This is a genomic window from Plantibacter elymi (nom. nud.) (assembly GCF_900177795.1).
GTDB lineage: Bacteria > Actinomycetota > Actinomycetes > Actinomycetales > Microbacteriaceae > Plantibacter > Plantibacter elymi.
Window position 1 is genome coordinate 278,847 of record NZ_FXWJ01000005.1, and the last position, 115,343, is coordinate 394,189.

The 115,343-nt window shown below is 70.5% G+C and carries 95 protein-coding genes, 1 tRNA gene and 1 other RNA gene (2 of these 97 cut by a window edge); 61 read left to right on the forward strand and 36 right to left on the reverse strand.

Going from position 1 to position 115,343, the window contains the following annotated elements; genetic code table 11:
• On the reverse strand, positions 1 to 266 hold the 5' portion of the coding sequence (locus CCK91_RS16585) for a DUF3105 domain-containing protein (protein ID WP_086474941.1). The gene continues 439 nt to the left of window position 1, outside the view; the window shows 266 of its 705 coding nt (coding positions 1-266); the start codon lies at positions 264 to 266; the stop codon falls past the left edge of the window.
• 166 nt (positions 267 to 432) lie between these two features.
• On the opposite strand from CCK91_RS16585, the gene CCK91_RS16590 reads away from it, so the two are divergent.
• On the forward strand, positions 433 to 1,686 hold the full coding sequence (locus tag CCK91_RS16590) for an Nramp family divalent metal transporter (protein ID WP_086474942.1): 1,254 nt from the start codon (positions 433 to 435) through the stop codon (positions 1,684 to 1,686).
• A 51-nt stretch (positions 1,687 to 1,737) separates the two neighbouring features.
• On the opposite strand, the gene CCK91_RS16595 is transcribed toward CCK91_RS16590, so the two are convergent.
• On the reverse strand, positions 1,738 to 2,415 hold the full coding sequence (locus tag CCK91_RS16595; protein WP_086474943.1) for a metal-dependent transcriptional regulator: 678 nt from the start codon (positions 2,413 to 2,415) through the stop codon (positions 1,738 to 1,740).
• Between the two features lie 171 nt (positions 2,416 to 2,586).
• Here CCK91_RS16595 and CCK91_RS16600 point away from each other — a divergent pair, with 171 nt between their 5' ends.
• The 6 genes from CCK91_RS16600 to CCK91_RS16625 all read left to right on the forward strand — a co-directional run bounded on the left by CCK91_RS16600 (position 2,587) and on the right by CCK91_RS16625 (position 9,202).
• Positions 2,587 to 2,895, forward strand: coding sequence for a hypothetical protein (locus tag CCK91_RS16600; RefSeq protein ID WP_133060028.1), 309 nt, complete (start codon positions 2,587 to 2,589; stop codon positions 2,893 to 2,895).
• Positions 2,896 to 3,089: 194 nt separating this feature from the next.
• Positions 3,090 to 4,454 carry a cystathionine beta-synthase gene (locus tag CCK91_RS16605; RefSeq protein WP_064295706.1) on the forward strand — a complete coding sequence of 455 codons (1,365 nt, stop codon included), beginning with the start codon at positions 3,090 to 3,092 and terminating at the stop codon, positions 4,452 to 4,454.
• Positions 4,455 to 4,583: 129 nt separating this feature from the next.
• Positions 4,584 to 5,762, forward strand: a complete 1,179-nt coding sequence (locus CCK91_RS16610) for a cystathionine gamma-synthase (protein WP_086474945.1) — start codon at positions 4,584 to 4,586, stop codon at positions 5,760 to 5,762.
• A gap of 182 nt (positions 5,763 to 5,944) precedes the next feature.
• Positions 5,945 to 7,450: an MFS transporter gene (locus CCK91_RS16615; protein ID WP_086474946.1), complete on the forward strand. Its 1,506-nt coding sequence runs from the start codon at positions 5,945 to 5,947 to the stop codon at positions 7,448 to 7,450.
• A 181-nt stretch (positions 7,451 to 7,631) separates the two neighbouring features.
• The gene (locus CCK91_RS16620) at positions 7,632 to 8,198 is read left to right on the forward strand and encodes a DUF1648 domain-containing protein (protein ID WP_086474947.1); all 567 of its coding nucleotides are present in this window, start codon (positions 7,632 to 7,634) and stop codon (positions 8,196 to 8,198) included.
• 116 nt (positions 8,199 to 8,314) lie between these two features.
• A complete protein-coding gene (locus CCK91_RS16625; RefSeq protein WP_086474948.1) occupies positions 8,315 to 9,202 on the forward strand; it encodes a DarT ssDNA thymidine ADP-ribosyltransferase family protein in 888 nt (295 codons plus the stop codon).
• Positions 9,203 to 9,498: 296 nt separating this feature from the next.
• On the opposite strand, the gene CCK91_RS16630 is transcribed toward CCK91_RS16625, so the two are convergent.
• Genes CCK91_RS16630 through CCK91_RS16645 form a run of 4 tightly spaced genes read right to left on the reverse strand, consistent with a single transcriptional unit; the run spans position 9,499 to position 13,938 of the window.
• Positions 9,499 to 10,548, reverse strand: coding sequence for a LacI family DNA-binding transcriptional regulator (locus CCK91_RS16630; protein ID WP_086474949.1), 1,050 nt, complete (start codon positions 10,546 to 10,548; stop codon positions 9,499 to 9,501).
• Positions 10,549 to 10,607: 59 nt separating this feature from the next.
• Positions 10,608 to 11,588, reverse strand: a complete 981-nt coding sequence (locus CCK91_RS16635; RefSeq protein ID WP_086474950.1) for a sugar phosphate isomerase/epimerase family protein — start codon at positions 11,586 to 11,588, stop codon at positions 10,608 to 10,610.
• The gene (locus CCK91_RS16640; RefSeq protein ID WP_086474951.1) at positions 11,585 to 12,772 is read right to left on the reverse strand and encodes a dihydrodipicolinate synthase family protein; all 1,188 of its coding nucleotides are present in this window, start codon (positions 12,770 to 12,772) and stop codon (positions 11,585 to 11,587) included. The genes CCK91_RS16635 and CCK91_RS16640 overlap by 4 nt, the downstream gene beginning before the upstream one ends.
• The gene (locus CCK91_RS16645; protein ID WP_086475123.1) at positions 12,769 to 13,938 is read right to left on the reverse strand and encodes a Gfo/Idh/MocA family protein; all 1,170 of its coding nucleotides are present in this window, start codon (positions 13,936 to 13,938) and stop codon (positions 12,769 to 12,771) included. The genes CCK91_RS16640 and CCK91_RS16645 overlap by 4 nt, the downstream gene beginning before the upstream one ends.
• A gap of 358 nt (positions 13,939 to 14,296) precedes the next feature.
• On the opposite strand from CCK91_RS16645, the gene CCK91_RS16650 reads away from it, so the two are divergent.
• The 6 genes from CCK91_RS16650 to CCK91_RS16675 all read left to right on the forward strand — a co-directional run bounded on the left by CCK91_RS16650 (position 14,297) and on the right by CCK91_RS16675 (position 21,427).
• On the forward strand, positions 14,297 to 15,253 hold the full coding sequence (locus CCK91_RS16650) for a carbohydrate ABC transporter permease (protein WP_079706748.1): 957 nt from the start codon (positions 14,297 to 14,299) through the stop codon (positions 15,251 to 15,253).
• Positions 15,246 to 16,172 carry a carbohydrate ABC transporter permease gene (locus tag CCK91_RS16655; RefSeq protein ID WP_079003233.1) on the forward strand — a complete coding sequence of 309 codons (927 nt, stop codon included), beginning with the start codon at positions 15,246 to 15,248 and terminating at the stop codon, positions 16,170 to 16,172. The genes CCK91_RS16650 and CCK91_RS16655 overlap by 8 nt, the downstream gene beginning before the upstream one ends.
• A 117-nt stretch (positions 16,173 to 16,289) precedes the next feature.
• The gene (locus CCK91_RS16660) at positions 16,290 to 17,603 is read left to right on the forward strand and encodes an ABC transporter substrate-binding protein (RefSeq protein ID WP_086474953.1); all 1,314 of its coding nucleotides are present in this window, start codon (positions 16,290 to 16,292) and stop codon (positions 17,601 to 17,603) included.
• 94 nt (positions 17,604 to 17,697) lie between these two features.
• Entirely contained in the window at positions 17,698 to 18,708 is a 1,011-nt protein-coding gene (locus CCK91_RS16665; RefSeq protein WP_086474954.1) for a PmoA family protein, read from the forward strand.
• Positions 18,705 to 20,066 carry a Gfo/Idh/MocA family protein gene (locus CCK91_RS16670; RefSeq protein ID WP_086474955.1) on the forward strand — a complete coding sequence of 454 codons (1,362 nt, stop codon included), beginning with the start codon at positions 18,705 to 18,707 and terminating at the stop codon, positions 20,064 to 20,066. Before CCK91_RS16665 ends, CCK91_RS16670 begins: the two co-directional genes overlap by 4 nt.
• Positions 20,063 to 21,427: a hypothetical protein gene (locus tag CCK91_RS16675; RefSeq protein WP_086474956.1), complete on the forward strand. Its 1,365-nt coding sequence runs from the start codon at positions 20,063 to 20,065 to the stop codon at positions 21,425 to 21,427. The genes CCK91_RS16670 and CCK91_RS16675 overlap by 4 nt, the downstream gene beginning before the upstream one ends.
• 482 nt (positions 21,428 to 21,909) lie before the next feature.
• Here CCK91_RS16675 and CCK91_RS16680 read toward each other — a convergent pair whose 3' ends face one another.
• From CCK91_RS16680 to CCK91_RS16695, 4 genes are all read right to left on the reverse strand, one after another.
• Entirely contained in the window at positions 21,910 to 23,535 is a 1,626-nt protein-coding gene (locus CCK91_RS16680; RefSeq protein ID WP_086474957.1) for an aldehyde dehydrogenase (NADP(+)), read from the reverse strand.
• Between the two features lie 68 nt (positions 23,536 to 23,603).
• Positions 23,604 to 24,698, reverse strand: a complete 1,095-nt coding sequence (locus CCK91_RS16685) for a mandelate racemase/muconate lactonizing enzyme family protein (RefSeq protein WP_086474958.1) — start codon at positions 24,696 to 24,698, stop codon at positions 23,604 to 23,606.
• Positions 24,699 to 24,700: 2 nt separating this feature from the next.
• Positions 24,701 to 25,642 carry a 5-dehydro-4-deoxyglucarate dehydratase gene (locus CCK91_RS16690; protein WP_086474959.1) on the reverse strand — a complete coding sequence of 314 codons (942 nt, stop codon included), beginning with the start codon at positions 25,640 to 25,642 and terminating at the stop codon, positions 24,701 to 24,703.
• A gap of 14 nt (positions 25,643 to 25,656) precedes the next feature.
• Entirely contained in the window at positions 25,657 to 26,625 is a 969-nt protein-coding gene (locus CCK91_RS16695; protein WP_086474960.1) for an NAD-dependent epimerase/dehydratase family protein, read from the reverse strand.
• Between the two features lie 126 nt (positions 26,626 to 26,751).
• Between CCK91_RS16695 and CCK91_RS19735 the strand changes: the two genes are divergently transcribed.
• From CCK91_RS19735 to CCK91_RS16715, 4 genes are read left to right on the forward strand one after another with little or no spacing between them, the layout of a single operon-like run.
• Positions 26,752 to 28,776: a DUF6807 family protein gene (locus tag CCK91_RS19735; protein ID WP_165767078.1), complete on the forward strand. Its 2,025-nt coding sequence runs from the start codon at positions 26,752 to 26,754 to the stop codon at positions 28,774 to 28,776.
• Positions 28,773 to 29,942, forward strand: coding sequence for a Gfo/Idh/MocA family protein (locus CCK91_RS16705; protein WP_086474961.1), 1,170 nt, complete (start codon positions 28,773 to 28,775; stop codon positions 29,940 to 29,942). Before CCK91_RS19735 ends, CCK91_RS16705 begins: the two co-directional genes overlap by 4 nt.
• Complete coding sequence (locus CCK91_RS16710) at positions 29,939 to 30,991, forward strand: M24 family metallopeptidase (RefSeq protein WP_086474962.1); 1,053 nt, start codon at positions 29,939 to 29,941, stop codon at positions 30,989 to 30,991. Before CCK91_RS16705 ends, CCK91_RS16710 begins: the two co-directional genes overlap by 4 nt.
• A gap of 4 nt (positions 30,992 to 30,995) precedes the next feature.
• Positions 30,996 to 32,108: a glycerate kinase gene (locus CCK91_RS16715; RefSeq protein ID WP_086474963.1), complete on the forward strand. Its 1,113-nt coding sequence runs from the start codon at positions 30,996 to 30,998 to the stop codon at positions 32,106 to 32,108.
• Between the two features lie 25 nt (positions 32,109 to 32,133).
• On the opposite strand, the gene CCK91_RS16720 is transcribed toward CCK91_RS16715, so the two are convergent.
• The 3 genes from CCK91_RS16720 to xylA form a co-directional block, all read right to left on the reverse strand.
• Positions 32,134 to 33,177, reverse strand: a complete 1,044-nt coding sequence (locus tag CCK91_RS16720; RefSeq protein ID WP_086474964.1) for an NADPH:quinone reductase — start codon at positions 33,175 to 33,177, stop codon at positions 32,134 to 32,136.
• 501 nt (positions 33,178 to 33,678) lie between these two features.
• On the reverse strand, positions 33,679 to 35,106 hold the full coding sequence (gene xylB, locus CCK91_RS16725; protein WP_086474965.1) for a xylulokinase: 1,428 nt from the start codon (positions 35,104 to 35,106) through the stop codon (positions 33,679 to 33,681).
• A gap of 130 nt (positions 35,107 to 35,236) precedes the next feature.
• On the reverse strand, positions 35,237 to 36,427 hold the full coding sequence (gene xylA, locus CCK91_RS16730; RefSeq protein WP_086474966.1) for a xylose isomerase: 1,191 nt from the start codon (positions 36,425 to 36,427) through the stop codon (positions 35,237 to 35,239).
• Positions 36,428 to 36,614: 187 nt separating this feature from the next.
• Between xylA and CCK91_RS16735 the strand changes: the two genes are divergently transcribed.
• From CCK91_RS16735 to CCK91_RS16770, 8 genes are all read left to right on the forward strand, one after another.
• Positions 36,615 to 37,661 carry a LacI family DNA-binding transcriptional regulator gene (locus CCK91_RS16735; RefSeq protein ID WP_086474967.1) on the forward strand — a complete coding sequence of 349 codons (1,047 nt, stop codon included), beginning with the start codon at positions 36,615 to 36,617 and terminating at the stop codon, positions 37,659 to 37,661.
• Between the two features lie 225 nt (positions 37,662 to 37,886).
• On the forward strand, positions 37,887 to 39,077 hold the full coding sequence (locus CCK91_RS16740; protein WP_086474968.1) for a Gfo/Idh/MocA family protein: 1,191 nt from the start codon (positions 37,887 to 37,889) through the stop codon (positions 39,075 to 39,077).
• A gap of 50 nt (positions 39,078 to 39,127) precedes the next feature.
• On the forward strand, positions 39,128 to 40,438 hold the full coding sequence (locus CCK91_RS16745) for an extracellular solute-binding protein (protein WP_086474969.1): 1,311 nt from the start codon (positions 39,128 to 39,130) through the stop codon (positions 40,436 to 40,438).
• Between the two features lie 7 nt (positions 40,439 to 40,445).
• The gene (locus CCK91_RS16750; RefSeq protein WP_071258845.1) at positions 40,446 to 41,372 is read left to right on the forward strand and encodes a carbohydrate ABC transporter permease; all 927 of its coding nucleotides are present in this window, start codon (positions 40,446 to 40,448) and stop codon (positions 41,370 to 41,372) included.
• The gene (locus CCK91_RS16755) at positions 41,372 to 42,325 is read left to right on the forward strand and encodes a carbohydrate ABC transporter permease (protein WP_086474970.1); all 954 of its coding nucleotides are present in this window, start codon (positions 41,372 to 41,374) and stop codon (positions 42,323 to 42,325) included. Before CCK91_RS16750 ends, CCK91_RS16755 begins: the two co-directional genes overlap by 1 nt.
• Before the next feature lie 49 nt (positions 42,326 to 42,374).
• Positions 42,375 to 43,070 (forward strand): ThuA domain-containing protein, encoded by a 696-nt coding sequence (locus CCK91_RS16760; RefSeq protein WP_086474971.1) that lies wholly within the window; start codon positions 42,375 to 42,377, stop codon positions 43,068 to 43,070.
• Between the two features lie 5 nt (positions 43,071 to 43,075).
• On the forward strand, positions 43,076 to 44,209 hold the full coding sequence (locus CCK91_RS16765) for a Gfo/Idh/MocA family protein (protein ID WP_086475124.1): 1,134 nt from the start codon (positions 43,076 to 43,078) through the stop codon (positions 44,207 to 44,209).
• 80 nt (positions 44,210 to 44,289) lie between these two features.
• A complete protein-coding gene (locus tag CCK91_RS16770; RefSeq protein WP_086474972.1) occupies positions 44,290 to 44,931 on the forward strand; it encodes a hypothetical protein in 642 nt (213 codons plus the stop codon).
• Positions 44,932 to 44,937: 6 nt separating this feature from the next.
• On the opposite strand, the gene CCK91_RS16775 is transcribed toward CCK91_RS16770, so the two are convergent.
• Entirely contained in the window at positions 44,938 to 45,441 is a 504-nt protein-coding gene (locus CCK91_RS16775; protein ID WP_086474973.1) for a metallophosphoesterase family protein, read from the reverse strand.
• 222 nt (positions 45,442 to 45,663) lie between these two features.
• Here CCK91_RS16775 and CCK91_RS16780 point away from each other — a divergent pair, with 222 nt between their 5' ends.
• The gene (locus tag CCK91_RS16780; protein WP_064295001.1) at positions 45,664 to 46,275 is read left to right on the forward strand and encodes a hypothetical protein; all 612 of its coding nucleotides are present in this window, start codon (positions 45,664 to 45,666) and stop codon (positions 46,273 to 46,275) included.
• A gap of 134 nt (positions 46,276 to 46,409) precedes the next feature.
• On the opposite strand, the gene CCK91_RS16785 is transcribed toward CCK91_RS16780, so the two are convergent.
• Positions 46,410 to 46,847 carry a GNAT family N-acetyltransferase gene (locus tag CCK91_RS16785; protein ID WP_086474974.1) on the reverse strand — a complete coding sequence of 146 codons (438 nt, stop codon included), beginning with the start codon at positions 46,845 to 46,847 and terminating at the stop codon, positions 46,410 to 46,412.
• A 159-nt stretch (positions 46,848 to 47,006) separates the two neighbouring features.
• Between CCK91_RS16785 and CCK91_RS16790 the strand changes: the two genes are divergently transcribed.
• Positions 47,007 to 48,203, forward strand: a complete 1,197-nt coding sequence (locus CCK91_RS16790) for an ROK family protein (protein WP_242664588.1) — start codon at positions 47,007 to 47,009, stop codon at positions 48,201 to 48,203.
• A 231-nt stretch (positions 48,204 to 48,434) separates the two neighbouring features.
• Here CCK91_RS16790 and CCK91_RS16795 read toward each other — a convergent pair whose 3' ends face one another.
• Positions 48,435 to 49,454, reverse strand: coding sequence for a LacI family DNA-binding transcriptional regulator (locus CCK91_RS16795; protein ID WP_064294998.1), 1,020 nt, complete (start codon positions 49,452 to 49,454; stop codon positions 48,435 to 48,437).
• A gap of 134 nt (positions 49,455 to 49,588) precedes the next feature.
• On the opposite strand from CCK91_RS16795, the gene CCK91_RS16800 reads away from it, so the two are divergent.
• The 10 genes from CCK91_RS16800 (at position 49,589) to CCK91_RS16840 (ending at position 62,381) form a co-directional block, all read left to right on the forward strand.
• A complete protein-coding gene (locus CCK91_RS16800; RefSeq protein WP_086474975.1) occupies positions 49,589 to 50,608 on the forward strand; it encodes a serine hydrolase domain-containing protein in 1,020 nt (339 codons plus the stop codon).
• A 265-nt stretch (positions 50,609 to 50,873) separates the two neighbouring features.
• Positions 50,874 to 51,014 carry a hypothetical protein gene (locus CCK91_RS19740; RefSeq protein WP_165767080.1) on the forward strand — a complete coding sequence of 47 codons (141 nt, stop codon included), beginning with the start codon at positions 50,874 to 50,876 and terminating at the stop codon, positions 51,012 to 51,014.
• 107 nt (positions 51,015 to 51,121) lie between these two features.
• Positions 51,122 to 52,234 carry a multiple monosaccharide ABC transporter substrate-binding protein gene (gene chvE / locus CCK91_RS16805; RefSeq protein ID WP_086474976.1) on the forward strand — a complete coding sequence of 371 codons (1,113 nt, stop codon included), beginning with the start codon at positions 51,122 to 51,124 and terminating at the stop codon, positions 52,232 to 52,234.
• Positions 52,235 to 52,371: 137 nt separating this feature from the next.
• Positions 52,372 to 53,880, forward strand: coding sequence for a multiple monosaccharide ABC transporter ATP-binding protein (mmsA, locus tag CCK91_RS16810; protein ID WP_086475126.1), 1,509 nt, complete (start codon positions 52,372 to 52,374; stop codon positions 53,878 to 53,880).
• A gap of 32 nt (positions 53,881 to 53,912) precedes the next feature.
• Positions 53,913 to 55,166, forward strand: coding sequence for a multiple monosaccharide ABC transporter permease (gene mmsB / locus CCK91_RS16815; RefSeq protein WP_085512640.1), 1,254 nt, complete (start codon positions 53,913 to 53,915; stop codon positions 55,164 to 55,166).
• Positions 55,167 to 55,207: 41 nt separating this feature from the next.
• A complete protein-coding gene (locus CCK91_RS16820) occupies positions 55,208 to 56,944 on the forward strand; it encodes a sugar ABC transporter ATP-binding protein (RefSeq protein ID WP_086474977.1) in 1,737 nt (578 codons plus the stop codon).
• A 233-nt stretch (positions 56,945 to 57,177) separates the two neighbouring features.
• Positions 57,178 to 58,875 carry a ribulokinase gene (araB, locus tag CCK91_RS16825; protein WP_369821914.1) on the forward strand — a complete coding sequence of 566 codons (1,698 nt, stop codon included), beginning with the start codon at positions 57,178 to 57,180 and terminating at the stop codon, positions 58,873 to 58,875.
• A complete protein-coding gene (locus CCK91_RS16830) occupies positions 58,872 to 59,579 on the forward strand; it encodes an L-ribulose-5-phosphate 4-epimerase (protein ID WP_071258853.1) in 708 nt (235 codons plus the stop codon). Before araB ends, CCK91_RS16830 begins: the two co-directional genes overlap by 4 nt.
• 133 nt (positions 59,580 to 59,712) lie before the next feature.
• Complete coding sequence (gene araA / locus CCK91_RS16835) at positions 59,713 to 61,230, forward strand: L-arabinose isomerase (RefSeq protein ID WP_056014267.1); 1,518 nt, start codon at positions 59,713 to 59,715, stop codon at positions 61,228 to 61,230.
• A gap of 176 nt (positions 61,231 to 61,406) precedes the next feature.
• Entirely contained in the window at positions 61,407 to 62,381 is a 975-nt protein-coding gene (locus CCK91_RS16840) for a type IV toxin-antitoxin system AbiEi family antitoxin domain-containing protein (RefSeq protein WP_086474979.1), read from the forward strand.
• 75 nt (positions 62,382 to 62,456) lie between these two features.
• Here the strand turns inward: CCK91_RS16840 and CCK91_RS16845 are convergent, their stop codons facing one another.
• The 5 genes from CCK91_RS16845 to CCK91_RS16865 form a co-directional block, all read right to left on the reverse strand.
• Positions 62,457 to 63,557, reverse strand: coding sequence for a hypothetical protein (locus CCK91_RS16845; RefSeq protein ID WP_086474980.1), 1,101 nt, complete (start codon positions 63,555 to 63,557; stop codon positions 62,457 to 62,459).
• A gap of 62 nt (positions 63,558 to 63,619) precedes the next feature.
• Positions 63,620 to 64,936: an alpha-L-fucosidase gene (locus CCK91_RS16850; RefSeq protein WP_242664589.1), complete on the reverse strand. Its 1,317-nt coding sequence runs from the start codon at positions 64,934 to 64,936 to the stop codon at positions 63,620 to 63,622.
• A complete protein-coding gene (locus tag CCK91_RS16855) occupies positions 64,933 to 65,811 on the reverse strand; it encodes a carbohydrate ABC transporter permease (protein WP_086474982.1) in 879 nt (292 codons plus the stop codon). The genes CCK91_RS16850 and CCK91_RS16855 overlap by 4 nt, the downstream gene beginning before the upstream one ends.
• Positions 65,808 to 66,719: a carbohydrate ABC transporter permease gene (locus CCK91_RS16860; RefSeq protein WP_086474983.1), complete on the reverse strand. Its 912-nt coding sequence runs from the start codon at positions 66,717 to 66,719 to the stop codon at positions 65,808 to 65,810. The genes CCK91_RS16855 and CCK91_RS16860 overlap by 4 nt, the downstream gene beginning before the upstream one ends.
• Positions 66,716 to 68,068 carry an extracellular solute-binding protein gene (locus tag CCK91_RS16865; RefSeq protein WP_086474984.1) on the reverse strand — a complete coding sequence of 451 codons (1,353 nt, stop codon included), beginning with the start codon at positions 68,066 to 68,068 and terminating at the stop codon, positions 66,716 to 66,718. The genes CCK91_RS16860 and CCK91_RS16865 overlap by 4 nt, the downstream gene beginning before the upstream one ends.
• Before the next feature lie 225 nt (positions 68,069 to 68,293).
• On the opposite strand from CCK91_RS16865, the gene CCK91_RS16870 reads away from it, so the two are divergent.
• Positions 68,294 to 69,274 carry a cyclase family protein gene (locus CCK91_RS16870; protein WP_086474985.1) on the forward strand — a complete coding sequence of 327 codons (981 nt, stop codon included), beginning with the start codon at positions 68,294 to 68,296 and terminating at the stop codon, positions 69,272 to 69,274.
• A gap of 55 nt (positions 69,275 to 69,329) precedes the next feature.
• On the opposite strand, the gene CCK91_RS16875 is transcribed toward CCK91_RS16870, so the two are convergent.
• Positions 69,330 to 72,212: a hypothetical protein gene (locus tag CCK91_RS16875; RefSeq protein WP_086474986.1), complete on the reverse strand. Its 2,883-nt coding sequence runs from the start codon at positions 72,210 to 72,212 to the stop codon at positions 69,330 to 69,332.
• Positions 72,209 to 74,098 carry an HSP90 family protein gene (locus CCK91_RS16880; protein ID WP_086474987.1) on the reverse strand — a complete coding sequence of 630 codons (1,890 nt, stop codon included), beginning with the start codon at positions 74,096 to 74,098 and terminating at the stop codon, positions 72,209 to 72,211. The genes CCK91_RS16875 and CCK91_RS16880 overlap by 4 nt, the downstream gene beginning before the upstream one ends.
• Positions 74,099 to 74,426: 328 nt before the next feature.
• On the opposite strand from CCK91_RS16880, the gene CCK91_RS16885 reads away from it, so the two are divergent.
• Positions 74,427 to 75,668 carry a multidrug effflux MFS transporter gene (locus CCK91_RS16885; RefSeq protein ID WP_205858686.1) on the forward strand — a complete coding sequence of 414 codons (1,242 nt, stop codon included), beginning with the start codon at positions 74,427 to 74,429 and terminating at the stop codon, positions 75,666 to 75,668.
• A 216-nt stretch (positions 75,669 to 75,884) separates the two neighbouring features.
• Here CCK91_RS16885 and CCK91_RS16890 read toward each other — a convergent pair whose 3' ends face one another.
• Positions 75,885 to 76,313, reverse strand: coding sequence for a YchJ family protein (locus CCK91_RS16890; protein ID WP_086474988.1), 429 nt, complete (start codon positions 76,311 to 76,313; stop codon positions 75,885 to 75,887).
• A 164-nt stretch (positions 76,314 to 76,477) separates the two neighbouring features.
• On the opposite strand from CCK91_RS16890, the gene CCK91_RS16895 reads away from it, so the two are divergent.
• The 10 genes from CCK91_RS16895 (at position 76,478) to CCK91_RS16940 (ending at position 89,514) form a co-directional block, all read left to right on the forward strand.
• Entirely contained in the window at positions 76,478 to 77,263 is a 786-nt protein-coding gene (locus CCK91_RS16895) for a phosphatase PAP2 family protein (protein WP_242664590.1), read from the forward strand.
• A gap of 262 nt (positions 77,264 to 77,525) precedes the next feature.
• Entirely contained in the window at positions 77,526 to 78,578 is a 1,053-nt protein-coding gene (locus tag CCK91_RS16900; RefSeq protein WP_086474989.1) for a LacI family DNA-binding transcriptional regulator, read from the forward strand.
• Between the two features lie 43 nt (positions 78,579 to 78,621).
• Positions 78,622 to 79,674 (forward strand): LacI family DNA-binding transcriptional regulator, encoded by a 1,053-nt coding sequence (locus tag CCK91_RS16905; protein WP_086474990.1) that lies wholly within the window; start codon positions 78,622 to 78,624, stop codon positions 79,672 to 79,674.
• 91 nt (positions 79,675 to 79,765) lie between these two features.
• Complete coding sequence (gene arfA / locus CCK91_RS16910) at positions 79,766 to 81,274, forward strand: arabinosylfuranosidase ArfA (RefSeq protein WP_086474991.1); 1,509 nt, start codon at positions 79,766 to 79,768, stop codon at positions 81,272 to 81,274.
• 188 nt (positions 81,275 to 81,462) lie between these two features.
• Positions 81,463 to 82,056 (forward strand): TetR/AcrR family transcriptional regulator, encoded by a 594-nt coding sequence (locus tag CCK91_RS16915; RefSeq protein ID WP_086474992.1) that lies wholly within the window; start codon positions 81,463 to 81,465, stop codon positions 82,054 to 82,056.
• A gap of 302 nt (positions 82,057 to 82,358) precedes the next feature.
• Positions 82,359 to 83,720, forward strand: a complete 1,362-nt coding sequence (locus CCK91_RS16920; RefSeq protein WP_086474993.1) for an MFS transporter — start codon at positions 82,359 to 82,361, stop codon at positions 83,718 to 83,720.
• A gap of 88 nt (positions 83,721 to 83,808) precedes the next feature.
• Positions 83,809 to 84,651: a sugar phosphate isomerase/epimerase family protein gene (locus tag CCK91_RS16925; RefSeq protein WP_086475129.1), complete on the forward strand. Its 843-nt coding sequence runs from the start codon at positions 83,809 to 83,811 to the stop codon at positions 84,649 to 84,651.
• The gene (locus CCK91_RS16930; RefSeq protein WP_086474994.1) at positions 84,651 to 85,814 is read left to right on the forward strand and encodes a Gfo/Idh/MocA family protein; all 1,164 of its coding nucleotides are present in this window, start codon (positions 84,651 to 84,653) and stop codon (positions 85,812 to 85,814) included. Before CCK91_RS16925 ends, CCK91_RS16930 begins: the two co-directional genes overlap by 1 nt.
• A gap of 105 nt (positions 85,815 to 85,919) precedes the next feature.
• Complete coding sequence (locus tag CCK91_RS16935; RefSeq protein ID WP_086474995.1) at positions 85,920 to 87,434, forward strand: cryptochrome/photolyase family protein; 1,515 nt, start codon at positions 85,920 to 85,922, stop codon at positions 87,432 to 87,434.
• A gap of 67 nt (positions 87,435 to 87,501) precedes the next feature.
• A complete protein-coding gene (locus CCK91_RS16940) occupies positions 87,502 to 89,514 on the forward strand; it encodes a helicase HerA-like domain-containing protein (RefSeq protein WP_086474996.1) in 2,013 nt (670 codons plus the stop codon).
• 265 nt (positions 89,515 to 89,779) lie between these two features.
• Here CCK91_RS16940 and CCK91_RS16945 read toward each other — a convergent pair whose 3' ends face one another.
• Positions 89,780 to 90,655 carry an aminoglycoside phosphotransferase family protein gene (locus tag CCK91_RS16945; RefSeq protein ID WP_207568252.1) on the reverse strand — a complete coding sequence of 292 codons (876 nt, stop codon included), beginning with the start codon at positions 90,653 to 90,655 and terminating at the stop codon, positions 89,780 to 89,782.
• A gap of 343 nt (positions 90,656 to 90,998) precedes the next feature.
• Here CCK91_RS16945 and CCK91_RS16950 point away from each other — a divergent pair, with 343 nt between their 5' ends.
• Positions 90,999 to 91,601: a GNAT family N-acetyltransferase gene (locus CCK91_RS16950; RefSeq protein ID WP_086474997.1), complete on the forward strand. Its 603-nt coding sequence runs from the start codon at positions 90,999 to 91,001 to the stop codon at positions 91,599 to 91,601.
• A gap of 72 nt (positions 91,602 to 91,673) precedes the next feature.
• On the opposite strand, the gene CCK91_RS16955 is transcribed toward CCK91_RS16950, so the two are convergent.
• Complete coding sequence (locus CCK91_RS16955; protein WP_133060029.1) at positions 91,674 to 92,183, reverse strand: hypothetical protein; 510 nt, start codon at positions 92,181 to 92,183, stop codon at positions 91,674 to 91,676.
• Between the two features lie 203 nt (positions 92,184 to 92,386).
• On the opposite strand from CCK91_RS16955, the gene CCK91_RS16960 reads away from it, so the two are divergent.
• The 5 genes from CCK91_RS16960 (at position 92,387) to CCK91_RS16980 (ending at position 97,624) form a co-directional block, all read left to right on the forward strand.
• Entirely contained in the window at positions 92,387 to 93,055 is a 669-nt protein-coding gene (locus CCK91_RS16960) for a GntR family transcriptional regulator (RefSeq protein ID WP_086474999.1), read from the forward strand.
• 79 nt (positions 93,056 to 93,134) lie between these two features.
• Positions 93,135 to 94,145, forward strand: a complete 1,011-nt coding sequence (locus CCK91_RS16965) for a 1-aminocyclopropane-1-carboxylate deaminase (RefSeq protein WP_079706802.1) — start codon at positions 93,135 to 93,137, stop codon at positions 94,143 to 94,145.
• Positions 94,146 to 94,434: 289 nt separating this feature from the next.
• Positions 94,435 to 95,457, forward strand: coding sequence for an acyl-CoA dehydrogenase family protein (locus tag CCK91_RS16970; protein WP_086475000.1), 1,023 nt, complete (start codon positions 94,435 to 94,437; stop codon positions 95,455 to 95,457).
• Complete coding sequence (locus tag CCK91_RS16975) at positions 95,457 to 96,896, forward strand: bifunctional PIG-L family deacetylase/class I SAM-dependent methyltransferase (RefSeq protein ID WP_086475001.1); 1,440 nt, start codon at positions 95,457 to 95,459, stop codon at positions 96,894 to 96,896. The genes CCK91_RS16970 and CCK91_RS16975 overlap by 1 nt, the downstream gene beginning before the upstream one ends.
• Positions 96,896 to 97,624 carry a glycosyltransferase gene (locus CCK91_RS16980; protein WP_086475002.1) on the forward strand — a complete coding sequence of 243 codons (729 nt, stop codon included), beginning with the start codon at positions 96,896 to 96,898 and terminating at the stop codon, positions 97,622 to 97,624. Before CCK91_RS16975 ends, CCK91_RS16980 begins: the two co-directional genes overlap by 1 nt.
• Here the strand turns inward: CCK91_RS16980 and CCK91_RS16985 are convergent.
• On the reverse strand, positions 97,609 to 98,373 hold the full coding sequence (locus CCK91_RS16985) for a DeoR/GlpR family DNA-binding transcription regulator (RefSeq protein ID WP_086475003.1): 765 nt from the start codon (positions 98,371 to 98,373) through the stop codon (positions 97,609 to 97,611). The genes CCK91_RS16980 and CCK91_RS16985 overlap by 16 nt on opposite strands.
• Positions 98,374 to 98,429: 56 nt before the next feature.
• On the opposite strand from CCK91_RS16985, the gene CCK91_RS16990 reads away from it, so the two are divergent.
• Positions 98,430 to 98,789 carry a DUF4406 domain-containing protein gene (locus tag CCK91_RS16990; protein ID WP_086475004.1) on the forward strand — a complete coding sequence of 120 codons (360 nt, stop codon included), beginning with the start codon at positions 98,430 to 98,432 and terminating at the stop codon, positions 98,787 to 98,789.
• Positions 98,790 to 98,838: 49 nt separating this feature from the next.
• On the forward strand, positions 98,839 to 99,339 hold the full coding sequence (locus tag CCK91_RS16995; RefSeq protein WP_165767081.1) for a GNAT family N-acetyltransferase: 501 nt from the start codon (positions 98,839 to 98,841) through the stop codon (positions 99,337 to 99,339).
• A gap of 209 nt (positions 99,340 to 99,548) precedes the next feature.
• Here CCK91_RS16995 and CCK91_RS17000 read toward each other — a convergent pair whose 3' ends face one another.
• The 8 genes from CCK91_RS17000 to CCK91_RS17035 form a co-directional block, all read right to left on the reverse strand.
• Positions 99,549 to 101,063, reverse strand: coding sequence for an MATE family efflux transporter (locus tag CCK91_RS17000; protein WP_086475006.1), 1,515 nt, complete (start codon positions 101,061 to 101,063; stop codon positions 99,549 to 99,551).
• Between the two features lie 235 nt (positions 101,064 to 101,298).
• Positions 101,299 to 101,742: a MarR family winged helix-turn-helix transcriptional regulator gene (locus CCK91_RS17005; protein ID WP_086475007.1), complete on the reverse strand. Its 444-nt coding sequence runs from the start codon at positions 101,740 to 101,742 to the stop codon at positions 101,299 to 101,301.
• A gap of 262 nt (positions 101,743 to 102,004) precedes the next feature.
• A tRNA-Ser gene (locus tag CCK91_RS17010) sits at positions 102,005 to 102,092 on the reverse strand.
• Positions 102,093 to 102,234: 142 nt separating this feature from the next.
• A complete protein-coding gene (locus tag CCK91_RS17015) occupies positions 102,235 to 104,778 on the reverse strand; it encodes a transglutaminase family protein (protein WP_133060030.1) in 2,544 nt (847 codons plus the stop codon).
• Positions 104,765 to 106,156 carry a DUF58 domain-containing protein gene (locus tag CCK91_RS17020; protein WP_086475009.1) on the reverse strand — a complete coding sequence of 464 codons (1,392 nt, stop codon included), beginning with the start codon at positions 106,154 to 106,156 and terminating at the stop codon, positions 104,765 to 104,767. Before CCK91_RS17020 ends, CCK91_RS17015 begins: the two co-directional genes overlap by 14 nt.
• Before the next feature lie 62 nt (positions 106,157 to 106,218).
• Positions 106,219 to 107,262 (reverse strand): AAA family ATPase, encoded by a 1,044-nt coding sequence (locus tag CCK91_RS17025; protein WP_086475010.1) that lies wholly within the window; start codon positions 107,260 to 107,262, stop codon positions 106,219 to 106,221.
• Positions 107,259 to 107,885 (reverse strand): hypothetical protein, encoded by a 627-nt coding sequence (locus tag CCK91_RS17030; protein ID WP_086475011.1) that lies wholly within the window; start codon positions 107,883 to 107,885, stop codon positions 107,259 to 107,261. Before CCK91_RS17030 ends, CCK91_RS17025 begins: the two co-directional genes overlap by 4 nt.
• 760 nt (positions 107,886 to 108,645) lie before the next feature.
• Positions 108,646 to 109,296, reverse strand: coding sequence for an SDR family oxidoreductase (locus CCK91_RS17035; RefSeq protein ID WP_086475012.1), 651 nt, complete (start codon positions 109,294 to 109,296; stop codon positions 108,646 to 108,648).
• 154 nt (positions 109,297 to 109,450) lie between these two features.
• On the opposite strand from CCK91_RS17035, the gene ffs reads away from it, so the two are divergent.
• Positions 109,451 to 109,547: signal recognition particle sRNA small type (gene ffs / locus CCK91_RS17040), an RNA gene on the forward strand.
• 211 nt (positions 109,548 to 109,758) lie between these two features.
• Here the strand turns inward: ffs and CCK91_RS17045 are convergent.
• Positions 109,759 to 111,165: an LPXTG cell wall anchor domain-containing protein gene (locus tag CCK91_RS17045; RefSeq protein ID WP_086475013.1), complete on the reverse strand. Its 1,407-nt coding sequence runs from the start codon at positions 111,163 to 111,165 to the stop codon at positions 109,759 to 109,761.
• A 220-nt stretch (positions 111,166 to 111,385) separates the two neighbouring features.
• Between CCK91_RS17045 and pta the strand changes: the two genes are divergently transcribed.
• From pta to CCK91_RS17060, 3 genes are all read left to right on the forward strand, one after another.
• On the forward strand, positions 111,386 to 113,554 hold the full coding sequence (pta, locus tag CCK91_RS17050; protein WP_064296374.1) for a phosphate acetyltransferase: 2,169 nt from the start codon (positions 111,386 to 111,388) through the stop codon (positions 113,552 to 113,554).
• 12 nt (positions 113,555 to 113,566) lie between these two features.
• Positions 113,567 to 114,790: an acetate/propionate family kinase gene (locus CCK91_RS17055; protein ID WP_086475014.1), complete on the forward strand. Its 1,224-nt coding sequence runs from the start codon at positions 113,567 to 113,569 to the stop codon at positions 114,788 to 114,790.
• Positions 114,791 to 115,176: 386 nt separating this feature from the next.
• Positions 115,177 to 115,343 carry the beginning of a hypothetical protein gene (locus CCK91_RS17060; RefSeq protein WP_133060031.1) on the forward strand. 916 nt of this gene lie beyond the right edge of the window, so 167 of the gene's 1,083 nt are visible here — the first part of the coding sequence; its start codon is at positions 115,177 to 115,179; the stop codon falls past the right edge of the window.

Sequence of the window (115,343 nt, forward strand, 5' to 3'; positions counted from 1 at the left end):
TGGCCGGTGCCGGTGCCGCCGCCGGGGTAGCTGGCGTTCTTCGGCAGGGTGAGGACGACGCTCGTGATGAGGACGGCGATGACGGCCACGCCGCCCACGACACCGGCCCAGATCCCGATGCGGCGGTTGCGGTTCTTCCGCTTCTGCGCCTGCTTGAACGCCGCGACCTTGGCCTGACGCTGGGCTTCGCGCTCCTGCTTCACGCTCTGCTGCTTGACGGCGGGCGGGACGGGGGTGTTCTTGGGGCGATCTGCTGCAGGGGTCACGGGGGCCTCTCGAAAAAGTTGTATGCGTAACTATCGAACCAGATGTGCTTCCAGGGGCCGTTCCGGCGCCTGACGATGCGCAGTCGATTCTCAGGCTCATCCAAGCAGACGGCGGGTGAATCCAAGAGTTAGCCTCGTCTAACAAATGTAGCGCGGTATTGCTAACATGGCCGACGTGACCACTGACCTCACCGCTCCGACGACCCGCGCGCCCCGCGGACCACGACTCCTGTTCCTCCTCGGGCCCGCCTTCGTGGCGGCGATCGCCTACGTCGATCCCGGGAACGTCGCGGCGAACCTCACGGCGGGAGCCCAGTACGGCTACCTGCTCGTCTGGGTGCTCGTCGCCGCGAACGCGATGGCCGTGCTCGTCCAGTACCTCTCCGCCAAGCTCGGCCTCGTCACCGGGCAGAGCCTGCCCGAGCTGCTCGGCTCGCGACTGCGCACCGGGCCGCGTCGGCTCTACTGGGTGCAGGCGGAACTCGTCGCCGCCGCGACCGACCTCGCCGAAGTGATCGGCGGCGCCGTGGCGCTGTACCTGCTGTTCGGGATCCCGCTCGTGCTCGGCGGCGTCATCGTCGGGGTCTTCTCGATCGTGCTGCTCGCCGTGCAGAACCGGTACGGCCAACGGCACTTCGAGTTCGCGATCCTGACGCTCCTCGCCGTCATCGCCGTCGGCTTCCTCGCCGGCCTGTTCGTCAGTCCCGTCGACTGGGGTGCCGCGGCCGGTGGCCTCGTGCCGCGGTTCGAGGGCACGGCGACGGTCCTGCTCGCCGCGAGCATGCTGGGCGCGACGGTCATGCCGCACGCGATCTACCTCCACTCCTCGCTCAGTCGGGACCGGCACGGCGTCCAGACCAGCGACGGTGCCATCCGTCGGCTCATCGTGGCGACCCGCTGGGACGTCGCCGCGGCACTCGTCCTCGCCGGAGCGGTGAACATCGCGATGCTGCTGCTCGCGGCCGCATCGCTCGGCGGCGTCGAGGGGACGGACTCGATCGAGGGCGCGCACGCGGCGATCACCGCTGCGCTCGGGCCCGTCATCGGCGTGATCTTCGCCATCGGGCTGCTCGCCTCCGGGCTCGCCTCGACCTCGGTGGGCGCCTACGCGGGAGCGGCGATCATGGGCGGGCTCCTCAAGGTGCGCATCCCGTTGCTCGCCCGACGGGTGATCACCCTCATCCCGGCGCTCGTCATCCTGGCGGCGGGCATCGACCCGACCACCGCGCTCGTGCTCAGCCAGGTGTTCCTCAGCCTCGGCATCCCCTTCGCGCTCATCCCGCTCGTGCGCTACACGGGCGACCGTCGGATCATGGGTGTCCACGTCGACCAGCTCGCCACCCGGGTGTTCGCCTGGATCGTGGTCGCGCTCATCGTCACGCTGAACGTCGCGCTCATCGTGCTGACGTTCTTCGGGTGATCCGCTCGGCGGTTCGCTCGCCCGAACCTGGGCGAACGGCGATGTCGGCGATCAGGCGACGACCGTCACCCAGACGGCATCCGCGGCGAGGCGACCGAGTGTGAGGCGCGTGCCGGTGGACGTGAGCCGGAGTTCCAGTTCGCCGGCGAACGCACGGTGGTCGTCCACGCTGAGCTCGGTGTCGAGGACGATGCCGAGGGTGCTCAGGTGGCGGAGGGTCTCCGGGTCGGCGTCCGAGATGCGACACACCGTCAGCGGGCTGTCGGACGGAGCCTCGTTCAACCGGACCGCGTCCGGGCGGTGCGGGGTGCCGTCGGCCGAGGGGATCGGGTCACCGTGCGGATCGCGGATCGGGTGGCCGAGCGCGGCGTCGATGCGCTCGATCATCGTGTCGCTCGCCGCGTGCTCGAGGATCTCCGCCTCGTCATGGACCTCGTCCCAGCCGTAACCGAGCATCTCGACGAGGAAGGTCTCGATGAGCCGGTGCCGCCGCACCATCGCGACCGCGTGCGCCTGCCCGGCGGGGGTGAGCTCGATGCTGCCGTAGGGCTCGTGCACGACGAGTCCCTGGGCGGCGAGTCGCTTCACGGCGTCGGAGGCGGTCGCGGGACGGACACCCATGCGATCAGCGAGCAGCTTGACGGTGGCCGACTCGTCGGCCCACTCGGAGGTCGTCCAGATCGTCTTGAGGTAGTCCTGGGAGACGGCGGAGAGGCCGGAGACGGTCATGCCTCCAGTCTAGAGAGCACGGTGCGCGTCCATCATGCGTCCGTCGGCAGGCCACCGGGTGTTCACGCCCGCCTGGCAGAATGGGCACCGGCACCCCCGAACAGGGCACCCGACTGCTACGGTCGAGTCCTCGCACCCGCGAACACCGATCCAACCGACGAGAAGGGCCACGTGATGTCCCAGGCGCTGCGCACCTCGACTGCACGGCTCGGATCCGGCGCCCGCGCCACGCTCGAACTCGTCGCTGCTGCGATGGCGGGCGAAGGGCACCTGGAGGCACCCGAGGGGGACGGGACGCCCCGTCGTCGTCCGGTCGAGCTCGCGCTGCGCCGGCTCCCGGCGCTCCTCGCGGTGCTGCTGCTCGCCGCGGTCGTGCTCACGGTCATCGGCGTCCTCATGGTGCTGACCCTCGCCGTCCGGCTGGTGTCCTCGGCTGTCTCGGCACTCGGTCCGCGGCAGCGACTCGTCGCGATCCACTGACGCCGGATCGGCCCCGTCATCCGGCTGCGTTCCCTGCACTCGCCGGGTAGGGTGGTCTGCATGCGTCTCCGCCTGTCGTGTTCCTGCTGTCCCCGCTGAACCGTCCCTGCCGGGATGCCGCCTCAGCCGCCCCAGCCATCCGGTGACGCACGCGAGAGTCGTGCGGTGACGCACCACAGGAACAGATTGCAGACATGAACTACGCAGACTCCGTCCTCGATCTCATCGGGAACACGCCGCTCGTCAAGCTCAACCGGGTCACCGAGGGCATCGCGGCCACCGTGCTCGTCAAGGTCGAGTACCTCAACCCGGGCGGCTCCTCGAAGGACCGCATCGCGACGCGCATCATCGACGCCGCCGAGGCCTCGGGCGACCTCAAGCCGGGCGGCACGATCGTCGAGCCCACCTCCGGCAACACCGGTGTCGGCCTCGCCCTCGTCGCCCAGCAGCGCGGGTACCGCTGCGTGTTCGTGCTGCCCGACAAGGTCGGCGAGGACAAGCGGAACGTGCTCACCGCCTACGGTGCGGAGATCGTCGTCACGCCCACCTCCGTCGCCCCCGACAGCCCCGACTCCTACTACAGCGTGTCCGACCGCCTCACCGCCGAGATCCCGGGCGCATTCAAGCCCAACCAGTACGCGAACCCGAACGGGCCGCGCAGCCACTACGAGTCGACCGGTCCCGAGATCTGGCGCGACACCGAGGGCGAGATCACCCACTTCGTCGCGGGCGTCGGCACCGGAGGCACCATCTCCGGGACGGGCAAGTACCTCAAGGAGGTCTCCGAGGGCGGCGTGCGCATCATCGGCGCAGACCCGGAGGGCTCGGTCTACTCGGGCGGCACCGGTCGCCCGTACCTCGTCGAGGGCGTCGGCGAGGACTTCTGGCCGACCGCGTACGACCCGTCCATCCCCGACGAGATCATCGCCGTCACCGACGCCGAGTCGTTCGCGATGACGCGTCGCCTCGCCCGTGAGGAGGGGCTGCTCGTGGGCGGCTCCAGCGGCATGGCGGTCCAGGCGGCTCTCGTCGCGGCCCGCGACCTCCCGGCGTCCGCCGTGGTCGTCGTCCTCCTGCCCGACGGCGGGCGCGGCTACCTCGGCAAGATCTTCAACGACTCCTGGCTGCAGTCCTACGGCTTCAGCGAGGTCGCCGACGACCGCACCGTGGGCGACATCCTCCGTGGCAAGGGCTCGGAGATGCCGGACCTCGTGCACGTGCACCCGAGCGACACCGTCCGCGACGTCGTCGACATCATGACCGAGTACGGCGTCTCGCAGCTCCCGGTGCTGAGCGCCGAGCCACCCGTGGTGATGGGCGAGGTCGTCGGCGCGATCGACGAGGCGAGCCTCATGGACGCCGTCTTCAGCGGCGCGGCCAAGATGAACGACGCCGCGAGCGCGTTCGTCGGCGACCCGCTGCCGCTCATCGGTCTCGGCGAGTCCATCCCGGCTGCGCGCGCCGCGCTCGGTTCCGCCCCGGCGTTCCTCGTCACCGACGGCGGCAAGCCGATCGGCGTCATCACGCGACACGACCTCCTCACCTACCTGGCGGGTTGAGCATGGGCGGCATGCGGGTCGTGTGGGCTGCGTCCGGGCGATGTCCCGACCACGCCCGACCCCGGTGACCCCGTCCGACCGGTCGCCCACCCAGACACCTCCCCGAATCCTGAATCGAAAGAGTCACCCATGAGCAAGCACGACCACGGCTTCGCCACCCGCAGCATCCACGCCGGACAGGAGTTCGACCCCACCACCGGGGCGATCATCCCGCCGATCTACCAGACGTCGACCTTCGTCCAGGACGGCGTCGGCGGGCTCCGCGGCGGCTACGAGTACAGCCGCTCCGCCAACCCGACCCGCACGGCGCTCGAGACGCAGCTCGCCGCCCTCGAGGGTGCGAAGCACGGCTTCTCCTTCGCCTCCGGCCTCGCCGCCGAGGATGCGCTCATCCGCACGGCGCTCCGCCCCGGCGACCACATCGTCATCGGCAACGACGTCTACGGCGGCACCTACCGGCTGATCAACCGGGTACACGGCGCCTGGGGGATCGAGCACACGGTCGTGGACCTCGGCGACCTCGAGGCCGTCGAAGCGGCGATCATCCCGGGCCGCACGAAGCTGCTGTGGGTCGAGACGCCGAGCAACCCGCTCATGAAGATCAGCGACATCGCAGCGCTCGCGGCCCTCGCGCACCGCCACGAGGTGCTCTCCGTGGTGGACAACACCTTCGCCTCGCCGGCGCTGCAGCAGCCGCTCTCGCTCGGGGCCGACATCGTCGTGCACTCGACGACCAAGTACCTCGGCGGTCACTCCGACGTCCTCGGTGGCGCCATCATCATGAACGACGACGAGCTCGCCGAGCAGCTCGGCTTCGTGCAGTTCGCCGCGGGCGCGGTCTCGGCCCCGCTCGACGCGTGGCTCACGACGCGTGGCATCAAGACGCTCGCGGTGCGCATGCGTCAGCACAGCGCGAACGCGCAGGCGATCGCGGAGTTCCTCGACGGCCACGCCGCCGTCGAGCGCGTCTACTACCCGGGCCTCGAGAGCCACCCCGGCCACGAGCTCGCCGCCCGCCAGATGTCCGGGTTCGGCGGCATGCTGTCGCTCGCACTCGTCGGTGGCCCGGCTGCAGCCACGCGCCTCGTCGAGAAGACGAAGCTGTTCGCGCTCGCCGAGTCGCTCGGCGGCGTCGAGTCGCTCATCGGCCTGCCGGCGCAGATGACGCACGCCTCGGTGAAGGGCACGGAGCTGGCGGTCCCCGAGAACGTCGTCCGGCTGTCGGTGGGCATCGAGGACGTCGCCGACCTCATCGCCGACCTCGACCGCGCGCTCGCGAAGGTCCTGAAGGCGAGCGCCAAGCACTAGCGGGCCGTCCCGGCTCGTTCGCAATCGATCCTCCTTCCTCCCTAACTCAGGACGCCCACGGCGTGTCGCGCGCTGAGGCCGACGTCGGCCGGCGACGCGCCTGGGCCGTCCTGAGTTAGGGATGGGTGCGGGGGTGGCGGGCGCTTGACCTCAAGTCACGTTGAGGTTCTAGGCTCGGAATCGTGACCACAGCGACGACCCCCGAGCCCGCGACCGGAGCAGACCCGACGCCCCGCGATCGCGGGATCTTCAGCCGCCGCTTCGTCCTCGTCACCATCGGTGCGTGCGCGCTCGTGTTCCTCGGCGCCTTCGAGTCCCTCGCCGTCACGACGATCATGCCGCTCGTGAGTGGCGAGCTCGGCGGCGAGCAGCTCTACGCGCTCGCCTTCGCCGGCCCGCTCGCCGTGAGTGTCATCGGCATGGTCGCCGCGGGCTCGGTCGCCGACCGCATCGGTCCAGTCCAGCCGCTGCTCGCGTCCGTCGTCCTGTTCCTCGTCGGTCTCCTCCTGGCTGGAACCGCGACCACCATGTGGGCCGTCGTCGCCGGACGGCTCGTCCAGAGCCTCGGTTCGGGAGCGATGACCGTCGCCCTGTACGTCCTCGTCGCCCGCATCTACCCACCGGCCCTGCACCCGCGGATCTTCGCCGGGTTCGCGGCCGCCTGGGTCGTCCCCTCCCTGATCGGGCCGTTCCTCGCCGGGGTGGTCGCCGAGCGGTTCAGCTGGCACTGGGTCTTCCTCGGGGTCGTCGGCCTCGTGGTCGTCGCGACGCTCCTCCTCCTGCCGGCGCTCCGGATGCTCCGCGCCTCCGCAACCGAACGCGCGGAGCGGCAGGCCGCCGAGCAGGAGTCGGCGAAGGAGAGCGGCGAGGCGGCCATCGTCGCGCGCACGGTCGCGGAGCTGCGTCGACTGGGGTGGGCGGTACTCGTCGCGGCGGCGGTCCTCGCGGTCAACCTCTCGACGGAGTTCTCGGGATGGACCGCCTGGGCCCTCCCGGTCGTCGGTGCGGTCGTCGCGATCCTCGCCCTCCGCCCCCTCATCCCGCTCGGCACGCTCACCGCACGCCGTGGGCTCCCGACGGTCATCCTGGTGCGCGGACTCACCTCCGCCGCGTTCTTCGGTGCCGAGGTGTACGTGCCGTACCTGCTGACCCGCGAGCACGGGCTCACGCCGGCGCTCGCCGGACTCGCGCTCACCGGTGGGGCGATCGCGTGGTCGCTGTCGTCCTGGTTGCAGGGGCGCCTCGGGGACCGGCTGTCGAACGCGAACGCCGTGCAGATCGGGTCGTCCCTCGTCACGGTCGCCGTCGCGATCGCCCTGTCCGCCGCCCTCGTGGGCCTGCCGCCGGCGGTGCCGATCGTCGCCTGGGTGGTGAGCGGCGGCGGGATGGGCCTCATGTTCCCGAGACTCAGCGTCATGACGCTCGCCTACTCCGACGAGCGCTCGCAGGGGTTCAACAGCGCGGCGATGTCGATCGGCGACGCGATCGGCGGTGCCCTCGCGCTCGCGGCGACCGGGCTGGCGTTCACGGCACTCGACGGTTCCGGTGCGTTCGCAGGGTTGGGCTGGATCGCTCCCGGCGGGATCGCGTTCGCCGGGTGCTTCGCGATCGCGCTGGTCGCCGGTGTCGTGGCGGTCGTCGTCGCGCGTCGGGTGAGCCGACCGGCGGAGCCAGGCGCGACCGGGTGAGCCGAGACGCCGTCGCCTGGGTAGTGCTGCGGTGCGTGGGGGGTAGCGTCGCCCACGCATCGCTGCAGTGTCCAGGCGGCGGCCACGAGGTCGACCGCGATGCATCGGGTATGATTGATGCAGATATTCCGCGGGTCCCCGACATGCGTCGTCAGTTGCGCTCGCCCAGACGAGGAGCGCCATGCAGGACCCGACGATCGCCCGCCCGGCACGGCCCGTACGGCGGCCGCCCGTCTGGCCGCATCTCGTCGCACTCGTCATCGTCGCGGCGACGCTGGTCAGCGGCCTGGTGGCGTACCCGTCCGCTCCTGATCCGATGCCGGTGCACTTCGACGCCGCACTCCAGCCGGACGCCTGGGCGGACAAGAGCATCGGCGGGTTCCTGCTCCCGGTCATCATCGGCGCCGTGGTCGTGGCGATCTTCTGGATCATCGCCGCCTGCCTGCCGCTCACCGGAACGACGCGATCGGACGACGGCCCCCACCCATCGGCCACTGCATCGACGTGGTCCACGCAACTGTCGCCTCGTCCCGAGGTGACAGCGGCCACGACGGCGGCCACGACGCGGCTGCTGGGCGACATGTCGATCGCGACCGCCGCGCTCATCGCCGTCGTCGCACTCACCACCTGGCTCGGCGTGCCCGCGTGGATGGCGCCCTGGCTCCTCCCGGTGCTGATGGCGGTGTTCTTCGGATCACTCGCCGTGTCGTGCGTCCGGGTGTTCCGGGCGCAGCGCGGGCTCGGTTGACGGCGCCCGCGTCCACGAGGGGTGCCGAAGCCGCGTACCCTTGATGCGTACGTCTCGGCTCGTCCCCCCAGTGACCCGCTCCTCGTGTCTCGGAGCCGGACTGCAGAAGGACTCTCTTGAGCGACGAATGCAAACACGGTTTCGACAACGGCCTCTGCGCGACCTGCTTCCCGCCGCCGCCCCGCGAGGTGCCGGTCGCTGAACCACCCGCTCCCAAGGTCCGTCGGTCGACGGTCGCGCCCTCGCTCCGCGAGCCGGCCCCGACCCGTGTGCGGACCGCGGCCACCGCGAAGACGATGACGAAGGCGGCGGCCGCCCTCCCTGTCGTGCGTGTCGGCGAGCAGCGGCTCTACCACGTCACCCACATCCGCAACCTCGAGCGCATCCTCGAGACCGGCAGCATCCTGCCGGTGGCCTCCCCGGCGCTCCTTGACGGACCGGTCGTCGACATCGCCGCCGCGAGCCACCGCGAAGCGCGACGCACGATGGTCCTCGCCGGCACCGACGACCTCACGCCCGCCGATTTCGTCCCGTTCTTCCTGACCCCGGACGCCGACCTCTGGGCGGGCATCCGCGCGGGCGAGCACGACGTCCGTCTGTCCGCCGAGGCGTTCGCGTCATCGGTCAACGACTACGTCGTGCTCGTCACCACGATCGACGGCGCAGCCGTGCACCCGGGCGAGTTCGATGCCGACACCGGTCGGCCCTCCCGCGCACGGGTCGTGGTCGCCGATGGCGACGCCTCCCACGTGCTCACGAGCATCGGCGCCAACGCGATGACCGCCGACCGCATGGTGCAGCGCTTCGCGACCGACGAGGACCCCGCGGCCCTCCGACGCGCCGAGGTGCTCGTCGCCGATGCCGTGCCGTTCGACCGCGTCACCGTGATCGGGGTCGCGACGGTCAACGTCCGCGAGCACGTCAAGCGACTCGTCGCGGGCGCCGGCCACCGCACCAAGGTCGCCGCTTACACCCCGTGGTTCCAGGAGCACGTCGCCGACTGAGCACTGTCCCGCGTTCACAACTCCTGCTGGACGGCGCCGGAAGCCGGCTGCCGGCGCCGTGTCGGGCGGTCCAGCCGCCCTCAGCAGGAGTTGTGCGCGGAAACGAGTGCGCACCTCGGCCGCGCGGAGGTGAACGCGTCCCCTGCCGACGGCACCAGGCTCAGGGCGTGCTGCTGTCCGCAACTCCTGCTGCTTGGCGCCAAAACCACCGTGTCGGACGCTGCACGCCCCGATCGGGGCGAGCTGCAGGAGTTGCGCACGGATGAACGCCCCGGGGGAGGGGACGGACTGGCGGGTCAGGCGCGCGGCGGCGTGCTCTCGCGGAGGAGGACCGTCGCGCCGACGGGCTCCGTCGTCGTGCTGTCCGTCGCCGGGTCGAGGGCCAGCCGCACCGCGTGCTCACCGACCGCCTCGAGCGGCACGGCGACCGTCGTGAGCGCCGGGGTGACGTCGCGAGAGGTCGCGATGTCGTCGTAGCCGGCGACCGCGAGGTCTTCGGGCAGGCGGAGTCCGGCCGCACGGAACGCCGACATCGCCCCGATCGCCATCACGTCGTTGACGGCGAAGACCAGGTCGACGTCGTCGAGTCCCACGTTCAGGAGCTCGGCGGCACCCTGGCGCCCGCCGTCGCGGGTGAACTCGGCCCGGACGATCCTCGACGGGTGGATCGCGATGCCGTGCTCGGCCAAGCCTTCGGCGAACCCGCTCACGCGCTCGCGGGAGGTGAGCAGACGGTCGTCACCGGCGATGACGGCGAAGCGGCGGTACCCGGCACCGACGAGCTCCCGGGCCAGCTCGCGGGCACCGGTCGCGTTGCCGAGCTGCACCGTGGCGAACGGGAGCGTCCGCTGCGAGACGAGGACGACGCGTCCGCCCGTCGACTCGTAGGCCGCGAGCTCATCCGACAGCCGGTGCTCCGATGCCACCCCGTCCCAGCGGCTGCCCGTCAGGATGATGGCGCGTGGCCGTTGCCCGCGGAGCACCCGCACGAGTTCGAGTTCGCGCTCGTGGTCGCGGTGCGTCACGGCCATGGTCGTGGCGATGCGCTGCTCGTCGGCCGCGCGGATGGCCCCGGCCGCGATGGACGAGAAGTACGGGTCGGCGATGTCGCTGACGAGGAGCGAGATCGTCGACGACAGCCCCTTCGCGACCGCCTGGGCCGACAGGTTCGGTGTGTAGTTCAGCCGGAGTGCGGCGTCGAGCACCCGCCGACGGAACGTCTCGTTGACCGTCCTGGTGCTCCCGTTGAGCGCGCGCGACGCGGTGGCGAGGGAGACCCCCGCCTCACGGGCGACGTCGTGCAGCGTCGGTGGGACCGGCGTCGCCCGGTGCTCGTCGACCGACATGGCGCTCCTTCGTACTGGCGGCTGCTGAGACACACTCTGCCACAGGGCGACCGCGGCGATCAGGGGTGGTGGATCGCGTCGTCGTCGTGGTCGAGGTGCGGGACGACCGTCGCCTGGAACGCGTCGACGGTGCGATCGACCACCTGCTGGAACGGGCTGTCCCAGATGTCCTGGTTGAAGAGCTCGACCTCGATGTCGCCGGTGTACCCCGCCGCCTCGACGGCACGGGTGAGCGAACCGAAGTCGACGACGCCGTCGCCCGGGTAGTGCCGGGAGAGGAGGACGTCCGCGGCGAGTGGTGTCGCCCAGTCGCACGCCTGGTAGCTGGAGATCCGACCGGTCGCACCCGCGCGGGCGATCTGCTCGAGCACCTGCGGGTCCCACCAGATGTGGAAGGTGTCGACGACCACCCCGACGGCCTCCGGAGCGAACTGCTCGGCGATGTCGAGGGCCTGACCGAGCGTCGAGACGACCGCGCGGTCCGAGGCGTACATCGGATGCAGCGGCTCGATGGCGAGCTGTACGCCGGACTCGAGGGCGTGGTCGGTGAGCTCACCGATCGCATCACGGACGAGCTCGCGGGCGCCGATGAGGTCGCGGGACCCGGCAGGGAGGCCGCCGACCACGAGGACGAGGGCCGGGGCGCCCAGGGCGGCGGCCTCGTCGATCGCGGCCCGGTTGTCGTCGATCGACGTCCGGCGAGCCGGTCCCTCGGGCATGGTGAAGAAACCACCACGGCAGAGGCTCGAGACGCGCAGCCCGCTGTCCGTGAGGAGGCTCGCCGAGGCTGCGACGCCGTACTCCTGCACCGGCTCGCGCCAGGCGCCGAAGCTCGTGACGCCGGCCGCGGTGACGGCCGCGACCGCCTCCGGGAGGGTGGCGTACTTGATCGTGGCCTGGTTGACCGAGAGTCGCGGATGCGGCGTGGTGCTACCGCTCGCCGGTCCCTGAACTTGTCCCGCCGGTCCTTGACCCTGTCCCGCCGGTCCCTGAGCCTGTCCCGCCGGTCCCTGAGCCTGTCGAAGGGCGGTGGCGCTCATCGGGCTCCTCCCGCAGTGGTCAGCGCGCCGACGACACCGGCCGTGCGCAGCAGGCCCGTCCAGCGCTCGGCGGCGAGCTCCGGGTGCTCGAGTGCGCCGGCCGCGTCGGCCAGGCGCACGATCTCCGACAGGTGCGGCAGGCTCCGGGCCGCGTGCAAGCCGCCGACCATCGAGAACGCCGGCTGGTGGCCGTTCAACCAACTGAGGAAGGCGATGCCCGTCTTGTAGTAGTAGGTCGGTGCGGCGAAGATCTGCCGCGACAGGGCCTCGGTCGGTCGGAGGATCCGCTCGTAGGCGGCCGGGTCGCCGGCGTCGAGCGCCTGGATCGCGGCCGACGCGGCCGGAGCGATCGCGGTGAACGCACCGAGCAGGGCGTCGGAATGTCCGACCGCGTCACCGGCGATGAGGTCGACGTAGTTGAAGTCGTCCCCGGTGAACATCGTCGTGCCGGCCGGGAGGCGACGTCGGACGGCGATCTCCGCGTCGGCGTCGAGGAGGCTCATCTTGACCCCGGCGACCTGGTCGACGTGGTCGGTCATGATGCGCAGCAGGGTGTCCGAGGCCTCGGCGACGTCGCTTGCGCCGAAGTACCCCTCGAGGCTCGGGTCGAACGCCGTGCCGAGCCAGTGCAGGACCACCGGCGACTGCGCGGCCGACAGGACCCGGTCGTAGACGCGACGGTAGTCGTCGGCGGACTGCGCCGCCCTCGCCAGGTGTCGGCTGGCCATGAGCACGGTCCCGGCGCCCGCGTCCTCGGCGAACGCGAGTTGTTCGAGGTAGGCGTCGGCGACCGCGTCGAGCGAGACGGTCTCGTCGGCGAGATGGTCGGTGTTGACGCCGACGACGAGCGCGCCGCCGACGGAGGCGGCCTCCGCGGCGCTCCGGGTGATCAACTCGCGCGTGGCGGCGGTGTCGAGCCCCATGTTCCGCTGGGCGGTGTCCATCGCGTCCGCGACGCCGAGGCCGTACGACCACACGTGGTGGCGGTAGGCGAGCGTCGCGTCCCAGTCGAGCTCGGCGGGCGCGCCCGGCACGTTGTCGCCCCAGGCCGTCGGGACGACGTGTGCCGCGGCGTAGGCGGTGCGGCTCGTCAGGGGAGTGGTCGGGCGCTCGGCCGCGACGGGCTCGCGGAGCTCCAGCGCGATGACCGTGCCGTCGGTCGAGAGCAGCGGGACGGACGTCATCGTGCGACCGAGGCCTCGAGCGACGCCAGCTCCTCGTCCGCGCCGGCGGTGTCGCCCGTGCTTCCGAGCGTCACCTCGGGCAGGTCGAGGCGGCGGCCGGTGCGCGAGCTCTCGAGGCCGAGCTCCGCGAGCAGGACGCCACGCGCGCCGGCGAGGAGGTCGTACTCATAGGGGCCGTCCTCGACGACGTGGCGGAGGAACTCCTCCCACTGCGTCTTGAAGCCGTTCTCGAACACGTCGTTCGTCGGCACGTCCTGCCAGTCGCCCGCGTAGTCGTGGTCGTCGGCGAGGTCGGGGTTCCACACCGGCTTCGGGGTGACGTTCCGCGGCTGCACCTTGCAACCGAAGAGACCGGCGACGGCGGAGCCATGCGTGCCGTCGACCTGGAACTGCACGAGCTCATCGCGGTCGACGCGGACCGTCCAGCTCGAGTTGAGCTGGGCGATCACGCCGCCCTCGAGCTCGAAGACCCCGTAGGCGGCGTCGTCGGCGGTGGCCGCGTAGGCCTCGCCCCGCTCGTCGAAGCGCTCCGGAATGTGCGTCGTCGCCTTCGCGTACACGGACTCGACCCGACCGAAGAGGTTCTCGAGCACGTAGCTCCAGTGCGGGAACATGTCGACGACGATGCCGCCGCCGTCCTCGGCGCGGTAGTTCCAGCTCGGGCGCTGCGCCGGCTGCCAGTCACCCTCGAACACCCAGTAGCCGAACTCGCCACGGACGGAGAGGATCCGACCGAAGAAGCCCGAGTCGATCAGGCGCTTGAGCTTGCGCAGCCCCGGCAGGTAGAGCTTGTCGTGCACGACGCCGTTCTTCACACCGGCCTCGGCGGCGAGGCGTGCGAGCTCCAGCGCCTCCTCGAAGGTCTCCGCCGTCGGCTTCTCGGTGTAGATGGTCTTGCCGGCGGCAATCGCCTTGCGCAGCGCGGTGGCGCGGGCCTTGGTGACGAGGAAGTCGGCGTAGATGTCCCAGCGAGGGTCGGCGAGGACCGCGTCGAGGTCGGTCGAGGTGTGCTCGATGCCGTGCCGCGCGGCGAGCTCGTCGAGGGTCACCTGGTTGCGGCCGACGAGGATCAACTCGATCTGGCGGCGGGTGCCGTCGGACAGCTGCACGCCGCCCTGCTCCTGGATGGCCAGCAGCGAGCGCACGAGGTGCTGCCGGTAGCCCATGCGCCCGGTGGCGCCGTTGACGATGATCCCGATGGTCTGCTCTGACACGGTGGCTCTTCCTCTGGTTCGTGTTCCGGTCCCGGCGGCCGCGGGCCAACCGGAAAGCGTTTACCGGGTCACTGTAGAACGGCGCGCGCGGTCAAGGCAAGCGTTCGAACCGATTCGGTCGCAGGTGATCACAGATCGGACACGGATGCGGATTGAATCGTTGCATCGTCCGACGGGGCCGTGATAGAACTTGATGCAGCTCAGCCGGGAAACGCTTTCCGGGAAGTCATCAACGACGATCGACAAGGAGGTCCGACGTGGTCCGTGCAACTCCAGGAGCGCCCAGGACGACACTCGCGAGGGGTGTTCGGTGAGCGCGCTCGGCGAGCTCCGCAAGCTCAGCGCCGGCAAACGCCCGCAGACGGCGGCCGAGAAGGCCTTCATCAAGAAGGACAACCGCCGCGACAACAAGGCCGCCTACCTGTTCCTCCTCCCGTGGCTCATCGGACTCGCCGTCATCACCGTCGGCCCGATGGTCGCCTCGCTCGCGCTCTCCTTCACGAAGTACAACCTGCTGCAGGCGCCCAAGTTCATCGGCCTCGACAACTTCATCCGCATGATGGGCGACGAGCGGCTCCACAACTCGCTCGGCGTCACCTTCGTGTACGTCTTCGTGTCGGTGCCGCTCCAACTCGCCGCGGCCCTGGCGCTGGCCGCCCTGCTCGACCGCGGTCTCCGCGGCCTCGCGATCTACCGGTCCGTGTACTACCTGCCGTCGCTCCTCGGCTCCTCCGTCGCCATCGCGGTGCTGTGGAAGCAGGTGTTCGGCGGCGAAGGCCTCGTGAACCAGTTCATCGCGATCTTCGGGATCGAGGGCCGCAGCTGGATCGCCGACCCGTCGACCGCCCTCTCGACCCTCATCACGCTCAACGTGTGGACCTTCGGCGCACCGATGGTGATCTTCCTCGCCGGTCTCCGCCAGATCCCCGTCATGTACCACGAGGCGGCGCAGATGGACGGAGCGACGAAGTGGCAGCGCTTCACCAAGATCACCCTGCCGCTGCTCACCCCGATCATCTTCTTCAACCTCGTGCTGCAGATCATCCACGCGTTCCAGGCCTTCACGCAGGCCTTCATCGTGTCGGGCGGGACGGGCGGCCCAGCCGACTCGACGCTCTTCTACACGCTGTACCTCTACAACCGCGGCTTCTCGAACTTCGACATGGGCTACGCCTCGGCCATGGCCTGGTTCCTGCTCCTCATCATCGGAGTCTTCACCGCGATCAACTTCTGGGCCTCGAAATACTGGGTGAACTACGATGACTGACACGCTGACCACACGGTCCATCACGACGGACAGCAAGAACCGCAGTCGCGAGGCCAAGGAGGCCGAACGCCAGTACCGCCGCGCTCGTGGCTGGTCGCCCTGGAAGTCGGTCCTGAAGCACATCGGCCTCATCCTCGTCGGCTTCATCATGCTCTACCCGGTGATCTGGCTCGTCGTCTCCTCGCTCCGCCCGACGGAGGAGATCTTCCGGAACCCCGGTATCGTCCTCGACAGCTTCGAGGTGAGCAACTACAGCGAGGGCTGGAACACCCTCTCCGAGCCGTTCCACGTGTTCCTGCTGAACTCCGTGCTCATCGTCCTCGGCTGCATCGTCGGCAACCTCGTGTCCTGCTCGATGGCCGCCTACGCCTTCGCCCGGCTGAAGTTCAGCGGCAAACGCTGGTGGTTCGCGGCGATGCTCATGACACTCATGCTGCCGATCCACGTCATCATCGTGCCGCAGTACATCATGTTCTCCCAGCTCGGCTTCGTGAACACGTACCTGCCGCTGATCCTGCCGAAGATCCTCGCGACCGACGCGTTCTTCGTCTTCCTCATGGTGCAGTTCATCCGGGGCATCCCGAAGGAACTCGACGAGGCGGCCCGCATCGACGGTTGCGGCCACCCCCGCATCTTCGGCGTCATCATCCTGCCGCTCATGGTGCCGGCGCTCGCGACGACCGCCATCTTCACCTTCATCTGGACCTGGAACGACTTCTTCAGTCAGCTCCTGTACCTGACGAAACCGGAGATGTACACGGTGCCGCTCGCCCTGCGGGCGTTCATGGACGCGCAATCCTCCACCTCATGGGGGCCGATGTTCGCCATGAGTGTCGTCTCGCTCCTGCCGATCTTCCTCGTCTTCCTGTTCGGTCAGCGGTTCCTGTTGAAGGGCATCGCGACGACCGGCGGCAAGTGAGGCCCGACCCACCGACCAGCACCACCGCAGCACCCGCACCAGACCACCAGCACCAGACCCAGCACCACCGGATCCAGCAGCTCCGGATCCGGATCGATCGATTCGAAAGGGAACAGCATGAGCATCAGCAAGCACGGCAGAGCCGCCGGCTTCATCGCGACGGGAGCCGTCGCAGCCCTCCTCCTCGCCGGCTGCAGCGCCGGGGGCGACGCCGCCACCGAACTGTCCGACGAGCCCGTCACCCTCCGCTTCACCTGGTGGGGCAACGACGCCCGCACGGCGGCCACCCAGGAGGTCATCGCGGCCTTCGAGAAGGAGTATCCGAACATCACCATCGAGCCGCAGTTCACGGACTGGGCCGGCTACTGGGACAAGCTCGCCACCGAGACGGCGGCGAACGACACCCCCGACATCATCCAGATGGACGAGAAGTACATCGCCACCTACGGCGACCGGGGCGCACTCCTCGACCTGAACACGGTCACCGACCAGCTCGACCTCGGCGACTTCCCCAAGGAGACGCTGACGTCCGGCACGGTCAACGATTCGCTCTACGGCGTCCCCTCGGGCATCACGAGCTACTCCTTCGTCGTGAACCCCGACCTCCTCGCTTCGGCCGGCATCGAGATGCCCGACGACGAGACCTGGACGTGGGACGACTTCACCGAGCTGAGCGAGCAGGTCTCGGCAGCCGGTGGCGGGTCGATCTACGGCTTCCAGCCCTTCGGCTTCGAGGACGGCGGCCTGAACAACTGGGCGCGTCAGCACGGCGACGAGCTGTACAACGACAAGGGTGAGGTCTCCATCAAGCCGGAGACCCTGTCCTCCTGGTGGGCGTACCTCCTCGACCTCGTGAACGCGGGAGCGACGCCGTCGCCGTCCGCGATCATCGAGAAGCAGGCCGGCGGGCTCGCCGAGTCGTTCACCGCGACCAACTCGGCTGCGTTCGCCCCCTGGTGGAACAGCCAGCTGACGGCCCTGACGGAGGCGAGCGGTTCGCCGCTCGAGCTCCTGCGGGTGCCGACGGTGGACGGCGGCGCCGATGGTTCCGCGTACTACAAGCCGTCGATGTACTGGTCGGCGTCCGCCCGGACCGAGCACCCCGCCGAGGCCGCGCTGTTCATCGACTTCCTCGCCAACAGCGAGACCGCGGCCGACTCGCTCCTCACCGAGCGCGGCGTCCCGGCCAACACGAAGATCCGTGAGTACATCACGCCGAAGCTGGCGGAGACCGACCAGGCGGTCGTCGAGTTCCTCGACGGGCTCGCCGACGACATCGGTGAGCCGCCGACCGTCACGCCCGCCGGTGGCAGCGCGATCGAGGCGCTCGTGAAGCAGTACACCGAGCAGGTCCTCTTCGGGAAGAACACGCCCGACCAGGCCGCCGAGGGGTTCATCAAGGACCTCAAGGCCGCGGTCGCAGCCGGCTGACCCGGCCACAGTCCTTCGACAGGCTCGGGGAACCGCTTCGGTCCCTGAGCCTGTCGATCGGCAGCTCCACCACCGCTTCATCCGAGGGGATCCCGTGACCACCGCCCACCGCCCCCGTTCGACCGGTCTCGCGCTGACGCACGAGGTCGGTTCGGCCATCACCGTGCACCTCGACGGGATCGACATCCTGCGGTACACCTACCGTCCGGACACGGTCCAGCGCGAGTCGCCGAAGCCGTACCTCCACCCCGTGCGGACTGCCGGCGGGGCACTCGTGACCCTGGCCAGACCGCACGACCACGTCTGGCACACCGGGATCGCCTGGGCCCTCCCGCACGTCGGCGACGACAACTTCTGGGGCGGCCCGACCTTCACCGGGACCGCCTACGAACAACTCGCGAACAACGGCCGCTCCGAACACGTCGCCGTCACGGAGGCCCGCGCCGACCCGGACGAGGTGCGGTTCGCCCACGCGCTCGCCTGGATCACGGAGGACGGTCGGCACCTCGTCGACGAGGAGCGTGCGCTCACCGTGCGACCGGCCGCCGGCGACTGGACGCTGACCTTCGAGACCCGGATGCGCAACGTCTCCGGCCGGGACCTGTCCATCGGGTCGCCCACGACGAAAGGCCGGGAGAACGCCGGCTACGGTGGTCTCTTCTGGCGCGGCCCGCGATCCTTCACCGGCGGCACCCTGCACACCCCCGACGGGAGCGGCGGCGAGGAGCTCCGAGGCACCCGCCACGCGTGGATGGGATTCACCGGCCTCCACGACGGAACGGCCGCGGCGTCGAGCATCGTCATCGTCGACGACGTGCGGAACCCCGCGCACCCGCCGCAGTGGTTCGCGCGCACCGAGGAGTTCGCCGGCCTCTGCCCGGCCCCGTTCTTCAGCGAGGAGCTGCCGTTCGGCGCCGACGAGACCCTCGCGTTCCGCTACGCCGTCGTCGTCGCCGACGGTGCAGCCGGGGACGGCCGGGCCGCGGCGCTCGCCACATCCGGTCGAGACGCGCTCGAGCGGTCGCGTTCGGGCAGTGCCGACCACGACGACAGCGCGCCCACCACGGCGCCCGCCGCACCGACCCGGAAGGACCCACACGCATGACCACGACCCGCGAACGCTACGCCCTCGTCGGCACCGGACACCGCTCGCAGATGTACCTCGACGCCATCGTCGGCCCGCACGCCGACGTCGCCGAGCTCGTCGCCTGGAGCGACAGCAATCCCGGCCGGCTCGACCACTACGAAGGGGTCCTCGCCGAGCAGGGTGTCCCGATTCCGGTTCGATACGGCCCGGACGACGTCGAGCGGCTCATCGTCGAGCAGCGCGTCGACCGCGTGATCGTGACGACCCCCGACTTCACGCACGCCGAGATCGTCTCGCGCGCGCTCCTCGCCGGTGCCGACGTCGTCGTCGAGAAGCCGCTCACCATCGATCGGGAAGGCGTCGAGCGCATCGCGGCGGCCGTGGCCGAGAGCGGCCGGAACGTCATCACGACCTTCAACTACCGCTACAGCCCGCGCAACTCGGAGCTGCGCCGCATCGTGCAGGACGGCGGGATCGGCCGGGTGACGAGCGTGCACTTCGAGTGGGTGCTCGACACCGTGCACGGCGCCGACTACTTTCGCCGCTGGCACCGCGAGAAGGAGCACTCCGGCGGGCTCCTCATCCACAAGGCGTCGCACCACTTCGACCTCGTCAACTGGTGGATCGGGGCTCGGCCGGCCTCCGTCTACGCCACCGGAGGCCTCCGCTTCTACGGTGACGCCAACGCGGCCGAGCGCGGGCTCGCGGCGCGTCCGGGGCGTGGATCGGTGCCGGACGACGCCGAGGCGGCGGCTCGTGAGCGCCCGAACGACCCGTTCGCCCTCGACCTGCGCGACGACCCTCGGCTCGAGTCGCTCTACCTGCGGGCCGAGCAGCACGACGGATACCTGCGCGACCGCGACGTCTTCTCACCCGGGATCGACATCGAGGACAACCTGTCCGTCCTCGTCGAGTACGACGGTGGCGCCTCGCTCAGCTACTCCCTGAACGCCCACGCGCCGTGGGAGGGGTACCGCGTCGCCATCAACGGGACGGAAGGCAGGGTCGAGCTCGAGGTCGTGGAGCGCGCCGCCGTGCTCGTGGGGGCCGACGGGCGCGTCGTCCTCGACCCGAGCCTGAGCGGCGACGGCGAGACCGCGGACGGCGCTGCGTCCGTCGCGCCGGTGCGCTCGCGCGGGGAACGCCTCGTGCTGCAACGCCACTGGGAGGAGGCCCGGGAGATCGAGATCCCCGAGGGCGTCGGCGGACACGGCGGCGGCGACGCGTTCCTGCTGCGGCACCTCTTCGACCGCGTCACCGAGGACGAACTGGGACGGCCCGCCGGCTACGACGACGGGGTGCGGGCGATCTCGGTCGGCATCGCCGGGAACGAGTCGCTGCTGACCGGGCGTCCGGTCGCGACGATCGCGCCGTGAGCTCCGGCCCGGATGCCGGCGCCGGCGCTGACTCGGACCTCGGGTCGACGCCGGGTACTGGCCCCGTCCCTGTCAACGGACACGTCCGGGTCCGAGGGTCTGTCCCGGTCGACGGCCCCGTCCCGGTCGCCGAGTCTGTCCCGGTCACCGAGCCGGTCGAGGTGCGGTCCCGACCGGTCACAGCGCCACCTGCGCGCGACCCCGGTCTGCGGGCGCTCGCCGCCCGCTTCCGCGAGTCGATCCGGCGCGTCAGTACCGCAGACGGATCGCTCGACGCCACGCGCACGCGCCTCGCCGAGGTCCTCGGCCTCCTCCCGCGACCGGCGCAGCCCGAACCGGCCGAGGATCTCGGATGTTGGACCCGTGACGGCGTCGACGGGGTGGAGCTCCGCTGGTCCACCGGGTTCGGCGCACCGACGTCGGCGTGGCTCCTGCGTCCGGCCGGCGAGACCGGCGCGCTCCCGGGCGCGCTGGCCCTGCACGACCACGGTGGGTTCACCCGCGTCGGGCGGGAGAAACTCGCGGACGGACCCGATGGCGTCCCCGCGACGTCGACCGTCGGACGCGAGGAGGTGCAGGCGTTCCGCGACCGCTACTACGGAGGCCGCGCCGTCGCGTCCGACCTCGCGCGTGACGGGTTCGCCGTGCTCGTCCACGATGCGTTCGGGTGGGGCTCCCGGCGGATCCCGGACGAGGCCGTCGCCGAACGCCTCCATCGGACCGTCGACCTGCAGCTGGCCGGTCGTCGGGCCGCGCCGGTGCAGCGCGGGGAGCAGGCCACGGCGGTGTCGGCCGGGCAACGGTCCGAGCTCATCGCGGCTGTGAACGAACCGCAGCTCGCGAAGGAGCTGGGCGTCCTGGGCACGTCGTTCGCCGGGCTCGTCCTCCGCGACGACCTCATCGCGCTCGACCAGCTGGCGGCCACGCCCGGGGTCCGTTCCGGCGCCCTCGCGTGCTTCGGCCTCTCCGGTGGCGGTGCCCGGGCGGTCCTCCTCGCTGCCATGGACGACCGGATCCGTGCTGCCGGCGTGGTCGCGATGATGTCGACGTTCGACGGTGTGCTCGACGGGCACGCCGATCAACACTCGTGGTCGTTCCTCTCACCAGGACTGTCACGGGTCGGCGACTGGCCGGAGCTCGCATCCCTGCGCCCCCGCTTGCCGCTGCTCGTCCAGTACGCCGAGCGCGACGAACTCTTCGAGCCGGCCGGCATGCGTGACGCGCACGCGATCCTCACGGAGCGGTACCGGTCCGGTGCCGAGCGCTCGGCCTACACGGGCACCTTCCACGACGAACCGCACAGCTGGTCCGCGCCGATGCAGGCCGAGCTGCGCACCTGGCTCGCCGCCACCCTCGCCTGACCGGCCCTGGTCCCGTCCCCAACTCAGGAGACCTGCGGCGTGTCGGGGCTGGGCTGGGGCGGCGCACCGGGGGAGTCCTGAGTTGGGGACGGCGGTCACAGTGTTCGCAATTCAGGACGGGTGTGGTGTGTCGGGCCCGGGGCGGTGCTGGGGTGGGTGGCGCGCCGGGTGTGTCCTGAGTTGTGAACGTGGGCGGTGGGGTGTCCCCAATTCAGGAGATGTCCGGTGTGTCGTACTCCGGCTGGGGCGGCGCACCGGGGGAGTCCTGAATTGGGGACGGCGGTCACGGTGTTCGCAATTCAGGACGGGTGCGGCGTGTCGGGCACGGGGCGGGTGGTGCGGTGGGTGGCGCGCCGGGTGCGTCCTGAGTTGTGAACATGGGCGATGGAGTGTCCCTAACTCAGGAGACCTCGGGTGTGTCGGGGCAGGGTTGCGGCGGCGCGCCGGCGGAGTCCTGAGTTGGGGACGGACAGGACGGCTGGTCAGGCGCGGGCTGCGGTGGGGAGCTCCAGGACGCCGTCGACGCGGCGGGGGAGACGGAGCGGGTTCGCCTCGTGCAGGGCCTCGGGGAGCACACGCTCGGGTGCGTCCTGGTAGACGATCGGACGCTGGAAGCGGCGCACCGCCGACGCACCCACCGAGGTGTGGAGCGAGGTCGTCGCCGGCCACGGTCCGCCGTGGTGCTGCGCCCAGCCGACCGCGACACCCGTCGGCCAGCCACCGAAGAGCACCCGGCCGGCGATCGACTCGAGCCGTGCCACGAGAGCGGTGACGTCCTCTCCTGGGGCGGCGTGCACGGTCGCCGTGAGCGCGCCACCGACCTCGGCCAGGACGGCGTGCAGCTCGGCGTCGTCCGCGACCTCGATGACGAGTGTCGCCGGCCCGAAGATCTCCTCGAGCAGGACGTCGGGCGCGTCGAGCACCGTCGCCGCGGTGGTCGCGAGGACGGTCGGAACGCCGGAATCCGCAGCCGCCGTCTCGCCGCCGAGGAGCGTCCGCACCCCGGGGTGGCCGGCGGCGCGAGTGGTACCCGCGGCATAGGCCTGGGCGATGCCCGGCGTCAGCATGCGCCCGGCGACGGTGTCCGCCGCCGCCTGCGCGACGAGCTCGGCGAACCCGCTGCCGCTCGGCACGAGGACGAGACCGGGGTTCGTGCAGAACTGCCCCACGCCGAGCGTGAACGACGCCGCCAGCCCGCGCGCGAGTTCACCCGCGGCCTCGCCCTGCAGCGCGGTCTCCGTGATGACGACCGGGTTCGTGCTGCCGAGTTCGCCGTAGAAGGGGATCGGGGCCGGCCGCTGCGACGCCAGGTCGAACAGGGCGCGCCCGCCGGCGAGTGAGCCCGTGAACCCGACCGCGGTGATCGCCGGGTGCCGCACGAGGGCGGTGCCCTGCTCGCGACCCTCGACGAGCGCGAACGTGCCGTCCGGGGCGCCGGCCGAGCGCAACGCCTCGACCACGATCGCCGCGGTCAGTCGTGAGAGCCTCGGGTGGGCGGAGTGCGCCTTCACGATGACCGGACATCCGGCCGCCAGCGCCGACGCCGTGTCGCCACCGGCGACCGAGAACGCGAACGGGAAGTTCGACGCGCTGAAGACCGCGACCGGCCCGGTCGGCCGGAGCATCCGTCGCAGCTCCGGCTTGGGCGGGGTGGCGGAGGCGTCGGCGTGGTCGATGACGACCTCGAGGAATGCGCCGTCGCGGAGGACAGCGGCGAACAGTCGCAGCTGGCCCGTGGTCCGAGCGACCTCGCCCGTGAGGCGCGCGGTCCCGAGATGGGACTCCTCGTCGGCGAGTGCGACGAGCTCGTCGACCCGGGCGTCGAGGGCGTCGGCGACCGCCTCGAGCCAGGCGGCCCGGGTCGACGGCACGGTGGACGCGAGATCGGAAGCGGCCGCGGCTGCTGCCGAAGCGACCTCGTCGACGGTCCGGACGGCGGCACGGTCCGCGTCGGAGGCGATGCCGGCGGTTCCCGCGGCGCTCGCGGCCGAGCTGCCGGTGCGTCCGCTGTCGCTGTCGCCGTCGGGTCCAGCGGTCCTGGCGGTGGTGCCCTGCAGGTCGGCCTCGGTGCGGTCGATCGTGTCGGTGCTGTGGTCGGTGTCGTGCATGGTGATGACTCCTCGGGGATGCGGATGCGGCTGGATCGGGCGAGTGGCGGACCGGGCGGCGGACGGGGTCAGTGCGCGACGGCAGTGGTCTCCGCGGCCCGGTCGCGGATCACGAAGCCGAGGCCGGGGCGCTGCTCGACCTGCACCAGGCCCTCCGCGATGGTGACCGGCCCGGGCTGGTCGATGGCCCCGATCGCGACGAAGCCCGCGTCCTCGACGTCCTCGACCTCGGTGACCTGCGGGAGGGCGAGTGCGAGCTGACCGGAGAGGTCGGGGAGCAGGTGCGGCGCGAGCGTGAGTCCAGCGTCGTCGACGAGTGCGGCGATCGCGAGGAAGGGGGTGATGCCGCCGACGCGGACCACGTTCGGCTGCAGGACGTCGGCGACGCCGCGGTCGACGAGGTCACGGAACCGGTGGATCGTGTGCACGTTCTCGCCCAGCGCGATCGGGATGTCGGTCGCCTGACGCAACCGTTCGTACCCCGCGGTGTCGTCGGACCGCAGCGGCTCCTCGATCCACGCCGGGTCGACGACGCCGAGCCGTTCCAAGGACGAGACCGCGCGGTCGACGTCCCAGCGCTGGTTCGCGTCGATCATGAGCCGGCGGTCCGGTCCGAGCAGTTCGCGCACCATCGTCACGCGGTCGACGTCCTCGGCGAGGTCGGGCTTGCCGACTTTGATCTTGACGGCGTCGTAGCCCGCCGCGATCCACCGCTCGACCTGCTCGGCGAGCGAAGCCTCGTCCACATGCAGGTTCACGCCGCTGCCGTACGCCCGGACCGTGTCGCGTCGACGGCCGAGGAGGTCGGGGAGCCCGAGACCGACCCGTCGCCCGCGGAGGTCCCAGAGCGCGGTGTCGAGCCCGGCGAGCGCGATCGTGGTGATCCCGCCACCACCGGCCTCGTGCAGATGTGCCCACAGCCGCGGCCAGAGTGCATCGGGGTCGGTCGTCGCTCCGAGGGCGGCGGCCGTGATGTCGTCGTCGAGCAGCGCGCGGACGGCCGTCGCTCCGATCGTCGGCGTCCACGTGAAGCCCGACCCCGTGGCCCCCTCGTCGTCGACGACGTCCACGCGGATGAGATGCAGCCACGGCGCCTCGGGCACCCAGGGACGCGGCATGGTGAATCGGCCGAGCGAGGTGGTGATGGACGCGATCCGGGTCATCGTCAGCGTCCTGCGGCCAGCGTCGCGTGCTCGGCGACGAGGTCGGCACCGGTCGCGAGGAGCGCCTCCAGGCGGTCGGTCTGCTCGGGGGTCGGGTCGACGAAGGGCGACCGCACGGAACCGACCGGCAGGCCTCCGAGCCGGACGCCGGCCTTGATGAGTGACACGGCGAAGCCGGGGGTCTCGTCGCGGAGGGCGACCAGTGGACGGTAGAACTCGCGGAGCAGGCGCTCGCGCAGCGGCTCATCGTGCTCGGTGTACGCGCGGTAGAACAGCGTCGCGAGCTCCGGCAGCATGGCGAAGACGGCCGAGGAGTAGAGCGGGATGCCGATGCCGCGGTAGGCGGCCTGCGTGAGCTCGGCGGTGAGGAGGCCGTTGAAGAAGGCGAAATCGTCGCGTCCCTCCTCGTGCACCGCCAGCACGATGTCCTGGGCGGCCGCGACGTCGCCGACGCCGTCCTTGAAGCCGACGACCTGCGGGTTGCGGGCGAGGTGACGCATCGTCGCCGTCGTGTACCGGGCGTTATTCCGGTGGTAGACGATCGCTGGGAGGCTCGTCGCCGAGAGGACGTCCTCGACGTACGCCTGCAGCCCGGCCGCCGGCCCGGAGACGAGGTACGGCGGCATGAGCAGGATCGCGTCGGCGCCCGCCTCTTCGGCCGCCACGGCGAGCTCCTTGGCGGTCGCCACGCCTCCTCCGGCGCCACCGATGACCGGGACGGCGCCGTCGACGACCTCGACGGTCCGCTGGACGACGCGGGCGGCCTCCGACGGCGACATCGCGTGCAGCTCGCCGGTGCCGCAGGCGGGGAACACCCCTCCCGGGCGGTGTTCGAGTCGCGACTCGAGGTGGGTGCCGAGGAGCCCCAGGTCGACCTCGCCCGCGGCGTCGAAGGGGGTGATCGGGAAGTACAGGACGCCGTCGAAGGCGAGCGGTGCTGGCATGGTGGAGGTCCTCGTCATCGTGGGGCTGGGGCTGGAACAGGAGTGGTGGCCGGCCGGCCGGTGTCGGCGGCGAGCAGGTCGGTGAGGCGGGCCGCCTCGGCAGGGCTGAGTGCGGATCGCCAGTCGTGCTCCGGGCGCCACCCGAGGTGGGCGGTGGCCTTCGCGCTGCTGAAGGCGGCGGCTCGGTCGACGAGTCCGTCGGCGAACCCGGCGGTGCTCGGGACCTGCGCGGGCAGCAGGGTGGACAGGGGTGCGAGCGCCAGGGCGTCGTCGGCGCCGACGAAGTACACCTCGCCGGAGTGTCGGGCTTCGGCACGATCGATCCAGGCGGCGACGAACCGGCCGGCGTCACGCGCATCCACGTAGTTGTAGAGGGAGACGGCCGCGAGTGCGGGATCGGCGAGCCGGTCGACGATGGTGTGCCCCTGCTGCGTCGGCGCGCCCTCCCACTCCTCCGGGGAGACGACGAAGCACGGCCGAAACGCGCCGGTGATGACGGCGTCACTGTGGGCTCGGGCCAGCATCGCGACCGTCGACTCGATCGCGACCTTCGACAGTGCGTAGGCGTTCCACGGGGCGACCCGGTGCTCCTCGGTGATGGGGAGCGCCTCGGGCGTCCACCCGTGCGGGGCGCCGTAGCCGATGACGGTCGGGCTGCTCGCGGCCAGCAGCCTGGTCGCCCGGGCGGCGATCCCGGCGGTGAGGGCGGTGAAGGCGAGCGTCTGGTTGGTCGCCAGGATGACGTGCTCCGGCGCGCTGAACGGCACCGCGATCGCCGCCAGGTGCACGACGGCGTCGGGCCGCAGGGTGGCGAAGAGCTCATGGGTGGCGTCGTGGTCGAGGAGGTCCGCGGTCCGGCCTTCGACGCCGGGGAGTCCGGGGTCGGTCCGATCGACGGAGACGACCTCGTGGCCTGCTTCGCCGAGGGCGCTCGCGACGCTCCGCCCGAGTCGTCCTGCGCCGCCGGTGACGATGATGCGCATCGGTGTCCTCTCTGACCACGTCCGGGTCGACGAGGCCGACCGCGAGAACCGAGAAACCGGTTTCTTGCTGCGAGCCTATAGGATGATTGATGACGGCACCACCTGTGACGAGTTGAACGAGGACGTATGAGCAACCGGTTCCCCAGCGCTGGACCGACACCGACGATCTCCGACGTCGCCGAGCAGGCAGGCGTCTCGAAGGCCACCGTGTCGCGCGTCCTCAATGGCAAGGCGACCGTCGACGCGACGATAGCCGACCGCGTCCTCGCCGCGGTGGACGCCCTCGGCTACCGCCCGAGCATGCTGGCCCGAAGCCTGTCGCTCGGCCGCACGAACACCATCGGGGTCGTCGTACCCGACCTCGAGAACCCGATGTTCCAGGAGATCCTGCGCGGGGTCACCCGGGCCGCGGCGGCCGACGGCTACCGCGTCCTCGTGACCGACACCGAGGAGGACCCGGCCGACGAGGCGGCGGCGGCCCGCGAAGCCCGTCGTCGCTGCGACGCGATCGTCCTCTGCTCACCCCGCCTGGCCGAACCGGAGCTTCGAGCGCTGCTCGCCGAACTGCACCCGGTCGTGCTCGTCAACCGCGAGCTCGCCGACTCGCCCGTGCCGTCGGTGTCCATCGACTACGCCAGCGGCATGGAGCAGGTGCTCGCCGAGCTGCACGCACTCGGGCACCGGCACATCCTGTACCTCGCGGGTCCCACCGCGAGTCAGGGCGATCGCCTCCGACGGGTCGGCATCGCCCGCGCACGCTCGGACCACGACGATCTCTCCGTCGACATCGTGCCGGCCGGTTCTGCGCTGGTGGACGGCGCGGCGGTCGTCGACACGGTGGTGCAGCACGATGCGACCGCCGTCGTCGCCTTCAACGACCTCGTCGCCCTCGGGCTCGTCTCGGCGCTCCGCGGTGCCGGTGTGTCCGTCCCCTCGGCGCTCAGTGTGGTCGGCTTCGACGACATCCCGTTCGCGGCGTTCGCGGTGCCGGCGCTCAGTACGGTGTCCGTCCCGCGACGCGAGCTCGGCGCCGAGGCGTGGACCAGACTGCGCGACACCATCGGCGGCGCAGAGGGTGGACACCCGCTCGTCTTCCGACCGCGGTTCGTCGCGCGGGAGAGCACCGCAGCCCGCCCGGCCGCGACTCCGCCGGTCTGGCGCGGAACCGGGCAGCACCCCGCCTCACCGGAGCTGACCGCCCGGCTCGGCGACCGCGAGGTCCTCGTCCTTCAGGACGGCAGCGGCCTCGAACCGACCGATGCCCCGCGACCGTTCGCGCACCCCGTCACTTCGCTCGGCGGGACCGTCGTCACGGAATCCGCTCCCGACGACCACCCCCACCATGTCGGTCTCTCGATGGCCGTCGCCGACGTCGACGGTGTCTCCTACTGGGGCGGTCGCACCTACGTCGCCGGGCAGGGGTCGACGATGCTCGACAACCACGGTGTCCAGCGCGTCACCGAGACCGACGTGGACGCCGGTGTGCTGCGTCAGTCCCTCGACTGGGTCGGGCGCGACGGGACGACGCAGCTGCGCGAATCGCGCACCACGGTCGTCGAGGAGTTCGCCGTGCCTGGCCTCGGCAGCGGGGTGCCGGCCCTGCGCGTCGCCGTCTCCAGCGTCCTCCAGACGACGGGATCGACGGTGACGATCGGCTCGCCGGCCACCAACGGCCGCGAAGGTGCCGGCTACGGCGGATGGTTCTGGCGATTGCCCGCGGACGCCCACCGGTCCGTCCTCAGCGCTGACGGACCGGGGGAGTCGACCGCGCACGGCTCGAGTGCGGCCTGGGTCGCCTTCGTCCTCGACGCCGATGGGAGCGCTGACGCGGAGACGGGCGACACCACCGAGCCCGCCCCGACGCCGGCTCGACGCCCCACCACCGTCCTGTTCCGACAGCCCGCAGGGAACGCCTTCCCCTGGTTCCTCCGCGCGGCCGAGTACCCGGGTGTCGGGGTCTCGCTCGCCGCCGCCACCCGAACCACCATCACCGCCGACACCCCGCTCGTCACCGGTCTGGAGGCGGTCGTCGTCGACGGCGCTCTGGACGCGGAGCAGGCGAAGGCCATCCACCGCGCGCTCCTCACCGCCGAGGAACGCGGCACCGAACCGCGCAGCACCGAACCGCGCAGCACAGGGAGTGACGCATGACCAGCACCGACCACGCCACCGCCACCACCGCCCCGACCGTCGTGGTCGTCGGGATCCACGGCCATGGCGCCAGCCATGTGGCGGCAGCCAGGGCGCTCGCCGCGACCGGCGCGATCCGCCTCGTCGGCCTCGTCGACCGGACCTTCACCGAGGAGGACCGCGCTGCCGGGGACGCACCGCTCCGCGACTCGCTCGAGGAGTGCTTCGCCGCCGGGCGGGTGGATGTCGTCATCCTCTCGACCCCGATCCACACGCACCTGGACCTCGCCGTCGCCGCACTCGAGCACGGCGCCGACGTTCTGCTCGAGAAGCCCCCGGTGACCTCGAACGACGAACTCGATCGACTGCAGGCCACCGCCGCCCGCACCGGCGGGCTCGTGCAGGTCGGGTTCCAGAGCCTCGGATCGCACGCGATCGGCGAGATCGCCGACATCGTCGCCGGCGGGGAGATCGGGGCCGTGACAGCACTCGAAGCGAGAGGCACCTGGGTCCGCACCGTCGGGTACTGGACGCGTGCCGCGTGGTCGGGCCGGCGCACCCTTGACGGCACACCCGTCGTGGACGGCGTCGTCACCAACCCCTTCGCGCACGCGGTCCAGACCATGCTCCGGCTCGGCGGCACGACCGACCGTGCGGCGATCGCCACCATCGACCTCGACCAATACCGGGCGAACGACATCGAGGCGGACGACACCTCCGTCGTCCGCATCACCCCACAGCGCGGCCCGATCATGACCGCGGCGCTCACCCTGTGCGCGCAGGAGACGACCGACCCGGTGGTCACTGTCCACGGGGAGCTCGGCTCGGTCCGGTTCCACTACACGCGCGACGAGGTCGAGGTGGTCGTCGACGGCGTCACCGCGCGACGCTGGACGACAGGCCGGACCGACCTGCTCCCCGACCTCCTCCGCGCGCGCGAGGCGGTCCGGGCGGGTGAGGACGCCGCACTCGTCAGCTCCCTGGCCGACGCGTCCGCCTTCACCGCCGTCCTCGACGAGGTCCGGTCGGCCCCAGCGCCACACCGCATCCCCGCTGATCTCGTCGAGTGGCTCGGGACGGGCGACGACCGCCGCCCGGTCATCCCGAGGATCGAGGAGCTCGTCGCGGAAGCGGCCGCCACCGGCAGGACCTTCGCCGAGCTCGGGACCGATTGGGCTCGGCGATGAGTGACGAGCGGCCCGGGCCGGACGAGGTCGACCGCCGTCGCAAGCACGCCCGACTCGTGTCGCTCCTTGAGGCCCGTGGAGCCGGCACGATCGTGCTGCGGTCCGCCGCCGCGGTCAGCTGGTACCTCGACGGCTCGCGCGTCCACGTGAGCCTCGCGGCCGACCCGATCGTCGCGGTCGTGGTCTCGCCGGGCGACGCGTGGCTCGTCGCGACCTCGAACGAGGTGGAGCGGCTGCAGGCCGAGGAGCTGCCCGACATCCGGGTCCGGACGGTGCCGTGGCACACGCCGATCGACGCGGTGCTGCCGAGTGGGGACGGGGTGCTGCAGGAGGCCGATGTCGCCGCCGAGCTTCGGGCGGCGCGCGCCTCGCTCCTCCCGGCCGAACTCGCGCGCTTCCGTTCGCTCGGGCGGGAGACGACGTCGGCGCTCGAGGCGCTCGTCGGCGAGCTCGACCCCGCCCGGACGGAACGCGCGGTCGCGGCGGACCTCGCCGGGCGCCTCGTCGCGGCCGGGATCGACCCGCTCGTCCTCCTCGTCGCCGGGGAGGGCAGACTCGCCCACCGGCACCCGCTGCCGACCGAGGGGCGACTCGGCTCCCGGGCCATGCTCGTCGCCTGCGGCCGCCGCGACGGGCTCATCGTGAACCTCACGCGGTGGTTCGACGAGGGCGGCACCCCGGCGGAGCCGTTCGCCACCGACATGCATCGCATCCGTGCCGTCGAACGCGCCTATCTCGACGCCACCGTGCCGGGTGCCTCGCTCGCCGACATCCTCCGGACGGGGAGTGCGGCCTACGCCGAGCAGGGCTTCGACGCCGACGAGTGGACGAAGCACCATCAGGGCGGTGCGGCCGGGTACGCGGGACGCGATCCGCGCGCCACGCCTGAGGCGACCGACGTCGTCCAGCCATGGCAGGCCTTCGCCTGGAACCCGACCGCCCCCGCCGTGAAGGTCGAGGACACCGTCGTGGTCACGCCGGACGGCGTCGAGGTGCTGACGACGAGCGCGGCCTCGACCCACCCGACCCCGACCACCGTGGGAGGCTGAAGACATGACCCGGCACATCGTCATCGCACCGGACTCGTTCAAGGGCACGGCGACCGCCGCGGAGGTCGCCGAGGCGATCGCCGACGGGTGGCGGACCGTCCGGCCCGACGACATCCTGCAGTCGCTCCCCATGGCCGACGGCGGGGAGGGCACGCTCGACGCGTTCGCGGCAGCAGTTCCTGGCGCGCGTCGGCACCCGATCACGGTCACCGGCCCGGTCGGTGACCCGGTGGACGCCGAGTGGCTCGAGTTGCCCGACGGCTCGGCGGTCGTGGAACTCGCGCAGACGAGCGGTCTCACCCTGCTCGACCCGCTGCAGCCGTTCGCGGCGCACACCGTCGGCTTCGGTGAGGCCATCGCGGCCGCGCTGGACCACGGTGCTCGACGCCTCCTGCTCGCGATCGGGGGAAGCTCCAGCACGGATGGCGGAGCCGGGCTGCTCACTGCGCTCGGAGCGCGGCTGGTGGACACCGACGGGGGACCGGTTGCCGCCGGCAACGTCGGACTCGCGACGCTCCGCGACATCGACACCGCCGGACTCCGCGCGCTGCCGCCGGACGGCGCGGTCATCCTCAGCGACGTGACCAACCCGCTGCTCGGTGACCGCGGTGCCGCTGCGGTCTTCGGTCCGCAGAAGGGCGCGACCACCGCCGACGTCGCGGTCCTCGACGCCAACCTGGCAAGGTTCGTGAGCCGCGCTGCGGAGGCGTTCGGGCGGGACCACGCGGAACGCGCAGCGGTCGAACCCGGCGCCGGTGCGGCGGGCGGTGCGGGCTACGGCCTCCTGCTGTGGGGCGCCACAGCCACCTCGGGCGCGCGCGGCGTCGGTGAGGCGATCGCCCTCCCGGAAGCGGCCGCGGCGGCATCGATCGTGATCACGGGCGAGGGCCGCTTCGACGACCAGACGGCCGACGGCAAGGTCGCCTCCTGGGTCGCTGGGCTCGCGGCGGACCGGACCATGCTCGTCGCCGGGGCGATCCAGGCACCCACCGAGGGCATCTTCCTCGCGGCGGCATCACTCACGGAGCTGGCCGGCGGTGTCGAGGCGGCGATGGCCGAACCGCTCGTCCACCTGCGTGCGGCAGGGGCGGCACTGGCCACCCAGTACCGCCCCTGATCACCTCACCTGGCGGTGACGTACGTCATGCGGTGACTTCGATGAGGACCTTCCCGACCGTGTCGTCCTCGACGGCGGCGTGAGCCGCAGCCGTCTCCGCGAGCGGGAACACCGTCAGCGCCAGACCGTGGTCCTCGCCGACGTGGAGCGCGCCGTCCTCGATCGCTGCGGTGATGTCCTCGGCCGCGGCGTGGAGTGCGGCGTCACCGACCGTGTAGAGCAGCATGAACTGGAGCCGCGTGTTGAGCCCCATGTGCGGACGGATGTCGAGCGTGACCTGGTCACCGCCGTTGTTGGCGTAGCTGACGACCGTGCCGCGCGGGGCGAGGACCGCCTGGTCGAGGGGGAGGTTCTGCGCGATCGCGACCTCCACGACGAGGTCGACGCCGCCGGGTGCCACCTCGCGGATCGCCGCGGCGGTGTCGCCCTCGCGGTAGTTCACGACGTGGTGTGCTCCCGCGGCGGTCGCGAGGCGGGCCTTCTCGTCGCTGCTGATGGTGCTGATCACCGTCGCGCCGGCCCAGCGGGCGAGCTGGATCGCGGCGTTGCCGACGGCGCCGGCGCCACCCTGGACGAGGACCGTTCGGCCGTCGAGGGCTCCGGGGGCGAGGCGCGTCGGGCCGTCCTGCGCGACGGTGAGCGCGCGGTGCGCGGTCATCGCGGGGACGCCGAGGCTGGCGCCGAGCTCGAACGAAGCGCCGTCGGGCAGGGGGACCACGCGGGATACGGGCTGGACCGTGAACTCCTGGGCCGTGCCCAGCGGGCTCTCGTGCGCCGCGAGGTACACCCAGACGCGGTCGCCGACGGCGAAGGTGGTCGTGGACGCCGCGTCGCCGGCGGCGGGGCCGACCGCGTCGATCACGCCGGCACCGTCGAGGTTCGGGACGACCTCGGGGAAGGGCATGCCACCCGAGGGGCCGCCGCCGCGCCTGGTCTTCCAGTCGGTCGGGTTGACGCCGGAGAACGCGAGCTTGACGCGGACCTCGCCGGGGCCGGGCTCGGGGAGCTCGCGCTCGACGAGTTGGAGGACGGACGGGTCACCGTTGGTGGAGTAGACGATCGATCGCATACCGGGGCCAACGTCTCCGCCCGCCGGATGATTCCACGCTGGCACTTCGACAGGCTCAGTGACCGGGGAAGAATTACTCGGTGACCGGGGAGGAGATACCCGTTCCCTGAGCTTGTCGAAGGGCCCCCGGGGTGGCGTTGCGTCTCGGGAGGCTTCTGCGTGTGGCACTTCGACAGGCTCAGTGACCGGGGGATGTTCGCTCAGTGACCGGGTGGTGCTCGGTGACCGAGGGAAGGGATACCCGTTCCCTGAGCTTGTCGAAGGGCCCCCGGGGTGGCGTTGCGTCTCGGGAGGCTTCTGCGTGTGGCACTTCGACAGGCTCAGTGACCGGGTGGTGCTCGGTGACCGAAGAGGGGATGCCCGTTCCCTGAGCTTGTCGAAGGGCCCCCGGGGAGCGTTGTGGGTCTGGGGGCTCCGGTATGTGGCACTTCGACAGGCTCAGTGACCGGGAGGGGGCGGCTCAGTGACCGGGAGGAGGTCTGCTCAGTGAGCGGCCGAGGTTCAGGCTCGGGCGGCGTACTGCTCCCGCGCGATCCCGGACGCGTCGGCAGCGACAGCCCGGACCGCCCCGTCGTCGGCCCCCACCGCAGCCCACGCCGGGCGAGTGCCACTCAGCGCCCAGGCCGCCTGCACCGCGGCGCCGTCGGCGACGTACTCCCCGGGGGCCGGCACGACGACCGGCACGTCGAAGACCTCGCGCGCGATCGCCTGCACCGCCGGGTTCTGAGCCGCACCACCGATGAGGAGGACGCGCTCCGCCGTGACGCCCTGCGCGAGCACCGCGTCGAGGCCGTCGGCGAGTCCGCAGAGCAGCCCCTCGATCGCCGCGCGAGCGAGACCCTCGCGCGTCGTCGACTCCAGGGTCATGCCGAAGAGGGTCGCCGTCGCGTCCGGCCGGTTCGGGGTGCGCTCGCCCTCGAAGTACGGCTGGAGCACGAGACCACGTGCCCCGGCCTCGGCCTCGAGCGCGAGTCGACCGAGTTCCGTGTGGTCGACGCTGAGCAGCGCGGCCACCGCGTCGAGGATCCGGGCGGCGTTGAGTGTCGCGATGAGCGGCAGGAACGCGCCGTCGGCCGAGGCGAACCCGGCGACGGTGCCCGTGCTGTCGCGGACCACGGCCGGCGTCACGGCGAACACCGTCCCGCTCGTGCCGATCGACACGACGACATCGCCGGCCGTCGCACCGAGCCCGAGGGCGGCTCCGGCGTTGTCGCCGGCGCCCGCCCCGATGACGGTGTCCGGCCCGATGAGGCCGCCGTCGACACCGGTCCCGGCGGACTCCTCCGGCGCGAGCACGCGCGGGAGGATCGCATCGTGGCCGAGTGCTGCGACGAGCAGCTCGCGGTCGTACTCGCCGTCGGCGGGGGACCAGTAGCCGGTGCCGGAGGCGTCGGAGCGGTCGGTCGTCAGCTCGGCGAGATCCGCGCCGAGTGGGCTCTCGTCGGCCGGACCGAAGCCGCGCAGACGCCAGCTCAGCCAGTCGTGGGGGAGCGCGACGGCGGCGACCTCGGCGGCGTTCCCCGGTTCGGCGTCGCGCAGCCAACGCAGCTTCGTGATCGTGAAGGAGGCGACGGGGACGCACCCGGTCCGCTGGGCGAGCTCCGCAGCGCCGAACTCGGCGATGAGGTCCGTCGCGGCCTGCGCGCTCCGGGTGTCGTTCCAGAGGAGCGCCGGACGGATGACGCGACCGTCGACGTCGAGCGCGACCATGCCGTGCTGCTGGGCCGCGACCGACACCGCTGCGACGTCGGCCAACCCGCCGGCGGCGGCGGCCGCCTCCTGGAGCGCCTGCCACCACGCTGCCGGGTCGACCTCGGTGCCGGCGGGGTGCGCTGCGCGTCCTTCGCGCACGAGCGCTCCGGTCTCGGCGTCGCGGATGACGACCTTGCAGCTCTGGGTGGACGAATCGATGCCGGCGACGAGCGTCATCGCTCTCCCTGTTCTCGGTGGTGGGCGGTCGGGTGACCGCCGGGTCTGCTGTGGGGGTGGAACGCGGAACGGCGTTCCGCCCCTGATCCTCTCGGATCAGGAGACGGAACGCCAGGTTCGCGGGTGTCGGCTAGCGCGCGCCCATGAGGTGGTCGACGGCCAGCTGCTGCAGGCGGACGAACCCGAAGCCCTTGCCGCCGAAGTAGGCGTCGGCGTCGAAGTCCTCGTACGACGAGCGGTCGGCGAGCAACTGCTGGACGGTCTCGCCGGGGTTGAGCGTCGGCTCGCGCAGCTCGGGCACGCGGGCGGCGGCCAGCGCCTCCTGCACCTCGGGGTCGGCGCGGAACGCCTCGGCGCGCTCCTTGAGCAGCAGGTACATGCGCATGTTGGCGGCTGCGGAGTCCCACACGCCCGTGATGTCCTCGGTGCGGCTCGGCTTGTAGTCGAAGTGACGCGGGCCGTCGTACGCGGGGCCGCCGTTCACGCCACCGTGCTCGAGGAGGTCGACGAGCGAGAACGCGTTCTGCAGGTCGCCGTGACCGAAGACGAGGTCCTGGTCGTACTTGATGCCCCGCTGGCCGTTGAGGTCGATGTGGTAGAGCTTGCCCTGGTAGAGCGCCTGGGCGATGCCGGCGGTGAAGTTGAGGCCCGCCATCTGCTCGTGGCCGACCTCGGGGTTGATGCCGACGAGCTCCGGGCGCTCGAGGGTCTCGATGAACGCCATCGCGTGGCCGAGCGTCGGGAGCAGGATGTCCCCACGGGGCTCGTTGGGCTTCGGCTCGATCGCGAAGCGGATGTCGTAGCCCTTGTCGGTCACGTAGTCACCGAGGAAGTTGACCGCCTCGCGGTAACGCTCGAGCGCCGCCTGCACGTCCTTCGCGGAGTCGTACTCGGCGCCCTCGCGGCCGCCCCACATGACGAAGGTCTTGGCGCCGAGCTCGGCGGCGAGGTCGAGGTTGCGGAGCACCTTGCGGAGGGCGAAGCGACGGACGGCGCGGTCGTTCGAGGTGAAGCCGCCGTCCTTGAAGACGGGCGCGCTGAACAGGTTGGTGGTCACCATCGGCACGATGACGCCGGTGTCGGCGAGCGCCTGCTTGAGACGGTCGATCTGCTTCTGGCGTTCGGCGTCGGTCGAACCGAAGGCGAAGAGGTCGTCGTCGTGGAAGGTGAGGCCGTAGGCGCCGAGGTCGTTCAGGCGGGTGACGGCCTCGACCACGTCGAGGTTCGGGCGGGTGGGGCCACCGAACGGGTCGGTCCCGTTGTAGCCGATCGTCCAGAGGCCGAAGGAGAACCGATCGGCTTTGGCGGGGGTGAGGCTCATGCGTGCAGTCCTTCAACGTCGTTGGTGAGCGGATGATTTGTTGTTAACCACAACTTATAATCGAGACTAGCAGATCGTCGGCCGCGCGTCACCGGTCGAGTGTCGCGAAATATTTCGTTAGCATGGGCAGAACTTCTCGCTGCTGAGACGGCCGTCCGGCCCGACCGAGAGGGATCGGAGGACTCGGATGAGCGACGACCTCGCGGTGCAGGCCGCCGGACCCGGCGGCGTCGGCGGGCGCGCGACCCTGTCGCGCATCGCCAGGGAGGCCTCCGTGTCGGTGTCGACGGCCTCGAAGGTGCTCAACGGGCGACCGGGGGTGTCGCCGGACACCCGGGAGATCGTCGAGCGATTGCTGGACCGCCACGGCTACAGCCGCCGCGGTGCGGAGCTCGCGCAGGGCTCGCTCATCGAGCTCGTCTTCGAGTACATCGACAGCTCCTGGTCGCTCGAGATCATCCGCGGTGTCGAGAAGGTCGCGCGTCAGCACGGCATGAGCGTCACCCTGACCGAGACGGGGGCCCGGCGCTCGACCGGTGAGGGCTGGGTCGAGAGCATCATCGGGAGGAAGCCGGTCGGGGTCATCCTCGTGTTCTCGGACATCGACCCGGCGTACCGGCGCCAGCTCCACACGCGCAACATCCCGGTCGTCGTGGTCGACCCGGCGGGGGACCCGGGTCCGGAGGTCGCCGCCATCGGCTCCACGAACTGGTCCGGTGGGATGGCCGCGACGCGCCACCTCATCGAGCTCGGACACCGCAGGATCGGCCTGATCTCGGGCCCGCAGGACCTCATGTGCTCGCGGGCGCGGGTCTCCGGCTACCGATCCGCGCTCGAGGAGGCCGGGATCCCGCTCGACGAGACCATCCTGCGGCGCGGTGAGTTCATCCCGGAGGCAGGACGCGTCCTGGCCCTCGAACTGTTGCAGCGCGAGGATCGCCCGACCGCGATCTTCGCCGGCAACGACATGCAGGCGTTCGGTGTCTACGAGGCGGCGCGCTCGCTCGGGATCTCGATCCCGGAGCAGCTGTCGGTCGTCGGGTACGACGACGTCCCGCCGGCCAAGTGGGTCGGTCCGGCCCTCACGACCATCCGGCAGCCCCTCATCGAGATGGCCGAGGAGGCCACCCGCCTGGTGCTGAAGCTGCGTTCCGAGACGGTCGACAACATCCGCCTCGACCTCGCCACCTCCCTCGTCGTCCGGGGTTCGACCGCTGCCCCGTCCACCCCCTAGCCCGCGAACTGTCACTCGCTGCTAGTCCGAGCGGCCGGGACTGTGCCGGAGTGACAGTTCGCGGGCAGGGGTGGGGATGGGCGGGACGGGCGGGCGCGAAAAGTTTCCAATGCGGGATGGGGAAGTTGCGGGGAGACAGGCGGCGGGGCTAGCTTCAGGGCACCGCAGCGAAGCGATCCGGAACCCCGGGGCCGCCGCTGCGCGAGCAGCTCGGGAGCATTGCACATGGCGGGAAGCGGACGGCCGGAACTCCGGGTCGCGATGATCGGATACGGCTTCATGGGAGCCGCGCACTCGCAGGCTTGGCGCACCGCACCGCGCTTCTTCGACCTCGACGCGGAACCGGTCATGGCCACGATCGTCGGCCGCAACGCCGAAGCACTCGAAGCGGCCCGCGTGAAGTTCGGCTGGGAGTCGGCCTCGACCGATTGGCGGAGCGTCATCGCCGACCCGTCCATCGACATCGTCGACGTCTGCACACCCGGCTCCTCGCACGTCGAGATCGCGATCGCCGCCCTCGAAGCCGGCAAGCACGTCCTCTGCGAGAAGCCGCTCGCCAACAGCGTCGAGGAGGCGGAGCTGATGGTCGCCGCGGCCGAGGCGGCGAGGGCTCGCGGTGTCCGCTCCATGGTCGGCTTCAGCTACCGTCGTGTGCCCGCCATCGGCTACGCCCGTCAGCTCATCGCGGAGGGCGCGCTCGGGGACGTCCGCCAGATCCGCGCGCTCTACCTCCAGGACTGGCTGAGCGACGCCGAGGGCCCGATGACGTGGCGCCTCGACAAGGACCAGGCCGGCTCCGGCTCGCTCGGCGACATCGGTGCGCACGCCATCGACCTCGTGCAGCACCTGACCGGCGCCCGACTCGACACCGTCAGCGGGACGCTCGCCACCTTCGTCACAGAGCGACCACTCCTCGGCGAGACCGTCGGCCTGAGCGGGACCGCCTCCGAGGAGCGCGGCGCGGTCACCGTCGACGACGCCGCCTGGTTCACCGCGAAGCTGACGGGCGGACTCGCGGACGGTGCCATCGGCGCCTTCGAGGCCACCCGCTACGCGACCGGCCGGAAGAACGCGCTCCGCATCGAGCTGAGTGGCTCCCGCGGAGCCATCGCCTTCGACCTCGAGCGGATGAACGAGCTCGAGGTCTACGACGCCACCGCTCCCGCCGGCAAGCAGGGCTTCACGCGCATCGTCGTCACCGAGCCGGAGCACCCGTACATGGCCGCCTGGTGGCCGACCGGCCACGGCATCGGCTACGAGCACCCGTTCTCGCACCAGGTGCGCGACCTCGTCCAGGCCATCACCGGCGGCACCGACCCCGAGCCGTCCTTCGCCGACGGGCTGCAGGTCCAGCGGGTCCTGCGCGCCGTCGAGTCCAGCGCCGCGAACGGCAGCGCCTGGACGCCCACCGACTGATCCGTCCCCATCGCACCACCAGCAGCAGCACCCACCAAGGAGAGAACGCAATGACGCTTCGTACTTCATCCCGCCGTCGGACCCGACTGGCCGCAGTCGCCCTCGGCGTCTCGGCCCTCATGCTCGGCGCGACCGCCTGCTCCAGCGGCGGCGGCGCCCCGAGTGGCAGCGCCACCCTCTGGGGCCTCACCGGCACCGACGAGGACACCGTCCTCGGCCCGTCGCTCAAGGAGTGGAACGGCGCCAACGCCGATGGCCAGATCGCAGCGACCTACTTCCAGAACGACGCCTACAAGACCAAGATCCGCACCGCCGTCGGCGCGGGCAGCGCTCCGACCATCATCTACAGCTGGGCGGGCGGGACCCTGAACTCCTACGTGGACGCCGGCAAGGTCGCCGACATCACCTCGGAGACCGCGGACGCCAAGGGCAAGTTCCTCGAGTCCGTCTGGAACCAGGGCGTCATCGACGACAAGGTCTACGCGGTGCCGATGAACGCCACCACGCCGATCATGTTCTATTACAACAAGGACGTCCTGAAGGCCGCCGGCGTCGAGGTCCCGACGACCTTCGACGAGATCGTCGACGCCATCCCCAAGCTCAAGGCCGCAGGCGTGGCCCCGTTCTCGCTCGCCGGCGCTTCCAAGTGGCCGTCGCTCATGTGGGAGGAGTACCTCGTCGACCGTGTCGCCGGCCCCGAGGCCTTCAACAAGATCATGGCCGGTGAAGCCGACGCGTGGAGCGACCCCGGCATCATCGAGGCGAACGAGAAGATCCAGGAGCTCGTGAAGGCCGGTGCCTTCGTCGACGGCTACGCCTCGGTCACCGCCGACAGCAACGCCGACGTCGCCCTGCTCTACACGGGCAAGGCCGCGATGATGCTCCAGGGCGCCTGGGTCATGACGACCTTCAAGCAGCAGGCGGCCGAGTTCGCCGAGAAGGGTCTCGGTTACACGACCTTCCCCGCCGTCACCGGTGGCAAGGGCGACCCGTCGAACATCGTGGGCAACCCGTCCGGGTACTTCTCCATCTCCGCCTCGGCGACGAAGGAGCAGAAGGCCAGCGCGCTCAAGTACCTCACCGAGGGTGTGTTCGACAAGGGCTACATCGACCGCATGGTCGAGGCCGGTCAGGTGCCGCCGATCACGGGTATCGACGACCAGATCGCGGACGCCGGCGGCGACTTCGGCACGACCGTCTACGACCTGACGAAGAACGCGAAGAACTTCCAGATGTCCTGGGACCAGGCGCTCCCGCCCGCACAGGCGACCGCGCTGCTGACGAACCTCGACCAGCTGTTCAACCTGCAGATCACGCCGCAGGAGTTCTCCGACAACATGAACAAGACGATCGGACAGTGATCTCCCGATGACCGTCACCCGTCCATTGAACGGGGCCCGAGGGGCCGGTGCGGCAGCGATGCGCCGCCGCACCGGCCCCAGTGGCTGGATGGTCGCGCCGGCGCTGGGCTTCTTCCTCGTCTTCGCGATCATCCCGCTCATCGTCGCCCTGTACCTGAGCTTCACCCGCTGGGACGCGATCACCGATCCCGCGTGGGTCGGCCTCGACAACTGGGCCTCGGTCCTCGTCGACCCGGTCGCGATCGACGCCCTCGTCCTGACCCTCAAGGTCATCGTGATCTCCTGGATCGTCCAGACCCCGATCAGCCTGCTGCTCGGGACCTGGACCGCCGGCAAGCAGCGCAACCGGGCCGTCCTCGGCGCGATCTTCTTCCTGCCGCTCCTGCTGTCGTCGGCGGCGACGGCCATCGCGTTCAAGGCGATCCTCGACCCGAACTTCGGCCTGTCGGCGTCGCTCGGCATCCCGTTCCTCAAGCAGGACTGGCTCGGCAACCAGCAGCTCGTGCTCTTCGTCGTGATCTTCATCATCGCGTGGCAGTTCGTGCCCTTCCACACGCTCCTGTTCCAGGGTGGCGTGCGACAGATCCCGGCGTCCCTCTACGAGGCGGCCGAGATCGACGGCGCGGGGACGGTCAAGCAGTTCTTCCACATCACGCTCCCGCAGCTGCGGTACACGCTCGTGACGTCCTCCACGCTCATGATCATCGGTTCGCTCACCTACTTCGACGTGATCTTCGTGCTCACCGGCGGCGTTCCGAGCGCGGGCACCCGCATCCTCCCGATCCTCATGTACGTGACGGGCTTCTCCGCGAGCCAGTTCGGGCAGGCGAGCGTCATGGCGATCATCCTGGCCGTCATCGGTCTCGCCATCGCCCTGCTGCTCACCAAGCTCAGCGGCTTCGCCAAGATGGACAGCCAACAGGAGGGCCTGTGATGTCAGCGACCAACCGACTCACGAAGCCCGGCGCACTGCCGACCGGGAGCCTCGACACCGTCAGCGTTTCGACCGCCGGTTCGCGACGCGGCCGCCCGGCCGAGCACGAGACGCGAGGCAAGCGCCCCCGAGGTGCCCGCCGCAAACCGAACATCATCGGCGGTATCGGCGCCTGGATCTGGCTGCTCATCATCGTGCTGCCGATCTACTACATCGTCATCACGAGCGTGCGTCCGCAGGCCGGGTTCTTCTCGAGCAACCAGCTCATCCCACCGACCGATCCGACGCTCGACGGCTACGCCCTCGTCCTGCAGAGCGACTTCTTCCTGTACCTCGGGAACAGCGTCATCATCACCGTCGCGAGCGTCGCCGTCACCGTGTTCGTCTGCCTCATGGCGTCGTACGCGATCGTCCGGACCAACTCGCGGTTCACGCGGGGAGCGTTCTCGTTCTTCCTGCTCGGCCTCGCGATCCCGCTGCAGGCGACGATCATCCCGCTGTTCTACATGCTCAGCAAGGCGGGACTCTACGACACCCTCCTGGCGCTGATCCTGCCGTCGATCGGCTTCGCGTTGCCCGTCACCGTGCTCATCCTGTCGAACTTCATCCGCGACATCCCCAAGGAGCTGTTCGAGTCGATGACCGTCGACGGGGCGTCGAGCTGGCGGACCCTCGTCTCGCTCGTCCTCCCGCTCGCCCGGCCGGCGATCGTCACCGTCGCGCTCTACAACGCGCTCAACGTGTGGAACGGGTTCCTGTTCCCACTCGTGCTCACGCAGTCGCCGAGCAACCGCGTGCTGCCGTTGTCGCTGTGGACGTTCCAGGGCTCGTTCAGCGTGAACGTGCCGGCGGTGCTCGCCGCCGTGGTCCTGTCGACCCTGCCGATCTTCATCCTGTACCTGTTCGGCCGACGCCAGTTGATCAGTGGCATGACCGCCGGCTTCAGCAAGTAGTGCTGGTCTCGAGCCGACCAATGACCGAACCATCCCCTGAGAGGAACACATGACTGACAAGCAGGCGCTCGTGGTGCGAGGCGGCTGGGACGGGCACATGCCCGTCGAGACGACCGCGGCCTTCATCCCCTTCCTGGAGGCGAACGGGTTCACCGTCCGCGTCGAGGACGGGACCACCGTCTACACGGACACCGACTACCTCGACACGGTCGACCTCATCGTGCAGATCAACACGATGAACACCATCGAGCCGGAGGAGTTCGCCTGCCTGCAACGCGCCGTCCTGAACGGGACGGGCATGGCCGGTTGGCACGGCGGGATCGCGGACTCGTACCGCAACAACGCCGACTATCTCCACATGATCGGTGGCCAGTTCGCGCACCACGCCGGCAAGGACCCGGCCGAGCGGACGGGGGAGCAGTCCGACAACTACATCCCTTACACCGTCCATATCACCGAGTACGGCCGGACGCACCCCATCACGGAGGGGATCGACGACTTCGACCTCGTCACCGAGCAGTACTGGGTGCTGAGCGACGAGTACAACGACGTCCTCGCGACGACGACGCAGGAGGTGCGGCCCTGGGACGCGTGGAACCGTCCCGTCACGGCGCCCGCCATCTGGACGCGGCAGTGGGGGAAGGGAAGGATCTTCGTGTCCGCTCCCGGCCACCGCATCGAGATCGTGGAAGACCCGAACGTCCGCACCATCATCGAAAGGGGCCTGCTGTGGGCAGCACGCTGAACGGAGTGTCCGAGACCGCAGGAGGATCCGTCTTCCGGGTCGGTGTCATCGGCGTCGGCAACATCTCGAAGCAGTACTTCGCCGAGTTCCCGAAACTGCCGAACCTCGAGCTCGTCGTCGTCGCGGACCTCGACCTCGCCCGCGCTGCGGAGGTCGCCGCCGAACAGGGCGTGCGGTCGTCGAGCGTCGACGAGCTGCTCGCCGACCCCGAGGTCGACGTCGTCCTGAACCTCACCATCCCGGCCGCGCACGCCGAGGTCGCGCTCCGAGCCCTCGAGGCCGGCAAGCACGTCTACGGGGAGAAGCCCCTGGCCCTGTCGACCGCCGAGGCGCGACCGGTGCTCGAGCTCGCGGCGGCGAAGGGACTCCGCGTCGGCAGCGCACCGGACACCGTCCTCGGGTCGGGCGTCCAGACGGCGCTCGCCGTGCTCGACAGCGGCGCCATCGGTCGGCCGATCGCCGCAGCCGTCGCCTGGAGCGCCCCGGGACACGAGCTGTGGCACCCGGCCCCCGCGTTCTACTACCAGCCGGGTGGCGGACCGCTCCTCGACATGGGCCCGTACTACCTGACGAGCCTCGTGTCGTTCTTCGGTCCCGTCGTACGGGTGTCGGGCGCGGTCGCGCGGTCGGATCGTGAGCGGACGGTGGCGACGGGGGCGCTGGCCGGGACGCCGATCCCGGTGCACGAGGAGGTCGACACGCACGTCACCGCGATCCTCGAGCACGCGAGCGGGGTGGTCTCGACCGTGACGGTGTCGTTCGAGGTGTGGGCGAGCCGCGTGCCGCTCTTCGAGGTCTACGGGACGGGCGGGACGGTCGCCGTGCCCGACCCGAACCGGTTCTCGGACCCGGTGGAGATCGCGACGGCCGACGACCGCACGTGGCGTGCCGTCCCCGACAGTGCCGGATTCGTCGACGCCGGGCGCGGCGTGGGCCTGTCCGACCTGGCCGAGGCGATCGAACAGGGCCGACCGCATCGGGCCTCGGGTGACCTCGCGTTCCACGTGTTGGAGATCATGGAGGCGATCATCGTCGCCGGTCGTGAGCACCGCGTCGTGGAGCTGACGAGCACCGTCCCCCGCCCGGCACCGGTGGCCCGCGAACTGTCACTTCAGCACAGTTCCAGCCGCTCGGACTAGCGTCGAGTGACAGTTCGCGGGCAGGGGAGGGGACCGGATGGTGTGCGAGGATGGGCTGATCCGAGCACACATTTGGGGGAATGATGTCGTTCACACGAGCACACCGACGTCCGGTCGTCACCGTCCTGACGATCGCCGCAGCACTGGCGTTGGCCGGCTGTTCGGGCGGCGCGGGAGCATCGACGCCCGCACCGACCGAGACCGTGACCACGACGGCCACGCCGACATCGTCGCCGACGCCGACCGGTCCCGACCTCGCCGATCCCGCGTCCTGGATCGTGTCGTTCACCGGGCTCGGCCCGATCGAGGTCGGCGCGCCGATCGAGGGCACGGCGTCGTTCATGACCGCCTTCACCGTGGCGACGCAGGAGGCCTGCCCGTGGGTGACCGCCTACGCCGCCGACGGACTGCCTTCCGTCTGGCTCCCCGATCCGCAGAGCACCGGCGTCGTGAACCAGATCGTCCTGCAGGCATGGGGCGGGCCCGCGTCTGCGGTGGTCGCCGCCTCGCCGACGACCGCTGAGGGCGTCGGCGTCGGATCCACCCTCGAGGAACTGCGGGCCGCCTACCCGGCGCTCACCGAGCAGCAGGGCAAGTACGCCGTCTTCTACGCCGTCACCGACGACGCCGGACACTGGATCAACTTCTCGGTGACCGACGACCTCGTCGACGGCATCGTGGTCCGCGACGAAGCGAAGATCGACAGCGAGTACTGCGGCTGATCCGCCTCAGCGGGTGACCGGGACGACCCGGACGTCCCTGAGCGCGCCGTCTTCAACCCGAGCGGTCATCATCGTGCACTCCGGTTGACGACGGCGGTCCGTCGGCGAGCCGGGGTTGAGCAGACGCAGGCCGGCGGACGAGACCGAATCCCACGGGATGTGGCTGTGCCCGAAGACCAGGACGTCGGTGTCGGGGAAGGCCTCGTCGGCCCGTCGCTCGCGACCGGTCGCCGCCCCGGTCTCGTGGACGACGGCGAACCGCAAGCCGTCGAGCTCGAAGCGCGCGACCTCGGGGAGACGCGCGCGGAGGCCTGGGCCGTCATTGTTGCCGAAGACGCCAATGAGGTGGGCCGAGCGTGCATCGAGGGCGTCGAGGGTCGCCTCATCGACCCAGTCACCCGCGTGGACGACGACGTCCGCTGCGTCGACGGCGGCCCAGACCGCGTCGGGCAGGACCTTCGCCCGCTTCGGCAGGTGGGTGTCGGCGAGGAGGAGCAGCGAAGTCGGCATGTTCCCACGGAAGCGGATCGCGCCGACGCCGTCAACCGGGTGGTGGTCCCGCGCCCGTCGACAGGCTCAGGGACCGGAGTGGGTTCAGGGACCGGAGCGGGTTCAGGGACCGGACGAGGCTCAGGGACCGGCGCGGGTTCAGGGACAGGACCAGGCTGGGCGACCGGGCTGCGGACCGCCGTTCACGGACGCTCCTGCAGGAGGGGCGACTAGGGTGATCCCATGCCCGCAACCGACCTTCGTTTCTCCGGGAGGATCGCCGGCTACGGCACCACGGGCGGCGTCCGCATCGTCCTCGGGCTCTGGTCCACCTCGCCGTTCGGCTCGTTCGCCGACGCGATGATCGAGGACTCCCGCGGCAAACGCCTGCTGCTCGCGCCGACGCAGGAGATCGCCGACTTCATCTCCTCCACGTACACCTTCGACGACGTCGAGATCGGCACCGTCGGCTGGACGCGCCTGCCGACGGGGCTCCGCTTCGTGGGCGGTCCGCTCGACACGACCCTCCGCATCGGCGGGAGCTCTCCGCTCGGCCGGGCGCTGCGGGTCGTCCCCAAACCCGTGGCCGTCAACCCTGTCTGGTTGCAGACCATCGACCCCCTCGCTCGCGTGCTCCAACCCGGCGCCCGGACGGCAGGCTCCGCCGGCAACGGTCGACGCGAGTACTACGGCGTGACCGGCGCTCGCCGCATCACCGCCGCCACCGCGAGCTGGTCCGGAGCGGACCTCGGCACCCTCGCCCGACTCGACCCACCTGTGCGCTTCGGCTTCGGCTCCGCGCCGGCCGACCCGCACCTCGTCGACATCGTCACCACGGTCCGCCAGCCGGCCTGAGCGGCTCCGGCGTCGCGCGGCTCACCCGCTAGCCGGTGCCGGCGTCGCGGGAGGAGATCCGCGTGGTGGCAGGACGTTCCTCTGCCGGACGTCCTGCTGCGGTGCCGATCTCCTGCTGCCGCACCGCTGGGTGTTCAGCCCCGGCGGACCATCCAGACGTCGACCTCGTCCTCGCGTTCGAGCGTGAAGCCGTGGCGCTCGTAGAGGCGGCGGGCCGGGCTGCGCTGCAGGACGTTGAGACGGAACGGGCGCGGGTCACCGTCGTCGGTCAGGAGCCGCGCGAGCACCGCGGTGCCGAGGCCAACGCCCTGGTGCTCGGGTGCGAGGTAGAAGTGCTCGAGCCACCGCTCGTCGGCTTCCGGGCGGAGGGCGACCAGCCCGGCCGTGACGCCGTCGACCTCGATCACCGAGGTGTGTTCCGGTCGATATCCGTCGAGGAAGCGCTGGCGCACGCGGGTCTCGTCGTAGCGACCGAGGCGCTCGAGGTCGGGCCGCATGACGACGGCGCGCAGCTCGGCCATCCAGGTCGAGTCGTCGATGGTGGCGGGGCGGAGCGTCCAGGCGGCGGGCATCCGTCCAGTCAACCATCCACGGCCGGAGGCGGGTGAACCGGCACGTGCCCGGGCTCGGGGCACTCCGTGGAAGGCGTGCCCCGAGGGGGTGTGAGTGCCGGGTGAACCGGCACGCGCCCGGATAGGGAACACTGGAGGGATCGAGCAGAGGGTGTGCGTGTGAGCGAGTCGACAGCGGTCGGGGCGGGTCCGGCGGGCGGATCCGGCATGGGGAGCGGACTCGACTCGGTGCGCCGCCGGAACCTCGGGCGGATCGTCGAGCTCGTGCACCAGGGCGGCGTGCAGTCGAGGTCGGCGCTCACGAAGGCGACCGGGCTCAACCGGTCGACGGTCGCCGCGCTCGTCACGGAACTCGCCTCGATCGGCATCGTCACGGAGTCGGTCCCGGTCGGCGGCCAGGGTGTCGGACGGCCGTCGCCGCTCGTCTCGGCCGGTCCGCGAGCCGTCGCGTTCGCGGCGAACCCGGAACTCGACGCGATCACGGTGGCGGCCGTGCGAATCGGCGGAGAAGTCGTCGAGCGCGTGCGTCGCGAGGTCGACACGACACCGACGGCGGCCGAGGCGACGGCCATCATCGCGGAGCTGGTCGCGGAACTCGCCGACCGCCTGCCCGACGAGGCGCGCGGTGGCGGCGGGATCGGGCTGGCGATCCCCGGTCTCGTCCGGGACGCCGACGGGGTCGTCCGGCTCGCACCGCACCTCGGATGGGTCGACGAGCCCCTGGTCGAACGGCTGCGTGGCGCGACCGGTCGTGCGGTGTTCGCGGCCAACGACGCGAGCCTCGGCGCTCGGGCGGAGCGGACCTTCGGGGCGGGCCGCGGTATCGACGACCTCGTCTACCTGAACGGTGGCGCGAGCGGTATCGGTGGTGGCATCATCGCCGGCGGCCGACCCGTCGGTGGTGCGCGCGGCTACGCGGGGGAGTTCGGTCACACCTCGGCGACGGCCGCCGGCAATGCGCTCGAAGACGCGGTCCGACGCAGTGAGCTGCTCCGCGTCGCCGGCCTCGCCGCGGGGGACGACGCGGTCCTCGAAGCGGCGCTCGCCGAGGGCATCGCGGCCGATCCGGCTGGGGTGATGCGGGAGGAGGTCGTCCGGCAGGCCAGGACGCTCGGGCGGGCGCTCGCCGGAACGGTGAACATCCTCGACCCCGAACTCGTCGTCCTCGGTGGGCATCTCGGGATCGTGCTCGAACTGGCGTCGGAGGAGTTGCACGACGCGGTCCGTGAGCGGGCGCTCGTCCCGCCGTTCGAGGACGTCACGATCGTGCGTGCGGAGCTCGGCCAGGACCTCCTGCTCATCGGTGCCGCGGAACTCGCGTTCGATCGACTCATCGCGGACCCCGCCGCCTGGTGATCGTCGCCTCGGGTGCTGTCGGCCTGGTGGTCAGCGCGGTGCGCTGGCGTGGGACGTGCTCACCCGGCGTCAGCGCGGTGCGCTGACGCGAGATCGCCCGAGTCGGCGTGGGCGCGGCGTGTGGACTCGAGCGCGGGCCTCCAGAGGGGTGCGCTCACGCGTGTGACCCGCGCTCACGTCAGCGCACCGCGCTGGCGCCACCACCACACACCAGACCACGACCACGAGGGGTCAGAAGGCCGGACGACCCGTCGACTTCCGCACGATCAGCTCCGGCTCGATCGTTCCGCGGTAGCCGACGGCGTCGACTTCGAGGTTGCCGAGCAATCGCGCGACACAGCGACGCCCCAGCTCGTCGAAGTCCTGCCGCACCGTCGTGAGCGGTGGCCAGAAGTGCGGCGCCTCCGGGATGTCGTCGAACCCCACGATCGACACGTCCCGGGGTACGTCGTACCCCTCGTCGCGGATCGCGTGGATGAGGCCGAGCGCCATCTGGTCGTTCGACGAGAAGATCGCCGTGAAGTCGCGCACCCGCATGAGTTCGATCCCGGCGCGATAGCCGAAGTCGGCGGTCCAGTCACCGAGGATCGGCGCGGTCGTCGGCACGTCCTGCGCACTCATCTCGGCGAGGAACCCGTGCATGCGCGCCTCCGCCTCGATCCAGTCCTGCGGCCCCGCGAGGTGGTAGATGTTCCGGTGGCCGAGCTCGATGAGGTGCCTCGTCGCCAAGCGTCCACCGGCGACCTGGTCGACACCGATCGAGTGGTCGTCGAGGTCGCCGCCGGACTGCACCGCGATGAACGGCACCCGCACCTGCAACTCCTCGATCGCCCGGAACACCCGGACCTGCGGCGCGATGACGACGATGCCGTCGACCGACTGCGCGAGCAGATGCTCGACGGCGGCGACGATCGACGCGTCGGAGACGTCGGGCAGGTTCGCCGTGCTGACGAGGTACCCGGCGTCCTTGCTCGCGTTCTCGATCGCCTGGATCATGCTCGCCGGACCGTACTGCGACCGCTGGCTCGCGAGCACGCCGATGGTCCGCGATCGACTCGTCACGAGCGCCCTGGCCGCCCGGTTTGGACGGTAGTTGACCTCGTCCATGACGGCGAGGACCCGGTCGCGGGTGGAGTCGCGGATGCTCGGGTGGTTGTTGAGCACTCGTGAGACCGTCTGGTGGGAGACCCCGGCCAGGCGTGCGACATCACGGATATTGGGGGCTCGCCCCCGTTCGGCGTCGTCGCTCACGGATTCCTCGGACCTCGATGTGCACGGTCACATTTCGTGCTGCACCCATTATGCACACGCCTCAGGCCCCCGACGGATCGGGTCCCCCAGGGTGCGTGGAGTCACGGAGGGGTCCGCGACGGTACCGTTGGGGGATGGATACCGAAAGCGTCGCCCGCGTCATCGAAGCCACCGACTTCTCGGGCGTCGTGCTCGTCAAACGCGGTGACGAGACGCTCTTCGAGGCCGCCCGAGGCCTCGCCTCGCGGGAGCGCGACGAGCCCATCACGCTCGACACCCGCTTCGACACGGCGTCCATCTCGAAGCTCTTCACCGCCGCCGCCGTGCTCCAGCAGGTCGACGCCGGACACATCGACCTCGACGAGTCGATCCACGAGTACGTCGACCTCGACGGCACCACCATCCGCCGCGACGTCCAGCTGCTCCACCTGCTCACCCACACCTCCGGCATCGCCGACGACGCCGACGAGACGGCCGGCGAGAGCTACGACGACCTCTGGGCCGAGCGCCCGGCCTCGTCGATCCGCGAGACCGCCGACCTCCTGCCACTCTTCGCCGACAAGGAGCCGCTCGCGGCCCCCGGCGAGGAGGCGAACTACGTCAACGCGGGCTACGTGCTGCTCGGGCTCGCGCTCGAGGGCGTGACGGGGCTGCCCTACCGCCAGCTCATCGAGCAGCAGGTGTTCGCGCTGCTCGGCATGGACCACTCGGGCTTCGTCGACCGTCGGACGGGCGAGCCCGGCCTGGCCGAGGGCGGCGACGTCGACGACGACGGCGTCTGGCACTCGAACGCCGACGCGTTCCCGCCGCTCGGCGGCCCGGACGCCGGCGCGCAGTCCACCGCGGCCGACCTCATCACCTTCCTGCGGGCCGCCCGCGACGCGAAGATCCTCACCGCCGAACTGACCGAGGAGTTCACCTCCCCGCAGATCGAGGTCGACGAGGAGATCTCCTACGGCTTCGGCTTCGAGTTCGACGTCGACGAGGACGGCCAGGTGCGATCGATGTACCTCGACGGTGTCAACCCCGGCGCGAGCGGCATCGTCCGCACGTACTTCGGCCCGACCGCCGCCGACGCCATCGACGTCGTCGTGCTGTCGAACTCCGAGGACGGCGCCTGGGACGTCATCCGCGCGATCGACGCCGAACTCTAGTCACCCACTGGGATCGACCGGGCACGCGTCCGGGTTCGCGGCACGTCGTGCGAGGCGTGCCCATGACCCTGGCACGTGCCCGGTGCAGCATCCTGAGAGCGCGACCATGCCCCGACGGTCGCCGGTTATGAAAATGAGACCCATCCCGACTTGACATCAGGTGGAGGTCTGGGGCTATCGTGTGACACACAATGTGAACGGTCACATTCGGAGTGACGAGGAAGTCGACGTGGGAACGAAGCGCAATGGAGCGAGCAGGTCGGCGATGAGCCACCTCCCGATCCACGGCACCGATCGATCCGACCACGACTCCCTCTCGGCCCGGCTCTCCGCCGGCCACCTCTCCCTGCACCCTCGCCGGCACCACGACGAGGCGTCCGCACCCGCACCCGCGAACGCCACGTAGCCGACGAGCGGCCTCGATGAGCTGGACACATCGATGCCGACAGACCTGCGCATGACAATGACGTCCAAGCAACTCCCTAGGGAAGGAACCACACAGTGAAGAAGAGAATGCTCCTCGCCACGCTGGCCGCAGGCACGATGGTCGTGTCGCTCGCCGGTTGCTCCGGCGGCGCAAGCGGCGGATCGAGCGGCGGCGAAGGCGACGGCAAGCTCGTCGGCGTCGCGATGCCCACCAAGAGCTCCGAGCGCTGGATCCAGGACGGCAACGCCGTCAAGGAGCAGCTGGAGAAGGAGGGCTTCAAGGTCGACCTGCAGTACGCCGAGGACGACATCCCGACCCAGGTCTCGCAGATCGAGAACATGATCACCAAGGGCGCTTCCGTCCTGATCATCGCCTCGATCGACGGCACCACGCTCACGAGCGTGCTGCAGGAGGCCAAGGACGGCGACATCCCCGTCATCGCCTACGACCGCCTGATCCGCGACAGCGAGAACGTCGACTACTACGCGTCGTTCGACAACTACAAGGTCGGCGTGCAGCAGGCCAACTCGGTCCTCAACGGCCTCGGCCTCGTCGACCTCGAGGGCAAGCCCACCGAGGGCGCACCCGCCGGTCCGTTCAACATCGAGATGTTCGCCGGCTCGCCCGACGACAACAACGCCACGTTCTTCTGGGACGGCGCTCAGGACACCCTGAAGCCGTTCATCGACGCGGGCACCCTCAAGGTCGCCAGCGGCCAGACCTCCTTCGAGCAGGCTGCAACGCTCCGTTGGGACGGTGAGACCGCGCAGAAGCGTATGGAGAACATCCTCACGTCGACCTACTCCGACGGCAGCAAGGTCAACGCGGTCCTGTCGCCCTACGACGGCATCTCGCGAGGCATCATCTCGGCGCTGACCGACGCCGGCTACTCGGTGGGCGACGGCTGGCCCGTCATCTCCGGTCAGGACGCCGAGCTCGACTCGGTCAAGGCCATCGAGTCCGGCGAGCAGTACGCGACCATCTTCAAGGACACCCGCCAGCTGGCGAGCGAAGCCGTCAAGATGGCCGTCGCCGTGCTGAACGGTGAGAAGCCCGAGGTCAACAACACCGAGGACTACGACAACGGCAAGAAGGTCGTCCCGTCCTTCCTCCTCGAGTCGCAGATCGTCGTCAAGGACAACATCCAGGAGGTCCTCGTGGACTCCGGTTACTGGACCGAAGACGAGATCAAGGGCTAGTCAGTCCTGCAACACCCCTTTCGACAGGCTCAGGGAACGGAATCACTTCCGATCCCTGAGCCTGTCGGAGGGCCCGGTTCAACGACGATCACCTGTAAGGAGACACGGTGTCAGGCGAGACCACGAGCATCCTCGAGATGCGCAACATCATCAAGACCTTCCCCGGCGTCAAGGCCCTCTCGAACGTCACGCTCGATGTGCAGCGCGGTACCGTGCACGCCATCTGCGGTGAGAACGGCGCCGGCAAGTCGACGCTCATGAAGGTGTTGTCCGGCGTCTACCCGTTCGGCACCTACGAGGGCGACATCGTCTTCGAGGGCGAGACGATGGAGTTCAAGGACATCCGCGACTCGGAGTCCAAGGGCATCGTCATCATCCACCAGGAGCTGGCCCTCAGCCCCTACCTCTCCATCGCGGAGAACATCTTCCTCAACAACGAGCTGAAGGGGCCGCTCGGCCTCATCGACTGGAACCGCACCAACCAGGAGGCGGCAGCCCTGCTCGCCCGGGTCGGCCTGCGGGAGAACCCGACGACCAAGATCCTCGAGATCGGCGTCGGCAAGCAGCAGCTCGTCGAGATCGCGAAGGCCCTCTCGAAGCGCGTGAAGCTCCTCATCCTCGACGAGCCGACCGCCGCACTGAACGACGAGGACTCCGACCACCTGCTCGACCTGATCCTGCACCTCAAGGAGCAGGGCATCACGTCGATCATCATCAGCCATAAGCTCAACGAGATCAAGAAGGTCGCCGACACCGTCACCGTCATCCGCGACGGCAAGACCATCGAGACGATCGTGAAGAACGACGTCACCGAAGAGCGCATCATCAAGGACATGGTCGGCCGCGACCTCGAGCACCGCTACCCGGACCACACGCCGAACATCGGCGAGGAGATCCTGCGCGTCGAGGACTGGACCGCCCACCACCCGCAGGACCCGACCCGCGTGATGGTCGACGCCGTCAACCTCAACGTCCGCGCCGGTGAGATCGTCGGCATCGCCGGCCTCATGGGCGCCGGCCGCACGGAGTTCGCGATGAGCTTGTTCGGACAGTCGTACGGCAGTCGCATCAGCGGCAAGGTCTACAAGAACGGCACCGAGATCCGCACCCGCACGGTGTCGGAGGCGATCGACAACGGCCTCGCGTACGCCACCGAGGACCGCAAGTACTACGGCCTCAACCTCATCGAGGACATCAAGCGGAACATCTCGATGGCCTCGCTGAAGAAGCTCGAACGCGGCGGACTCGTCAACGACAACGAGGAGTACAAGGTCGCCGAGGAGTACCGGAAGAGCATGAACATCAAGGCTCCGAACGTGCTCGCGAAGACTGGGAAGCTCTCGGGCGGCAACCAGCAGAAGGTCGTCCTGTCGAAGTGGATCTACTCCGACCCCGACGTCCTCATCCTCGATGAGCCCACCCGCGGCATCGACGTCGGTGCGAAGTACGAGATCTACACGATCATCAACCGCCTCGCCGCCGAGGGGAAGGGCGTCATCGTCATCTCCTCCGAGCTCCCCGAGCTCATCGGCATCTGCGACCGCATCTACGCCCTCAGCGAGGGCCGCATCACCGGCGAACTGCCGATCGAGGAAGCGAACCCCGAAGCGCTCCTCAAACTCATGACCATGGAGAAGCCCCGCTGACGCGGGCGCGGACGGATCGAAGGAGAACCGCAATGTCCGATCTGGACACCAAACCCACCGTCCCGGCAGGCGACGGCACCGCCGCCGGCGGCCTCGTCAACCCGGCCACCAACCGCTTCACGAGCTGGCTGACCCACATCCTCAGCGACCTCGGCAAGAACGGCATCTTCATCGCCCTCCTGCTCGTCGTCGTGTTCTTCGCCGTCATCACCGACGGCATCCTGCTGCGGCCGCAGAACATCTCCAACCTGATCGTGCAGAACGGGTACATCCTCGTCCTCGCGATCGGCATGGTGATGGTCATCATCGCCGGCCACATCGACCTGTCGGTCGGTTCCGTCGCGGCCTTCGTCGGTGCGGTCTCCGGTGTGTTCGCCGTGCAGATGCAGATGCCGTGGTGGATCGCGATCATCCTGTCGCTCGCCATCGGCGCGCTCGTCGGTGTCTGGCAGGGCTTCTGGATCGCGTACGTCGGGATCCCGGCGTTCATCGTGACACTGGCCGGCATGCTCATCTTCCGCGGCCTCGCGCTCGTGGTCCTCGGCAACGCCAACATCGGTTCCTTCCCGGCGGAGTACCGCGCGCTCGGCAACGGCTTCCTGAACGACGTGTTCGGTGACTTCCCGATCGACCCACTGACGCTCGGTATCGGCGTCATCGCCGTCGTCGGCCTCGTCGTACAGCAGGTCCGCACGCGCCTCGGCCGTCAGAAGTACGGCCAGGACACCGAGCCGTTCCCGTGGTTCGTCGCCAAGCTCGTCCTCATCATCGCGGGCATCGGCTTCTTCGTGTACGCCCTCGCCGCGTACAAGGGCATCCCGGTCACGCTCATCGTGCTGGCCGTCCTCGTGCTCGTCTACGGCATCGTCATGAACCGCTCGGTCTTCGGCCGCCACATCTACGCGATCGGTGGCAACCGTCACGCCGCGGAGCTGTCCGGTATCAAGACCCGCAAGGTCGACTTCTTCCTGTTCGTCAACATGGGCTTCCTCGCGGCGCTCGCCGGCCTCATCTTCACGGCCCGCCTGAACCTCGCCGGTCCGAAGGCCGGTGACGGCTTCGAGCTCGAGGCGATCTCCGCCGCCTTCATCGGTGGAGCCGCGGTGCAGGGTGGCGTCGGTACCATCGGCGGCGCGATCATCGGTGGTCTCATCATCGGGGTGCTGAACAACGGCATGTCGATCATCGGCCTCGGCATCGAGTGGCAGCAGGCCGTCAAGGGCCTCGTGCTGCTGCTGGCCGTCGCGTTCGACGTCTACAACAAGCGCCGCAGCGGCGGACGCTGATCCCGAGGTCCGCGACAGCGGAACCCGGATCGATCCGACGCATGGACATCCACCACGGAGGCGAGAGCACCGGCGACCTGGCCGGTGCCCTCGCCTCCGTGCGTGGTGGCGAGGAGACCGCTGAGCGCGAGTCCTCATCGGCCCCGCCAGCGGCGCTCGCGATCCTGCGGGACGGTCGGCCGCTGCTCGAGGTGTCCGTCGGTACGGTGCACGCCGTGCTCGGACCGGTCTCCACGCTCCGGCACCTGATCGCGCGGTTGTCCGGGACGTCTCCCGCCCCGCGCGGCGCGGCCAGGGCGTCCGGTTCCGAGACGGTGCTCGTCGCCGGCAGGCCGGCGCGGTTGTCGTCCCGGGCTACGTCGAGTGCCTCCGGGGTGGCCGTCGTGACGGCCGGGCAGGCCATCAGCTGGTCGCAGACCATCGGTGAGAACGTGCTGCTCGGGTCCGAGCGTGCGGCGGGACTGCGGGAGACGGTCATGCGCCTCCTCCGAGGACCGTCCGCCGACGGGACGTCCGTGGGGCAGAGCGATGCCGCGCGGATCCACCGCGCCCTGAGTATCGTCGGGCTCGACCGGTCACCCGCGGACTCCGCCGGCGCCCTGTCGGTCGTGGAGCGTCGGCTCGTTGAGCTGGCCAGGGCGGTCGCCGCTGAGGCGTCGCTCATCGTGATCGACGACAGTGGCCCCGCACTTCGAGCGGACGAGGTCGAGCGTTGGCGACAGGCGATGGTCGAGGTGGCCCGAGCTCCTCGAACCGCCGACCCCGCACCCGGTGTCCTGCTCGCGACCGGGGCCGTGACCGGGCTGGCGAGCGTCGCATCGGCCGCGACCGTGATCGCCGTCGGTGGCGACCCGTCGCCCCCGATCCGGCTGTCGGCCGTGGACGGTGAACGTGAGGTGGTCGCCGCGTTGGCCGCCGGGGTGGGCGGCGTCGACGCGTTCCGTCCGCTTGCCGGCGGTTCATCGACGTCGGGGCGTGCCTCGTCGATCGCGTCCTCGGTGACGGCTGCCGGCCTCGCCGTCGAACACTGGACCGCGAGCCACCCGGCGGACCCCGAGTGGACCGTCGTCGACGACCTGTCCTTCACCTGCGCGCCGGGGGAGGTGCTCGGGCTGTTCGGTCCGCCCGACTCCGGTGCCGGGGAGGTGCTGCTGAGCGTCTTCGGGCGGTCGTACGGGGCACGGACCCGCGGCACGGTCGCGCTCGACGGTGCGGTGGTCGACGTCTCGACGACGGAGCTGGCGCGCGCTGCGGGGGTCCTCTACACGACCGAGCATCCGATCCGCTTCGACCTCTCCTTCCTCGGCGGGGTGCCGTCGAGCGTCTCCCCGGACGCCCTCACGAGGATGGTCAGGCTCGGTGTGGCCGACCCGCGCCGCGACTACCGGGCGACCACCGTGCCGAGCGGCCTGGTCGCCGCACTCCCCGGCGCACACCGTGGGCCGGACGCCGACCAGTTCACCGAGTCGCTCCGCGTCGTCGCGGACACGGGGGCGCGTGCCGTGCTGCTCGCCGAACCGTTCGGTGCGGCGGGAGCGCCCGGCTCCGAGGACGGACGTCGGCGGGCTGAGCGGTGCGCCCTGATCCGTTCGCTCGCGGCGTCCGGCCGCGCGGTCGTCGTCTCGAGCGAGGACCCTGCGGTGCTCGCGGCCGTCTGTGACCGGGTCCTCGCCATCCGCGCGGGCCGGATCGTGGGGACCGTGGGCGCGGTCGGCGTCGCGGATGCCGAACGGCTCGACACGCGTGCCATCCTCGAGGCGATGGGCGGTCTCGCATGAGTCGAGATCGCATCGTCCTGTCCATGGCCACGGCAATATACAACGTTGTACACTGGAGCGCGGCCCAGCCCTGATCCACCCGACCGAGCAGCCGCCCCCACCCGCTTGCATCACAGCATCGCGAACCAACCGAGCACCAGATCGACGAAGGAGTCCCACCGGTGAACACCGAGCAGAACCCGGCCGCCAGCGCCCACGAGCAGGCGACAGCCACACACGCAGAGACCTACACGATCGGCGTCGACTTCGGCACGCTGTCCGGCCGAGCCGTCGTCGTGCGTGTGTCCGACGGTGCCGAGCTCGGGTCGGCGGTGCTCGACTACCCGCACGCCGTGATGGACCGTGAGCTCGCCTCGACCGGTGCCGCGCTGCCGCCCGACTGGGCGCTGCAGGTGCCGGCCGACTACGTCGCCGTCATGCAGTCCGCCGTGCCGCGCGCTGTCGAGGCCGCCGGGATCGACCCCGCCGCCGTCATCGGCATCGGCACCGACTTCACCGCCTGCACGATGGTCCCCGTCATCGCCGACGGGACGCCGCTCAACGAGCTGCCCGAGTACGCCGACCGCCCGCACGCCTACGTGAAGCTGTGGAAGCACCACTCCGCGCAGCCGCAGGCGGACCGCATCAACGAACTCGCCGCCGAGCGGGGCGAGTCCTGGCTGCCGCGCTACGGCGGCCTCATCTCCAGCGAGTGGGAGTTCGCCAAGGGACTCCAGCTCCTCGAGGAGGACCCCGAACTCTACGAGCGCATGGACCACTGGGTCGAGGCGGCCGACTGGATCATCTGGCAGCTCACCGGCACGTACGTGCGCAACGCGTGCACCGCCGGCTACAAGGGCATCTACCAGGACGGTGCCTACCCGAGCCACGAGTTCCTCGCGGCCCTCAACCCCGCCTTCGAGCGCTTCGCAGACGACAAGGTCGCCCACGAGATCGGTGAACTGGGCGCCGCCGCCGGCACCCTGTCGGCCGAAGCCGCTGCGTGGACCGGTCTCCGCGAGGGCATCGCGGTCGCCGTCGGGAACGTCGACGCGCACGTCGCGGCACCCGCGGCGCAGGCCGTCTCGCCCGGCCAGATGGTCGCGATCATGGGCACCTCCACCTGCCACGTCATGAACGGCGACGTCCTCCGCGAGGTCCCGGGCATGTGCGGCGTCGTCGACGGCGGCATCATCGCCGGCCTCTACGGCTACGAGGCCGGGCAGTCGGGCGTCGGCGACATCTTCGCCTGGTACGTCGCGAACCAGGTCCCCGCCCGATACACCGAGGAGGCCGCGGCGCGTGGTGTCAGCATCCACGAGCACCTCACCTCGCTCATCCAGGACCAGCCCGTCGGCGCGCACGGGCTCGTCGCCCTCGACTGGCACTCGGGCAACCGCTCGGTCCTCGTCGACCACGAGCTCTCCGGCACCGTCCTCGGCCTGACACTCACGACCCGCACCGAGGAGGTCTACCGCGCATTGTTCGAGGCGACCGCGTTCGGCACCCGGAAGATCGTCGAGACGTTCAACGCCTCGGGCGTCCCCGTCACCGAGTTCATCGTCGCCGGCGGTCTGCAGCGGAACCCGTTCCTCATGCAGACGTACTCCGACATCCTCCGCCTGCCGATCTCCATCACGGCGAGCGACCAGGGGCCCGCGCTCGGCTCGGCCATCCACGCCGCCGTCGCCGCCGGGGCCTACCCGGACGTCCCGGCCGCCAGTGCCGCCATGGGCAAGGTGAACCGCGCCGTCTACGCGCCGAACGAGGCCGCTGCCGACGCGTACGACCTGCTCTACGCGGAGTACGCGACGCTCCACGACTACTTCGGTCGTGGCGCCAACGACGTCATGAAGCGCCTGAAGCGCATCCGCCGAGCCGCCCTCGGTGGCGGCGTCGACAGCCTGCCGACCGACACCGAGACCACCGCCCTCGAAGGAGCAACCGCGTGAACACCTACTCGCCTGAAATCGAGGTCGCGATCGCGCGCGTCCGGTCCGACGTCGCCAAGCTGCACGGCGAGCTCGTCCGGTACGGGCTCGTCATCTGGACCGGCGGCAACGTCTCCGGGCGGGTGCCGGGAGCCGACCTCTTCGTCATCAAGCCCTCCGGCGTCGACTACGACGACCTCGCACCCGAGAACATGATCCTCTGCGACCTCGACGGCAACGTCATCCCGGGCACGCCCGGTGCTGAGCGCTCGCCGTCGAGCGACACCGCGGCGCACGCATACGTCTATCGGCATATGCCCGAGGTCGGCGGCGTCGTGCACACCCACTCCACCTACGCGGTGGCGTGGGCGGCACGCGCCGAGCCCATCCCGTGCGTCATCACGGCGATGGCCGACGAGTTCGGCGGAGAGGTCCCGATCGGTCCGTTCTCGATCATCGGCGACGACTCGATCGGACGCGGCATCGTCGAGACGCTCACCGGCCACCGCTCCCGCGCCGTGCTCATGCAGAACCACGGTCCGTTCACGATCGGGAAGGACGCCCGCGACGCCGTGAAGGCCGCGGTCATGGTCGAGGACGTCGCCCGCACCGTGCACATCTCGCGTCAGCTCGGCGAGCCGAAGCCCATGCCGACCGAGGCGATCGACGCCCTGTTCGACCGCTACCAGAACGTCTACGGCCAGGCGCCGCAGGGCGCGCTCTAACCAGAACGACCTCCGGTCCGATCCCGGTCCCTGACACCCTCCCGGTCCCTGAGCTTGTCGAAGGGCCACCCCACCACGGTCCCGCCCTTCGACAGGCTCAGGGATCGAAACGACCTCAAGAAAGAACACACCCATGCCGAAGCCCACCACCACGCTCGACCACTACACCGTCTGGTTCCTCACCGGCAGCCAGAACCTCTACGGCGAGGAGACCCTCCGTCAGGTCGCCGAGCAGTCCCAGGCCATCGCCGCCGAGCTCGGCGCCGCCGCCGACGTCCCCGTGCGGATCGAGTGGAAGCCCGTCCTCAAGGACTCCGAGTCGATCCGTCGCGCCATGCTCGACGCGAACGCCGACGACAGCGTCATCGGTCTCGTCACCTGGATGCACACCTTCAGCCCGGCCAAGATGTGGATCGCCGGCCTCGACGCGCTGCAGAAGCCGCTGCTCCACCTCCACACGCAGGCGAACGTCGAGCTGCCGTGGTCGGAGATCGACTTCGACTTCATGAACCTCAACCAGGCCGCGCACGGCGACCGCGAGTTCGGGTACATCCAGACGCGTCTGGGCGTCGCCCGCAAGACGGTCGTCGGCCACGTCTCCGACCCGCGCGTCCAGCGTGAGGTCGGCACCTGGCAGCGCGCCGCCGCGGGTTGGGCGGCCACCCACGAGCTCAAGCTCGCACGCTTCGGCGACAACATGCGTTACGTCGCCGTCACCGAAGGTGACAAGACCGAGGCCGAGCTGCGCTTCGGTGTGCAGGTCAACACGTGGAGCGTCAACGAGCTGGCTGAGGCCGTGCACGCATCGACGGACGCCGACATCGACGCGCTCGTCGCCGAGTACGAGGAGCTGTACGACGTCGTCCCCGAGCTGCGGAAGGGCGGCGAGCGGCACGAGTCGCTCCGCTACGGCGCCGCGATCGAGCTGGGGCTGCGCTCCTTCCTCGAGGCCGGCGACTTCGCCGCGTTCACGACGAGCTTCGAAGACCTCGGCGAGCTGCGTCAGCTGCCGGGCCTCGCCGTCCAGCGCCTCATGGCCGACGGCTACGGCTTCGGTGCGGAGGGCGACTGGAAGACCGCCGTCCTCGTGCGCGCCGCGTCCGTCATGGGTGCCGGCCTCCCCGGTGGCGCCTCGCTCATGGAGGATTACACGTACCACATGGAGCCCGGCAACGAGCTCATCCTCGGTGCGCACATGCTCGAGGTCAGCCCGACGCTCTCCTCGGCTCGTGCCACCCTCGAGGTGCACCCGCTCGGCATCGGCGGCAAGGAGGACCCGGTGCGCCTCGTCTTCACGGCCGACTCCGGCCCCGCCGTGGTCGTCGCGATGAGCGACATGCGCGACCGCTTCCGGCTGACGGCGAACGTCGTCGAGGTCGTCCAGCCCATCGAGGCCCTGCCGAAGCTGCCCGTCGGGCGCGCCGTGTGGAAGCCGGCTCCGGACTTCGCGACCTCGGCCGCTGCCTGGCTCACCGCCGGTGCCGCGCACCACACCGTCATGTCGACCGCGGTCGGGGTCGAGGTGTTCGCCGACTTCGCGGAGATCGCCAAGACCGAGCTCCTCGTGATCGACGAGTCGACCACCACGCGCGACTTCCAGCGCGAGGTCCGCTGGAACAACGCGTACTACCGCCTCGCCCAGGGGTTCTAGCCAACCCTCCCGGGCACGTGCCCGCTCTCGCGGCACGCCTTGCACGGCGTGCCGCGAGAGCGGAGCAGTGCCTGTGGCTTCGGACGAGTGTGCGTCACAGGGCGAGCGGAGGGCGCTCGCTCCACAAGGGCGACATCTGAAGCTCGCGACGCTGCACCGCCGAGCAGACTCGGACCATGGACGATGCGATCACGGTCTGCGAGGCGCGCCGAGGCGGTCTTGTGCTCACCGCCGACCTCAACGACCTGGGCGTCACGACGCAACAGATCCGCGACGGCATCCATCTCGGTGTCCTGGCGTGCGTTCGGCGAGGTGTCTTCGTCCGCGCAGCACGCTGGGAGGCACTGCGGCCCGAGGAACGGCACCGCGAACTCGTGCGGTCCATCCGACACACCAGCGGACGTGACCTGACCGTGTGCCGACGGTCGGCTGCTGTCATGCACGGGCTGCCGGTCTTCGGCACGATCCCCGACCGCGTGCATGCGATCGACCCGGACGCGGCCGGAGGCAGTTCGAACCGCTTCCTCGCCAGCCATCGCGGTGAGCCGGACGACCCTGACGCCATCGTCATCGACGGAGTGCGCGTGACCTCGCTGGCCCGCACGGTGATCGACCTCGCCATCCACTCGCCCATGCTCTCCAGCGTGCCTGCGCTCGATCAGGCGTTGCGCATCGCGCATGAGACCTGCGGCGGGCACTGGACCGGCCGCCCGGAACCCGGGCAGCTCATCGAACTGCTCGACGAACTCGCACCGCGTCGTGGGCGCAGACGCGCCATCGATGCCATCGGGTTCGCCGACGCTGATTCGATGAGCGTCGGCGAGAGCGTGAGCCGCGTGCAGATGCATCGACTCGGGTTCGCTGCACCGGAACTGCAGCACCGGTTCACCCTGCGCCGTGGACAGGTCGCCGAAGTGGACTTCTGGTGGCGGGCCGTGCGTGCGATCGGTGAGTTCGACGGACAGATCAAGTACCTCGATCCCCGGTTCCGCGAAGGCAGATCCGCCGCCGAGGTCGTGCTTCGTGAGAAGCAGCGCGAAGACGAACTGCGTCGTCAGAGCGACCGCTTCCTCCGGTGGGACTGGGCGTGCGCTCTCGACAGTGCGCGGTTCGGGGCACTCCTGTCTGCTCATGGGATTCCGCGCCGATGATCGTGCGGGCACGTTTCCGCGTTCGCGGCCCGTCTTGCACGGCGTGCCGCGAACGCCGAGGAGTGCCTGCCCGGCTCAGGAACGGAGCCCGATGATCGTGCCGACGACGAACAGCCCGATGGCGCTCCACATGAGGATGTCGTCGACGCTCATCCGGACCCTGAGGCGCTGACCACGGGTGCTGACGCGACCGGCCGCCGAGGCCGCGGCCAAGGCCGACTCGTCGGCCTTGGCACTTCGCCGGTCACCCCGTGTCTCCCGCCACCGCGCCCAGCGTTCGACGCGGTCGTCCACGGCGTCGACAGCGGCGGCGATGTCCTGCCAATCGTCGACCTTCGTCGTGACGAGGTCGTCGGTGGTCACGAGGAGGAGCCAGTCGTCGACGATCTCCACGTCGAAGCCGCGCACGTGGTCGAGGAGCCGCGCCATCACGTCGGGCGTGAACAGGTAGAGGGCGTCGGCCTCGTAGCCGACCGGGCAGTAGAGATGGAAGTGCCGGTCGAACCCGCCCTCGAGGCTGAGTCGTTGCGCATCGGCCGGGGCGCCGGCACCACTCATGCCGCGGCGACGGCCGTCCTGGGCGCGGAGCAGGATGTGGGGGAGTGCGACGGGCATCCGGAGCGCGCAGTAGCCGCCGAAGGGGGCCGCGAGGTTCTTGCGGTTGCCGATGACCTCGTAGTCGGCGATCTCGATGCCGCGCGGCTCCCTGCTCCGGAGGACTCGGTGGAGGTTCACCGACCCGCGGCTCCGCCAGGGCATGTCGCGCTGGAGGGCGATGGGACCGACGCGGTAGTCGAACCCGTTGGCTTCGGCGAAGCTGGCGAGGCGGAGGTGTGTGCGCCGCAGGGTCCTGCGGGACCAGACCCGGATCGTCATGCGGACGAGGATCACGGCGAGGACGACCATGGCCACCGCAAACGTGCCCATGCCGAAGGCGATCCCTCCCGCGTTCCTGCCGCCTTGAGCGTAGGCGAGCAGGCCGACCATGCCGAAGAAGAAGATGCCGAACAGCCCACCGATCGCGCCGACGGTGGTGGTGAGGCGTCGGACGCGCCCGATGCGATCGCGGGCGCCGGGGTCCTCCCTGACGAAGGCTCGCCACTGCTCTTGAACCTCGTGTCGGGGAAGCGGCCGGGTGAGCGCACTCGTGTCGAGTGGTTCGGGAAGCGCCTGCACGCCCTCCAGCCTAGTATCCCAGGCGCTGATCTTTTCGGCCTCGTGCCGGCCTCTGAGAGCACTCAGTCGGGGGCGTCCGTCGGAGCCTCGTATCCCCTCGGCAGCTCAGGGACGGTGCTCGTGCCGGCGTGGAACGCGGTGACCGCGAGGAGTGTCGGTACCGGTGCTTCCCAGGCGCGGCCCGCCTCGTCGGTGCTGTCGGGGACGAGCGCGATCGTCAGCCGATCGGTCGTGACCGGTTCGAACACGTGCACCCTCGAGACGCCGACGGAACCCGCTTCGACGAGCGTGCGGCCCTCCGCTGTCCGGACCTCGTGGCCGTCGATGAGCTGCCCGGCGGTGAGGTCCTCGTGCAGCCGGAGGTGATCGACGGTGACCGGTCCCGCGAACGTGACGGTGACCGTCGACCCGTCGGTGGTCAGCGTTCCCGGGATCGGTCGCGCGAAGCGTCGGTCGCGCTCCGCGGCCCAGGCGGTCACGCGTTCCACGTCGGCATCGGGGAGGAGCCCGCGGGTGTCTGGTGGGAGGTTGAGGAGGAGGTTCGCGCCGAGTCCGATGGACCGGTAGTAGATCGCGAGCAGATGCTCGACCGACTTCGGCTCGTCGTCCGCGTGCCAGAACCAGCCGCGGCGGAGCGAGACGTCGCACTCGGGCGGCAGGTAGAGGGCCTCCTCGAACCGGCTGGTGACGACGGTGTAGTTGCTGAAGTCGGTGTGGTCGACGACGTACCGCACCGGGTCTTCGGCGAGACCGTTCTCGTTGCCCACCCAGCGGATCGTCGGGGCACCCATGTTGAACACCATGGCCTGCGGCTGGAGCCGTTCGATGATCGCGGAGATGCCGGGCCAGTCGTAGGTGTACCCCTCGGACCCGGCGCCGTCGAACCACAGCTCGACGAGCTCGCCGTAGTTCGTGCACAGTTCGGTGAGCTGCCGGGCGTACACCTCGGCGTAGCGCGCCTCGTCGGCGTACTCGGGAGCGTGGCGATCCCACGGCGAGAGGTACAGCCCCAGTCCGAGACCCGCTTCGCGACAGGCTGCTGCGAGCTCGGCCACGATGTCGCCGTGGCCGTCCCGCCACGGTGAGGATGCGACGCTGTAATCGGTCGTCGTGGTCGGCCAGAGACAGAATCCGTCGTGATGCTTCGCGGTGAGGATGACGTATCCGGCGCCGATCGAGGCCGCGACGCGCACCCACTGCCGCACATCGAGGTCGCTCGGATCGAAGCTCGAGGCGGGCAGGGTGCCGTCGCTCCATTCCTTGCCGGCGAAGGTGTTGACCCCGAAGTGGAAGAACACGCCGAAGCCGTCCTGTTGCCAACGCAACTGGCCCTCGGTCGGGACGGGACGGTGCTCGTGGTGGTGCGGCTGTTGACTCACTTGACTCCTCCTGCTGCGACGCCTCGGTGGAACCATCGTTGCAGCACGATGAACACCACGAGGACGGGGACGACGGCGATGATGGATCCGGCCATCACGACCCTGGGGTCGAACCCGAACGACGACGCCGAAAGTCGTGCGAGTCCGAGCGAGACGGTGAACGACGACTCGCTCCGCAGGACGAGGAGCGGCCAGAGGAAGTCGTCCCACGCGGTGATGAACGAGTTGACGACGACGACCAGCATCGCGCCGATGGACGACGGCAGGAACAGGGCGGTGAACCGCTGCCACTCCGAAGCGCCGTCGAGGAACGCGGCGTCTTCGATCTCGTCGGGCACCGCCGTGAACGCGGCCCGCATGATGAGGACGTTCATCGCGGAGACCGCACCGGGGAGCCACGCGCCGACGAGGGTGTCGAGCAGGCCGAGCTCCTGGGTCATGAGGAAGAGCGACACCATGATCGACTCGAACGGCACGACCATCGACACGATCAGGACGGTGAAGGTGACCCGCCGCCCGCGCCAGCCGCGTCGGGAGAGCATGTACCCGGCTGCGGTCGGCAGCACCACCTGGGAGGCGATGGTGAGCGCGCAGACGATCGCGCTGTTCGTCAGGTACGCGTCCATCGGGATCTGCCGGAAGATCGTGACGTAGGCGTCGAGCGTCGGCGACTGCGGGAACAGGGTGGCGTCGCGCCCGAAGAGTGCTTCGCCGGAGCCCTTGAGTGACGACAGGAACTGCCACAGCAGCGGGCCGACGGAGATGACGAGCACGAAAAGGAGGAGCGCGTACCGCACCGGTGTCGTCCTCGACCAGCGCCGACGCCGACGCCGCAGGAGCGGTCGTGCGGGCGGTTGCTCGATGCGCGCGCTCATGCGTCCTTCTCCCCGCCGAAGCGCTGCGCCAGCACGGCGAACACGGCGGTGAGTGCGAAGAGCGCCACGCTCGCGGCCGCACCGTAGCCCGCGTTGCCGGTGATGGGGTCGAGCGCTGCGTCGCGGATGAAGAACGGGAGTGTCCGTGCCTCGCCTCCCGGACCACCGGTGGCGCCGCCGAGCAGGTAGACCTCGCTGAACACGCGGAGCGACCCGATGCCGGCGAGGAGCCCGACGAGGAGCATCGTGAGGCGGGTGCCCGGCACCGTGATGGTGAGGAACCGTCGCGTCGGGCCGGCGCCGTCGAGCTCGGCCGCCTCGTACAGCTCACGGGGGATGTTGGAGAGCGCCGCCAGGTAGAAGATCAGGTACCACCCGAGCCCACGCCACACCGTGAGGGCGATGGCGCTGAGCAGGATGAGCGACCCCTCGGAGAGGAACGGCACCGCCTGCTGGATGAGACCGACCCGCTGGAGCGCCGTGTTCACGGGCCCCTGTTCACCGAGGAGGTTCTGCCAGACCAGCCCGACCGCGACGACGGACGCCACGATCGGAGCGGCGTAGGCGGAGCGGAAGAACCCCATCCCGGGGAGCCGGGTGTGGACGAGCTGCGCGAGCAGCAGCGGGAGGACGATCAGCAACGGGACGGCGATGATCGCGTACAGCACACTGTTGCCGGTCGCGGACCAGAACGCGGGATCCTGCAGGATCGAGCGGTAGTTGTCGAGGCCGACGAACGCTCCACCCATGCCGAGCGGGGACGTGTCGGTGAACGACAGTGCGATGGTCCCGACGAAGGGCCCGACGCTCCAGATCGTGATCATCAGCAGCGCGGGTGCGCACCACAGCAGCGGCACCCAGGGCGGTCGATAGCGCGCCGCCCCGTTGAGGTGGATCGCGGTCGTCATCGAGCATCGGCTCCGATGACCCGGTTGGCAGCGTCCTGGGCGGCCTGGAGTGCCTCACGCGGCGCTTTCTTCCCGGTGAGCGCCAGCTGGAGCTCGGCGTTGACCGCGTTCGCGACCGCGTCGCTCCACTGCACGATGGTGACGATCTCCGCTTCGTTGGCGAGGTCGACGGCGAGACGGTTCGCCTCGTCGATGGGTGCGGTGCCGGTGATGTCCGTGAGCTTCGGGATGCCGAGCGACTCGGTGGTGCTCGGGAAGTTCTGGATGCGTGGGTCGCTGATGAAGCGGTTCTGCTGCTCGGCGGCGAGGAGGAACCGCGCGAACGCGATGGCGGTGGCCGGGTTGGTGCTCGTGCTCGGGACACCGATGGTCTGCACCTCGGCGATCGCCGTGCCGCGGCGGTCGAGCAGGGACGAGACGCCCACGTGCTCATAGACGCCCGGATTGCCCTCCTGCACGTACCGGAGCGAGGAGGCGTTCGGCGAGCCCCAGACGGTCGCGCCCTGGGTGAACAGGGCGGTGGGCTCGTCATCGGACGCGATCGAGTCCTTCGGGATGCCACCGGCCAGCGCGAGTCGCGTCATGCGCTCGGTCCACTCCTGCACGGCCGGATCGTCGGCGAAGACGAACGCCGAACCGTCGTCCGCGATGACCTCGGCCTCCTGCAGCTGCCACTCGAGCGGGAGTCGCAGACCGAGACTCGCGGAGAAGGCACTGAATTCGCCGTTCGACCGTTCGGCGACCTGATCGGCCGCGTCGAAGAGTTCCTCGAAGGTGGTCGGCGGCTGCTCCGGGTCGAGCCCGGCGCGCTGCATGAGCTCGGTGTTGTACGTCTGGAGGCCGATGAGGCCCCAGTACCAGGGGAGCACGTAGTGGTGGTCGTCGCCGGGAAGGACCAGGCTGTCCCAGAGGCTCGGGATGAAGTCGTCGCCGATGCCCGGTGACGCGGCGTCGAGGTCGGCGAGGAAGCCCTGTTCGCGGAGCCCGCCGGCGGTGGCGAGCGGCATGTTCACGACGTCTGCCAGCGAGCATGCCTGCGCGTCCGCGACGAGCCGGGTGGCGAAGCTGCCGTCGCCAGGGTCGTCCTCCCAGATGACGGTCGTGCCGGGGTAGGCGGCCTCGAAGTCCTCGATGAGTTCGGTGAAGTACTCGGAGAACGAGGCCTTCAGCGCGGTGGTCTGGAAGGTGATCTCACCGGACGGCGTCGCGTCGACCGGCGTTCCAGCGGCGAACTCGTCTGCGACCGCGCAGCGACCGACACGCTCGCCCCCGGAGTCGCCCGTGCACGCGGAGAGCACGGCCAGCGTGGCGGCTGCAGCGGCGATCGACAGGGTTCGTTGGTGCTTCATGGGGGCTCTCCTCGTCCGCGGACGGGTTCGTCAGCCGTCCTTGCATATCGAGGATAGGCATGAGGTATGTGATATGCAAGCCCTGTGTACAAAAGCCTCATGAGGGCTGCTTGTGGAGTGCGCTCAGCCGTCGAGTCGACGGAACCCCACGGTCATGGCCGGATATCGGTGGCCCATGGCCGGGAATCCCTCGGCAAGGTTTGCGGCCCCCGCCAGAATGAGAGCATGACCGAACAACGCGCCGTCCTCGATGCCACCGTCAGCTTCCTGAACGGCGGCGGTCTCGCCGTCGAGGACTTCCGTCTCGACCTGCCGCCCGCCATCGCGCAGGCGAAGGGGAAGGCGCAGCAGCAGGAGGTCGGTCGGCTGCTCGTCACGCACCTCGGTCTCGCGATGGTCGGCGAGATCCGCATCACCAAGCTCGAGATCGTGCGCGAGCAGCACAAGGGCTCCCGCGGGATCCTGGCAGCGGCAGCGGCTGCCGGGCTCGAGATCCCGGCAGCCGCAGCGCAGGCGGACGCCGGGCGGCCCCGTCCGGAGGGCGCGCTCGTCGAACTCAGCCACCCGATCCGTGCCGGCCTCCGCACCTACCCGGGGCTGCCGGAGCCGGTGATCCGTCCGTTCCTCACGCGTGAGGACTCGCGCCCGAAGTACGCCGAGGGCACCGAGTTCGCGATGGACATCATCGAGATGGTCGGCAACACCGGCACCTACCTCGACAGCCCGTACCACCGCTACGCCGGCGGTGGGGACCTCGCGAGCCTGACGCTCGAACAGCTCGTCGACCTCCCGGCCGAGGTGTTCCACCTCCAGGACTCCACCGAACGCGGCATCGGCGCGAACGCCCTCCTCGACCGCGAGCTGCGCGGGACCGCCGTCCTCCTGCACACCGGGTGGGACCGTCACTTCGCGACCGAGGCCTACACGAAGGACGCTCCCTACCTCGCCGAGGACGGGGTGCGGTACCTCGTCGAGCAGGGCGTGGTGCTGGTCGGCATCGACTCCATCAACATCGACGACACCGAGCCGGGATCCGGTGGCGCGCGTCCGGCCCACTCGCTGCTCCTCGAGGCCGGGATCCAGGTGGTCGAGCACCTCACCGGCCTCGAGCAGCTCCCCGCGAGCGGCGCCGCCTTCACTGCGACGCCGCCACTCGTCGAGGACTTCGCGACCTTCCCCGTCCGCGCCTTCGCGCGACTGCCCTAGGCGCGGTCCGAAGACCGTCCTCGCGGTGCCGCCGACACGCTGAGGACGGTCCCGATCACTCCTCGATCTCGGCCCGGAGCAGCGCGGCATCGGTGTGCTGCTCCAAGCGCTCGTACGCGTCCGCGAGCTCGGCCGTGACCGTCGTCCAGTCGGGCGAGCCTGCAGGCAGGCGTCCGCGAGCCGAACGGAACAGGTCGACGGCACCGGCGTGGTCGTCGACGGCGACCCGCGACCTCGCCGCGAACACCTCGGCCACCGCCGCGCCGTTCTCGTCGCCGGCGGCCACGAACCCCGCAGCGGCGAGCCGAGCCGTCGCCGTCGCGTCGTCGGCGCGTCCGAGCGCACCGAGCGAGCGGGCCTCCGAATCGGTGATGTCGGCCACGAGCCACGCGGCCTCGTGCGCCGAGGCGATGTCACGAGCCTCCGAGTAGAGCGGCAGCCCGGTGTCGTCGCCGAAGGCCGCCCGTGCGCTCGCCGCGCGCTGGAGCGCCTGGACGAGGAGCTGCGGGTCGCCCAGACGACGAGCGGCGGCGAGCGCCTGGTCGATGACCTCGATCGCGTCGTCGTCCTCGAACTGGACGAGGAGCGTGCTCAACCCGAAGCCGGTGCGGATGACCACCTGGTCGTTCCCGACGGACGCGGCGTCGTCGATCGCGGCGCGCCACACGCCGTACGCCATGCCGTGTTCACCGATCATGCGCGCGGCCTCGCCCATGTTGGCGAGCAGGTCCGCGAGCTCACCCGGCGCGGCGTGCTCGCGCTTCGTCTGGTAGACCTCGTCGTAGTGCTCGAGTGCCGTGGCGGCATCACCTGCGAACTGGAGGTACCGCGCGAGTTGGAGCGTGAGCGAGTCGAGGTCGGCGTACTCCGCCCGCTTCGCGTGGGTGATCGCGAGCTGCATGCGGGCCGCGGCCTCGCGATCGCGGTCGGCGTCGCTCAGAAGCGCCGCCGAGAGGGAGCACGCCTGGATGATGCCGAGTCGGTTGCCGAGGAGTGTCTGGAGCGCGACGAGTTCGTCGGCGAGCGCGACCCCCTCGGCGAACGCCCCGGCCCCGCCGAGCATCCGGGTGCGGAGCGTCAGTGCCGGCAGACGGACCGACGCCCGCTGCCCGGGCTCGAGGAGCGGGTCGAGGAGCTCTGCCGCCTCCTCGATCCGGCCGGTCACGGCGAAGAGGTGTGCGTGCAGGAGACGGGCAGGCGGACCTGCCTCACCCGGGTCGTCGACCGCGGCGGCGAGCACGGCCTCACCCGCGAGCCGATCGGCGATCCCCATGAACCGTTCCGCCGACTCCTGCTCGGTCTGCGCTCCCGCGAGCTCGAACGCATGGCGCGCGGTGACGACGAGCGTGTGGATGAGCCGGTCCGCGTCGACGGGGACGAGACGGGCGTCGTCGAGCTCGGCGAGCAGGAGGGTGAGTCGGTCCTCGGTCGCCGTGCCGAGGAGCGCCACGCCGAAGCGGGCCTCGACGTCGGCGACCGCGATGCGTCCTGCTGCACGGAGCGCCGTGTCGCGGTCGGCCCAGGCCGCCCCCGCGCGGTCGTCGTCGCCCTCGATGACCGCTGCCTGCGCGATCGCGCCGAGGAGCCCGGCGCGGAGGTTCTCGTCGGGATCCGCGTCGTCCGCGAGGAGCGCGAGGCCCTGCTCGGCGGCGACGATCGCAGCGCGTGGATCGGCGCTCTGCAGGAGCGCGGAGGTCCGTTCGCGCCACTCGGCGGCCGTGGTCGCCGGTTCCGGCTCGGCGACGGGTGCTGCGAACCCCTCGACCGACAGCGGGAGGTCCCAGTGTTCCGTCGCGAGTGCCCGCGCGGCCTCGAGCCGCTCAGTGCGGAAGCCGTTGCCGTTGCGTTCGTCGAAGGCGCGGGTCAGGTGCTCGGCGGCTGCCCAGGCGCGCGCCGCGACCGCGGTGACGGTCCAGTCGGCGGCGGCGGTCGACTCGGTGCCGAGGTACCGGGCGAGGTCCGGGGCGTCGGCACCGCGGACGGGCAGATCACCGTGACCGGCTCGGGCGACGGCATCCAGCAGGACGCCGACCGCGATGAGCCCGTCGGCGTGCCCGGACAGGTTGATGGGGTCGTTGACGAGGGCCGGCAGGTGGCGTTCGAGCATCGCCAGGCCGCGCGCCTCGTTGCCCGTGACGGCACAGAACACGAGGTGGTCGGCGATGATGCCGAATCCGTCGGCGTTGGAACGGGCGACCCGGTAGCTGCGCTGGTGCGCCGCCTTGGCATCGTCGAACCGGCCGGCGCGGAGGTAGGGGAGGAGCGCCTGTGCCTCGCTCGTCTCCGGCTCCTCACCACAGCTCATGCGGTTCTCGAACATCTCGTCGTAGATCCGGATCGCATCGTCGTCGTGCCCGCGGAGCTGATGGAACCAGGCGTCCTCGTTGCGCACGCACGCTTCGCAGTGGCTGTACCGGTCGTCCTCGATGGTCGAGCGGCGTTCCAGGAACGCGGCGGCCTCGTCGAGGCGGCCGGTCACCGTCGCGATGTGGAACTGCGACTGCACCACGCCGCTCATGGTGGCGCCCGCTGCCGCGTACCTCGCCCGCATGTCCTCGTGCATGGCCTCGATCTGCGCGAGTGAGAAGGTCGGGTTCGTCGAGAGCCGGCCGGCCATCCACTTGTACTGGAACAGCAGGTCGCAGCCGTCGACCGTGATCGGGAAGCGCTCCGGGTCCGCGTCGTGCTTGCCGACGCACCAGCCGAAGGAGCTGAACATGGTGTCGGTGTCGCCCGTCATGTGCGCCGACTGCGTCAACCGCATGCGGGTCGCGTACGCGGCCTCCTCGTCGCCGGCGGCCTCAGCTCGCCGGAGCGCCTCGTCGAGCAGTGCTCGCTCGGCGGGACCACAGGGCAGGGTGTCTGCCTCCTCGAGGAGGTCCTGGACGCTCGCGTCGGGGTCGATGTCGTTCACGGGGATGGCGGTGGTGTCGGTCATCGGAGTTCCTTGTCGTCGAGACCGACACTGAGGCCGATCAGGTCGGTCATGGCTGCGTCGAGCATGCGGCGGTCGCGTGCTTCGAGGGGGCGGTGCCCGGCGAGGAGCGCCTGGACGTAGAGCAGTTGGATGCTGCGCTCGAAGACGAGGTCGTCGTCGAGCGTCGCCAAGCGGCGGACGAGCGCCGCGTTCCAGTTGAGGCAGAGCCGGGCTGCGGTGTCCGTCTCAGCGCCTCCCGGGCCGGCGTCGGCGAGGAAGGAGTCGACGGCCCCGACGACCTGCGACCAGATGCCCGGCGCGACCGAGGCGGCCCGGTGCCGCTCGAGCCGTCGGAGCACGGACGGGTCGGCGACGTACAGGGCGGCGAGGTCGTCCGGCCGGTACCGGCGCACCGAGACCCGGCACTCGACCTCGGCGAGCACGCGGCTGGCGCGGTCCTCGAGTGCCGTCGTCGCGGCCAGATCGTCCAGGTGCGGCGGCTCGAGGTTGTCGAGCTCGTCGGCGACCGTCACCCGTTCGACCCGCACGCCGTCGATCAGGTGGGGCAGCCGCTCCAGGATCTCCTGGTCGTACACGTACCCGCCGTTGACGATCGGCGAGGCCGGATCGACGACCGCGGCGATCTGACGGAACTCGTCGCGGGATGCCGTGTACCGGATGACGCCGGTCTGCGACAGATGTTCGTCGATGGTCATCGTGCCGGCAGAGGTCTCGATCGGGAGCCACCGGACGACGGCGCTCGCGAGGTCGTCGTCGTGCGCGGCGATCGCCTTGATGCCGAGCTGGTGGACGCCGATGAACTCCTGGAGTCGGTGCGGCCGTTGGCGGGCGAGGTCGAGGATCCACCGTCGCAGGGCTGATCCGATGGCCTCGCGGGTGAACTCCAACGCGTCGTCCTGCACGAGCTGCTCGCGCGACGCCGTCGGGCGGAGTCCCGTCGTGTCGACGATGCAGCGCACGAAGAACGCCCACTCGGGCAGCAGGTCGTCGATCTGTTCGCTCAGCAGCATGCCGCCGAGGTAGACCCGGCTCGCCTGCCGGGCGCCCGGCGGAGGCGGCGAGGGGAGGACGAAGGCGGTGCCGCGGGTGCCGGTGCCGGGGACCACGATCTCGACGGCGTCGAACGGGCGCGTCCCGAGGAGGTCCTCCCCGAACGCCAGGAGTGCCTCGCGAGTGGTCGCCTCAGCCGTCCGGAACACCGGGTCGACGTTGATGCGCACCGGGTGGTCGGGTGCGGAGGGATCCACCACCTCGACGTCGAGGTCGAGGAACCGTCCGAAGGTCGTGGCGAGGCCGCGCACCGTGCCGTGCCCGAGCAGACTGCCGTCGTGCAGTGGGCCGTCGATGCGTGGGTCGAGCACGACCTCCGAGCCGATCGGCATGGCGGCGGTCGTGGCGTCGTCGAGCTCTCGGATCGTGAACGTGCCGTCGGCGTCGCCGATCCACTCGATGGCCGGACCGCCACGAGCCGAGCGGCTGCGGACGGTGATGGTGTCGGCGACCATGAAGCAGCTCAGCAGCCCGATGCCGAACCGCCCGAGGTAGTCGCCGCGCTGGAGTTCGTCGAGGTCGCCGCGCTTGGAGCTGCGGCCGACCGTCGCCAGCAGCTCGGCGGCTTCGTCTCGGGTCAGCCCGACACCGTCGTCGCGGAATCGGAACGGCGAGCCCGCCTCCGAGCCGGACGGCGGCACGTGCGGGGTGATCAGGAGTCTGCCGGGAGGAGCCGTCGCGTCCTCGGCGCGACGGGCTGCGACGGCGTCGCGTCCGTTCTGCAGGAGCTCGCGGAGGTAGACGCGCGGTCCCGAGTAGATGTGGCGGCTGAGGAGGTCGACGACTCCGCGGAGGTCGACCTGAAACGGCAGCGGGGCTCGGGAGTGGTCTGGCATGGCTCTCTTCCGTCGGCGGCTACGGGGCCTGCATCGGGGGCGTACGCAAGGTGGATCGGGCTCCGGACAGGCGGCCCGCGACCGGTTCGCCTGCAGCCGGATCAGCCTAGCGAACGTCGTGAAACGGATGCTGGGCGGTCACCTGGGAGTCGTCGAGACGACCCTGCTCCCCAGGGGCTGTGGAGCGAGGTCGACGCCGATCGGTCGTCCGGGGGTGTCGCGAAAACGCGTCCCCGGCTGCTAGCCTTGACGCCGCTTCTCGAATCGATTCGACATCGGTTCGGGTCACCCCTCCCACCTCCGCACCTCGCTAGGAATCCGTTCACCAGTGCACACCGCAGGAATCACCGTCGTCCACCCCGGGGACTCGCTCTCGGGCAGGCAGCGCCTCGTCTACATCCTCGTGCTCGGCGCACTCACCGCGCTCGGGCCGTTCACCATCGACCTCTACCTGCCGGCGTTCCCGATCCTCGAACAGGACCTCGACGTCCCGGTCAGCCTCATCCAGCTCACCCTCACCGGGACCACGATCGGCTTCGCGGTGGGCCAGCTCTTCATGGGGCCCTGGAGCGACAAGGTCGGCCGGCGTCTCCCGCTCATCCTCGCGACGAGCATCCACATCCTGGCCTCGGTCGGCGCCGCGTTCGCGCCCGACATCGGGTGGCTCATGGTGTTCCGCGTGCTGCAGGGTGCCGGTGCGGCGGCCGGTGGTGTCGTCGCGATGGCGATGGTCCGCGATCTCTTCGGCGGGAAGCCGCTCGTGCGGATGCTGTCGCGACTCGCGCTCGTGAACGGGCTCGCGCCGATCGCCGCCCCCGTCATCGGTTCGCAGCTCCTCCTCGTCCTCGACTGGCGCGGCCTCTTCGTGTTCCTCGCCGCCTACGGACTGTTCGTCGTCATCGCGGTGTCGCTCTGGATCGTCGAGACCCTGCCGCCGGCGCGGCGTCGCGACGCCGGACACAGCACCGTCCGCGACCGCTACCGCTCGGTGTTCAGCGACCGCGTGTTCGTCGGTGTCGCCCTCATCGGTGGCATGAGCTTCTCGGGCTTGTTCGCCTACCTCTCGAGCTCGTCGTTCCTCTTCCAGGAGGTCTACGACTTCGACGCACAGGAGTACGGTCTCCTGTTCGCGGTGAACTCGCTCGGCATCGTCGCCGGCGTGCAGATCTCGTCCCGCCTCATGCGCTGGTACGGGCCGCAGTGGATCCTGGCCTGCACGACCATCGTGCAGCTCATCTCGGCGGTCACGATCGTCGCGCTGACGATGGCCGACGTCGGGCTGTTCGGTGTGCTGGTGCCGCTGTTCTTCTTCATCCTGTCGTGCGGCTTCGGCTTCCCGGCGGTGCAGGTGCTCGCCCTCGCGAACCACGGGCACGAGGCCGGGACGGCGGCGTCGCTCCTCGGGGCGCTCAACTTCGGCCTCGCGGGACTCATCTCGCCCATCGTCGGGGTGCTGGGGATCGGTACCGCGATCCCCATGGGCGCCGTGATGGCCGCGACCTCGGTCGTGTCGGTGTGTGCGCTCTGGTTCATCGTGCAGCCGAAGAAGGTCCCGGCTCTCGCTGGCTGACCTGGCGGGTTGCGCCAGCGCGGTGCGCTGACGTGAGCGCGGGTCTGTGGCGTGAGCGCGGGTCTCCGGAGCGGCGCGCTCGGCGCTGCGATCCGCGGTCACGCCGGTTCGGGCTCACTCGGGTGGCCGCACCGCGCTGACGCCGGTTCGGGGCGGTTCGGGCCAGCGCACCGCGCTGACACCGGCTCGGGGCCGGGCCGGGCGAGCGGGTCCCGGTCAGGCGGAGGGGTCCAAGCCGTCGACGTAGGTCCAGGCGCCGGTGTCCTTCGAGAACCGACTCCGTTCATGCTGGCTCCCGGCGGAGCCCCGCACGCCGGGAACCTTGTGGTGCGCGACGAACTCGACCATCCCCTCGGTGTCGAGCAGCCCACCGCGGGAGGTCGCGACGATGTCGAGCCGGTACCAGCGGAGCGAGTGGTCCAGCTCGAGCGACGCCGGCTTGGTCGACGGATGCCACGTGCGCAGCAGGTACTCGGCGTCGCCGACCGCGAAGGCCGAGAACCGCGACCGCATGAGCGCCTCCGCGGTCGCCGCCCCCGACTCGCCTCGGTGCAGTCGCCCGCAGCAGGCGCCGTACGTCTCACCGGACAGACAGGGGCACCGCGCGTCGTCGGCGAGAGGGGCGGTTCGGGAGTCGGTCGTCACCGCTCCAGTATCGCCCGTCAGACTCGCGGGTCGTGCTCGTCGGCCGTCCCCGTCGCCAGTGCCCGTCGGGGCGCGTCCGGAGGCGCATCGGCGCGGCGATCAGCGCGTCATCCTCCCGGCGCAAGCCCACGCGCGAGACATACCCGACACGGCATGATGGGACGATGACGGCACCCGACGACCACGACGACCCAGCAGTTGCACCGGCTCCCGAGGTGCACGAGGCGGTCTCGCCAGCCCTCGACGAGTCGGGTGCACTCGCGATGGATCCGGACCCGGCGTCGATCCGGCCCGATCCGAAGCTCGCCGCGAAGGTCTCCCGACGGTGGCCGTTGATCAGCGGGGCGATCGCCGTGGTCCTCGTCCTCCTGCTCGGCGTGCTGCTCTTCCAGCGCGGTCCGAACGCCCCGTTCGGGTTCGACGAGGAGTGGATGCAGGAGGTACTCGAGGAGCGGTCGCCGTGGCTCGTCCAGGCTGCGCTCGTCATGAACTGGCTCGGCGGCGGGGTCGTCGCGATCTTCGTCGTGCCGCTGCTCGGGATCGCCGTCCTCCTGCTGCTTCGCCGACCGTGGGCCGCCCTCTATTTCGCGATCGTCTCCGCCCTGAGCGCCGGAGCGGTGCAGATCATCAAGAACATCGTCGGTCGATCGCGGCCCGAGGACATCCTGGTCCACGCGGACTTCGGTTCCTTCCCCTCGGGGCACAGTGCGAACGCGGCGACCATCGCCGTCGCGTTCGGGATCATCTTCCCGCGGGTCTGGGTGTGGTTGATCGGCGTCGCCTACACGCTGCTGATGATGCTGTCGCGGACCTATCTCGGCGCCCACTGGGTGAGCGACACGATCGGCGGGCTGCTGCTCGGTGCCGGTGTCGCGCTCATCATCGCGGTGCCGTTGCTGCACCGGATGTCGACCGAACCGAAGAAACGGGTCCCGCTCACTGACGGCTGATCGAGCGGACGCCCGTCGCTCGACGCATGTCGTCTACCGGCCGTCGTTCGTGTTCGGTCCTGACGCCAGCGCGGTGCGCTGACCCCAGACCGCTCGGATGGGCGTGAGCGCGGGTCCACCGCGCGGGCGCGCCCCTCCGGAGGCCCGCGCTCACGCCAGAGACCCGCGCTCGCGTCAGCGCACCGCGCTGGCGGCCACGACACCCCGTGCCGGCGGAGCGGTAGTCTGCTGACAGCCGGGAGCCGGCCGGGGGAGGAGACGCGTGTCGATCACGATGCACGACGTCGCCGCACGCGCGGGCGTCTCGATCAAGACCGTCTCGAACGTCGTCAACGACTACCCGCACGTGAGCGATGCGACCCGCTCCAAGGTCGAGCGCGCGATCGCCGAGCTCGGCTACCGCCCCAACCTCTCGGCCCGGAGTCTCCGCTCCGGCCGGTCCGGCGTGATCAGCCTCATCATCCCCGACCTCCGCAACGCCTACTTCGCGGAGCTCGCCGATGCGGTCATGCGTCAGGCTCGTGCGCGCGGGCTCTCGGTGCTCATCGAGCAGGTGGCCGGCGGTCGCGACGTCGAGCTCGAGATCCTTCGCGGGCCGCGCATGCAGCTCGTCGACGGCATCCTCTACAGTCCGCTCAGCCTCGACCGCGACGACAGTGCGCTGATCCCGGACGGGCCCATGGTGATCCTCGGAGAGCAACTGTTCGACGGCGACCGCGACCACGTGACGATGGCCAACGTCGACGGAGCCCGCGCGGCGACCGAACACCTGCTCGCGCAGGGTAGACGCCGCATCGTCGCACTCGGCACCGACCCGCACGACACCCTGGGGCCGGCCGCCCTCCGTCTCCAGGGGTATCGCGAGGCGCTCGAAGCCGCGGGCATCCCGGCCGATCCCGCCTACGTCAGCACCGTCGTCAGCTGGCACCGCAGCGACGGGGCGAACGCGATGCGCGAGGTCATCGCCGCGGGCCTGCCGTTCGACGGCGTCGTCGCCTTCAACGATGCGATGGCCCTCGGTGCCATGCGCGTCCTCCAGGACGCCGGGCTCCGCATCCCCGACGACGTCGCGATCATCGGCTTCGACGACCTGGACGAGACGCGCTACGCCCTCCCCACCCTGTCGACGGTCGACATCGGCCGGGAGGAGATCGCCGAGCGCGCCGTCGAGCTCCTGATCGAGCGGATCGCCGCGCCCGGGCAGCCGGAGGAGCCGCGCGCGATCGTCAGCGGATACCGCGTCGTCCCGAGGGAGTCCACCGGTTCCGTCACCGCTCACGAACCCGGATCCAGAGCCGCTCCTTCAACGTTGTAGAGTGCGTACAGGGCGGCCGGGGATGCCGCCGCCGAGGAGGATCATGGCGACCACCCTGCACGACGTGGCGAAGCTCGCCGGGGTGTCCGCCAAGACCGTCTCGAACGTCGTCAACGACTACCCCCACATCAAGCAGGCGACGAAGGAGCGGGTGCTCGCGGCGATCGCCGAGCTCGGCTACCGTCCGAACCTCTCCGCGCGCGGGCTCCGCTCGGGCCGGTCCGGCGTCATCAGCCTGATCATCCCCGACCTCCGGAACTCCTACTTCGCCGAGCTCGCCGACGCCGTCATGCACGCCGCCGACCAGCTCGGCCTGTCGGTGCTGATCGAGCTGAGCGGCGGCGACCGGGCACGCGAGGCCGAGCTGCTGCGCGGCGCACGACTCCGCGCGGTCGACGGTGTCCTCTACAGCGCGCTCCACCTCGGCGACGAGGACCTCGCCGTCGTGGAGGAGGTCACCATCCCGATGGTGCTCCTCGGTGAGCGCATGTTCAACGCCCCGAACGACCACGTGACGATGCGCAACACCGAGGGAGCGCGTGCTGCGACGGAGCATCTGATCGGGCTCGGTCGGACGCGGATCGTCGCCTTCGGAGCGCACCGCGCCGACATCGTCGGTTCGGCCAGTCTGCGTCTCGCCGGGTATCGAGCCGCGCTGGAGGCTGCCGGCATGGCGTTCGACCCGGTACTCGTCCGCGAGGTCCCGATCTGGGGTCGCTTCGACGGAGCAGTGGCGATGCGCGCGATGCTCGACGAGGGTGTCGTGTTCGACGGCATCGTCGCGTTCAACGACGCCCTGGCGCTCGGGGCCATGCGCGTCCTGAGTGAACGAGGCGTCGCCATGCCCGACGAGGTCGCGGTCATCGGCTTCGACGACATCGACGAGGGTCGCTACTCCCTGCCGTCGCTGTCGACGATCGCACCGGGGCGGGAGCAGATCGCGAGGACCGCCGTGTCGCTGCTCGTCGAGCGGATCGCCGGCGGCGTCGACGACGTGCCACTCCGTCGGGTCTACGCCGACTTCGAACTGGTGCGACGTGAGTCGACCGCGTCCTCGCCCGACGGCGCCGACTCCTCATCCGCAGAGGTGTCTTGACAGCTGCCGATCGGCACACGAGACTGCTTCTACAACGTTTACCTTCAACGTTGTACAAACCTGGACGACGACGTCCCCGGAGAGGACCCCAATGACCACCGCACGCATCGCCATCGACCCGAACGTCACGGTCGCCCCCGTCAACCGTCGGATCTTCGGCTCGTTCGTGGAGCACCTGGGCCGCTGCGTCTATGACGGCATCTACGAGCCGGGCCACCCCACCGCCGACGCCGACGGCTTCCGCGGCGATGTGGTCGACCTCGTCACCGAGCTCGGCACGAGCACCATCCGCTACCCCGGTGGCAACTTCGTCTCCGGCTACCGCTGGGAGGACGGCGTCGGGCCGCGCGAGCACCGCCCCGTGCGCCGCGACCTGGCCTGGCACTCGCTCGAGACCAACCAGGTCGGCGTCGACGAGTTCGCCAAGTGGTGCAAGCTCACCGGCAGCGAGATGATGATGGCCGTCAACCTCGGCACACGCGGGGTGCTCGAAGCGCTCGACCTCCTCGAATACACGAACCACCCGAGCGGCACGGCGCTGTCCGACCAGCGGATCGCGAACGGCGCACCCGAGCCCTACGGCATCAGCATGTGGTGTCTCGGCAACGAGATGGACGGGCCGTGGCAGGTCGGCGCCATGTCCGCCGACGACTACGGCAAGCTGGCCGCCCGGACCGCGTCGGCGATGAAGATGGTCGACCCGAAGCTCGAACTCGTCGTCTGCGGTTCGTCGAGTTCCTCGATGCCGACCTTCGGCGACTGGGAGCGCACCGTCCTCGAGCACAGCTTCGACTCGGTGGACTACATCTCCTGCCACGCGTACTACCAGGAGCGTGACGGCGACCTTGGGTCGTTCCTCGCGTCGTCCCTCAACATGGAGTACTTCATCCGGACGGTCGTCGCGGCCGCCGACCACGTCCAGCACAAGCGTCACTCCGACAAGCAGATCCAGCTCTCGTTCGACGAGTGGAACGTCTGGTACCTCGACGAGTGGAACGCGATCGAGGGCACGATCGAGGAGTGGGCCTACGCGCCCCGCCTCATCGAGGACGTCTACTCGGTCGCCGACGCGGTCGTGTTCGGCAACCTGCTGATGACGCTCCTCAAGCACAGCGACCGCGTCGGTTCCGCGAGCCTCGCGCAGCTCGTGAACGTCATCGCCCCGATCATGACCGAGCCGGGCGGTGGTGCGTGGCGGCAGACGACGTTCTTCCCGTTCTCGGTCACCAGCCGGCTCGCGTCGGGTGTCGTGATCGCGCCGCGCATCGAGGTCGGCAGCTACGCCACGAAGGTCCACGGTGACGCACCGCTCGTCGACTCGGTCGCGACGTACGACGCCGAGGCCGGGACCGCGGCCGTGTTCCTCGTGAACCGTCACCAGGACGAGGCGATCACGGTGACCGTCGACGTCTCGGCGCTCGGCGTCGGTTCGATCGTCGAGGCGAACGGCATCCACGACGAGGACGTCTACGCGAAGAACACGATCGACGACCGCGAGCGCGTCGGTCTCGTCGCGAACGAGAGCGCGTCGCTCGCCGACGGCACCCTCACGATCACGCTCCCGCCCGTGTCGTGGACGGCGGTCGCGCTCGGCGCCTGAGTCGGGCTGCGGGCTGCGGGGAGGGGTCTCGACGTTCGCAACTCAGGACGATCGCGGCGGGTCTGCCGCGCTCGCGGTGTTCGCCGAACGGCGCGGCGGGCCCGTCCTGCGTTGCGGACGTCTCGGCGCCGGCGGTGGGTGGGTGAATCCCATCCGCCGTCGTCGCCGTGCGGCCCTACAATCGGCACATGACGGCACGGGGCTCCTACGCGAAAGGTGTTGCGCGCCGGCAGGAGATCCTGCGCGTCGCGCTCGCGGTGTTCGCGCGAGAGGGCTACCGCGGCACGTCGCTCCGTGAGGTCGCGCGTGAGGTCGGCGTCAGTCTGCCGGGGCTCATGCACTACTTCGAATCCAAGGAACACCTGTTCGCGGCGATCCTGCGGGAGCGCGACGCCGTCGACTACGAGGAGTTCGCCGCGGCCGGGTCGCAGGACGCGATCGAGGGTCTGGTCGCCGTCATGCGGCACAACAGCGATGTCCCGGGCCTCGTCGAGCTGTACCTGACGATGGCGGCGGCCGCCGGAGATGCGGAACACCCGGTGCGCGGGTTCTTCGTCGATCACGTCACGGCGGTGCGCCGGAGCATCGCCGACGTCGTCCGGGATCGCCAGGCTTCCGGGCGGGTCGCCGCGGGCATCGATCCCGATCACGTGGCGCGCGTCATGGTCGCCCTCGCCGACGGGCTGCAGGTGCAGTGGACGCTCGACCCCTCCGTCGACATGGCCGGCGACCTCGAGCGCGCCTGGGCCCTCCTCGTCGGTGACGCCGGCGCGGTGCGCTGACCCGAGCGCGGGTCTGTGGGGCCCGGCGCGGTGCGGTGACGCGAGCGCCGCGGAATCGGCGGGGGCGCGCCCCGGGCGCGTGAGCGCGACCCTCCGGAGACCCGCGCTCACGCGGCTGGGGTGCGCTCGCGTCAGCGCACCGCGCTGGCAGCGTCACCCGACAGGTTTCGTGAAAACCTATTGACCACTCGGGTTTCGCGCCTATACTCAAAGCCGTGCAGTGATCGGTTTCCCGATCCTGCCGGGACAGCACCACCCGCGGGCCAGAGCCGGTCCGCAGCTCAGCGTTGAGAGGAACTCGGATGTCCAACCCACCCCGCCGCCCCAAACCCACCGGTCAGCGTGCCTCGAGCGGCCCCTACGTCAGCCTCGTCACCGGCCCGTCGGGACCGACGGAACGGGCATCGAAGCGTGTCGTCACCACCATGGCGCTCGCCCAGTTCGGTCTGTTCGTGGCCCTGCTCGCCCCGGTCACCGTGAGCCTGGCCCTCAAGACGCAGCAGCTCGTCCCCGGTGACCAGGCGGCGGTCGTCAACGGCAACGTCCTCTCCATCGCCGCCCTGTTCGCCCTCGTCGCGAACCCGGTGATCGGCCGCCTGTCCGACATCACGCTCTCGCGCTTCGGTCGCCGCCGCCCGTGGATGTTCCTCGGCGCCATCGGCTTCGTCGCCTCGCTCACGATCGTCGCGCTCGCTCCGAACGTCCCGGTCCTCATCGCCGGGTGGTGCCTCGCCCAGCTGACCGGCAACGCCATCCTCGGCCCGCTCCTCGCGACCATCGCCGACCAGGTCCCGCCGGAGCAGCGCGGGAGCGTCTCCGCGAACGTCGGCGTGATGCAGAACGTCGGCATCCTCGCGGCGGCCTTCGTGGCCAGCTGGTTCGTCACCGACATGCTGCTGCTCTTCGTCGCACCCGCCGTCTTCGCCCTCATCACCGTGTGGCTGTACTGCTTCGTCCTGCCCGACCGCGCGATCACCACCCGTCCGGACGTCGGCGGATGGAAGGGTCTGCTCTTCACCTTCTGGGTGAACCCGCTCAAGCACCCGGACTTCGGCTGGGTCTGGCTCTCACGGTTCCTCCTGACGCTCGCGTCGTTCCTCTTCGTCGCGTTCCGCCTGTTCTTCCTGCAGGAGGAGGTCGGGCTGTCGCAGCAGGGCGCCGTCGACACCCTGACCATGGGTGTGCTGATCTACACGATCGCGCTCGTCATCACCGCGAAGCTCGGCGGTTGGCTGTCGGACCGGATGCTCAACCGCAAGGTGTTCGTCATCGGCTCCACGGCGGTGTTCGCGGTCGGACTCATCCTGCTCGCCCACACCACGACCGTGCCCATGTTCTACGTCGTCGAGGCGATCATGGGAGCGGCGTACGGCGTGTACGTCGCGGTCGACACCGCCCTCGTCGTGGACGTCCTGCCGAACCCCGACGACGCGGCGAAGGACCTCGGCGTCCTCAACATCGCGAACGCCCTGCCGCAGTCGCTCGCCGGCGCGGTGGGCGCGTTCCTCCTCGGACTCGGCGCGGTCGGCAACAACTACACGGCCCTGTTCTGGGGCGCCGGGGTGATCGCCGTGCTCGGCGCCCTGACGATCCTGCCGGTCCGACACCGCATGACCCGGAACGCCGACGGGACGATCACCGGATCGATCGCGACCCGTGGGTGACCCCGGTCACACCTCCCGCACCCCGATCACCAGCTCCACTCCATCACCCAGCGACGCCAAGGACGGCGTCAGAACGGACGGCAACACCATGACCGCACCAGCGCTCTCCGTGCAGCTCTACAGCATCAAGGAGCACCTCGACCAGGGACTCGACGACGCCCTCGCCCGGCTCGCCGGCATGGGCCTGCGCGAGGTCGAGGCCTTCGACTTCGTCTCCCGAGCGCCTCAACTCCGTGAGGCCTTCGACCGCCACGGGCTCGCCGCCCGCACCGGGCACGCGACCCTCCTCTCCGACGAGATCCGCTTCGGCGACCAGGTCATGCCGGTCTCCTCGCAGGAGGACGTCTTCACGGCAGCGAAGGCCCTCGGCCTCGAGATCGTCATCGACTCCTTCGTGAGCCCCGACCGCTGGCTCGACGAAGCTGCCGTCGCCGACACGGCGTCCCGCCTGAACGCCGCAGCGGAGCGCGCCGCCGACCACGGTCTCCGCGTCGGGTACCACAACCACTCCCAGGAGTTCGTCGCATCGTTCGGCGGACGCAGCGCGTTCGAGGTCTTCGCCGACCAGCTGCGTGACGACGTCGCCCTCGAGGTCGACCTGTTCTGGGCGGCGACCGCCGGCCAGGACGTCCCCGCGCTGCTCGGCCGCCTCGGCGACCGCGTCCAGGCACTCCATATCAAGGACGGCCTGCTGCCCGCCGACCCGTTCGCACCGGGAGCCGCGCCCTTCGTGCCGACGAGTCTCGACCAGCGACCGTTCGGGCAGGGCGAGGTCCCGCTGCGTGAGTCCCTCGCCGCAGCGCCCTCGGCGCGGTTCGCGATCATCGAGTTCGACCACTACGGCGCCGGCGACATCTTCGACGGCATCCAGGCGAGCGTCGACGCGCTCGTCGCCGAACAGCTCGTCTCGACCGAAGCGGTGGTCCGCTGATGCCCGCGGCCGCGCAGGGCACGACGGCACGCGCACCGCAGGGCAGCGGCCCGGTCGGCGTCGGGTTCATCGGCACCGGCATGATCAGCGACACCTACCTCGAGCATCTCACCGCGTTCCCCGACGTCCGCGTCGTGATCCTCGGCGACCTCGACGTCGACCGCGCGAAGGTACAGGCGGAGAAGTGGGGCGTCGGCGAGTGGGGGACCGCCGACGACGTCCTCGCGCACCCGGACGTCGAGCTCGTCGTGAACCTCACGATCCCCGCCGTCCACGCGCAGGTCGCGTCGCAGGTGCTCGCCGCCGGGAAGCACGTGTGGACGGAGAAGCCGATCAGCGTCGACCGTGCGAGCGGGCTCGCGCTCCTCGAGCAGGCCGATGCCGCGGGACTCCTCGTCGGGATCGCCCCGGACACGGTGCTGGGCCCGGGCGTCCAGTCCGCGCGTCGCGCCATCGCCCGCGGTGACATCGGTCAGCCGCTCACCGCCCAGACCGTCATGCAGTACGCCGGGCCGGACATCTTCCACCCGAACCCGGAGTTCCTGTTCGCGAAGGGTGGCGGGCCGCTGTTCGACATGGGGCCGTACTACCTGACGACGCTCGTGCAGGTGTTCGGTTCGGTCGCCTCGGTATCGGCGGCCGGCTCCCGTGGGCGTGCGACGCGGACGATCCAGCAGGGCGACCGCGTCGGCACCGAGTTCGCCGTCGAGGTGCCGACGCACGTCAGCGCCATCGCCCGCTTCGTGGACGGCGGCGTGAGCCAGAGCGTCTTCAGCTTCGAGTCGCCGCTCGCGAAGATGGGCGTCGTCGAGATCACCGGCACCGAGGGGACACTCGTGATCCCCGACCCGAACATGTTCACGGGCGAGGTGCGGATCACCCGCGCGGCGCCCATCGAGCGGATGCAGCAGGACCCGGAGTGGGAGATCGTGCCGACCGAGGGCGTCCTCGCCGGCCGCGGGACCGGGGTCCTCGACCTCGCCCGGGCGATCCGTTCCGGCGGCACGCCGCTCGCCTCGGGTGCCCTCGGCTACCACGTGCTCGACACGCTCGTCTCGATCGACGAGTCCGTGGTGTCCGGTCAGACCGTCGACGTGGCGAGCCGGGTCGCGCCGGTCCCGCTCGTCGCGGAGGACTGGGACCCGTTCGCCGCGACGCTCTGAGCGCGGTGAATCGGGCAGCGCACCGCAGAACCGAACCCAGCAGCATCATCGGACCAGCCTGAGCAAGCCCCCGGTGGTGTCCGTCGCCCCACGTACGCTGAGGCGATGGACACCACCGGCCGGAGTGCCGCCGAGCACGACGACGAAGCGACCGCCGGCCGACGACGGTGGATCCTCACCGGCCAGCTCGGCCCGGCGTTCGACGACGGCGGACCGATCCTCCTCATCGAATCGAAGTCCACCTTCACCAAGCGACCGATGCACCGGGCGAAGGCGCACCTCTTCCTCTCGGCCATCCGACATCGTGCGGCGGAACTCGGCGACCGGGCGGAGTTCCACCAGGTCGACCGCTACGAGGAGGTCGTCGAGGCCGGCGCCGACCTCGAGGTGATCGACCCACCCTCGTGGACGGCTCGGCGCTTCGTCCGTGAGCGCGGCCTCCGGGTGCTCCCGAGCCGCGGCTTCGTGACCTCGGAGCGGGACTTCGCGGCCTGGGCGTCGACGCGGGACGGCAAGCGGCTCCTCCTGGAGGACTTCTACCGCACGGTGCGGGAGCGGACCGGGATCCTCATGCGCGGCGACCAGCCGGAGGGCGGCCGCTGGAACTACGACCACGACAACCGGAACCCGCCGCCGAAGGGTGCCGCCCGGCTCGGTCTGCCCGAGCCGCTCTGGCCCGAGGAGGACGACATCGACGCGGAGGTCCGGGAGGACCTCGACCGGTGGCAGCGCGACGGACTGGTCCAGCTGGTCGGCGACGACGGGCCCCGGCGCTTCGCGGCCACCGCGGCCGAGGCGGAGGCGGCGCTGGCGGACTTCATCGAGACCAGGCTCGGCGACTTCGGCCCGTTCGAGGACGCCATGCTCGGCGGCGACTGGACGATGGCGCACTCCCTGCTGAGCGCCCCGCTCAACCTCGGCCTGCTCGACCCACGCGACGCCGTCGAGACCGTGGTCGCCGAGTACCACGCCGGTCGCGCACCGCTGTCGAGCGTCGAGGGCTTCACCCGTCAGATCATCGGCTGGCGCGACTACGTCTGGCATCTCTACTGGCACCTCGGCGAGCCGTACCGGACGAGTCACAACGCCCTCGGAGCGCATGAGCCGCTCCCTCGCCGGTTCCGCGAACTCGATTCCGCCGCCATCCAGTCCAACTGCCTCCGCGAGACGATCGACGGGATGCGTCGTCACGGGTGGGCGCACCACATCCAGCGGCTCATGGTGCTCGGCAACTGGGCGCTGCAGCACGGATACGACCCGGTCGCACTCAACGACTGGTTCATCGACATGTTCGTCGACGGCACCCCCTGGGTGATGCCCGCGAACGTCATCGGCATGTCGCAGCACGCGGATGGCGGCATCGTCGCGACGAAGCCCTACGCCTCGGGTGGTGCGTACATCGACAAGATGTCCGACTACTGCGGGGGCTGCGTCTTCAATCCCAAAGTGCGGCTGGGCGAGGACGCCTGCCCCTTCACCGCCGGGTACTGGGCCTTCCTCGACCGCGTCGAACCGCGTATCCGGCACAACACGCGCATGGCACAACCGCTGGCCGGAATGCGCCGACTGTCCGACCTGCGTGCCGTCGTCGACCAGGAGCGCACCCGCGAACAGTGGTGATCGGAGCAGTCGTCCAGCCCGCGCGCGACCCCTCGACCCGTGGGGAGCGCGTCGCTAGGCTCGGCACATGACGCCCAGTGATGCAGCATCCGACCCGCAGATCGCCGCACTCCAGGCTGCCGCCGCCCACGCGCAGGCCGAGCTCGAAGCCGCCCAGGCGCAGGCGGCGCTCGCCGCAGCGAAGGTGAAGGCGGCCGAAGCGGCAGCGGCGCTCGCCGGGGCCGGGATCACCGCGTCGGGCGGGGCCACTGGGATGGTGTCACAGGTCGAGCCGGCGGCCTCCGATTCTGCGAGTGACGCAGCGGCCGCCGAGGCCCCGGCCGACGTCCCAACCGACGACGCGGTCGGTGCCGACACCAGCAGCACCGCCCCCAGCAGCAGCAGCGGCGACGGCGCCACCGGCACCGACGACCTCAGCGCCGACACCATCGGCCTGGGCCCGCTCGGCCTCGACGACGTGCTGAAGATCCGCGACGGCTACCTCGTGCACGGCCCGGCGCTCGAGATGGGTGCCCTGGTCAACGGGGAACCGGTGCCCGGGGTGCAGGTCCGCATCCCGCTCAGCGTCATGAACCGGCACGGGCTCGTCGCCGGCGCCACCGGGACCGGGAAGACCCGCACCCTCCAGGGCCTCGTCGAGCAGCTCTCGGCCGCCGGTGTCCCCGTGTTCGCCGCGGACATCAAGGGTGACCTCTCGGGCATCGCGACCCCGGGGGAGTCGAACGAGAAGCTCCTCGACCGCACCCGCGGCATCGGCCAGGACTGGACGCCGGCGGCCACCCCGACGGAGTACTTCGCGCTCGGCGGCGTCGGCAAGGGCGTCCCGATCCGAGCCACCATCGCCGCCTTCGGCCCGCTGCTGCTGAGCAAGGTCCTCGGCCTCAACGCCACACAGGAGTCCAGCCTCGGTCTCGTCTTCCACTACGCCGACAAGGCGGGCCTGCCGCTCCTCGACCTGAGCGACCTGCGCGCGGTCCTCACCTACCTCGCGAGCGACGACGGCAAGGGTGAGCTGCAGGAGCTCGGCGGGCTGTCGGGCGCCACCGTCGGGGTGATCCTGCGGGAACTCATCACCTTCGCCGACCAGGGCGCCGACGTCTTCTTCGGCGAACCCGAGATCGACACCGCCGACTTCATCCGCCTCGACCCGAGTGGCAAAGGCATCGTCAGCCTGCTCGAGGTGCCGGGCGTCCAGAACCAGCCGGCCCTCTACTCGACGTTCCTCATGTGGTTGCTCGCCGACCTCTTCAACACCCTCCCCGAGGTGGGCGACCCCGAGAAGCCGAAGCTCGTGTTCTTCTTCGACGAGGCGCACCTGCTGTTCCGCGACGCGTCGAAGGACTTCCTCGCGCAGATCACGCAGACGGTCCGGCTCATCAGGTCGAAGGGTGTCGGGATCTTCTTCGTCACCCAGACACCGAAGGACGTCCCGGGCGAGGTGCTCGCGCAACTCGGTTCGCGCGTGCAGCACGCCCTCCGTGCGTTCACCCCGGATGACGCGAAAGCGCTCAAAGCGACGGTGTCGACCTACCCGACCTCCGGCTACGAGCTCGGCGAGGTCCTCACCTCCCTCGGCACCGGTGAGGCGGTCGTCACCGTGATGAACGAGAAGGGGGCGCCATCGCCGGTCGCGTGGACGAGACTGCGGGCGCCGCAGGGACTCATGTCGCCCAGTGCCGACACCGCGATCGACGCGGCGATCGCGGCCTCACCGTTGCTCGCGCGGTACGGGACGCCCGTCGACCGTGAGTCGGCGAGGGAGATCCTGACGGCGAAGCTCGAGGAGGCGAACCAAGCCGCCCTCGCCGCCGAGGCCGAACTCGAGCGGCAGCGCATCGCGGCGGAACTCGCGAAGCAGCAGGCCGCCGCCGACAAGGCGCAGGCCGCGGCGCAGAAAAAGGCCGACGCCGAGTACGAACGGTTGCTCCGGAAGACCGCCGGCACGACCCGCCGGACGTCGACGAGGTCGTCGTCGACGTCGTCGAAGAGTCCGCTCGAGGAGATCCTCGGGTCGAAGGCGACGCGGTCGATCCTCACCGGCGTCGTCGAGGGCATCTTCGGGACGCGTCGTCGCCGCTGAGCTGCTGCGTTACCCGAGCGGTGTCCCGTTCCCTGAGTGGAGTCCCGGTCCCAGAAGGTTCCCCCGTTCCCTGAGCGGTTTCCCGGTCCCTGAGCGGTTCCCCGTCCCCTGGGCGGTTCCCCGTACCCTGAGCGGTTCCCCGTACCCTGAGCGGTTCCCCGTACCCTGAGCGGTTCCCCGTACCCTGAGCGGTTCCCCGTACCCTGAGCGGTTCCCCGGTCCCTGAGCGGTTCCCCGGTCCCTGAGCTTGTCGAAGGGCGTGAACCTACCGGAGGGCGTCCTCGGCGAGGCGACCGAGCTCGACGGTGGCCCGGGCGTCGTCGAGCAGCCCGTCCTGCAGCGACCACACGGCGGACAGCGCGGAGCGCGCGACCACCCACTCGAGGAGGACGGTTCGCGATAGGCCGAGCGATCGACTCACCAGCGCCACCCGCTCGGCGAACAGCCGCGGGCTCCGCGCCGTCGCGGGATCGGGGTTGCTGAACAGCGCTGTGGCGTCGAAGGCGCGGTGGCCGACGATGCCCTTGGGATCGATCGCCCGCCAGTCAGCGGGAGCGAACTCGAGCACGTTCATGTGGTGGAGGTCCCCGTGGAGCACGACGACGTCGGCGGGGGTCGTGGTGTCGAGCAGCCGACCGGCGAGCTCCCGCCCGCGCTCGAGGAAGGCGGCGCTCGCCGGATCACCGAGGAGGGTGCCGAGGGCCGATGCATCGTCGCTGAGCAGCTCGCGGAACCATCGGCGGAGCGTGGGGAGTTCGGCGATGACATCACCGGCATCGGTCGGCGTCGGGGCAGGGATCGCCGTGTGCAGGGTGTCGAGCACGGAGCACAGGATCGCGACGGCTCCGAGGTCGTCGCCTGCGCGGGTCAGTGAGGCGAGATCGCGGCCGCCCGTCGCGCGTTCCAGGACGATCGCGTGGTCGTCGCCTGCGAACACCGCTGCACACCCGGCGCCGTCCCACGCCGCGAGCAGCTGGCCGCCGAGCGCCTCCTCGTGGACGAGCGGCACCTTGAGGATCGCCGGTCGTCCGTGGTGTGTCACGGGGAGCAGCCGGCTCGACGGCGTCACGATGAGCTCGCCGTCGGGCACGAGCCGCCACTGCTTGACGGCCGCGTCGATGCTCCCTGGTCGCCATGTCACAGGACTCAGCCTAGGCAGCAACCCCTCGATCGCTGAGCGGCACTTCGGTCCCTGAGCCTGTCGAAGGGCCTCCGGACGACTGCTGCCCTTCGGTCCCTGGGCCGTAGCTCGGTCGGACCCGTGGTCGCGCTTCGGTCCCTGAGCCGCACCTCGATCGGTCCCTGAGCTTGTCGAAGGGCACACGGGTGGACACCGCCCTTCGACAGGCTCAGGGACCGGGATGGTGGTGGACGGGCACACGGAGGAACGTCGCCCTTCGACAAGCTCAGGGACCGGGAGGGTGGGGCTCAGGGACCGGGAGGGTGGGGCTCGGGGACCGGGGAACGCCGGTTAGGCTGGCGCGGTGACCGACATCCGCTCGTACCGACCGTCCGACCGCGCCGCCGTGGCGGCGATCTGCACCCGAACGGGCGACTCGGGGGCGGATGCGACCGGACAGTTCAGCACGGACGACCTTCTGCCCGACATCTATGCCGTGCCCTACGTCGAGCACGAGCCCGAGTTGGCGCTGCTCGTCGACGCCGGTGCGGGTCCGATCGGCTACATCCTGGGCACCGCGGACACGACCGCCTTCGACCGTTGGTTCGTCGAGCGCTGGTGGCCGACCGTCGAGGGGAAGTACGCGGCCTCTGCGGCCTCCGGTGCCGCCTCGGAGGCTGAACGCGGCATCGTCCGATCCGCGACCGACCGCGGCGGACTGGCCCCGGAACTCCTCGCGCAGTACCCGGCGCACCTGCACATCGACCTGCTGCCGGAGACGCAGGGGATGGGTGTCGGCAGACGGCTCATCGACGCGTTCTGCGGGCTCCTCGCGGAGCGCGGTGTCCCGGGCGTGCACCTCGGCGTCGGCGTCTCGAACACCGGGGCGCAGCAGTTCTACCAGCGGACGGGCTTCACCCGAGTGGAAGGCGACCCCGGGGCCCACTGGTACGCGAAGGCGCTCTGACCCGGGCTGCATCCCACCCGAGCCGGATCCCGCGCGGACCGACGGTACCCTCGCTCAGCGAGAGCAGTTCGGCTAGAGCAGTTCGGCGCGTGCCCAGCGCAGCCGCTCGAGCGGGGTGAGCAGGTCGGGGTGGTCTTCGCGGAGGTCGTCGAGCGAGACCGGCTGTCGAGGTCGCTCCACCGGGCCGTCGTAGGCGGCGACGACGGCCGCGATGCTGTCCGTGCTCCATCGGTTGCTGCGCATGCGCAGGAGTGGTCGGTTCTCGGAGTCACAGACGAAGAACTGCGAGCTCGCTTGCAACCCCCGACCCCGGAACTCGAAGAGCAGGCTGCGGCCGATCGCCTCCCGCGGAACGAACCGCTGCCGCCCGACGATGGGCTGCTCGATGAACCCGTCACGACACACGACGATGCGTTGGCGTCGAGACAGGACGGCGACGCCGAGCAGCACGACCATGCCGATGATCCCGAGCGTGATGACCCACGTGCGTTCGACACTCGGGGTCGGGCCGACGAGCCAGAGTGAGACGCCCCAGACGGGGAGGACGACGATGGCAGCGCTCAGGACGGCGCTCCAGAGCACGCGCGGATGCGGTCTGACCGTCACCGGTTCGTCACCCCGTCGCACCACGCGCTCACCCCCGCAGATCATCGTGGCCTGCTTTCAGTGGGCGGACAATCCGCCATCTGGGGGACAAGTAGGACGAATACCCCACTCTTCGAGGCGGCTCGCCCGATTGCGCCGCTGCGCTTGACTTCTCGGTCCGGCGATGTGCAATATATTGCATGCCCGCTCCCGCTCAAGCCAACCCGCAGCGCCGAGCGCTCCTCCGCGACGACGTCTATCAGTCGCTGCGCAACGCGATCGTCGACGGGACGTTCATTCCGGGCGAGAAGCTCGTCGACACCGAACTCGAGCGCTGGCTCGGCGTGAGTCGCACACCCATCCGCGAAGCCGTCCTGCGTCTCGCCCGGAGCGGGCTCGTCATCGCGAAACCGGGACGGTCGACCGTCGTCGCCCCGCTCGACAGCCGCGCGACGCTGCAGGCTCAGGCGGTTGCCGCGGCCATGCACGAACTCGCGGTCCGCGAGGCGGTGCCGCACCTGAGTGCGGCCGACCTCGACCGCATGCGCGCGGCGAACCGCGACTTCGCAGCCGCGCTGCAACGTGACGACGCCGACGCCGCGCTCGCAGCGGACGACGCCTTCCATGCCGTGGCCGTGGACGTCGCCGGGAACCCGTTCATCCGGGACGCGCTGGAGGCGGTCACCCCGCTGCTGCGCCGGATCGAACGGTTGCGGTTCTCCTCGGTCGCCGCGCGCGGGTCGATCGCGCAGCACGACGCCGTCATCGAGCGCTGTGCGGAGGGGGACGTCGACGCGGCGGCCGCGCTCGTCCGGGGCAACTGGACGACCCTCGCCGACCTCGTCCTCGCCCACCTCGACGAGGACTGAGCAGCGCCCACCACCCGACCCGTTCCCCGGCACCGATCGCCACCACTCAGCCGCACCACCGAGACCCAGGAGCCACCACATGTCCCTCAGCGACTTCTCCCGCTACCCGCTCACCTTCGGACCGAGTCCCGTCCACGAACTCAACCGCCTCACCGCGCACCTCGGTGGCGCGACGATCTGGGCCAAGCGCGAGGACGTCAACAGCGGTCTCGCCTATGGCGGCAACAAGACACGCAAACTGGAGTACCTCATCCCCGACGCGATCGCGCAGGGCGCCGACACGCTCGTGTCGATCGGTGGCTACCAGTCCAACCACACGCGTCAGGTCGCGGCGGTCGCGGCGAAGCTCGGGATGCAGGCAGTCCTCGTGCAGGAGAACTGGGTGGACTGGCCCGACTCCGTGAACGACCGGGTCGGCAACATCATGCTGTCGCGGATCATGGGGGCCGAGGTCCGTCTCGATCCCGCGGGCTTCGGCATCGGCTTCAAGTCGAGTTGGGAACGTGCCCTCGACGACGTGCGCGAACGCGGCGGCACCCCGTACGCGATCCCGGCCGGGGCGTCGGACCACCGGCTCGGTGGCCTGGGGTTCGCGAACTGGGCAGCCGAGGTCGAGCAGCAGGAGCGTGAACTCGGGGTGTTCTTCGACACCATCGTCGTCTGCAGCGTCACCGGGTCCACGCACGCCGGCATGATCGCCGGGTTCGCCGGGCAGGACCGACCGCGCCGGGTGATCGGCATCGACGCCTCGGCGAAGATCCAGGAGACCCGCGACCAAGTCGCGCGCATCGCCCGCAACACGGCGGAGCTCATCGGCCTCGAACGCGAGCTCCGCGACGACGAGATCACGGTGTTGGAGGGGTGGGCGGGCGACCTCTACGGGATCCCGGTCGAGTCGACGATGGAGGCGATCCGCCTGACCGGTCGGCTCGAGGGCGTCATCATCGACCCGGTCTACGAGGGGAAGTCGATGGCGGGGCTCATCGACCTCGTGACGAGTGGTGACATCCCGGCGTCCAGCAACGTCCTCTACGCGCACCTCGGTGGGCAGCCGGCGATCAACGCCTACAGCGCCCTCTTCCGCGACTGAGTCGGTGCCCGGTACCTCGCCCGAGTGGGGTGCCGGCGCGGTGCGCTGACGCGAACCTGAGGGAACCGGCGTGAGCGCGGGTCAGGCGACCGAGCGCGCCCCTCCGGAGACCCACGCCCACGTCGATGACCCGCGCTCGCGTCAGCGCACCGCGCTGACGCACTACCAGGGTCGATGGTCGGGGTCCAGGGGCGGGCGGCGGCGCGTGGCGGTGCGAGACTTGGACCTCCACGACGCGAGGAGGTCGCATGCGCGCACCGATGGAACCCCGACACCAGACGCGGATCGCATGATCCGTCTGCAGTCGACCGCCTGGCCCACCAGCGGCACCTCCCTCGACCTCGGCGCCCTGCACGACGCAGCGACAGGGTCATTGGCGAGCATCGAGTCGCGCCTGGCCTTCACCTCCACAGCCGTGCGACTCGTCGGCCCGCTCGAACAACACACCGCCGGGCGGGTCTTCGCGGGACTCGGCGCGATCGCGGCGGTCGACGTCACGCTCGCACGCGTCGTCGAACCGCACCTCGACGCGCTCGCCATCCTGCACCAGGCCGACCTCGAACCCCCGGCCGTCTCCACCTGGGGGGTCTTCGCGGCCGAGGCACCCGGGCTGCGTCTCGACGCGACCCTGGTCGACGACGCCTGGCAGCTGACCGGTACCAAGCCGTGGTGCTCCCTCGCGTCCCACCTGAGCGACGCCCTCGTCACCGCCCATACCGCGCCGGGGGAGCGGCGGCTGTTCGCCGTCGCGCTCACCGACCCCGGGGTCACCAACGACGACAGCGCGTGGCTCGCCCGCGGACTGCCGCTCGTCCCGAGTGGTCCGGTCGGCTTCGACGGGGTCCCCGCCTCCCCGGTCGGCGACGACGGGTGGTACCTGCGGCGCCCCGGCTTCTCCTGGGGCGGGATCGGCGTCGCCGCCTGCTGGTGGGGAGGTGCGGTCACGCTCGTCGACCGCCTGCTCGCCGCGGCACGCACGCGACCCGACGCCGACCTCCTCCTCCGCACGCTCGGCGCCGCGGCCATCGACCTCTCGATCGCCGAACAGGCGATCGCCGACGCGGCCCAGGCCATCGAGCACGGCCACGCCGACGACACGGCCGGTCCACGCCTCGCCCAACGTGTGCGGTCGACGGTCCGCGGTCGGGTCGACGCCATCCGCGCCGGGGTGCTCGGAGCACTCGGCCCCGGCCCGCTCACCTCCGAACCCGCGTATCTCGCGCGGATGTCCGACCTCGAGCTCTACGTCCAGCAGGACCACGGCGACCGCGACCTCGCGCGCTACGGCCGCATGCTGGTGGAGGCCGACTGATGCCCGCGTTCGACCACCGCGACCCCGGCACGTCGGCAGCCGCCTGGGCGACCCGCCTGCACGAGCTCGACCTGCCCGTCTGGGACGGCTGGCGGCACGCCACCGGCGTCGTCGTCCTGTCGCCGCACCCCGACGACGAGTCGCTCGGAGCCGGCGGGCTGATCGCCGCAGCCGCCGCCGCCGGGATTTCGGTCGAGGTCCTCCTCGTGACCCTCGGCGAGGGATCGCATCCCGACTCACCGACCACCACGCCCGAGGAACTCGCCCCGCGCCGGGAGGCCGAGTTCATCGATGCGGTCGGTCGTCTCCACCCGACGGTCGGGTACGACGTCCTGCACATCCCGGACGGCGGCCTCGACGCCGAACGCGCGGGCATCGCGGAGCGACTGCGGGCAGCCGTCGTCACCGCCGGATCGCGACCGCTCATCGTCGCCCCCTGGCGCGGCGACGGGCACCGCGACCACCGGATCGCGGGCGAACTCGCCACGGCCCTCGCGACCGAGCTCGACCTCGCGCTCGTGGAGTTCCCCATCTGGCTCTGGCACTGGGCCGACACCGACGACGCGACCCTGCCGTGGGCCGAGGCGCGCATCGTCCCGCTCGACGCCGTGGCGCACGGGGCGAAGATCGCCGCGATGGACGCCTACCCCTCGCAGACGGAGCCCCTCTCGGACGCACCGGGCGACGAGGCGATCGTCGACCATCACCACCTGCAGCACTACGCGCGGCGGTTCGAGGTGCTGTTCCCGAACGGACGTGCGCTGGATCTCGCGGCGGGTTCGGACCCGGATGCAGGTGCGGCGGCGGACACCGACATCGCCACCGACGCAGCGACCGCTGATGCGACCTCGCGCTCGAAGGAGTCGTTCGAGGACCACTACCGCGACCACCCCGACGGCTGGGACTTCGGCTCCTGGTACGAGGAGCGCAAACGTCGGGTCCTCCTCGCCGCCCTGCCCCGCCAGCGCTACGGCTCGGTACTCGAACTCGGCTGCGCGACGGGGGTGCTCACGGAGCGGCTCGCGGACCGCAGCGACGACGTGCTCGGGGTCGACATCGCCGAAGCGCCTCTCGAGATCGCCCGTCGACGGGTGCCCGCGGCCCGGTTCGAGCGGCGCACGCTCCCCGATGACTGGCCGAGTGGCGCCTTCGACCTCGTGGTGATGTCGGAGGTCGGCTACTACCTGTCGGCGACCGACCTCGACCGGGTGATCGACCGCCTCCTCGGCTCGCTCACGCCCGGCGGGAGCATCGTCGCGTGTCACTGGCGGCACCCCGACGATCACGCCACGACCTCGGCCGAGTTCGTCCATCGCCGGTTGCTCGAACGCTGGCCCGGCCGTCGGTCGATCCAGCACGTCGAGGACGACTTCCTGCTCGACGTCCTCGTGCCTGCCGATGAGGCGAGCGTCGCCGCGGTGGACGGTCTGACGGGCTGATGCTGCGACGGATCGATGCCGTCGTGCCCGCGCACGACGAGGAGGAGCTGATCGGGGCATGCCTCGACGCGCTGCTCGTCGCGCGTGCCGCCGTGCTGCGTCTCCGTCCCGAGCTGCAGGTGGGGATCGTGGTGGTGCTCGACGACTGCCGCGACGACACGGCGCGGATCGTCCGGGAGCGGTTGGCGGGCTTCGATCCCGAGGAGGCGGTCACCGTCGTCATCGACGAGCGCAGTGTCGGGGCGGCCCGGCGCGCGGGTGTCGCGGCCGCTGTGCGATCGGGAGCTGTCGGACCGACGGCTGCTCACGTCTCCGAACGGTGGATCGCCAACACCGACGCCGACTCGCGCGTTCCGGAGGACTGGTTCTCCGTGCACGCCGATGCCTTCGACGACGGTGTCGACGTCCTCCTGGGGACCGTCCGTCCCGACTTCACGGACTTCTCCGAGGAGGACGTGGAGCGGTGGTCGCTGACGCACCCGCCCGGACATCTGCCGGGCAACGTGCACGGGGCCAATCTCGGGGTCAGAGCCGATCGGCTCGACGAACTCGGCGGCTTCCGTGAGCTGGCCGAGCATGAGGACGTCGATCTCGTCGAGCGTGCCCGGGCAGCGGGTCTCCGGGTCGTGCCGACGCTGGATGCGCCCGTCGAGACCTCGGGTCGGCGACGTGGCCGGACCCCTGGGGGCTACGCCGCGTTCCTCGCCGAGACCTACCCGCGATCCTGACGGTCGCGCGCGCCTGAAGCCGCGGTCCGTGTTGTCGGGTCGGATCCGTCCGACTGCGGGTCGACGATGACCTCGGTGACCTCGCCGAGGTCGAGCACCGGGTACCGGGAGACGGCTCCGACCTTCTCCTCGCTCGCCAGGACGTAGACGTCGGTGCTGCGTTCGGCGAGGGCGCGCTTCGTCGCGGCGTCGTCGAGGTCGCCGGTGGTGAGGCCGTGTTCGGGATGGAAGCCCGTGACGCCGAGGAAGCAGGCGTCGGCGCTCAGGTGACGGATGGCCTCCGCGGCGAGGGCACCGCCCGCGACCATCGAGTGACGTCCGAGTTCGCCGCCGATCATGATGACGCGTGCCGGTGAGTGCTCCGCCACGGCGAGGGCGACCGCCGGGCTCGGGGTGATGACGGTGAGGGTCGGGTCGTTCGGGAGGAGTCGCGCGAGCGCGAGCGCGGTGGTGCCGGCGTCGATGATGACGGTGCTGCCGGGTCGGATCCGCTCGGCGGCGATGCGGGCGACGCGCTCCTTGCTCGCCGTCCCGAGGGACAGGCGATCCCGGAACGGGCGGTCGGCCGCTGGGACCGGGAGCGCGCCGCCGTAGACGCGGACGCAGAGGCCGGCTTCGGCGAGTTCGCGGAGGTCTCGGCGGATCGAGTCTTCCGAGAGCCCGAGCGCCGCAGCGGCGTCCTTCGCGACGATCCGGCCGTCGCGGTCGAGGAGGTCGAGCAGGTGTGACCGTCGTTGGGCGCTCAACATACGTGCTCCTTCATGGTGTTGCACGATCGTGCACGGTTAACGCTACAGTGCTGGACATGACAACGCCACTCCTCATCCTCATCGCCGGCCCCTACCGTTCCGGGACCGGTGGTGATCCCGACGCCATCGCCCGCAACCTGGAACGACTCGAAGCCGCTGCGGCGCCCATCTACGCCCTCGGTCACGTCCCGATGATCGGGGAGTGGGTCGCGCTGCCGATCCTGCGTGGGATCGACACCGCGTCGGGTGACGGCGACGTGATGTACGAGACGGCGAGGCGGCTGCTCCAGCACTGCGACGCCGTGCTCCGGCTGCCGGGGGAGTCGTCCGGTGCCGACACCGACGTCGCGATCGCCCGTGAGCGCGGGATCCCCGTGTACACCGACCTCTCGGAGATACCGGCGTTCAAGGGCTGAGGTCGCTTGACCGCGGCGGCGTCCCCGCGCTCCGGCTAGGCTGACGCGCGTGCTCGACGACCTCCGGATCCGCCCCTACCGCGACACCGACGCGCGAGCGACCAGGTCGATCTTCCAGCGCGCGGTGCGGGTGACCGCTGCCGCTCACTACACGGCCGAGCAGCTCGCCGCATGGGTGCCGGACGACCCGGCAGTCGCCGTGCTGGACGACTGGGCCGCCCGACGTGCCGCGGTGACGACGTGGGTGGCGGAGCTCGACGACTCGGCGGTCGGATTCACCGACCTGGACATCGAGACCGGCTACCTCGACATGCTGTTCGTCGACCCGGGCGCGGGACGACGCGGCGTCGGATCCGCGCTCATCCGTCAGGTGCTCGACGAGGCGCGGGCGGTGGGGCTCCGGGAGGTGACCGTGCAGGCGAGTCGGACGGCGCAGCCGGTGTTCGAGCGCCACGGCTTCGTCGTGGTCCGCGAGCAGCGCGTCGAGCGTCGTGGGGTGCTCATCGAGAACGCGGTGATGCGGATACCCCTGGACGCCCCGGCGGGGTGATGTTCCCGGGATGTCCCGCGCGCCCGGCGGGGTGTCGCCAGCGCGGTGCGCCGACCCGAGCGCGGTGGTGTGGGCGCCGGCGCGGTGCGCCGGCGTGAGATCGCTGCAATCGGCGTGAGCGCGGGTCGTGGCGGTGGGGGCGGCCCTCTGGAGACCCGCGCCCACGCGTGTGACCCGCGCTCACGCCAGCGCACCGCGCTGGCCGTCCGTCAGGCGTCGGCGAGTTGCGCGTCGGCACGCTCCGGGGAGCCGGCTGCGAGCCCACGATCGATGGCGCTTCGTGAGCCGAGCCAGAGCAGGACGCCGACCAGGAAGACGATGACCTCCGTGACGGTGAGCGACCAGACGATGCCACCGAGTCCGAACCACAGGTTGCCGAAGAGGACGATCGGGACGAACAGCACGCCCTGGGTGACGGCCATGACCGCCGCGGGGAGTGCTCGCCCGGTCGCTTGGAAGAGCGAGGTGATGAGCCCGGTGAACCCGTTGGCGATCATCGCGGTGAGCTGGGCGACGAGGATCGTGACGCCGAGACCGAGGACGGCGGGGTCGGCGATGAACGCGGAGACGATCGGCTCACGCAGGACGAAGACGACGCCGGCGAAGAGGACCGAGATCCCACCGACCGTGAGTGCCGAGGCGCGGAGAGCGGACCGGAGGCGCGCGCCGTCGCCCTTGCCGAACGCGTAGGCGAGCAGGGGGAGCACGCCGAAGGTGACCCCCATGACGAGGAACTCGGGTACCTGGGCGATCCGGACCGCGACGCCCATGGCTGCGAGCGGGGCGTCTCCGTAGGCTGCGGCCAACGTGTTCAACACGAGTGCGGTGACGATGAGGAACCCCGACTGCAGGAGCGTGCTGACACCGACCCCGAGGACCGGCTTGAGGATCGTCGGCGACAGCGTGAACCAGCGCGGTGCCAGGCTGACGTGCTCGCTGTTGCGCTGCAACCACGCCACGAAGTAGACGAGGACACCGAGGTTCGCGAGTCCCATCGCAAGCGCCGCACCGGCGACGCCCCAGCCGAACCCGAGGATGAAGACGAGATCGAGGACGAGGTTCGCCACGGCCGACGCGATGAGGGCGATCATCACCTGGCGGGCGGCGCCCTCGGCCCGCACGAGCTGTTCCAGACAGAACGCGGTGGCCATGACGGGGACGAACGCGAGCATGACGCCGATGAACGCCGAGGTCGCCGGGGCGGTGACCGCGTCCGCCCCGAGCAGTGACACGAGTGGGCCGAGGAAGACGAGGCCGATCCCGCCCAGCACGGCGCCCGTCAGGAACGCGCCCCAGACGGAGAAGGCGGCGGCTCGTTTGATGTCCCCGGCCTGTGCCGGGTCGTGTTCCGAGGCGCCCAGGAGTCTGGAGATGAGCGCGCCGCCACCGACGCCGAACAGGTCGCCGATGGCCATGATCAGTCCGAGGATCGGGGCTCCGAGGGTGATCGCGGCGAGCAGGGTGGTGTCGTGCAGCGAGCCGACGACGCCTGCGTTGATGAGGTTGTAGACGGCGCTGACGACCAGGGCTGCCGCCATCGGGACGCACAGGTGGATCAGTGCCCGGATGATCGGGGCGGTCGCGAGGTACCAGCGGTTGCTCCCGACGGTGTCGGCTGCGGTGGAGGGTGCGGCGTCGGTCGATGGTGCGGTGGCCGTCGACGGTGCGGTGCTGCTGGGGACGGGTGTTCCGGTGGTGGGATCGGTGTGGTGTTCGGGGTGCATGGCAGGCTCCGTTTCGGGCAGGTTCCGGGCGCGACGATGAGCGCCGGCGCGGCGAGGGTTCGGTGATGGGGGTGATCGTCCGGCGCGGGCTGAGCGGACGGGCTCAGCAGGCGTCCGGGCGCGACGGACAGCGCCGTCGTGGCGTTCGCGGTCGCCATCGTGCGCGGCGGTCGGTGGAGGGCGCGGCGAGTGGTCTCGGCGCGTGGTCAGGGAGCTCGGGTTCCCCGAGCGGTGATCAGCGGGTCGGCTGCGGCAGGTGCGCCGTGAGCTTCGTGAGCAGAGCGTGCAGGGTGTCGCGTTCGCTCTGGTCCAGCGGGGTGAGGATGATGTCGTCGGCTTCGGCCATCGCGGTCTCGAACCCGGCGATGAGGTCGGTGCCGAGCGCGGTGGCGTAGACGCGCTTGGTGCGTGCGTTTCCGTCTTCCGTGCGGCGTTCGACGAGGTCCCGACGTTCGAGTCCCTGCAGGAGGCTCGAGACGCTGGCGGCGCTCGTCCGGCTCACCTCGGCGATGTCGCGTTGACTCGATCCTGGATGCCGGACGAGGTGGCCGAGGACGAAGGCCTGTTCGTGGCTGAGCTCGCGGGCTCGGATCCAGTCCTCGCCGGCTTTGCGCTGTGCCCACCCGATCCAGCGGACCAGTTCGAGTGTGCTGCTGAGGGTGGGTGTCTCGTCGTCCATAGTTAGAACGCTAACGCTTTGAGTTCTAACTGTCAACCCTCGAATGATCGAGTTGTCCAGCGCGGTGCGCTGGCACGAAACCGACGAGTTCGGCGTGGGCGCGGGTCGTAGCCCTGAGCGCGCCCCTCCGGAGACCCGCGCTCACGCGTGTGACCCGCGCTCACGTCAGCGCACCGCGCTGGCAACCCGAGAGCACACGCCGTCGGGGTGCTCCGGAAACGCAGAACGCCCCTCGCGGTGGGCGAAGGGCGTTCTGTCAAGCTGGCGGAGAATGGGGGATTCGAACCCCCGAGGGCGTTAACCCAACACGCTTTCCAAGCGTGCGCCATAGGCCACTAGGCGAATTCTCCATGGCTGTTTGTGAAAAACGGCCAGATAGCAGCATACCTGGTTCCCGGACCGCCGCGCGCCACCCTGCCCCGCCGCCGCGCTCCGAGCCCGGCCGAGCCCGAACGCCCGCGTCGGGGACACCGGCAGGGAGCGCCGATCGTGTCAGCTCGCAGCAGGCGGTCGCCAGTCGACCCGTTGGTCGCGGCGCAGCACGAGCGACCGGGGGAGGACGGCAGCGAGGACACGTTCGAGCGGCTGACTCGCCGACCGCAGCGCCGCCTTCGCCTCAGCCAACGCCGCGTCGACCGAACCGGCGCTCGCCCCACCACCAGTCGAGGAGCCGATCCGGGGATCGCCCCCACCCTCGCTGTCACGTCGCTCTCCAGCACTCGGCGCATAGCTCTCCCGCTCGACCGCCGCCACGAGCCGGTCGACGGCCGGCGACTCGATCCGGAACTGCCCGCGCAGCCTCGACGCGAACCCGCGTGGTGACTCCGCCGACGTCACGGGGAATCCGAGGTCGCGGGCGGTGTCGAGGAACTCCGCCCAGGCCCAGCCCGCCGAGGTCCCGTCGGCCAGCGCACGCCGACGCCCGGTCGCACGCCGGAGACCCCGGGCGATCGACGGGGTGGCGAGCAGCACGAGGACGCCGAGCAGGATCGCGAGCGGGACGAGGGCCGCGGTGAAGGCCCCGCCTGACTGGGTCGAGGTCGGCCCGCCGAGTGCATCCGCGGTGGGGGTGGGGGTCGACGCCGCGGTCGGAGCCGGACGGCTGTCGGGATTCACCGATCCGCTGCCGGGCGTCGCCGTGCTCGCGTCGCTGAACTGCGTCACGACCCCACGGCTGGCCGTCGGCTCGAACGGCACCCAGCCCACGCCCTCGAAGTACAACTCCGGCCAGGCGTGCAACTGGTCCGAGGTCACGATGTAGGTGTCGCGGTTCGCCGGGGTGTTGTCGATCGTCGTTCCCGGCAGGTACCCGATGGCGATGCGCGCGGGGATGCCGAGGACACGCGACATCACGGCCATCGCGGACGAGAAGTGGATGCAGTAGCCGGCCTTGCGCTCCAGGAACGTCGCGATGACCTCGGCTCCGCTGCCGTCGAAGCCCTCCTCGACGGGCGCCGACTCCGAGTACTCGAAGGTGCTGCGGAAGTAGCGCTGCAGGGCGATCGCGCGGTCGTAGTCGGTGGAGGCGGTCGCGGTGACGTCGGCGGCCGTGTCACGGATGATCTGCGGCAGGTCGTCGGGCAACTCGAGGTAGGGGGCGGCTGACGCCGGGTCGGCGACCGGCGGGACGTCGCGCATCTGCTGTGCCGTCGGCAGGATCGCCGTGCTCGTCGCCGTGTACGTCTGCCCGCGGGTGGATCCGCGCTCCGCCATCGCGGTCAGCCCGGCGGCCTCGAACCGCCAGTCACCGCGGAGCCCCTCGACCTGCTTCGTCGGATACGGCAGCGGCAGCCACGGGCTCGACAGCGAGTCCACCGTGACCGTCGTCTCGAAGGTCTCCACCGGGATCGCCTCGCTGAGCCCGGCCGGCGCGGGGAAGGCGTCGAGCGTGTTGCCGTCGTTGTAGCCCGAGTTGTCCGGTCCCCAGACCGTACCCGTGAAGTCGCGGAGGTCGGTGACCTTGAGGTAGGGGGCGTCGTCGGCGGTGGTCGTGTATTCGAGTGCAGTCGTGTTCGCGGGGCGCCGCAGACTCTGGCCGAGCGAGATGAGCGGGTTGATGCCGTTCACGAACGGACCGCTGCCACGGGCGCCGGCGGTCACGTCCCGGACGGCGAGGTCGGGGAGCACGGCCGGCGTGAGGAGGGCGACCACCACGGCCACGGCACTGACGAGGACGGCCGGGCCGAGGCCTCCGAAACGACCGGCACCGGTCATCGCCGACGGGCCGACGCCGCGTCCATCGCCGGCTGCCCGGGCCGAGGCGAGCGCTCGCAGCAGCTCCCGGCGTCGGACGTCCTCGCGGAGCAGCCAGAGGAAGGAGAGCGCGACGAATGCGAACACCCATGGATCGAGGGGGAACGACACGGCGACGGTCGGCCCGGCGTACACGGCGAACACCAGGACGGCCGCGAGCACCGGTGCGTGGCGGCCGAGCACGAGCCACGCGACCGCCAGCGCGACGAGGCCGCCGCCCGCGGCCATGACGAAGACCACGCCAGCGTCGGTGTCGAGTGGGGCCGAGCCGTCGTGGAAGGTGTGGAACCCGGCGTCACGCAGCCGTTCGAAGGCGCCGAGCGTCGTCTGGGTCGGGACGATGCCGATGATGGCCGTCTCACTGGCGAAGAACAGCGTGATCGTCAGCAGCCATGCGACGCCAGCGCCGAGCCACACGAACACCGCCGGCAGTCTCGTGCGCCGGAGGAGGATGGCCGTGGCGAGGACGATCGCGATGACGAGGTTCGTGACGAACCACCAGTCGAGCGCGTCGAGCACCCGCCCGAACCCGAGACCACCCGTCGCGAGGAGCAGGAAGGCGGCGAGGCCCAGACGCAGGTCGCCGACGTTCGCGGTGTCGCGCGGGTCGTCGCGGCGTTTGCCAGCGCTTCCCGACCACGAACCGCCACCGGTTCCGCCGAGGGACGGGCGTCGAGGGTTCGCCGAGCCGGCACCAGGACGGACGCCCGATGGCACGCCTCCGCGAGACGACACTCGGCCACGGGCGGCGGCCGCCGCCCGGCGTTCCTCAGCGACGGACATATGCACCTCCGGCAGCCCGACGACCGCCCTGGCCGCCCCGACCACCGCGGCCGGTCGACGGCGCCAGCGTGGTGGTCGCCGGACCGCTCGTGCCGGACCACAGGGCCTGGAACGATGCGCCGCGCTCGCCGACGTGGCAGCGCCACCCGGCGGACTCCAAGAGCTCGATGCTCCGACGCCGGGCGCCGGCCGGGAGGAGCGCGACGGGGAGTGGTGAGAGGTGCGCGACCGCGGTCAGCTCACCGAGGTCGCCCTCCTCGACGTCGCCGAGGATCGCGATGACCGGTTGCGACCGGCGCGCGGCGATGACGGGGGAGAGGTCGAGGAACCGATTGGGCTGCACCGACGGGCGTAGGAGGGCCAGATCGAGCAGGGCGGCGTCGAGGTCGTCCTCCTCGAGATGCTGCCCGCCGCGGGCGAGCGCGTCGCCCATGTCGCCGACGGGACTGGAACGCAGGCCACCGGCGGCGGACCTCGCACCGATCTCGCGGGAGAGCTCCTCGGTGCCGGCGCCGACCAGGTTGACGCGGTAGTCGGCGTCGACGAGGTGGGCGGTGATCGAGGCAGCGAGCGACACGGCCTGCTCGAACGCCGGCAGGTACGACGGATCGTCGTCGGGCCAGGCCCAGTGAGCTGCGGCGGTGTCGAGGAGGACGGTCGCCTCGGGGTCGTTGCGCTGCTCCTCCTGCCGCACCATCAGCTCGCCGTGGTGCGCGCTCGCCCGCCAGTGCAGTCGGCGGATCGCGTCCCCCGGCAGGTAGGGGCGCGCGATGATGTCGTCTTCACCCGCACCGACGTGCAGCGACGACGGGCGCGTGGAACCGTCGCGGCTGGCGGTGAGTGCGGGGATCTCCGGCAGGACGACGACTTCCGGCAGGACGACGACCGCATGCGTCCCGCCGACGTCGCGGCGACGGACGACGAGGCCGAACGGGTCGCTCACGGTCAGCCCGAGCGGGCCGAGCTCGTGTTCCCCGCGACGCAGCGCCGTCACGGTGTACTCGGCCGTCCGACGGCGCGAACCGATGCCGGCGACGCCGGTACTCGGCAGGGTGCCCTCGGCGCTGCCTGCGAGTCCGGCCGGCACGCGGTCCTTCCACTCCGTGTGGACGTGGGGGAGCGCGCTCGTCTCGGCGATCGTGACCTCGACGGAGATCCGCCCGCCGACCGCGACGAGATCGGGCCGGGTGGTGCGGTCGACCCGCAGCGACGGCCGCTCGAGGTAGACCGCGCCGAAACTGGCGGCGACGAGCGCGACGAGCAGTCCGGCCGCCGCGAGCAACTCCGGAGAGCCGATTCCGCGCGCGAAGATGAGGCACACGCCGGCCGCGACGAGCACACCGACCGCGCGTCTCGTCAACGGCACGCGACGCTTCATGGGCTCAGGACCTCCGGTGCCGGATCACGGCGATCCGGCGGTCGCGGTGCGGGGCCATCGGATCAGGACCTCAGTTCGGTGCGTCCGGAGTGCGGCACGGGTGTCCGCTCCAGCAGCTCGACGAGCACTTCGGAGACCGCCTGCACGCCGGAGCGGTCGTGGGCGCTCACCGCGCGGCGGGTGGGGATGAGCCGGTGGGCGAGGACCGGTGCCAGCAGTTGGTCGATGTCGTCGGGGAGGACGAACTCGCGGCCGTCGAGCGCGGCGAGCACCTTGGCCGCGCGGACGAGCTGCAGGGTGGCGCGCGGGCTCGCGCCGAGCCGGAGTTCGGGGTGCACGCGGGTCGCCTGCACGAGTGAGACGCAGTACTGCTCGACGATCGGCGACACGAAGACACCGCGGGCCCAGGCGATGAGGCGTTCGACGTCGCCGCGTGACGCGACCGGGCCGATGGTGTCGAGCGGGTTGACCGTGTCACGCTGGCGGAGCATCGCGAGCTCCGCGGACGCGTCGGGGTACCCCATCGAGATACGCGCCATGAAGCGGTCGCGCTGGGCCTCGGGCAGGGCGTAGGTGCCCTCCATCTCGAGCGGGTTCTGGGTGGCGACGACCGTGAACGGCGACGGGAGGGCGTGCGTCTCACCGTCGACCGTGACCTGACGCTCCTCCATCGACTCGAGCAACGCCGACTGGGTCTTCGGCGAGGAGCGGTTGATCTCGTCGGCGATGACGATGTTCGCGAACACCGCTCCGGGCTTGAACTCGAACTCGCGGTCGACCTGGTTGAAGATCGAGACGCCGGTGACGTCCGACGGGAGCAGGTCGGGCGTGAACTGGATGCGGCGGACGGTGCTGCCGACGGACGCGGCGAGGGCCTTCGCGAGGACCGTCTTGCCGACACCGGGGACGTCCTCGATGAGCAGGTGACCCTCGGCGAGCATCACGATGAGCGCCATCCGGGCCGCGAACGGCTTGCCGTCGAGGACGCGCTCGACGTTGTCGAGGATGCGCTCGGCCAGCACCTGGAACTCCTCGGCGTTCAGCGCCGGCTTCAGTTCGGCGACGGTGTCCCGTGGGGCGCGGCTGGTGTTGCTCTGCTCGGTCATGGTCGGCTCCTGCGGTCGTGGTCGAGCATGCGCTTGAACAGCAGCGCGACGATGGTGGCGAGGCCGATCGTGATGAGGGTCGGGGCGAGTGCTCCGAGGAACTGCATCCAGAGGTAGTTGTCGGTCGGGCCGCTGTCGCCGACGAACCCGCGGTACAGCAGCGTGAACGATTGCCACAGCCCCACGCCGCCACCGAGTGTGAGGACGACCCCGACGATCCAGAGGGCCCGTTCCCAGACGACGGCGCGGACGCGGTGGGCGTCGGCGGCGTCGAGGTACTCCTCGTACCGCTCCTGGTCGAGCTGGGTCTGCTGCGCGTCGGGACCTGCCACCGCAGGCTGATCGGCGACCGCCGTGGTGTCGCCGGTCCGGGCTTCGAACGGGTGGACGCGACGGTCTGCCTGCGACGGCATGCCACGGGACGGCCGGGCGCGCGGGCCGTCGTCGAACCGGTCGTCGGTCGGCGGGCGGACGGGGCGACCGTCGGTGGGCGGCTGGATGAGCTGCGGGGCGATCTCCTCGAGCGAGGCGAGGTGGCTGCGGCGGCCGGTGTCACCGACGTTCGGGCGCGTGCGCTCGTCGGTGTGTCCGCGCTGGAACGCGGGGTCGTAGCGTTGGTCCATCGTCGGCCTCCGTCGCGCTGCGTACATCGTCCGGGCCGGAACCCGTTGCCCGATCCTAGGACTGATAACGAACAGGTAACACCCCTGGACGTGTCGCCCACAGGAACTCCATATGTGCGCCAGGTCGCGCGCACACGGTGCCGGTGCCGGTCAGGGAACTCTTCGGAGCCGTCGGGTGCATCGGTTGTGAGGACGCGAGCACTGAGCACGTACCCGGTCGGTGAGACGTCTTCCGGTCCCTGAAACCCTCCCCGGTCCCTGAAGCCCTCTCCGGTCCCTGAGCTTGTCGAAGGGCAGGGTGTCCCGTGTGCACTTCGACAGGCTCAGTGACCGGTGTTCGTTGCCCGTCCCAGTTCCGGTCCCTGGAGACCTCCACGGTCCCTGGATCCCTCCACGGTCCCTGAAAACCCATTCCGGTCCCTGAGCTTGTCGAAGGGTGGGGTGTCCCGTGTGCACTTCGACAGGCTCAGTGACCGGTGTTCGTTGCCCGTCCCAGTTCCGGTCCCTGGAGACCTCTCCGGTCCCTGAAACCCTCTCCGGTCCCTGAGCTTGTCGAAGGGTGGGGTGTCCCGTGTGCACTTCGACAGGCTCAGTGACCGGTGTTCGTTGCCCGTCCCAGTTCCGGTCCCTGGAGTCCTCCACGGTTCCTGGAACCCTCTCCGGTCCCTGAGCTTGTCGAAGGGTGGGGTGTCCCGTGTGCACTTCGACAGGCTCAGTGACCGGTGTTCGTTGCCCGTCCCCGCTCAGGGACCGGACTGACCTACAGCGCCGCGAGCGCCTCGCGGATCGGCGTCTCGCCGCCGATGACCTCGAACTGCGTGCGGGACGCCGCGCCCGACTCGATGAGGGCGAACAGCACGGCGGCGACATCGGCGCGCGGGATCGAGCCGCGGTCGGTGGTCGTCGCGGCGGTGATCGTGCCGGTCGGGGCGTCGTCGGTCAGACCGCCCGGACGGACGATCGTCCAGTCGAGGTCGCGCCCGCGGAGGTCGGCGTCGGCTTCGGACTTCGCCCGCAGGTAGACCTGGAACACGTCGTCCGACTCCGGGTCGAAGTCGTCGGTGCTCATCGCCGACACCATGAGGTAGCGGGGGACCTTGGCGAGCTCGGCCGCCTCGGCGAGGAGGATGGCGCCGTCGCGGTCGAGGGTGAGCTTGCGGTCGGCGCCGCTGTTCGGACCGGCTCCCGCCGCGAACACGACGACGTCGGCTCCGGCGAGTTCGTCGGCGAGTTCGGCTGCCGAGGAGTGCTCGAGGTCGAGGACGATGGCGCGGGACCCGATGCCCTGAAGTTCGCCGACCTGCTCGGGGTTGCGGATGATGCCGGCGGGGGAGTGTCCTGCTTCGGCGAGCAGTCGCTGCAGGTGCAGGGCGATCTGTCCGTGTCCTCCGGCGATGACGACGTCGGTCATGTGGGTCCTCTCGTTCGATGCGGTCCCGATCGGTGCGCCGTCCGTTCGTGGGGACGGCGGTCGATCGGTGGTCTGGGTCCAGTGGTCCCAGATCCGCCAGTCAACGCCTCAACCGGGGCGTACGCAACCCGGTCGCGGCTCGGGTACACTAGGTGACGGCTCCCCGCGTGGCGCCATCCAGGCCAACTCCCCCAGGGCGGAAACGCAGCAAGGGTAACCGGGCTCTGGCGGGTGCGCGGGGAGTCTTTTCGTGCCCGCGGTGCCTGCGGTGTCTGTCTCCGGCCCTGCACGATCGGCCCCGCGCCGCCGCAGCAGGACATCCGCCCGGCAGCAGGATGCCCGGCGCCGCTGCCTCCTGCGCTCGCGCGGATCGCCTGCTCCGGCACCGGTCTCCCGTCGCCCGCCAATGACGAAGCCCCGGAGCCATGCGGTGGCAGGACTCCGGGGCTCGAGCACATCAGATCAGCTGAGCTGGGCGCGACGCTTCCGGACGGCGACCAGCGCGAGGCCGCCGAGGAGCAGCATCGCGGCGAGGCCGAGCGGTGCCGTGGTGTCGGCGCCGGTCTCCGCGAGGGTCGGGCCGTGACCGGACGTCGCGGATGCCGTTGCGGCGAGCGTGAACTGCACCGGTGCCGACGGGAGCGAGGTGACCTGTGGGACGGCCGCGTTCGGATCGTAGACGAGTGACGCGACCGCGGTGTAGTCGCCCGGGGCGACGGCGACCGTCACCGACCAGCGGCCGTCTTCGCCGACAAGGATCGGCGCACGCGGGTCGACCGGTGCTGCATCCTGCCCCTCAGGGAGGGCGAGGCGGGCATTGTCGCCGGTGCCGTTCGCGATGTCCTCGAGCTCGTTCTGAAGCGCGTTGTAGAACGCGGTCGGCAAGAGGGCCACCGCGATGTAGTGGTTCGGCGTCGCGGTGCCGGAGAAGGTGACGACGTCACCGACGAGCGCCTGACCCGGGGTCGGTGTCTCGATGACCGGTGCCGGGAAGAGTTCCGGCTCGGGGAGGAGGAAGGTGACACCGGTGGACCCTCTGGAGAAGCCATCGGTGGCGACGACGCTCACCGTCTGGACGCGTCCGGATGTCTCCGGGAAGACCTGGGTGTAGCTCCAGGCGCCACCGGTGACGGTGATCGGGGAGCTCTCACCGGCGGCGGTGAAGACGGTGAGTCGGAGCTCGACGTCGGTCTCGGTGACGCCTGAGATGGTGACCGTCCGGGTGTCGAACTGCTGCATCGGAGTCGGGGTCAGCATCTTCAGACCCCACAGCTCGGCTTGGCTCGGCAGGGTGATGTTGAACTCGACCACGGTGTCCGCACCATCGGTCTGCTGGGTGGACGAGATGGCGACCTCCACCGATTCGACCAGAGGCAGGTCGAGGGTGACCGACCACGCACCGTCGACGACCGGCACGTCTTCCGCGAAGGGCTCCAGCTCGAAGTAGTTCCAGTCCTTCGCCGCGATGTCCACGAGCGTTCCGGACTCACCGACGCCGGAGAAGGTGATCGTCTGCGTGGTGAAGACATCGCCCATCTCGGGCGTGAGCACCTCGAAGGCCGGCGCAGGTGCGGCGGCCGCGGATGGTGCTGCTGGGGCGTCCCCACCCGGCACGGTGGGCTCGTCCGTCACGGGCGGTGCGTCGTCAGCGGGGGCAGGGGCATCGCTCGACGCCGATGGTTCCGACTCGGTCGGCGTCGGGGATTCAGCCGGCGCCGGCGACTCGGTCGGCGTGGCGGTCTCGGAGGTCGACGGGACCGGCTCGGTCGCAGCGGACGCGGGTCCGGCGGTGAGGAGCGCGCCACCGAGGGCGAGCGAGATGACGACGGGCAGCGAAAGCGCTTTCCGCCAGGACGAAATGCGAGACAAGGTGTTCCCCCCCAGAGAAAGTCCTGCCGCGGCACGGAGGCCGAAGCAGGACGGATGTGACAGCTGTTGTTCCTGAACCTAGCAGTTTCCTGTGAGCTGGCATTGGGGTTTGCCCTATGGTCTGGAGACCTTCGCGCAGGCCGACCGATCATCGCCCGGCGACCACGACACTGTGCGCTTACCCAGCCCCCGCCGAGCCCGCCCCCGTAGGCTGGAAACCGTGGCGCGAAGCATTTACATCATCTCTGCCGAAGGACACTCCGGGAAGTCGACGGTGGCCCTCGGGGTCCTCGACACCCTGAGCCATCAGATCGAGCGGATCGGGGTGTTCCGCCCCATCGCACGGTCCACGACGAAACCCGACTACGTGCTGCAGCTGCTGCTCGAGCACGACGGCGTCGACCTCGCCTACGAGGACTGCATCGGCGTCAGCTACGACGACGTGCACACCGATCCCGAGGCGGCGCTCTCGCGCATCGTCCAGCGGTACAAGCACATCGAGGCGCAGTGTGACGCGGTCGTCATCCTCGGTTCCGACTACACCGACGTCGGCAGCCCCACGGAGCTCGGCTACAACGCCCGGATCGCCACCAACCTCGGCGCGCCGGTGCTCCTCGTCCTCGGCGGTCGCGCCGGTCAGGGTGCGGGGGAGCAGCTCGGCCAGTCCGTCGCCCGCACGCCCGACGACATGCGCAACATCGCCGAACTCGCGCTGGGTGAGCTCGCCGACGCCCACGCCCAATTGCTCGCCGTCGTCGCGAACCGCGCCGATCCCGACAAGCTCCTCGAGATCACCGCCGCGATCAGCGACGCCATCCACCCGAACGGCTCCGCGAACGGTTCCGTCGTCGCCCCGGCCGGTCACGCCGCCGGTGCCGCGATGGTCCCGGTCTGGGCCATCCCCGAAGACACCTTCCTCATCGCCCCGACGATGGACAGCATCCTCGAGGCCGTCGACGGCACCCTCGTGAAGGGCAGCGAGGAGCTGCTCACGCGAGAGGCGCTCGGCGTGGTCGTGGCGGGCATGTCCATGGTGAACGTGCTCCCGCGCATCACCGAGGGATCCGTCATCGTCATCCCGGCCGACCGCACCGAAGTGCTGCTCGCCGCGCTCATGGCCAACGCCTCCGGCACGTTCCCGTCCATCGCGGGCATCGTGCTCAACGGCGGGTTCCCGCTGCCCGAGGTCGTGGAGGAACTCATCTCCGGTCTCGGCGAGATCCCGCCGATCGTCAGCACCGACCTCGGCACCTACGACACCGCGGTCCGCGTCATGAACACCCGTGGCCGTCTCGCCGCCGACTCGCAGCGCAAGTACGACACCGCGCTCGCGCTGTTCGAGCAGAACGTCGACGCACCGCTCCTGCTCGAGCTGCTCAACGTGGCGCGCGCCGACGTCGTAACGCCCCTCATGTTCGAGTACGGCCTGCTGGAGCGCGCGCGGTCGAACCGCAAGCACATCGTGCTGCCGGAGGGCGATGACGACCGCATCCTCCGCGCGGCCGGCACTCTGCTCGCTCGCGAGGTCGCCGACCTCACCATCCTCGGTGAGGAGATCGAGGTGCGCTCGCGGGCCATCGAGCTCGGCATCGACCTCAGCAAGGCGACCATCGTCAGCCCCTTCGACGCGGTCCTGCGCCTCAAGTTCGCCGAGGAGTACGCGAGGTTGCGGGCCCACAAGGGCGTCACGATCGACATGGCGAGCGACGCGGTCACCGACGTCTCCTACTTCGGCACGATGATGGTGCACCTCGGGCTCGCCGACGGCATGGTCTCGGGTGCCGCCCACACGACGGCGCACACCATCCGGCCGTCGTTCGAGATCATCAAGACGAAGCCCGGCGTCTCCGTGGTGTCGAGCGTGTTCCTCATGGCGCTCGCCGACCGCGTACTCGTCTACGGCGACTGCGCGGTGAACCCCGACCCGACCGACGCCCAGCTCGCCGACATCGCGATCTCTTCGGCCGAGACGGCGGAGCAGTTCGGGATCGAGCAGCGCATCGCGATGCTGTCGTACTCCACCGGTGACTCCGGTGCGGGTGCCGACGTCGAGAAGGTCCGCTCCGCGACCCGGCAGGTGCGCGAGCGTCGTCCCGACCTCCTCGTCGAGGGCCCGATCCAGTACGACGCCGCTGCCGACGCCGCGGTCGCCGCGACGAAGATGCCCGACTCGCAGGTCGCCGGCCGCGCGACGGTGTTCATCTTCCCCGACCTCAACACCGGCAACAACACGTACAAGGCGGTGCAGCGTTCCGCGGGCGCCGTCGCGATCGGTCCGGTGCTGCAGGGCCTCAACAAGCCGATCAACGACCTGTCGCGCGGCGCGCTCGTGCAGGACATCGTCAACACCGTCGCGATCACCGCCATCCAGGCGCAGGAACAGGAATAGGTCCAGACACACATGCCCACCGTCCTCGTGGTGAACTCCGGTTCCTCGTCGTTCAAGTACCAGCTCATCGATGTCGAGACGGAGCGGACGCTCGCCAGCGGGCTCGTCGAACGCATCGGCGACGCGACGGGTGCCGCCGGGCACCGGTCCTACCTCCCGGATGCGGCCGGCGCGACGACGCCGCCCATCGAGGAGCGCTGGGTCATCGAGCGTGAGATCCCCGACCACACGGCCGGGTTCCGGGTCATGCTCGACGCGTTCGCGGAGCACGGGCCGTCGCTCGACGAGCACGCGCCGATCGCGGTCGGCCACCGGGTGGTGCACGGCGGGAAGCGCTTCTTCGAGCCGACGGTGGTGACGGACCTCGTGAAGATCAACATCGAGGACATCTCCGAGCTCGCGCCGCTGCACAACCCGGCGAACCTGCAGGGCATCAACGCGGCGCAGGTCGCGTTCCCCGACGTCCCGCACGTGGCGGTGTTCGACACGGCGTTCCACCAGACCATCCCGGCGGCGGCGTACACGTACGCGATCGACGCGGAACTGGCGGCGAAGCACCGCGTGCGTCGGTACGGCTTCCACGGCACCTCGCACAAGTTCGTGTCGGAGGCGGCTGCAGCCTTCCTCGACCGCCCGCTCGGTGAGCTGAAGCAGATCGTCTTCCACCTCGGCAACGGTGCGTCGGCGTGCGCGATCGACGGCGGGCGCTCGGTCGACACCTCGATGGGCATGACGCCCCTCGAAGGACTCGTCATGGGCACGCGCTCCGGCGACCTCGACCCCGCGGTGCTGTTCCACCTGCATCGCAAGGCGGGGCTCGGGTTCGACGAGCTCGACACGCTGCTCAACCGCCGCAGTGGTCTGCTGGGGCTGTCGGGCACCGGCGACATGCGCGACGTCACCGAGTCGGCGTCGAAGGGCGACGAAGCGGCGCAGCTCGCACTCGACGTGACCGTCCACCGCTTGCGGCACTACCTCGGGGCGTACCTCGCGGTCCTCGGTGGGCTCGACGTGGTGGTGTTCACGGCGGGCGTCGGCGAGAACGCACCGTTGATCCGCGCGGGTGCGGTGCAGGGGCTCGAGGGGCTCGGCATCATCCTCGACGAGGACCGCAACGCCGAGCGTGCGCGTGGTATCCGGGTGATCTCGACGGACGACTCCCCGGTGACCGTCCTCGTCGTCCCCACGAACGAGGAACTCGAGATCGCCCGCCAAACGGTCGCCGCCCTGGCGTAGTCCCGGCGCCGCGGTCCCTGAGCAGCTCCTCTTCCGGTCCCTGAGCGGCACCTCTTCCGGTCCCTGAGCGGCACCTCTTCCGGTCCCTGAGCTTGTCGAAGGGCTTGCGAGCGACCCTCTGCTGGACCGGGTTCCTCGTGTGCACTTCGACAGGCTCAGTGACCGAAGTCGTCCTCAAGTACCTCTGCCGGTCCCTGAGCACCTCTTCCGGTCCCTGAGCACCTCTTCCGGTCCCTGAGCTTGTCGAAGGGCGCCCCTGTCCCCTGTGCGGAGGACAAAAGAATGAGTGGTTCCCCCTATTAACTTTCCCTGAGAATCCGCTTAGTCTCAGAAAACCAACAGGTACGTCGCGCCTGTCGGACCCCTAGACGAAAGTACTCACCTCAGTGAATTTGAAGACGTCACGCCGCACTGCGGCTCTCGCCACCGGCCTCGCAGTTGTCGCCGGATCCACCCTCCTCATCGCCGGACCCGCGTCCGCAGCGGAGATCCAGGTCACCGCAGATCAGATCGCTCCGAACGAGGCGAACTACGCCGGCTGGCACGAGGGTGT

Coding starts and splice junctions, on each gene's coding strand:
- CCK91_RS17055 (WP_086475014.1), top strand. CDS start 113,567: ATGCCCACCGTCCTCGTGGTGAACTCCGGTTCCTCGTCGTTCAAGTAC.
- CCK91_RS16970 (WP_086475000.1), top strand. CDS start 94,435: ATGATCCGTCTGCAGTCGACCGCCTGGCCCACCAGCGGCACCTCCCTC.
- CCK91_RS16975 (WP_086475001.1), top strand. CDS start 95,457: ATGCCCGCGTTCGACCACCGCGACCCCGGCACGTCGGCAGCCGCCTGG.
- CCK91_RS17025 (WP_086475010.1), bottom strand. CDS start 107,262: ATGACCGAGCAGAGCAACACCAGCCGCGCCCCACGGGACACCGTCGCC.
- CCK91_RS16655 (WP_079003233.1), top strand. CDS start 15,246: ATGACTGACACGCTGACCACACGGTCCATCACGACGGACAGCAAGAAC.
- CCK91_RS16880 (WP_086474987.1), bottom strand. CDS start 74,098: ATGCCAGACCACTCCCGAGCCCCGCTGCCGTTTCAGGTCGACCTCCGC.
- CCK91_RS17035 (WP_086475012.1), bottom strand. CDS start 109,296: ATGACCGACGTCGTCATCGCCGGAGGACACGGACAGATCGCCCTGCAC.
- chvE (WP_086474976.1), top strand. CDS start 51,122: ATGCTCCTCGCCACGCTGGCCGCAGGCACGATGGTCGTGTCGCTCGCC.
- CCK91_RS16715 (WP_086474963.1), top strand. CDS start 30,996: ATGACCCGGCACATCGTCATCGCACCGGACTCGTTCAAGGGCACGGCG.
- CCK91_RS16855 (WP_086474982.1), bottom strand. CDS start 65,811: ATGAGCGCGCGCATCGAGCAACCGCCCGCACGACCGCTCCTGCGGCGT.
- CCK91_RS16820 (WP_086474977.1), top strand. CDS start 55,208: ATGGACATCCACCACGGAGGCGAGAGCACCGGCGACCTGGCCGGTGCC.
- CCK91_RS16645 (WP_086475123.1), bottom strand. CDS start 13,938: ATGGGCTACCGGCAGCACCTCGTGCGCTCGCTGCTGGCCATCCAGGAG.
- CCK91_RS16735 (WP_086474967.1), top strand. CDS start 36,615: ATGAGCGACGACCTCGCGGTGCAGGCCGCCGGACCCGGCGGCGTCGGC.
- mmsB (WP_085512640.1), top strand. CDS start 53,913: ATGTCCGATCTGGACACCAAACCCACCGTCCCGGCAGGCGACGGCACC.
- CCK91_RS16745 (WP_086474969.1), top strand. CDS start 39,128: ATGACGCTTCGTACTTCATCCCGCCGTCGGACCCGACTGGCCGCAGTC.
- CCK91_RS16875 (WP_086474986.1), bottom strand. CDS start 72,212: ATGACCGACACCACCGCCATCCCCGTGAACGACATCGACCCCGACGCG.
- CCK91_RS16605 (WP_064295706.1), top strand. CDS start 3,090: ATGAACTACGCAGACTCCGTCCTCGATCTCATCGGGAACACGCCGCTC.
- CCK91_RS16690 (WP_086474959.1), bottom strand. CDS start 25,642: ATGCCAGCACCGCTCGCCTTCGACGGCGTCCTGTACTTCCCGATCACC.
- CCK91_RS16860 (WP_086474983.1), bottom strand. CDS start 66,719: ATGACGACCGCGATCCACCTCAACGGGGCGGCGCGCTATCGACCGCCC.
- CCK91_RS16710 (WP_086474962.1), top strand. CDS start 29,939: ATGAGTGACGAGCGGCCCGGGCCGGACGAGGTCGACCGCCGTCGCAAG.
- CCK91_RS17015 (WP_133060030.1), bottom strand. CDS start 104,778: ATGTCCGTCGCTGAGGAACGCCGGGCGGCGGCCGCCGCCCGTGGCCGA.
- xylB (WP_086474965.1), bottom strand. CDS start 35,106: ATGACGCTCGTCGCCGGCATCGATTCGTCCACCCAGAGCTGCAAGGTC.
- xylA (WP_086474966.1), bottom strand. CDS start 36,427: ATGAGCCTCACCCCCGCCAAAGCCGATCGGTTCTCCTTCGGCCTCTGG.
- CCK91_RS16770 (WP_086474972.1), top strand. CDS start 44,290: ATGATGTCGTTCACACGAGCACACCGACGTCCGGTCGTCACCGTCCTG.
- CCK91_RS16980 (WP_086475002.1), top strand. CDS start 96,896: ATGCTGCGACGGATCGATGCCGTCGTGCCCGCGCACGACGAGGAGGAG.
- CCK91_RS16840 (WP_086474979.1), top strand. CDS start 61,407: ATGGACGATGCGATCACGGTCTGCGAGGCGCGCCGAGGCGGTCTTGTG.
- CCK91_RS16685 (WP_086474958.1), bottom strand. CDS start 24,698: ATGACCCGGATCGCGTCCATCACCACCTCGCTCGGCCGATTCACCATG.
- CCK91_RS16740 (WP_086474968.1), top strand. CDS start 37,887: ATGGCGGGAAGCGGACGGCCGGAACTCCGGGTCGCGATGATCGGATAC.
- CCK91_RS16620 (WP_086474947.1), top strand. CDS start 7,632: ATGCAGGACCCGACGATCGCCCGCCCGGCACGGCCCGTACGGCGGCCG.
- arfA (WP_086474991.1), top strand. CDS start 79,766: ATGACCACCGCACGCATCGCCATCGACCCGAACGTCACGGTCGCCCCC.
- CCK91_RS16720 (WP_086474964.1), bottom strand. CDS start 33,177: ATGCGATCGATCGTCTACTCCACCAACGGTGACCCGTCCGTCCTCCAA.
- CCK91_RS16925 (WP_086475129.1), top strand. CDS start 83,809: ATGACCGCACCAGCGCTCTCCGTGCAGCTCTACAGCATCAAGGAGCAC.
- CCK91_RS16670 (WP_086474955.1), top strand. CDS start 18,705: ATGACCACGACCCGCGAACGCTACGCCCTCGTCGGCACCGGACACCGC.
- CCK91_RS16705 (WP_086474961.1), top strand. CDS start 28,773: ATGACCAGCACCGACCACGCCACCGCCACCACCGCCCCGACCGTCGTG.
- araA (WP_056014267.1), top strand. CDS start 59,713: ATGCCGAAGCCCACCACCACGCTCGACCACTACACCGTCTGGTTCCTC.
- CCK91_RS19735 (WP_165767078.1), top strand. CDS start 26,752: ATGAGCAACCGGTTCCCCAGCGCTGGACCGACACCGACGATCTCCGAC.
- CCK91_RS16960 (WP_086474999.1), top strand. CDS start 92,387: ATGCCCGCTCCCGCTCAAGCCAACCCGCAGCGCCGAGCGCTCCTCCGC.
- CCK91_RS16935 (WP_086474995.1), top strand. CDS start 85,920: ATGGACACCACCGGCCGGAGTGCCGCCGAGCACGACGACGAAGCGACC.
- CCK91_RS16660 (WP_086474953.1), top strand. CDS start 16,290: ATGAGCATCAGCAAGCACGGCAGAGCCGCCGGCTTCATCGCGACGGGA.
- CCK91_RS16755 (WP_086474970.1), top strand. CDS start 41,372: ATGTCAGCGACCAACCGACTCACGAAGCCCGGCGCACTGCCGACCGGG.
- mmsA (WP_086475126.1), top strand. CDS start 52,372: ATGCGCAACATCATCAAGACCTTCCCCGGCGTCAAGGCCCTCTCGAAC.
- CCK91_RS16865 (WP_086474984.1), bottom strand. CDS start 68,068: ATGAAGCACCAACGAACCCTGTCGATCGCCGCTGCAGCCGCCACGCTG.
- CCK91_RS16590 (WP_086474942.1), top strand. CDS start 433: ATGGCCGACGTGACCACTGACCTCACCGCTCCGACGACCCGCGCGCCC.
- CCK91_RS16630 (WP_086474949.1), bottom strand. CDS start 10,548: ATGTCGGTCGACGAGCACCGGGCGACGCCGGTCCCACCGACGCTGCAC.
- CCK91_RS16775 (WP_086474973.1), bottom strand. CDS start 45,441: ATGCCGACTTCGCTGCTCCTCCTCGCCGACACCCACCTGCCGAAGCGG.
- CCK91_RS17000 (WP_086475006.1), bottom strand. CDS start 101,063: ATGCACCCCGAACACCACACCGATCCCACCACCGGAACACCCGTCCCC.
- CCK91_RS16610 (WP_086474945.1), top strand. CDS start 4,584: ATGAGCAAGCACGACCACGGCTTCGCCACCCGCAGCATCCACGCCGGA.
- CCK91_RS16965 (WP_079706802.1), top strand. CDS start 93,135: ATGTCCCTCAGCGACTTCTCCCGCTACCCGCTCACCTTCGGACCGAGT.
- CCK91_RS16780 (WP_064295001.1), top strand. CDS start 45,664: ATGCCCGCAACCGACCTTCGTTTCTCCGGGAGGATCGCCGGCTACGGC.
- CCK91_RS16870 (WP_086474985.1), top strand. CDS start 68,294: ATGACCGAACAACGCGCCGTCCTCGATGCCACCGTCAGCTTCCTGAAC.
- CCK91_RS16915 (WP_086474992.1), top strand. CDS start 81,463: ATGACGGCACGGGGCTCCTACGCGAAAGGTGTTGCGCGCCGGCAGGAG.
- CCK91_RS16920 (WP_086474993.1), top strand. CDS start 82,359: ATGTCCAACCCACCCCGCCGCCCCAAACCCACCGGTCAGCGTGCCTCG.
- CCK91_RS16635 (WP_086474950.1), bottom strand. CDS start 11,588: ATGAGCGCCACCGCCCTTCGACAGGCTCAGGGACCGGCGGGACAGGCT.
- CCK91_RS17030 (WP_086475011.1), bottom strand. CDS start 107,885: ATGGACCAACGCTACGACCCCGCGTTCCAGCGCGGACACACCGACGAG.
- CCK91_RS16750 (WP_071258845.1), top strand. CDS start 40,446: ATGACCGTCACCCGTCCATTGAACGGGGCCCGAGGGGCCGGTGCGGCA.
- CCK91_RS16680 (WP_086474957.1), bottom strand. CDS start 23,535: ATGCACGACACCGACCACAGCACCGACACGATCGACCGCACCGAGGCC.
- CCK91_RS16895 (WP_242664590.1), top strand. CDS start 76,478: ATGACGGCACCCGACGACCACGACGACCCAGCAGTTGCACCGGCTCCC.
- CCK91_RS16985 (WP_086475003.1), bottom strand. CDS start 98,373: ATGTTGAGCGCCCAACGACGGTCACACCTGCTCGACCTCCTCGACCGC.
- CCK91_RS16695 (WP_086474960.1), bottom strand. CDS start 26,625: ATGCGCATCATCGTCACCGGCGGCGCAGGACGACTCGGGCGGAGCGTC.
- CCK91_RS16800 (WP_086474975.1), top strand. CDS start 49,589: ATGGATACCGAAAGCGTCGCCCGCGTCATCGAAGCCACCGACTTCTCG.
- CCK91_RS16905 (WP_086474990.1), top strand. CDS start 78,622: ATGGCGACCACCCTGCACGACGTGGCGAAGCTCGCCGGGGTGTCCGCC.
- CCK91_RS16990 (WP_086475004.1), top strand. CDS start 98,430: ATGACAACGCCACTCCTCATCCTCATCGCCGGCCCCTACCGTTCCGGG.
- CCK91_RS16640 (WP_086474951.1), bottom strand. CDS start 12,772: ATGACGTCCGTCCCGCTGCTCTCGACCGACGGCACGGTCATCGCGCTG.
- CCK91_RS16785 (WP_086474974.1), bottom strand. CDS start 46,847: ATGCCCGCCGCCTGGACGCTCCGCCCCGCCACCATCGACGACTCGACC.
- CCK91_RS16595 (WP_086474943.1), bottom strand. CDS start 2,415: ATGACCGTCTCCGGCCTCTCCGCCGTCTCCCAGGACTACCTCAAGACG.
- CCK91_RS16940 (WP_086474996.1), top strand. CDS start 87,502: ATGACGCCCAGTGATGCAGCATCCGACCCGCAGATCGCCGCACTCCAG.
- CCK91_RS19740 (WP_165767080.1), top strand. CDS start 50,874: ATGAGCCACCTCCCGATCCACGGCACCGATCGATCCGACCACGACTCC.
- CCK91_RS16930 (WP_086474994.1), top strand. CDS start 84,651: ATGCCCGCGGCCGCGCAGGGCACGACGGCACGCGCACCGCAGGGCAGC.
- CCK91_RS16760 (WP_086474971.1), top strand. CDS start 42,375: ATGACTGACAAGCAGGCGCTCGTGGTGCGAGGCGGCTGGGACGGGCAC.
- CCK91_RS17020 (WP_086475009.1), bottom strand. CDS start 106,156: ATGAAGCGTCGCGTGCCGTTGACGAGACGCGCGGTCGGTGTGCTCGTC.
- CCK91_RS17005 (WP_086475007.1), bottom strand. CDS start 101,742: ATGGACGACGAGACACCCACCCTCAGCAGCACACTCGAACTGGTCCGC.